At 59.3% G+C, this 113,666-nt stretch carries 115 protein-coding genes, 3 tRNA genes and 2 riboswitches (2 of these 120 running past the window's edge); of the genes, 40 read left to right on the top strand and 78 right to left on the bottom strand.

The window, feature by feature from the left end:
* Together CVV65_RS04555 and CVV65_RS04550 are read left to right on the top strand one after the other, a co-directional pair.
* Positions 1-13 carry the final stretch of a PCYCGC motif-containing (lipo)protein gene (locus CVV65_RS04555; RefSeq protein WP_100667135.1) on the top strand. It extends 452 nt beyond the left edge of the window, so the window shows 13 of its 465 coding nt (coding positions 453-465); its start codon lies beyond the left edge, outside the window; its stop codon occupies positions 11-13.
* Positions 14-88: 75 nt separating this feature from the next.
* On the top strand, positions 89-877 hold the full coding sequence (locus tag CVV65_RS04550; protein WP_100667134.1) for a DODA-type extradiol aromatic ring-opening family dioxygenase: 789 nt from the start codon (positions 89-91) through the stop codon (positions 875-877).
* Between the two features lie 123 nt (positions 878-1,000).
* On the opposite strand, the gene CVV65_RS04545 is transcribed toward CVV65_RS04550, so the two are convergent.
* The 3 genes from CVV65_RS04545 to CVV65_RS04535 all read right to left on the bottom strand — a co-directional run bounded on the left by CVV65_RS04545 (position 1,001) and on the right by CVV65_RS04535 (position 4,277).
* Positions 1,001-2,416, bottom strand: coding sequence for an ammonium transporter (locus CVV65_RS04545; protein WP_100667133.1), 1,416 nt, complete (start codon positions 2,414-2,416; stop codon positions 1,001-1,003).
* A 69-nt stretch (positions 2,417-2,485) separates the two neighbouring features.
* A complete protein-coding gene (locus CVV65_RS04540; RefSeq protein ID WP_157935376.1) occupies positions 2,486-3,238 on the bottom strand; it encodes a 3'-5' exonuclease in 753 nt (250 codons plus the stop codon).
* Between the two features lie 7 nt (positions 3,239-3,245).
* Positions 3,246-4,277 (bottom strand): DUF294 nucleotidyltransferase-like domain-containing protein, encoded by a 1,032-nt coding sequence (locus CVV65_RS04535; protein WP_100667131.1) that lies wholly within the window; start codon positions 4,275-4,277, stop codon positions 3,246-3,248.
* A 249-nt stretch (positions 4,278-4,526) separates the two neighbouring features.
* On the opposite strand from CVV65_RS04535, the gene CVV65_RS04530 reads away from it, so the two are divergent.
* Positions 4,527-6,008 carry a nicotinate phosphoribosyltransferase gene (locus CVV65_RS04530; RefSeq protein ID WP_100667130.1) on the top strand — a complete coding sequence of 494 codons (1,482 nt, stop codon included), beginning with the start codon at positions 4,527-4,529 and terminating at the stop codon, positions 6,006-6,008.
* Between the two features lie 111 nt (positions 6,009-6,119).
* Here the strand turns inward: CVV65_RS04530 and proC are convergent, their stop codons facing one another.
* The 6 genes from proC to CVV65_RS04500 all read right to left on the bottom strand — a co-directional run bounded on the left by proC (position 6,120) and on the right by CVV65_RS04500 (position 12,686).
* Entirely contained in the window at positions 6,120-6,965 is an 846-nt protein-coding gene (gene proC, locus CVV65_RS04525; protein WP_100667129.1) for a pyrroline-5-carboxylate reductase, read from the bottom strand.
* A 351-nt stretch (positions 6,966-7,316) separates the two neighbouring features.
* Positions 7,317-7,637 (bottom strand): thioredoxin, encoded by a 321-nt coding sequence (gene trxA / locus CVV65_RS04520; protein ID WP_013074673.1) that lies wholly within the window; start codon positions 7,635-7,637, stop codon positions 7,317-7,319.
* Positions 7,638-7,758: 121 nt separating this feature from the next.
* Positions 7,759-9,135: a dihydrolipoamide acetyltransferase family protein gene (locus tag CVV65_RS04515; RefSeq protein WP_100667128.1), complete on the bottom strand. Its 1,377-nt coding sequence runs from the start codon at positions 9,133-9,135 to the stop codon at positions 7,759-7,761.
* Between the two features lie 42 nt (positions 9,136-9,177).
* Complete coding sequence (locus tag CVV65_RS04510; RefSeq protein ID WP_100667127.1) at positions 9,178-10,158, bottom strand: alpha-ketoacid dehydrogenase subunit beta; 981 nt, start codon at positions 10,156-10,158, stop codon at positions 9,178-9,180.
* The gene (gene pdhA, locus CVV65_RS04505) at positions 10,155-11,240 is read right to left on the bottom strand and encodes a pyruvate dehydrogenase (acetyl-transferring) E1 component subunit alpha (RefSeq protein ID WP_100667126.1); all 1,086 of its coding nucleotides are present in this window, start codon (positions 11,238-11,240) and stop codon (positions 10,155-10,157) included. Before pdhA ends, CVV65_RS04510 begins: the two co-directional genes overlap by 4 nt.
* 69 nt (positions 11,241-11,309) lie before the next feature.
* Positions 11,310-12,686: an FAD-binding oxidoreductase gene (locus tag CVV65_RS04500; protein ID WP_100667125.1), complete on the bottom strand. Its 1,377-nt coding sequence runs from the start codon at positions 12,684-12,686 to the stop codon at positions 11,310-11,312.
* A 245-nt stretch (positions 12,687-12,931) separates the two neighbouring features.
* On the opposite strand from CVV65_RS04500, the gene gltX reads away from it, so the two are divergent.
* The 4 genes from gltX to CVV65_RS04480 all read left to right on the top strand — a co-directional run bounded on the left by gltX (position 12,932) and on the right by CVV65_RS04480 (position 14,828).
* Positions 12,932-14,434, top strand: a complete 1,503-nt coding sequence (gene gltX / locus CVV65_RS04495) for a glutamate--tRNA ligase (RefSeq protein ID WP_232796710.1) — start codon at positions 12,932-12,934, stop codon at positions 14,432-14,434.
* A gap of 159 nt (positions 14,435-14,593) precedes the next feature.
* Positions 14,594-14,667 (top strand) — tRNA-Gln (locus tag CVV65_RS04490).
* 5 nt (positions 14,668-14,672) lie between these two features.
* Positions 14,673-14,748, top strand: a tRNA-Glu gene (locus CVV65_RS04485).
* Between the two features lie 4 nt (positions 14,749-14,752).
* A tRNA-Lys gene (locus CVV65_RS04480) sits at positions 14,753-14,828 on the top strand.
* A 740-nt stretch (positions 14,829-15,568) separates the two neighbouring features.
* Here CVV65_RS04480 and CVV65_RS04475 read toward each other — a convergent pair.
* Together CVV65_RS04475 and CVV65_RS04470 are read right to left on the bottom strand one after the other, a co-directional pair.
* Entirely contained in the window at positions 15,569-16,930 is a 1,362-nt protein-coding gene (locus tag CVV65_RS04475) for an RNA-guided endonuclease InsQ/TnpB family protein (RefSeq protein WP_232796709.1), read from the bottom strand.
* Positions 16,893-17,534, bottom strand: coding sequence for an IS607 family transposase (locus CVV65_RS04470; RefSeq protein WP_100669178.1), 642 nt, complete (start codon positions 17,532-17,534; stop codon positions 16,893-16,895). Before CVV65_RS04470 ends, CVV65_RS04475 begins: the two co-directional genes overlap by 38 nt.
* 74 nt (positions 17,535-17,608) lie before the next feature.
* Here CVV65_RS04470 and CVV65_RS04465 point away from each other — a divergent pair, with 74 nt between their 5' ends.
* A complete protein-coding gene (locus CVV65_RS04465) occupies positions 17,609-18,736 on the top strand; it encodes an MFS transporter (protein WP_331250464.1) in 1,128 nt (375 codons plus the stop codon).
* A 19-nt stretch (positions 18,737-18,755) separates the two neighbouring features.
* Here the strand turns inward: CVV65_RS04465 and CVV65_RS04460 are convergent, their stop codons facing one another.
* Positions 18,756-19,586, bottom strand: a complete 831-nt coding sequence (locus tag CVV65_RS04460) for a dicarboxylate/amino acid:cation symporter (RefSeq protein ID WP_100667122.1) — start codon at positions 19,584-19,586, stop codon at positions 18,756-18,758.
* A gap of 7 nt (positions 19,587-19,593) precedes the next feature.
* On the opposite strand from CVV65_RS04460, the gene CVV65_RS04455 reads away from it, so the two are divergent.
* On the top strand, positions 19,594-20,118 hold the full coding sequence (locus CVV65_RS04455) for a MurR/RpiR family transcriptional regulator (RefSeq protein ID WP_100667121.1): 525 nt from the start codon (positions 19,594-19,596) through the stop codon (positions 20,116-20,118).
* Here CVV65_RS04455 and CVV65_RS04450 read toward each other — a convergent pair.
* The 3 genes from CVV65_RS04450 to CVV65_RS04440 form a co-directional block, all read right to left on the bottom strand.
* Positions 20,107-20,775 carry a response regulator gene (locus CVV65_RS04450; RefSeq protein WP_170085170.1) on the bottom strand — a complete coding sequence of 223 codons (669 nt, stop codon included), beginning with the start codon at positions 20,773-20,775 and terminating at the stop codon, positions 20,107-20,109. The genes CVV65_RS04455 and CVV65_RS04450 overlap by 12 nt on opposite strands.
* Positions 20,772-21,776 (bottom strand): histidine kinase, encoded by a 1,005-nt coding sequence (locus CVV65_RS04445; RefSeq protein ID WP_198592128.1) that lies wholly within the window; start codon positions 21,774-21,776, stop codon positions 20,772-20,774. Before CVV65_RS04445 ends, CVV65_RS04450 begins: the two co-directional genes overlap by 4 nt.
* A gap of 183 nt (positions 21,777-21,959) precedes the next feature.
* Positions 21,960-23,093, bottom strand: a complete 1,134-nt coding sequence (locus CVV65_RS04440) for an MBL fold metallo-hydrolase (RefSeq protein WP_100667118.1) — start codon at positions 23,091-23,093, stop codon at positions 21,960-21,962.
* Between the two features lie 198 nt (positions 23,094-23,291).
* On the opposite strand from CVV65_RS04440, the gene CVV65_RS04435 reads away from it, so the two are divergent.
* The 3 genes from CVV65_RS04435 to CVV65_RS04425 all read left to right on the top strand — a co-directional run bounded on the left by CVV65_RS04435 (position 23,292) and on the right by CVV65_RS04425 (position 25,362).
* Positions 23,292-23,534, top strand: a complete 243-nt coding sequence (locus CVV65_RS04435; RefSeq protein WP_013074663.1) for a sulfurtransferase TusA family protein — start codon at positions 23,292-23,294, stop codon at positions 23,532-23,534.
* A gap of 68 nt (positions 23,535-23,602) precedes the next feature.
* On the top strand, positions 23,603-24,742 hold the full coding sequence (locus tag CVV65_RS04430; protein WP_100667117.1) for an NAD(P)/FAD-dependent oxidoreductase: 1,140 nt from the start codon (positions 23,603-23,605) through the stop codon (positions 24,740-24,742).
* Between the two features lie 20 nt (positions 24,743-24,762).
* On the top strand, positions 24,763-25,362 hold the full coding sequence (locus CVV65_RS04425) for a DUF1641 domain-containing protein (protein WP_100667116.1): 600 nt from the start codon (positions 24,763-24,765) through the stop codon (positions 25,360-25,362).
* Between the two features lie 103 nt (positions 25,363-25,465).
* Here CVV65_RS04425 and CVV65_RS04420 read toward each other — a convergent pair whose 3' ends face one another.
* The gene (locus tag CVV65_RS04420; RefSeq protein ID WP_100667115.1) at positions 25,466-26,221 is read right to left on the bottom strand and encodes a glucose 1-dehydrogenase; all 756 of its coding nucleotides are present in this window, start codon (positions 26,219-26,221) and stop codon (positions 25,466-25,468) included.
* 145 nt (positions 26,222-26,366) lie between these two features.
* On the opposite strand from CVV65_RS04420, the gene CVV65_RS04415 reads away from it, so the two are divergent.
* Both CVV65_RS04415 and CVV65_RS17260 read left to right on the top strand, forming a co-directional pair.
* Complete coding sequence (locus tag CVV65_RS04415) at positions 26,367-26,720, top strand: Hsp20/alpha crystallin family protein (RefSeq protein WP_100667114.1); 354 nt, start codon at positions 26,367-26,369, stop codon at positions 26,718-26,720.
* 155 nt (positions 26,721-26,875) lie between these two features.
* Positions 26,876-27,709, top strand: coding sequence for a methyl-accepting chemotaxis protein (locus CVV65_RS17260; protein ID WP_100667113.1), 834 nt, complete (start codon positions 26,876-26,878; stop codon positions 27,707-27,709).
* Positions 27,710-27,777: 68 nt separating this feature from the next.
* Here the strand turns inward: CVV65_RS17260 and CVV65_RS17255 are convergent, their stop codons facing one another.
* From CVV65_RS17255 to CVV65_RS04395, 3 genes are read right to left on the bottom strand one after another with little or no spacing between them, the layout of a single operon-like run.
* Entirely contained in the window at positions 27,778-28,926 is a 1,149-nt protein-coding gene (locus CVV65_RS17255; protein WP_198592127.1) for an NmrA family NAD(P)-binding protein, read from the bottom strand.
* Positions 28,889-29,371 (bottom strand): type II toxin-antitoxin system RatA family toxin, encoded by a 483-nt coding sequence (locus CVV65_RS04400; RefSeq protein WP_157935375.1) that lies wholly within the window; start codon positions 29,369-29,371, stop codon positions 28,889-28,891. Before CVV65_RS04400 ends, CVV65_RS17255 begins: the two co-directional genes overlap by 38 nt.
* Positions 29,325-30,725, bottom strand: coding sequence for an aspartate aminotransferase family protein (locus tag CVV65_RS04395; protein ID WP_100669176.1), 1,401 nt, complete (start codon positions 30,723-30,725; stop codon positions 29,325-29,327). Before CVV65_RS04395 ends, CVV65_RS04400 begins: the two co-directional genes overlap by 47 nt.
* Positions 30,726-30,880: 155 nt before the next feature.
* Between CVV65_RS04395 and CVV65_RS04390 the strand changes: the two genes are divergently transcribed.
* On the top strand, positions 30,881-31,123 hold the full coding sequence (locus CVV65_RS04390) for a hypothetical protein (protein ID WP_133121217.1): 243 nt from the start codon (positions 30,881-30,883) through the stop codon (positions 31,121-31,123).
* 117 nt (positions 31,124-31,240) lie between these two features.
* Here the strand turns inward: CVV65_RS04390 and acsA are convergent, their stop codons facing one another.
* Positions 31,241-32,971, bottom strand: a complete 1,731-nt coding sequence (gene acsA, locus CVV65_RS04385) for an acetate--CoA ligase (RefSeq protein WP_100667110.1) — start codon at positions 32,969-32,971, stop codon at positions 31,241-31,243.
* Positions 32,972-33,170: 199 nt separating this feature from the next.
* On the opposite strand from acsA, the gene CVV65_RS04380 reads away from it, so the two are divergent.
* From CVV65_RS04380 to CVV65_RS04370, 3 genes are read left to right on the top strand one after another with little or no spacing between them, the layout of a single operon-like run.
* On the top strand, positions 33,171-33,839 hold the full coding sequence (locus CVV65_RS04380; RefSeq protein WP_100667109.1) for a GNAT family N-acetyltransferase: 669 nt from the start codon (positions 33,171-33,173) through the stop codon (positions 33,837-33,839).
* Positions 33,840-33,852: 13 nt separating this feature from the next.
* Positions 33,853-34,497, top strand: a complete 645-nt coding sequence (locus tag CVV65_RS04375; protein WP_100667108.1) for an acetoin utilization AcuB family protein — start codon at positions 33,853-33,855, stop codon at positions 34,495-34,497.
* Entirely contained in the window at positions 34,494-35,669 is a 1,176-nt protein-coding gene (locus CVV65_RS04370) for an acetoin utilization protein AcuC (RefSeq protein ID WP_100667107.1), read from the top strand. Before CVV65_RS04375 ends, CVV65_RS04370 begins: the two co-directional genes overlap by 4 nt.
* Positions 35,670-35,765: 96 nt before the next feature.
* Here CVV65_RS04370 and CVV65_RS04365 read toward each other — a convergent pair whose 3' ends face one another.
* Positions 35,766-36,863 (bottom strand): bifunctional 3-deoxy-7-phosphoheptulonate synthase/chorismate mutase, encoded by a 1,098-nt coding sequence (locus CVV65_RS04365; RefSeq protein ID WP_100667106.1) that lies wholly within the window; start codon positions 36,861-36,863, stop codon positions 35,766-35,768.
* A gap of 28 nt (positions 36,864-36,891) precedes the next feature.
* On the bottom strand, positions 36,892-38,028 hold the full coding sequence (gene hisC / locus CVV65_RS04360; protein WP_100667105.1) for a histidinol-phosphate transaminase: 1,137 nt from the start codon (positions 38,026-38,028) through the stop codon (positions 36,892-36,894).
* 409 nt (positions 38,029-38,437) lie between these two features.
* Between hisC and ilvA the strand changes: the two genes are divergently transcribed.
* The gene (ilvA, locus tag CVV65_RS04355; protein WP_100667104.1) at positions 38,438-39,643 is read left to right on the top strand and encodes a threonine ammonia-lyase; all 1,206 of its coding nucleotides are present in this window, start codon (positions 38,438-38,440) and stop codon (positions 39,641-39,643) included.
* A gap of 154 nt (positions 39,644-39,797) precedes the next feature.
* Positions 39,798-40,700, top strand: a complete 903-nt coding sequence (locus CVV65_RS17395; RefSeq protein WP_407928388.1) for a lytic transglycosylase domain-containing protein — start codon at positions 39,798-39,800, stop codon at positions 40,698-40,700.
* A gap of 53 nt (positions 40,701-40,753) precedes the next feature.
* On the opposite strand, the gene cax is transcribed toward CVV65_RS17395, so the two are convergent.
* From cax to CVV65_RS04335, 3 genes are all read right to left on the bottom strand, one after another.
* Positions 40,754-41,797, bottom strand: coding sequence for a calcium/proton exchanger (gene cax / locus CVV65_RS04345; protein ID WP_100667103.1), 1,044 nt, complete (start codon positions 41,795-41,797; stop codon positions 40,754-40,756).
* 169 nt (positions 41,798-41,966) lie between these two features.
* Positions 41,967-43,472: a solute symporter family protein gene (locus CVV65_RS04340; RefSeq protein WP_100667102.1), complete on the bottom strand. Its 1,506-nt coding sequence runs from the start codon at positions 43,470-43,472 to the stop codon at positions 41,967-41,969.
* Positions 43,469-43,819, bottom strand: a complete 351-nt coding sequence (locus CVV65_RS04335; protein WP_100667101.1) for a DUF485 domain-containing protein — start codon at positions 43,817-43,819, stop codon at positions 43,469-43,471. Before CVV65_RS04335 ends, CVV65_RS04340 begins: the two co-directional genes overlap by 4 nt.
* Before the next feature lie 195 nt (positions 43,820-44,014).
* Between CVV65_RS04335 and CVV65_RS04330 the strand changes: the two genes are divergently transcribed.
* Entirely contained in the window at positions 44,015-44,506 is a 492-nt protein-coding gene (locus CVV65_RS04330) for an inorganic diphosphatase (protein WP_013074642.1), read from the top strand.
* An 81-nt stretch (positions 44,507-44,587) separates the two neighbouring features.
* Here CVV65_RS04330 and CVV65_RS04325 read toward each other — a convergent pair whose 3' ends face one another.
* A complete protein-coding gene (locus CVV65_RS04325) occupies positions 44,588-44,845 on the bottom strand; it encodes a YuiB family protein (protein ID WP_100667100.1) in 258 nt (85 codons plus the stop codon).
* 132 nt (positions 44,846-44,977) lie between these two features.
* On the opposite strand from CVV65_RS04325, the gene CVV65_RS04320 reads away from it, so the two are divergent.
* Positions 44,978-45,454: an NUDIX hydrolase gene (locus CVV65_RS04320; protein ID WP_157935374.1), complete on the top strand. Its 477-nt coding sequence runs from the start codon at positions 44,978-44,980 to the stop codon at positions 45,452-45,454.
* A 118-nt stretch (positions 45,455-45,572) separates the two neighbouring features.
* On the opposite strand, the gene CVV65_RS04315 is transcribed toward CVV65_RS04320, so the two are convergent.
* On the bottom strand, positions 45,573-46,358 hold the full coding sequence (locus CVV65_RS04315) for an enoyl-CoA hydratase (protein WP_100667098.1): 786 nt from the start codon (positions 46,356-46,358) through the stop codon (positions 45,573-45,575).
* Positions 46,359-46,674: 316 nt separating this feature from the next.
* Here CVV65_RS04315 and CVV65_RS04310 point away from each other — a divergent pair, with 316 nt between their 5' ends.
* Entirely contained in the window at positions 46,675-47,811 is a 1,137-nt protein-coding gene (locus CVV65_RS04310; protein ID WP_100667097.1) for an HAD family hydrolase, read from the top strand.
* A 199-nt stretch (positions 47,812-48,010) separates the two neighbouring features.
* Here CVV65_RS04310 and CVV65_RS04305 read toward each other — a convergent pair whose 3' ends face one another.
* The 8 genes from CVV65_RS04305 to CVV65_RS04270 all read right to left on the bottom strand — a co-directional run bounded on the left by CVV65_RS04305 (position 48,011) and on the right by CVV65_RS04270 (position 54,612).
* Complete coding sequence (locus tag CVV65_RS04305) at positions 48,011-48,460, bottom strand: RrF2 family transcriptional regulator (RefSeq protein ID WP_100667096.1); 450 nt, start codon at positions 48,458-48,460, stop codon at positions 48,011-48,013.
* 21 nt (positions 48,461-48,481) lie between these two features.
* Positions 48,482-48,796, bottom strand: coding sequence for a non-heme iron oxygenase ferredoxin subunit (locus CVV65_RS04300; RefSeq protein ID WP_100669172.1), 315 nt, complete (start codon positions 48,794-48,796; stop codon positions 48,482-48,484).
* Positions 48,797-48,894: 98 nt separating this feature from the next.
* Positions 48,895-50,292, bottom strand: a complete 1,398-nt coding sequence (gene sufB / locus CVV65_RS04295) for a Fe-S cluster assembly protein SufB (protein ID WP_100667095.1) — start codon at positions 50,290-50,292, stop codon at positions 48,895-48,897.
* A gap of 39 nt (positions 50,293-50,331) precedes the next feature.
* A complete protein-coding gene (gene sufU, locus CVV65_RS04290; protein ID WP_100667094.1) occupies positions 50,332-50,799 on the bottom strand; it encodes a Fe-S cluster assembly sulfur transfer protein SufU in 468 nt (155 codons plus the stop codon).
* Positions 50,786-52,015: a cysteine desulfurase gene (locus CVV65_RS04285; RefSeq protein WP_100667093.1), complete on the bottom strand. Its 1,230-nt coding sequence runs from the start codon at positions 52,013-52,015 to the stop codon at positions 50,786-50,788. The genes sufU and CVV65_RS04285 overlap by 14 nt, the downstream gene beginning before the upstream one ends.
* Entirely contained in the window at positions 52,012-53,343 is a 1,332-nt protein-coding gene (gene sufD / locus CVV65_RS04280) for a Fe-S cluster assembly protein SufD (protein ID WP_100667092.1), read from the bottom strand. The genes CVV65_RS04285 and sufD overlap by 4 nt, the downstream gene beginning before the upstream one ends.
* Positions 53,344-53,362: 19 nt before the next feature.
* On the bottom strand, positions 53,363-54,151 hold the full coding sequence (gene sufC, locus CVV65_RS04275; RefSeq protein WP_100667091.1) for a Fe-S cluster assembly ATPase SufC: 789 nt from the start codon (positions 54,149-54,151) through the stop codon (positions 53,363-53,365).
* Positions 54,152-54,309: 158 nt separating this feature from the next.
* Positions 54,310-54,612, bottom strand: coding sequence for a metal-sulfur cluster assembly factor (locus tag CVV65_RS04270; RefSeq protein ID WP_100667090.1), 303 nt, complete (start codon positions 54,610-54,612; stop codon positions 54,310-54,312).
* Between the two features lie 375 nt (positions 54,613-54,987).
* On the opposite strand from CVV65_RS04270, the gene CVV65_RS04265 reads away from it, so the two are divergent.
* Positions 54,988-55,233, top strand: a complete 246-nt coding sequence (locus CVV65_RS04265; RefSeq protein ID WP_100667089.1) for a hypothetical protein — start codon at positions 54,988-54,990, stop codon at positions 55,231-55,233.
* A gap of 161 nt (positions 55,234-55,394) precedes the next feature.
* A complete protein-coding gene (locus CVV65_RS04260; RefSeq protein ID WP_100667088.1) occupies positions 55,395-55,595 on the top strand; it encodes a hypothetical protein in 201 nt (66 codons plus the stop codon).
* 70 nt (positions 55,596-55,665) lie between these two features.
* Here CVV65_RS04260 and nagA read toward each other — a convergent pair whose 3' ends face one another.
* The 6 genes from nagA to CVV65_RS04230 all read right to left on the bottom strand — a co-directional run bounded on the left by nagA (position 55,666) and on the right by CVV65_RS04230 (position 61,508).
* A complete protein-coding gene (nagA, locus tag CVV65_RS04255; RefSeq protein WP_100667087.1) occupies positions 55,666-56,817 on the bottom strand; it encodes an N-acetylglucosamine-6-phosphate deacetylase in 1,152 nt (383 codons plus the stop codon).
* A 151-nt stretch (positions 56,818-56,968) separates the two neighbouring features.
* Entirely contained in the window at positions 56,969-57,430 is a 462-nt protein-coding gene (locus tag CVV65_RS04250) for a DUF420 domain-containing protein (RefSeq protein WP_100667086.1), read from the bottom strand.
* Positions 57,431-57,691: 261 nt separating this feature from the next.
* Positions 57,692-58,156, bottom strand: coding sequence for a FixH family protein (locus CVV65_RS04245; protein WP_157935373.1), 465 nt, complete (start codon positions 58,154-58,156; stop codon positions 57,692-57,694).
* A 135-nt stretch (positions 58,157-58,291) separates the two neighbouring features.
* A complete protein-coding gene (locus tag CVV65_RS04240) occupies positions 58,292-58,894 on the bottom strand; it encodes a DeoR family transcriptional regulator (RefSeq protein ID WP_157935372.1) in 603 nt (200 codons plus the stop codon).
* A gap of 87 nt (positions 58,895-58,981) precedes the next feature.
* Positions 58,982-60,094 carry a cytochrome ubiquinol oxidase subunit I gene (locus CVV65_RS04235; RefSeq protein WP_100667083.1) on the bottom strand — a complete coding sequence of 371 codons (1,113 nt, stop codon included), beginning with the start codon at positions 60,092-60,094 and terminating at the stop codon, positions 58,982-58,984.
* 31 nt (positions 60,095-60,125) lie between these two features.
* Positions 60,126-61,508 (bottom strand): c-type cytochrome, encoded by a 1,383-nt coding sequence (locus tag CVV65_RS04230; protein ID WP_100667082.1) that lies wholly within the window; start codon positions 61,506-61,508, stop codon positions 60,126-60,128.
* A 330-nt stretch (positions 61,509-61,838) separates the two neighbouring features.
* On the opposite strand from CVV65_RS04230, the gene CVV65_RS04225 reads away from it, so the two are divergent.
* Positions 61,839-63,209 (top strand): cytochrome ubiquinol oxidase subunit I, encoded by a 1,371-nt coding sequence (locus CVV65_RS04225; RefSeq protein WP_100667081.1) that lies wholly within the window; start codon positions 61,839-61,841, stop codon positions 63,207-63,209.
* Entirely contained in the window at positions 63,206-64,378 is a 1,173-nt protein-coding gene (locus tag CVV65_RS04220; protein ID WP_100667080.1) for a cytochrome d ubiquinol oxidase subunit II, read from the top strand. The genes CVV65_RS04225 and CVV65_RS04220 overlap by 4 nt, the downstream gene beginning before the upstream one ends.
* A 76-nt stretch (positions 64,379-64,454) precedes the next feature.
* Here CVV65_RS04220 and CVV65_RS04215 read toward each other — a convergent pair whose 3' ends face one another.
* Entirely contained in the window at positions 64,455-65,693 is a 1,239-nt protein-coding gene (locus CVV65_RS04215; RefSeq protein WP_100669170.1) for a multidrug effflux MFS transporter, read from the bottom strand.
* A 238-nt stretch (positions 65,694-65,931) separates the two neighbouring features.
* Between CVV65_RS04215 and CVV65_RS04210 the strand changes: the two genes are divergently transcribed.
* The 5 genes from CVV65_RS04210 (at position 65,932) to cynS (ending at position 69,218) form a co-directional block, all read left to right on the top strand.
* Positions 65,932-66,561: an RNA polymerase sigma factor gene (locus tag CVV65_RS04210; RefSeq protein WP_100667079.1), complete on the top strand. Its 630-nt coding sequence runs from the start codon at positions 65,932-65,934 to the stop codon at positions 66,559-66,561.
* A complete protein-coding gene (locus CVV65_RS04205) occupies positions 66,483-66,998 on the top strand; it encodes an anti-sigma factor family protein (protein WP_157935371.1) in 516 nt (171 codons plus the stop codon). Before CVV65_RS04210 ends, CVV65_RS04205 begins: the two co-directional genes overlap by 79 nt.
* Before the next feature lie 64 nt (positions 66,999-67,062).
* A complete protein-coding gene (locus tag CVV65_RS04200; protein WP_100667077.1) occupies positions 67,063-67,944 on the top strand; it encodes a DUF8173 domain-containing protein in 882 nt (293 codons plus the stop codon).
* Positions 67,941-68,528 (top strand): phosphatase PAP2 family protein, encoded by a 588-nt coding sequence (locus tag CVV65_RS04195; RefSeq protein WP_100667076.1) that lies wholly within the window; start codon positions 67,941-67,943, stop codon positions 68,526-68,528. Before CVV65_RS04200 ends, CVV65_RS04195 begins: the two co-directional genes overlap by 4 nt.
* Positions 68,529-68,774: 246 nt before the next feature.
* The gene (gene cynS, locus CVV65_RS04190) at positions 68,775-69,218 is read left to right on the top strand and encodes a cyanase (RefSeq protein ID WP_100667075.1); all 444 of its coding nucleotides are present in this window, start codon (positions 68,775-68,777) and stop codon (positions 69,216-69,218) included.
* An 86-nt stretch (positions 69,219-69,304) separates the two neighbouring features.
* Here the strand turns inward: cynS and CVV65_RS04185 are convergent, their stop codons facing one another.
* The 18 genes from CVV65_RS04185 to CVV65_RS04100 all read right to left on the bottom strand — a co-directional run bounded on the left by CVV65_RS04185 (position 69,305) and on the right by CVV65_RS04100 (position 86,849).
* A complete protein-coding gene (locus CVV65_RS04185; RefSeq protein ID WP_100667074.1) occupies positions 69,305-70,093 on the bottom strand; it encodes an enoyl-CoA hydratase in 789 nt (262 codons plus the stop codon).
* A 116-nt stretch (positions 70,094-70,209) separates the two neighbouring features.
* A complete protein-coding gene (locus CVV65_RS04180) occupies positions 70,210-71,067 on the bottom strand; it encodes an ABC transporter permease (protein ID WP_157935370.1) in 858 nt (285 codons plus the stop codon).
* Positions 71,024-72,004: an ABC transporter ATP-binding protein gene (locus CVV65_RS04175; RefSeq protein WP_100667072.1), complete on the bottom strand. Its 981-nt coding sequence runs from the start codon at positions 72,002-72,004 to the stop codon at positions 71,024-71,026. Before CVV65_RS04175 ends, CVV65_RS04180 begins: the two co-directional genes overlap by 44 nt.
* The gene (locus CVV65_RS04170; protein ID WP_133121214.1) at positions 72,001-73,293 is read right to left on the bottom strand and encodes a hypothetical protein; all 1,293 of its coding nucleotides are present in this window, start codon (positions 73,291-73,293) and stop codon (positions 72,001-72,003) included. Before CVV65_RS04170 ends, CVV65_RS04175 begins: the two co-directional genes overlap by 4 nt.
* Positions 73,238-73,804 (bottom strand): sigma-70 family RNA polymerase sigma factor, encoded by a 567-nt coding sequence (locus CVV65_RS04165; protein ID WP_100667070.1) that lies wholly within the window; start codon positions 73,802-73,804, stop codon positions 73,238-73,240. Before CVV65_RS04165 ends, CVV65_RS04170 begins: the two co-directional genes overlap by 56 nt.
* A gap of 169 nt (positions 73,805-73,973) precedes the next feature.
* Positions 73,974-75,425 (bottom strand): HAMP domain-containing sensor histidine kinase, encoded by a 1,452-nt coding sequence (locus tag CVV65_RS04160; protein ID WP_100667069.1) that lies wholly within the window; start codon positions 75,423-75,425, stop codon positions 73,974-73,976.
* A gap of 26 nt (positions 75,426-75,451) precedes the next feature.
* The gene (locus CVV65_RS04155; RefSeq protein WP_100667068.1) at positions 75,452-76,147 is read right to left on the bottom strand and encodes a response regulator transcription factor; all 696 of its coding nucleotides are present in this window, start codon (positions 76,145-76,147) and stop codon (positions 75,452-75,454) included.
* A gap of 27 nt (positions 76,148-76,174) precedes the next feature.
* Positions 76,175-76,960: a lantibiotic immunity ABC transporter MutG family permease subunit gene (locus CVV65_RS04150; RefSeq protein ID WP_100669168.1), complete on the bottom strand. Its 786-nt coding sequence runs from the start codon at positions 76,958-76,960 to the stop codon at positions 76,175-76,177.
* Complete coding sequence (locus tag CVV65_RS04145) at positions 76,960-77,727, bottom strand: lantibiotic immunity ABC transporter MutE/EpiE family permease subunit (RefSeq protein ID WP_100667067.1); 768 nt, start codon at positions 77,725-77,727, stop codon at positions 76,960-76,962. Before CVV65_RS04145 ends, CVV65_RS04150 begins: the two co-directional genes overlap by 1 nt.
* The gene (locus tag CVV65_RS04140) at positions 77,720-78,421 is read right to left on the bottom strand and encodes a lantibiotic protection ABC transporter ATP-binding protein (RefSeq protein WP_100667066.1); all 702 of its coding nucleotides are present in this window, start codon (positions 78,419-78,421) and stop codon (positions 77,720-77,722) included. Before CVV65_RS04140 ends, CVV65_RS04145 begins: the two co-directional genes overlap by 8 nt.
* A 162-nt stretch (positions 78,422-78,583) precedes the next feature.
* Positions 78,584-79,861 carry a hypothetical protein gene (locus CVV65_RS04135; RefSeq protein WP_198592124.1) on the bottom strand — a complete coding sequence of 426 codons (1,278 nt, stop codon included), beginning with the start codon at positions 79,859-79,861 and terminating at the stop codon, positions 78,584-78,586.
* Between the two features lie 132 nt (positions 79,862-79,993).
* On the bottom strand, positions 79,994-81,694 hold the full coding sequence (locus tag CVV65_RS04130; RefSeq protein ID WP_100667065.1) for a class I adenylate-forming enzyme family protein: 1,701 nt from the start codon (positions 81,692-81,694) through the stop codon (positions 79,994-79,996).
* A gap of 316 nt (positions 81,695-82,010) precedes the next feature.
* Positions 82,011-83,198, bottom strand: a complete 1,188-nt coding sequence (locus CVV65_RS04125; RefSeq protein WP_100667064.1) for a thiolase family protein — start codon at positions 83,196-83,198, stop codon at positions 82,011-82,013.
* 319 nt (positions 83,199-83,517) lie between these two features.
* Entirely contained in the window at positions 83,518-84,156 is a 639-nt protein-coding gene (gene bluB, locus CVV65_RS04120) for a 5,6-dimethylbenzimidazole synthase (protein WP_100667063.1), read from the bottom strand.
* Between the two features lie 29 nt (positions 84,157-84,185).
* Positions 84,186-85,043, bottom strand: a complete 858-nt coding sequence (locus CVV65_RS04115; protein WP_100667062.1) for an energy-coupling factor ABC transporter ATP-binding protein — start codon at positions 85,041-85,043, stop codon at positions 84,186-84,188.
* Positions 85,036-85,821: a cobalt ECF transporter T component CbiQ gene (gene cbiQ, locus CVV65_RS04110; RefSeq protein WP_157935369.1), complete on the bottom strand. Its 786-nt coding sequence runs from the start codon at positions 85,819-85,821 to the stop codon at positions 85,036-85,038. The genes CVV65_RS04115 and cbiQ overlap by 8 nt, the downstream gene beginning before the upstream one ends.
* Positions 85,808-86,116, bottom strand: coding sequence for an energy-coupling factor ABC transporter substrate-binding protein (locus CVV65_RS04105; RefSeq protein ID WP_100667060.1), 309 nt, complete (start codon positions 86,114-86,116; stop codon positions 85,808-85,810). The genes cbiQ and CVV65_RS04105 overlap by 14 nt, the downstream gene beginning before the upstream one ends.
* Complete coding sequence (locus tag CVV65_RS04100) at positions 86,106-86,849, bottom strand: energy-coupling factor ABC transporter permease (protein WP_100667059.1); 744 nt, start codon at positions 86,847-86,849, stop codon at positions 86,106-86,108. Before CVV65_RS04100 ends, CVV65_RS04105 begins: the two co-directional genes overlap by 11 nt.
* A gap of 229 nt (positions 86,850-87,078) precedes the next feature.
* A riboswitch (cobalamin riboswitch) is annotated at positions 87,079-87,278 on the bottom strand.
* Between the two features lie 276 nt (positions 87,279-87,554).
* Here CVV65_RS04100 and CVV65_RS04095 point away from each other — a divergent pair.
* A complete protein-coding gene (locus CVV65_RS04095; protein WP_100667058.1) occupies positions 87,555-90,053 on the top strand; it encodes a bifunctional YncE family protein/alkaline phosphatase family protein in 2,499 nt (832 codons plus the stop codon).
* Between the two features lie 81 nt (positions 90,054-90,134).
* On the opposite strand, the gene CVV65_RS04090 is transcribed toward CVV65_RS04095, so the two are convergent.
* Genes CVV65_RS04090 through CVV65_RS04075 form a run of 4 tightly spaced genes read right to left on the bottom strand, consistent with a single transcriptional unit; the run spans position 90,135 to position 93,597 of the window.
* Positions 90,135-90,908 (bottom strand): ABC transporter ATP-binding protein, encoded by a 774-nt coding sequence (locus CVV65_RS04090; RefSeq protein WP_100667057.1) that lies wholly within the window; start codon positions 90,906-90,908, stop codon positions 90,135-90,137.
* Positions 90,901-91,728, bottom strand: coding sequence for an ABC transporter permease (locus CVV65_RS04085; RefSeq protein ID WP_100667056.1), 828 nt, complete (start codon positions 91,726-91,728; stop codon positions 90,901-90,903). Before CVV65_RS04085 ends, CVV65_RS04090 begins: the two co-directional genes overlap by 8 nt.
* A 5-nt stretch (positions 91,729-91,733) precedes the next feature.
* Positions 91,734-92,279, bottom strand: coding sequence for a nitrous oxide reductase accessory protein NosL (locus tag CVV65_RS04080; RefSeq protein ID WP_232796708.1), 546 nt, complete (start codon positions 92,277-92,279; stop codon positions 91,734-91,736).
* A 19-nt stretch (positions 92,280-92,298) separates the two neighbouring features.
* Positions 92,299-93,597, bottom strand: a complete 1,299-nt coding sequence (locus CVV65_RS04075; RefSeq protein ID WP_100667054.1) for a right-handed parallel beta-helix repeat-containing protein — start codon at positions 93,595-93,597, stop codon at positions 92,299-92,301.
* A gap of 207 nt (positions 93,598-93,804) precedes the next feature.
* On the opposite strand from CVV65_RS04075, the gene tnpA reads away from it, so the two are divergent.
* The gene (gene tnpA / locus CVV65_RS17390) at positions 93,805-94,107 is read left to right on the top strand and encodes an IS200/IS605 family transposase (RefSeq protein ID WP_100667053.1); all 303 of its coding nucleotides are present in this window, start codon (positions 93,805-93,807) and stop codon (positions 94,105-94,107) included.
* A gap of 525 nt (positions 94,108-94,632) precedes the next feature.
* Here tnpA and CVV65_RS04060 read toward each other — a convergent pair.
* The 4 genes from CVV65_RS04060 to CVV65_RS04045 all read right to left on the bottom strand — a co-directional run bounded on the left by CVV65_RS04060 (position 94,633) and on the right by CVV65_RS04045 (position 98,052).
* Positions 94,633-95,106 carry a hypothetical protein gene (locus tag CVV65_RS04060; RefSeq protein ID WP_232796707.1) on the bottom strand — a complete coding sequence of 158 codons (474 nt, stop codon included), beginning with the start codon at positions 95,104-95,106 and terminating at the stop codon, positions 94,633-94,635.
* Positions 95,088-95,462 (bottom strand): gamma-glutamylcyclotransferase family protein, encoded by a 375-nt coding sequence (locus tag CVV65_RS04055; protein WP_100669166.1) that lies wholly within the window; start codon positions 95,460-95,462, stop codon positions 95,088-95,090. Before CVV65_RS04055 ends, CVV65_RS04060 begins: the two co-directional genes overlap by 19 nt.
* 10 nt (positions 95,463-95,472) lie before the next feature.
* Complete coding sequence (locus tag CVV65_RS04050; protein WP_232796706.1) at positions 95,473-96,114, bottom strand: sulfite oxidase-like oxidoreductase; 642 nt, start codon at positions 96,112-96,114, stop codon at positions 95,473-95,475.
* A gap of 66 nt (positions 96,115-96,180) precedes the next feature.
* Complete coding sequence (locus tag CVV65_RS04045) at positions 96,181-98,052, bottom strand: ABC transporter ATP-binding protein (RefSeq protein WP_232796705.1); 1,872 nt, start codon at positions 98,050-98,052, stop codon at positions 96,181-96,183.
* Positions 98,053-98,171: 119 nt separating this feature from the next.
* On the opposite strand from CVV65_RS04045, the gene mqnE reads away from it, so the two are divergent.
* A complete protein-coding gene (gene mqnE / locus CVV65_RS04040; protein ID WP_100667050.1) occupies positions 98,172-99,278 on the top strand; it encodes an aminofutalosine synthase MqnE in 1,107 nt (368 codons plus the stop codon).
* Between the two features lie 135 nt (positions 99,279-99,413).
* A complete protein-coding gene (locus tag CVV65_RS04035; protein WP_100667049.1) occupies positions 99,414-99,716 on the top strand; it encodes a hypothetical protein in 303 nt (100 codons plus the stop codon).
* A 51-nt stretch (positions 99,717-99,767) separates the two neighbouring features.
* On the opposite strand, the gene pruA is transcribed toward CVV65_RS04035, so the two are convergent.
* The 4 genes from pruA to CVV65_RS04015 all read right to left on the bottom strand — a co-directional run bounded on the left by pruA (position 99,768) and on the right by CVV65_RS04015 (position 104,638).
* Positions 99,768-101,315, bottom strand: a complete 1,548-nt coding sequence (gene pruA / locus CVV65_RS04030) for an L-glutamate gamma-semialdehyde dehydrogenase (protein WP_100669162.1) — start codon at positions 101,313-101,315, stop codon at positions 99,768-99,770.
* A gap of 164 nt (positions 101,316-101,479) precedes the next feature.
* On the bottom strand, positions 101,480-102,511 hold the full coding sequence (locus CVV65_RS04025; RefSeq protein ID WP_100667048.1) for a hypothetical protein: 1,032 nt from the start codon (positions 102,509-102,511) through the stop codon (positions 101,480-101,482).
* Positions 102,512-102,665: 154 nt separating this feature from the next.
* Complete coding sequence (locus CVV65_RS04020) at positions 102,666-104,051, bottom strand: class II fumarate hydratase (RefSeq protein WP_100667047.1); 1,386 nt, start codon at positions 104,049-104,051, stop codon at positions 102,666-102,668.
* Between the two features lie 47 nt (positions 104,052-104,098).
* The gene (locus CVV65_RS04015; protein WP_100667046.1) at positions 104,099-104,638 is read right to left on the bottom strand and encodes a D-glycero-alpha-D-manno-heptose-1,7-bisphosphate 7-phosphatase; all 540 of its coding nucleotides are present in this window, start codon (positions 104,636-104,638) and stop codon (positions 104,099-104,101) included.
* Between the two features lie 140 nt (positions 104,639-104,778).
* On the opposite strand from CVV65_RS04015, the gene CVV65_RS04010 reads away from it, so the two are divergent.
* Positions 104,779-105,324, top strand: coding sequence for a MarR family winged helix-turn-helix transcriptional regulator (locus CVV65_RS04010; protein WP_100667045.1), 546 nt, complete (start codon positions 104,779-104,781; stop codon positions 105,322-105,324).
* Here CVV65_RS04010 and CVV65_RS04005 read toward each other — a convergent pair.
* Together CVV65_RS04005 and CVV65_RS04000 are read right to left on the bottom strand one after the other, a co-directional pair.
* The gene (locus CVV65_RS04005) at positions 105,309-106,100 is read right to left on the bottom strand and encodes an HAD-IIA family hydrolase (protein WP_100667044.1); all 792 of its coding nucleotides are present in this window, start codon (positions 106,098-106,100) and stop codon (positions 105,309-105,311) included. The genes CVV65_RS04010 and CVV65_RS04005 overlap by 16 nt on opposite strands.
* 17 nt (positions 106,101-106,117) lie before the next feature.
* Positions 106,118-106,681, bottom strand: a complete 564-nt coding sequence (locus CVV65_RS04000; RefSeq protein WP_100667043.1) for a cob(I)yrinic acid a,c-diamide adenosyltransferase — start codon at positions 106,679-106,681, stop codon at positions 106,118-106,120.
* A gap of 80 nt (positions 106,682-106,761) precedes the next feature.
* On the opposite strand from CVV65_RS04000, the gene CVV65_RS03995 reads away from it, so the two are divergent.
* Positions 106,762-107,658, top strand: coding sequence for an MBL fold metallo-hydrolase (locus CVV65_RS03995; protein WP_100667042.1), 897 nt, complete (start codon positions 106,762-106,764; stop codon positions 107,656-107,658).
* Positions 107,659-107,844: 186 nt separating this feature from the next.
* Here CVV65_RS03995 and CVV65_RS03990 read toward each other — a convergent pair whose 3' ends face one another.
* The 4 genes from CVV65_RS03990 to hepT form a co-directional block, all read right to left on the bottom strand.
* The gene (locus CVV65_RS03990) at positions 107,845-108,306 is read right to left on the bottom strand and encodes a divergent PAP2 family protein (RefSeq protein WP_197945553.1); all 462 of its coding nucleotides are present in this window, start codon (positions 108,304-108,306) and stop codon (positions 107,845-107,847) included.
* The gene (locus tag CVV65_RS03985; RefSeq protein ID WP_198592123.1) at positions 108,303-109,418 is read right to left on the bottom strand and encodes an MGDG synthase family glycosyltransferase; all 1,116 of its coding nucleotides are present in this window, start codon (positions 109,416-109,418) and stop codon (positions 108,303-108,305) included. Before CVV65_RS03985 ends, CVV65_RS03990 begins: the two co-directional genes overlap by 4 nt.
* 50 nt (positions 109,419-109,468) lie before the next feature.
* Positions 109,469-110,773 (bottom strand): polysaccharide deacetylase family protein, encoded by a 1,305-nt coding sequence (locus tag CVV65_RS03980; protein ID WP_157935368.1) that lies wholly within the window; start codon positions 110,771-110,773, stop codon positions 109,469-109,471.
* A gap of 182 nt (positions 110,774-110,955) precedes the next feature.
* A complete protein-coding gene (gene hepT, locus CVV65_RS03975) occupies positions 110,956-111,375 on the bottom strand; it encodes a type VII toxin-antitoxin system HepT family RNase toxin (protein ID WP_157935367.1) in 420 nt (139 codons plus the stop codon).
* 150 nt (positions 111,376-111,525) lie between these two features.
* Positions 111,526-111,647, top strand: a riboswitch (TPP riboswitch).
* A 173-nt stretch (positions 111,648-111,820) separates the two neighbouring features.
* Between hepT and thiE the strand changes: the two genes are divergently transcribed.
* Together thiE and thiO are read left to right on the top strand one after the other, a co-directional pair.
* A complete protein-coding gene (thiE, locus tag CVV65_RS03970) occupies positions 111,821-112,477 on the top strand; it encodes a thiamine phosphate synthase (RefSeq protein ID WP_100669160.1) in 657 nt (218 codons plus the stop codon).
* A 108-nt stretch (positions 112,478-112,585) separates the two neighbouring features.
* Positions 112,586-113,666: the 5' portion of a glycine oxidase ThiO gene (gene thiO, locus CVV65_RS03965; protein WP_100667037.1), read on the top strand. The gene runs 38 nt beyond the window's last position; 1,081 of the gene's 1,119 nt are visible here — the first part of the coding sequence; its start codon is at positions 112,586-112,588; its stop codon lies beyond the right edge, outside the window.

Genomic DNA, 113,666 nt, shown 5'->3' with positions numbered 1-113,666 from the left:
TCAGCCTTCCTAATCCTTCGGGCGACCGGCCCTTCTCCCCAGAAGGCGCCAGGATACCCAAAGAGTGTGACGATAAGGAGGGACTTTGGTGAACCCGGCGTATTTCATTGCCCATGGAGCCCCCACTTTGGCCATTGAAAACAACCCATACACACAGCTTCTGCAAAGCGTTGCTTCCCGTTTTCCAAAACCCAAGGCGGTGCTCCTATTCACCGCCCACTGGGAATCTCCCGTGCAGCTCATTGGCGCCCCCGAGCAATTCGGGATGATCTACGATTTTTTCGGATTTCCCGATGACCTTTATCGGATTGTCTACCCCGCCCAAGGAGCGCCGGAAGTGGCCGAAGAAGCTCGAACCCTTCTTGACGAGGCTGGTATTCCCGCCAAAATCGATCGAGGCCGCGGGCTCGATCACGGCGCCTGGGTGGTGCTTCGCCTCCTGTTCCCCCATGCGGACGTGCCCGTGGCGACCCTGTCCGTCAATCCCGCCCTACCCCCGGAAAAGCAGTACGCCATCGGTCGGGCCCTCGCTCCCCTTCGTCGGGACGCGCTGATCCTAGGCAGCGGTGGGACGGTGCACAATCTGTGGTCTCTCGATTGGAGCCGAGAACAAGACGGACTTCCGGCAGACTGGGCGCAGAGCTTTGACGACTGGCTACGAGATCGGATCGAGAATTGGGACACCCGAGCACTTTTTCGCTATAAGTCCGAGGCCCCTTATGCCCACATGGCCGTTCCGCGAAACGAACATTTTGTTCCTCTCCTGATCGCCATGGGTTCGGCCGACGGGGACCGCGCGGCCCGGCGATTATGCCAGTATTACCAATATGGGTCCTTGAGCCTCAGTTGTTGGGAGTTCGGCACCAGCGGAATGTGAGGGACGAAAAAAGACGAGAAGGGTGGTGAAATCTACTCACCACCCCGTCACCGATCGTCTCCCATCCCCCTTTGGAGCGCCTCGGTGTCCTTCTTTCGACAGCTTCGTTAAATGCGATCCAAATCAAGCCGTGGGTGTCGCGCGAGTTCCGGAAGATCCCCCTTGGGAGAACTCACCGCCGTGGGGCAGTTGTTCCGGATACCCCGATGCGCCGTGTTCACTGACATCCAGGCCGATGATCTCCTCTTCCCGGCTGATCCGCAGACCAACGGTGGCCTTGATCGCATAGAGAATGATGAACGACACCACGAACACATACACCCCGGCCGCCAGTACCCCGGCCGCCTGCACGCCAAGCTGGTGCAGCCCGCCGCCGTAGAACAGGCCCGGCGCGCCGACGCCCACAGATTTCACCAAATCCGGAGATGCAAAAAACCCCGTGGACAAAGTCCCCCAGATCCCGGCCACACCGTGAACCGAAAAGGCTCCCACCGGATCGTCCACCCGGGCTACCCTCTCAAAAAACTGCACCGAGAGGACCATGACCACCCCGGCCACCGCCCCGATGACCACTGCCGCCCAGGGCTCCACAAACGCGCAACTCGCCGTGATGGCCACCAAAGCAGCTAGGACCCCGTTGAGCATCATTGGAATGTCCGGCTTACCGAGAACGGCCCACGCGGTCAACAACGCCGCCACGCCCCCGGCTGCCGCCGCCAGATTGGTCGTCATAGCGATATACGCAAAAGAAACGTTCAATGCCGACAAGGTGCTGCCGGGGTTGAACCCGAACCAGCCGAACCACAGGATGATGACGCCGAGGACGGAGTATACGGTATTGTGCCCGGGCAGGGAATGAACGCTGCCATCCTTGCCGTATTTGCCGATGCGCGGACCGAGCAGCATCGCCCCCACCAGAGCCGCGACTCCGCCTTGAAGATGGACCACCGTCGATCCGGCAAAATCCTGCATCCCGAGACCGGACAGCCAGCCGCCGCCCCAAATCCAGTGCGCCACAACGGGATAGATGAGGGCTGAAAACAAAATCCCGAAAATGAAGTACACGATCAGTTTAGCCCGTTCGGCGATGCCGCCCCAAAAGATAGCCAGTGATACCCCTGCGAACACGACTTCAAACATGTACTTGGCGCCAAGGGGGACGTCGCTGTAAGACAACGAACCGAAAACTTGATTCACCATATCATCACTGACGTTGAGAAACCACCCCTGAGTTCCGACGAACGCATTTCCCTGCCCAAAACTGATGGCAAACCCCACCGCCCAGAAGACCAGCGCCGCCAAGCCAAAACTCAAGATGTTTTTCCCGGCGATGTGGCCGGCATTTTTCATTCGGGTCGATCCGGCCTCCAACAGGGCAAAACCGGCCTGCATGAAAAACACCAAGAACGCGGTCACCGCAACCCACACTGTGTCCACCGCCTGGGCGACATCCTTGACGGTCGGATCCGCCGCCAAGACCACAGACGGTGCGAGAAGGACCAGAGCCGGCAGGAACCCCCATCTCGCCCATTTGATCATTGCCCACCCTCCTCAATCTCGCGGATATGAAAGAGACACTTTATATGATATATACAATAACCGCAGATGTCAATATTCATCACCAATAACAACGTCCGTTTTCATCCACGTAAAAAACTCTCCCCATTTTGTCAGACCTTTTCTTGTAAATAAGGTGAGAAATACACTCCATATCCGGGCAGTCAACAGGGCGTCGTTCAAAGCCCGGTGACGAGTCAGCGGCGGAATCGCCATGCGTTCAATGAGATAGTCCAAAGTGGCCTCGCCGCTGTCGGGCCACAGTCGCCGGGCCACTTGGGCGGTGTCCACGACCCGACGGGGCAACTCAATGCCGTAGAATTGGTTTAATGGAACGTTAAGGAAATTAACATCGTGTCCGGCGTGATGAGCGACCAAAACAGCGTCTGAGGAAAACGCCATGAACCGCGACAATACGTCTTGGACTTTGGGAGCTCGCCAGAGTTCTTGTTCACTCAGCCCGGTGATCCGCCGGACCACCTCCGGGACTCGGCGACCGGGTTCAAGAGCGATCAGTGATGAGAACGTTTGATCTTCGCGGACTTGCCCATTTTCCACCCGTACGGCACCGATCTCAATCAAGGCGTCGGTACGCCAATCGAACCCCGTGGTTTCCGTATCAAACACCACGTAGGTCAAGCGATCCAAGGGCTCTTCCCAGATATCCCGGCGGTTGATTTCCCGGACCATTTGGCGCAGAGCCGCCTCAGTGGCAACAGAACCCTCAGCGGACGCGGCGAGCAGTGCCGTGACATCGCGATTTTTCAACAGCCGTTGAAACCATCCCAGACGCTGCGGCTTCACGCTTTCTTCACCCCCGCCGGTAGAGATGCTGAAAATACTGATAGGTTCGTTTCTGAAGGGCCCGGGTCGCAGACAGAGCCCGGAAAAGCTGGTCCACCATGTCCCGCGGCAACTCCGCAGGATCCACCCAATCATCCGGCGGCCGGTCTGCGAGGAGACAATCCCGATGCCTTTTCCAGCGAAGGGCAAGGCAGATCCGAAGGGCCTCAGCCGCCGCCCGAGCCTCTTCAGCACTCCAAAGTCCGCTCTTTTCGAGTACCTCGATCCGCTCGCGGGTCCCCGGTTCCTCGATCCCCGCCCGCAGGGCCCAAAGTCGGACGCTGCCCACCAAAGGGGCGTATAACCCGGTTTTGATATCCACCATCCCCTGCCGCTCCTCGGCCCCGGTACGGAGGCGCCCCAGGGCGGTCAGGGCCGCCCGCCCAACCCGCCAGCCGTGATCTGCCGCCGACCACAGGGCATAGCGGGCATCCCGAAGGGCGGAAACAACCCCTTTCCTCACGCGATGACCGAGCCCCGCGTCTCCGCAGGCCGGACGCTGATCGGCGGCAATTAACAACAGCCGTACATTGCTCCAATCCGGGTAATCCAGGTATCCCTGGATCCGGCGGGCCCATTGTTCTGGTGTGCCCCGCCACCGGGGGTTCACCGCCATGACATAGCCCCGGCACAGAGGGTACCCCGCGTCATCCAGCCCCCCGACCACGCGCCTGGCCATCTCTGCAAAATAGCCTTCCACGGCATGTTCGGCTCCTTCGGGCGAGTCGTAAACCAGGGCATTGTCCTGGTCGGTGCTGATCATCTGCTCTCGCCTGGCCCCGCTGCCAAGTTCAAGCCAACAGTAACGAGCGGGGGCCAGACCCCAGCCGTCCCGTTCCAAAGCTTCCTCAGCCAATGCGACGACGCGGCAGAATAAACGGTCATGGAAGGTCGACAGCATACGGGGGTCTGTAATCGTTCGGACCGCCGCAGCATGGAGCCTCCGCAAATCCACCGGGGTGCCGGCCTCATCGATCCGATCAAACAGTTGTCGGTCCACCCCACCTCACCCCCGGCGGAGTTTTTCCCATACGTTGACGTTAAATCTGTCATTATTAGTTATGTATTATATCACACGGACTGAAACGTGGCTATCTGTTTTTATTTTCCGTGGGTGCCATGGAAGTGGGAGCAATGGGTGTTTTGCAGCGGATTGTGCTACAATTCTAATGAGATCCCGAAGGTTGCAATCCAGAACCCGGAGTTGGCCCGGGGGTCACCGGTTTGGGGCACGAAAGGAGGAGCACCGGTGAGTTTTCCGCTGCTCTTTGATTTTTACGAACTGACGATGGCCTATGGGTATTTTCGCGCCGGAATCCACGAGCGCACAGCTGTATTCGATCTTTTTTACAGAAAGGGACCCTTCGAGCACCCGTACGTCCTTTTCGTCGGCCTGGAGGGGGTCCTGCAAGGTATCGAGAATTTTCGTTTCGGAGAGGACGAAATCCGATATTTACAAAGTGTAGCCCCTCAGATCCGAGACGAGCAATTCTGGGACTTGTTGCGCCGCTTTCGATTTCACGGGACAATCTACGCGCCCGAAGAAGGAACGGTGATGTTTCCCCGGGAACCCATGCTGCGGGTGGAGGGGAAATTATTCGAGGTTCAACTTTTGGAAACGATGCTCCTTACGTACGTGAACCATCAGAGCCTCATCGCCACCGCCGCTCACCGGATGGTGGAGGCAGCCGCCGGCAAACCTGTGATCGAAATGGGAGCCCGCCGGGCCCAAGGGGTGGACGCCGCCATCGACGGGGCCCGGGCCGCATACATCGGGGGAGTCAGTAAAACCGCGACAACTGAAGCGGGACGCCGATTCGGGATACCCATTACGGGAACCATGGCCCATAGCTTTGTTCTCGCTTTTCACCGTGACGTCCAGTCTCCGGATCAGGCGAAGGAAGCGGAACTTGAGGCTTTTACCGCCTACGCCGAGGCATTTCCCGACCAATGTCTTCTTGTCGTAGACACCACCGACGTGGAGCGCAGTGGCTTGCCCAACGCCATTGCTGTGTTCCGAAAGCTCCGGGAGAAGGGATACGAACCGATTGGGGTGCGCATCGACAGCGGGGACCTCGCCTATCTGTCCCGAGTCTGTCGAAAGGCTCTGGATGAGGCCGGGTTTCCGGGCGCCCAGATTATCGCTTCCTCGGATCTGGATGAGTTCGTTATTCGAGACCTTTTGGCCCAAGGCGCGCCCATCGACGCCTTTGGCGTCGGGACGAACTTGATCACCGCGCGGTCCGACCCCGCATTGGGCGGAGTCTACAAGCTGGCGGCAATTGAATGGGAGGAAAACGGGGAACGCCACCTGAGCACCCCGATCAAACTCTCGGAAAACCCCACCAAGGTCACCTTGCCCGGCCGCAAGAACGTGGTGCGCCTTTTGAAGGATGGACAGTTTGTCGGCGACCTCATCATTTTGGAGGACGAAGAAGACCCAAAAGGTCCTCTGCGAATGATTCATCCGGAATATCGCTGGAAACAAAAGGTGGTCACCGATTACGAAGCCATCCGACTGCTCCGCCCGGTGTACCGCGACGGTCGTCGACTGATCGATAAGATTACGCCGGATACAGCCCGACAGACGGCTGCCCAATCCTTGGCACAGCTCTCGCCGGAGCACCGGCGGCTCCACATGCCCCACGAACCCCACGTCGATCTGTCAGATGCCCTTTACGAGCGCTGGATGGCAGAGATCCATAGGCGCCGGATGGAGAAAGTCCAGTAGCCGCGTCAAACCGGGCAGGCCCACCTCACTGGCCGAGCCGCCCTACGATCCAATGCGGGCGGCTTTCCGGCTTTGACCGCTCAGAGGGTCGCCACTGTCAAGAGCGGCCGCTTACCCATCGGCCTCCGAGGCCGCAGACTCAGCAAAAGCCTCTTGCAACTCCCGGCTCCTCTCCGCCGCCCTTCGCACCGCCTCCCGGAGGGCCTCCGCCACGTGGCGCAGCTCCAACACCTGGATTCCCGCTTCCGTGGTCCCTCCCGGGGAGGTGACTTGCCGCCGCAGGGTCTCCGGCGACTCCTCGGTATTGCGGAGCATGAGCGCCGCTCCGTAAAGCGTCTGTTCCACCAACCCCCGGCATACCTTCTCGTCCAAACCCATCTCCCTGCCCGATGCCATCAGTGCTTCAGCCAGGTAATATACGTAAGCGGGACCGCTTCCCGACAACCCCGTGACCGCATCCATCTGGCTTTCTGGCACCACCACCACTCGGCCGACAGCAGCAAAGATCTGTTCCGCCAGATTCATCTGTTCCGCCGTTGCGTAACGGCCCGGGGCCAGGGCCGTGGCCGATTCCCTCACCCGACAAGAGGTGTTTGGCATGGCCCGGATGACTGGAATCTGTCCCCCGAGCTGCCGCTCGATCCATTCCGTCGGAATGCCAGCCAAAACCGAAAGGATCAGGGGCTGGCCCTGCAGGTGATCCCTCACCTCGACCAACGCGTCTCCGGCGTCTTTCGGTTTCATGGCCAGAATCAGCACCTCGCCCCGGCGAATCGCTTCAGGGCGCTCCACCGCCACCACGCCGTACCGCCGAGCCAGGCTGTCCTTTTTTTGCCCGTTCCAGCGATTGGCGACCCGAATCCGGTCCGCCCGGGCCGCCCCGGCATCCAACAATCCCCGAATCAATGCCTCGGCAATCGCCCCAGCGCCGAGAAAAGATAGATTCTTCTCGATCATTACCCGGCTCTCCTCTCCACGCGATCCGAACCTCGCGGCAATAAGAAAGCTCTCCCGTCTTAAAGGACGGAAGAGCCCCTTCCGCGGTACCACCTTCGTTGGCCTCATCGGCCCCCTCATCCCGGACAACCCGGATCCGGTTAACGCCCGGCCACGGCTCACCTTCGCGGATCCACGGCGGTCCGCTCCGGCAGCAGCTCCGAGGGGGGGTCCAAAGGGGACGGCGCGGGCCTCCCAGCCACGAGCCCGTTCTCTGGGGCCGTCTTACACCTCTGTACTGGTCCTCGTCTTCGCCTTGCCCCTTCTATTACCTCACACTATAGAATACTCGACTCCGGCGATCAAGGCCCTTTAGCTCAAATGGGGCCGAAGGGTCGCCGACAAGCGGGCTTTGTTCTGATAACCGATCACCTGCTGGACCACCTGCCCATTTTTGAACAAGAGCAGGGTGGGGATGCTCATGATTCCGAAACGGCCCGCCGTGCTCGGATTATCGTCGACATTCAACCGATAAATCTCCAGTTTTCCAGCCCATTCTTTTTCAAGTTCATCAAGAACTGGAGCCAACATCCGGCAAGGCCCGCACCAAGGCGCCCAAAAGTCCACCAATACCGGCCCGGCCACCTGCTCGACTCGACTGGCGAACGTGGCATCCGTCACTTCTTTCGACATGCCTAATCCTCCTTCCGAATACCCACAGAGGTAGTATACCGCAGACCGATCAATTGTGCATCTGGCACCTATCCGATTCTGCGTCGTCGGTCTCCAACCCTCGGAAATGGCTCAGCCCCTCTTAGATCCGAACCATCAATTGCGTTGGGTTGCCGAGAAGCTGCATGATGTATCCCATAAACCGAGTGGCCGCGGCCCCATCGATGATTCGATGGTCAAAGGTCAGGGAAATCGGCATCATCCATCGCCCCACCACCCGGTCATCCTCCAACATCACAGGCCGCCGGACGATCTTCCCCGTGGCTAGGATCGCCGCCTGGGGATAGTGAATAATCGGAGTGGCAAACAGGCCGCCGAACGAACCGATATTGCTGATTGTAAACGTCCCGCCCCGCATCTCGTCCGGAGACAAGGACCCCGACCGGGCCTTCTCCTTCAGCTCTTCGATCTCTTCCGCGATCTCCAGCACACTTTTGCGATCGGCATCGTGAACGACCGGAACCAACAGACCATCCGGCGCATCCACCGCAATACCGATGTGGTAGCGGCGCTTGACGACAATCTCCCGGCGTTCGTCATCGAGAACCGCGTTGAAATACGGATACGCTTTTAACCCGGCCACCACAGCCTTCACGATAAAAGGCAGATACGTGATCTTGACCTGCCCCTCGGCGGCACTTTCCTCCACTTGCCGCCGGAAAGCCACCAACTCGGTCACGTCTGCTTCGTCCATCCCCGTCACATGGGGGATCGTAAATTTTGACCGCACCATATGTTCCGCGATGACCCGGCGAACCCCCCGAAGAGGGATCCTCTGCTCGTCCGCGTCTTGCCCTGGAGCGAAGGAACCCTCTGCTTCCCGGGCGCCAACTGGGGAGACGGCCTCTTGTCCCTTCGGTTCCGCAGTGGACAACGTTTGAGCGCCCGTCTCCGGACTACCTTCCCCAACCTGAACCTCCGGGCCGGGAGTGCCGACCCCCAGATCCCGGTCACCTCCCCGGGCGGCAAAGGCCCGCACGTCCTCCTCCAGAACTCGGCCCCCCGGGCCCGTCCCGGGTACCTGATTGATATCGATCCCGAGTTCCCGGGCGAGCCGCCTCACCACCGGGGCCGCCTTGGCTCGCTGAAATCCATTGCCAGTACCCGGACTGCCCGGCGGCACCTGCCGCTCCGATTCCCGGCCCACAACGCCACTGGTAGCAGATCCCGCCGCCATGCCGTTGGCCGCCGCAACCCCTCTCAGTCCCGGCACTTGTCCCTCCTCGGTCTCGATCTCCACCAACACCGTTCCGACAGGCACCACCTGTCCTTCGTCCCCATGTACCTCCACGACCTTTCCCGCAACTGGGCTTGGGATCTCCACCGTCGCCTTGTCAGTCTGGACCTCGAGCAGCACCTGATCCTCGGTGACCACCTCACCGGGCTGCACTCGCCAACGAACGATTTCCGCCTCGTGAATCCCTTCCCCCACATCGGGCAATCTCCACTGGTAAAGCATGGCAACCTCCATTCCCAAAGCCGAAGAAACCTTTGGACGGTCTTAAAATGCTGCAACGCGGTGAATCGCTTCCACGACCCGATCAACGCTCGGCAACCAGGCGTCCTCAATGGCCGGGGGCGGATATGGAGTGTCATAACCCGTCACTCGAACCATCGGCGCCGCCAAGGAAAGAAACGCGCTCTCCGCCAGCCGCGCCGCCACTTCTGCCCCCACCCCGCCGCTGCGCACAGCTTCGTGAACCACGACCACCCGCCCCGTTTTCTCCACCGAAGCCACCAGGGTTTCCGTGTCCATGGGCGCTATCGTGCGCAGATCGATCACCTCACAGGAATGGCCCCAAGCCTCCTGGGCCGACCGGGCCGCCCGCACCGCCACGGGGACCGTGGGGCCCCAAGCAATAACGGTCACGTCCTGCCCCGGGATCACCACCTGGGCCCGGCCGATAGGCACCTCGTACCACTGTTCAGGAACTTCTCCGCGAAAGGCCCGGTACAGTTTTAGCGGCTCCAGGTACAAGACGGGATCCGGATCGCGAACCGCCGCCAGAAGCAGCCCCTTCGCATCCCGGGGATTGCTGGGCATGACCACTTTGAGGCCCGGCGTGTGCAAAAACAAAGCCTCCAAACTGTCCGAATGCAACTCTGGGGTTCGCACGCCCCCGCCAAAAGGCGCTCGAATCACTATCGGCGCCGAATACTGCCCCCCGGAGCGAAAACGGATTCGCGCCGCCTGACCGGCGATTTGGTCCATCGCCTCATAGATGAATCCCAGAAATTGAATCTCCGCGATCGGCCGCATCCCCGCCACGGCCAGCCCGACGGCCGCCCCCACAATCGCCGACTCCGCCAAGGGGGTGTCCACCACCCGATCCGGCCCGAAGTGGGCCTGAAGCCCCTCGGTGGCCCGAAACACTCCGCCATTCTTCCCGACGTCTTCCCCGAGCACCATCACCCGATCGTCGCTCTCCAAGGCCATCTTCATCGCCTCGTGAATGGCCTGGATCATCGTCATCTCTCTCATTGCATTCCCTCCCTCCGGGAGGCGCGGGCCCTCCACTCGTCCCTCTGGTTGGACAGGTCGGGGGTCATCAAGGCGTATACGTGCTCAAAAGCGAAAGATGGATCCGCTTTAGGATAAGACTCCGCCCGAACCACCGCCTCGTCCACCATGCGCCTTGCTCGCTCCCACTCAGTGCGCTCCTGCTCTTCGGACCAGATCCCCCGTTTTTCAAGAAACTTCCGGAATCGCACGATGGGATCCCGCTGTTCCCGCCACCTTTTCAGCTCCTCTTCATCCCGGTATCGGGTGGGGTCGTCCGCTGTGGTGTGTGGTCCCAACCGGTAGGTCACCGCCTCAACCAAGGTCGGCCCCTCCCCGGCCCGGGCCCGATCTACAGCCCGGAGCATCCCTTCATAGACGGCCAGAACATCGTTTCCGTCCACGCGAATCCCTTCGATCCCGTACGCCACCGCCCGTTGCGCCACAGTCGCCGACCTCATTTGATGAGACACGGGGACACTGATCGCCCACCCATTGTTCTGACAAAAGAAAACCACCGGCACACTGAACACCGAGGCGAGGTTCAGCGCTTCATGAAAATCCCCTTCGGAGGTCGCGCCATCGCCAAAATACGAAACGGCAACGCTCCGCTCGCCCTTCAGGCGGCAGGCCCATCCCGCCCCCACGGCGTGGAGGAGTTGCGAGGCAATGACGATCTGCACGGGAAACATGCGAGAATCCTCCGGCACCTTGGCCCCGTCCGGATGACCCATGCTGTAAAGCAACGCCCGCTCCATGGGCAATCCGTGATAAATCAGCCCGGCCAGTTCGCGATAGCTCGGAAACACCCAGTCGTCCTTTTCTAGGACCGCGAAACTGCCGATCTGGGCCGCCTCCTGACCGCTAAAGGGCGCATACGTCCCGATCCGTCCCTGCCGCTGCAGATTCAAAGCGCGTTCGTCAAAGGTGCGAGCAAGGACCATCCCCCGATACATCCCGACAAGCCGGTCTTCCGCGAGATCCGGTACAGGTCCCACGGGTGAACCTTCTTCATCGAGCACCCGATACAGCGGTTTGGGCTCGTCCGCCCGATACACTTCCATCCTCTTCTCCCCTTTCGTGGACCCCGGCCGAGCGGGTCCGTCGGCACATCCCGGTCGGCGCACCGCTCATCAGTCTGGAATCACCTTGCCGGGATTCATAATCCCTTTGGGATCGATCAACGCCTTGATTCCCCGCATCAGTTCAACCGCCTCTCCATGCTCTTCCGGCAAATACTTGCGTTTCCCCATACCGACCCCGTGTTCTCCAGTGCAGGTTCCACCCCGCTCCAAGGCATAGCGCACAATCGCGGCATTCACCTCTTCCGCCCGGGCGATGTCTTCGGGGTTGTCAGCATCTACAGCGAACCCGGCGTGATAATTGCCATCCCCCACGTGCCCGAGAATAAATCCATCCATCCCCCGCGTCTCCATCAACTCGCGAGCCGCATGCAAAGCACCCGGCAGATGGGAAATGGGGACACAGACATCGGTGGTCATCATCTTTTTCCCCGGCGCCATTGCCATCAGCGCCAACGCCGCGTGATGGCGGGCCTCCCAAAGCTTAGCCACCGCCTCGGGGTCGTGTTCATAGACAAAGGTCTGGCAACCCTCACTATTCACCAACTCTTCAGCCAGGCGGATATCTTCTTCTACCGCCTTTCGTCCGCCGCCAAATTCGAGAAACAGGGTCGGACTTTCCAGGTAATCGGTGCCTTTGAAGCGATTCACCGCCACGATGGTTTTGGCATCCACCAGCTCCACCCGCCCCACCGTCATCCCCGATCCAATCAGAGCCACCGCCGCTCGTCCGGCCGACTCGACATCCGGAAACACGGCCCTGGCCGCCGCCGTATGCTCCGGGATGCCGTAGACGCGCAAAATCACCTCGGTAATCACGCCCAAGGTTCCTTCCGAGCCGACGAACAACCCAGTTAAATAATACCCTGCCGAAGACTTGACCGACAGTCCCCCGGTGTGAATGATCCGCCCGTCCGGAAGCACCACCTCCAGGCCCAACACCTGCCCCCGCATCGCCCCGTAGCGCACCGCGTTGGTTCCACTGGCGTTGGTGGCGGCCATGCCACCGAGGGTGGCATCCGCCCCCGGATCAACGGGGAAAAATAATCCGTGCCTCCGCAAGGCTTGGTTGAGTTGGCTTCGGGTGACTCCGGGCTGGACGCGGACGAGAAAGTCCTGGGGCCGGATCTCCAGAATTTGATTCATTCGGCTCAAATCCAACGTGATGCCGCCCCGAACGGGGATGACGTGCCCTTCCAGGCTGCTGCCAACCCCAAAGGGTACCACAGGAATCCCGTTTTCATTGGCAAATCGTACAATGCGGCTCACCTCCTGGGTGTCGGTGGGAAATACCACCGCTTCCGGAAGATGGGGGGCGTGATAAGTCAGATCGTGACTATGGTGCTCCAAGATTGTTTCGTTCACCGTGACTCGGTCCGGGTCAGCCAGCAGGGCGCGCAGGTCATGGATGGCGCCGGACACGTTCATCCACCGTTTCACTCCTTTCAGTTGGCAAGAATCCGAACAATGATGCATTTTCTTCTAAAGTCCACGCGATTCGGACTCGACTTGTATTTCATAGAATCATGATACCGCATCGCCCCCGGAATCGGCAAAACCTCTCAACCTGGCTCTGACCGCCCGGACTTGCCTTTTCCCGGCCCAAACATCTATCATGGGAAGAGGATTTGATCGGATGCAACGGGTGATCATTGCGGAGGGAGTTTGTGACGATGACTGACGGCAGTGTACGTGTGAGATTCGCCCCGAGTCCCACCGGGGCCTTGCATCTCGGGGGGGTTCGCACGGCGTTGTTGAACTGGCTGTTCGCCCGACACACCGGGGGGCGGATGGTGTTGCGCATCGACGATACGGATTTGGCCCGATCCTCCGAAGTTCACTTGCGCCAGATTCTGGAAGGTTTTCGGTGGCTCGGGCTCTCTTTTGACGAAGGGATCGAGGAGGGCGGAGCATTTGGTCCTTATCGACAGTCCCAAAGGCTGGAGATCTATCGGCGACATCTGGACAACTTGATCCAGCGGGGGCTCGCGTATCCCTGTTATTGTTCTGCCGAGGAGCTGAAGGCAGCCCGGGAGTCCGCCCTAAAGGAAGGGCGAACGCCGCGGTACCCGGGGACCTGCCGCCACCTAGCGCCCGAGGAGCGAGCTGCCCGGGAAGCGGCCGGCCAGCGGCCGGTATACCGTCTACGGGTCGATCAGGATCAGCCGGTGGTCGTCGACGACCTGGTCCGGGGGCGAGTGGAATTTGCGCCCGATCAACTGGACGATTTTGTCATTTTCAAGAGCGACGGGTGGCCTACGTATCATTTTGCCACAGTGGTGGACGATCTGGAGATGGGGATCACCCATGTGATCCGGGCAGAAGAGCACCTGTCGAACACGCCGCGCCACGTGGTGCTATTTCAACTTTTGGACGGTCGAGTGCCGGCCTTTGCCCACGTGCCCATGATCCTAGCCCCGGACCGGACCAAACTGAGCAAGCGCCACGGGGCCACGTCGGTGGATGAATTTCGCAGCCTCGGGTTTCTCCCTCAGGCTTTGGTGAATTACTGCCTACTTCTGGGGTGGTCCCCCGGGGACGAGGAAGAGATCATCAGTTTGGACAAGGCGGTGGCGCGCTTTTCCATCGATCGGATAGTGAAACACGCGGCCGTCTATGACATTCGCAAACTGGAATGGATCAACGGCCACTATCTTCGGACAATGCCCTTAGATAAAGTGTGGGAGTATGCCCGACCATTTTTCGAGGAGGCGGGCTTCGTTTCACCGACGGCCACCGAGGCTGAAATCCAGGCCGCTCAAGCCCGCCTGGATGCGGTGCGCGAGCGGGTGCACACGTTGGTCGAGGCGGTGGATGCGGTCTCGTACTTTTATCGGCCGGTTACCGAGTACGATCCAAAAGGAGTGCGTAAACATTTGCAGCGGCCGGAGACGGCCGACCTCTTGCAAGAGGCCCGCAAGGTCTTAGAAGGGGCTGAATCGTGGGACACGGCGACATTGGAGACCCTTTACCGCGACCTCATTGCTAAGCGGGGGATCAAGGGCGGAGAGTTGATCCACCCGACCCGCCTCGCTTTGACCGGACGAACCGTGGGGCCGGGACTGTTTGAGGTGATGGCACTGTTGGGACGCGAGGCAACCCTTGACCGTCTCGCCCAAGCCATTCAATATCTGCGAAGTCAAACGACCCATTCCACCACCCCAACTGGGCTTTAATTGTGAAGACCGGGGTCGCGCCGCAGAGGGACGCCGTCCCTGTGGCACGACCCTTCTCTGATAGGAAGAGAGCAGTGATACACGTACAAAATTCGTTGTGCTCCAGGGGTTGACGAAAACGGGCTCCGGAGATTATAATGAAGAACGTGTCAAGCACAGTGCGGGATGGTGCAATGGTAGCACGCCTGACTCTGGATCAGGTAGTCTAGGTTCGAGTCCTAGTCCCGCAGCCATTGTCGGCCCTATCGTCTAGTGGTTTAGGACGCCGCCCTCTCACGGCGGTAACATGGGTTCGAATCCCATTAGGGTCACCACCTCGGGCCGTTAGCTCAATTGGTAGAGCACCCGACTCTTAATCGGATGGTTGGGGGTTCGATTCCCTCACGGCCCACCACTCATCGTGAACATCCCCGAAAGCCTTGTTTCATTTAGCAAAAGAGCCTCCAACCTTGTGATTCCCAATCTGCCTTGTGCCTGGGGCAATTGCACGAGTCTAGTGTGTTTGGAGGATAACAAAACCCCGGTTTCCCCAGTTTTTTTCTCATCGTGGTACGCCAATATTCACGGGCTTAGCTTGTGCAGCACGTACCGATTCAACGATACTCCCTCTTGATGCACCTGCACAGCCATCCAACCGCCCAATGGCCTTTGCGTCCTCTGCGAAAGGTCGCGACATTCAATGAGTAATAGACATAGGAGAAGGGACATTCACCTGGGGCTCCCCTTTTTTCGCTAGTATTGCTTCATCTATGCATCTCATGGCATAATGAACGAGATTCAACTTCATCGATGGAATTAAGATCCAGCCAAATCGTAATTCCGTAAAGACAGGCAGGTCCCACGTCTTTTGAGGATGTGGGATTTTGTATGTTATTAAACTCTCTCACCTCAACGCGCTCCAAGGAGGACAGCCATGTCGAAACGGATCCGAAATGACCCGCTCAAAGAATCTCATCCCCGCGATTTACAGAATCACCGCGCATTCTGGTCGATTACGACGGCGGTGGGTGCAGCGACCACAAGCCAAGGAATGCTCATCCGCTCTCCCAAACCTACACAAATCTCTTTTTGCGCAGGATCTGGGTTCAGGACTGTCATGTCCCTCATTTGATTTCTTGGCGGCTGGCGGCGTGATCAACTCACCCGCCCGCCGGCGGCCCCCGAAATCTCTTGGATCCCTAGACCGTCGAACCGCCAAGCCCGCCTGGTGCATACGGCAATCTTGCCTCCCAGACGGCCCGAGCCAGGCACCTCTAGCTTTTCAAGCACTTGCTTAAGCCCGTTGATCGATGAATTCTCGTCCCGGATGTGGTACGTCCCGCACTCCGGACAGGTCCACTCCCGAACCTCCGGAGGAATCCCGACCGGCACTTTGTAGTGGCACTGGCAACACGTCCGGGTCGACCCGTCTTCGTCCCACTCCCCGTACACCTTGCCCGACCGGGTCGCCACCCACTCCAGGGCCTCTTTGAACCGACCAATAAGCGACTGGTTGTTCATCGCCCGGCGCATTCCTGTGCTGATCCCCCCGCCGTGCGGCGTGTAATTCCCCACATACACCCCGTCATACTCCCGGTACAACCGGTTGGCCACCGTCCACAGGTACACCTTCGTCTGCTCTCGGCGCACCCGCCACAGCTCTTCCAGCCGCTCGTTCAGCTTCTTCCACCTTCGCGACGGCAACCACACCTCCGATCCGTCTTCCCGTACCACCCGAACCGACTTCCTCTTGCACCGGTCCCGAAGAGACTTTACCTCGTCAATCCGCCGGTCCAGAATCTTGAGAAACCACGGGTTTTGGATTTCCGTCGCCACCCCGTCGGTCCCCACTCCGTAGCCCAGGTTCTTGTGGTTCGGGTCAATCGCGATCACCCGTCCCACAGGCCGCCGGGCCGGTACAGGCCTCTCCACCGTGAACACCGCGTAGAACAGCTTCCCTTCCTTGACGATCCGAAGCTGGCGAACCATTCCCGGTTCGAACCAATCGGGCAAGGGTTCCGCCAGACGGGCGGTCACCTGGGCTTGCTTCTCCTTGCCTGTCTTTTCGTCCAGGACTTTCCCCAGGGATAACCGCAAAGTCCCGTACTCCAGTCCGAAGCCCTTCCAGGGCTCGTCGTATTGCAACGAAAACCACTCCCGCTTCCACGACCGGAACTTCGGCCAGCCGACCTTCTTCGCCCCCTTTTCGCGACGGGCCTTCTGGTATTTCCGGATCGCTCCGCTCAGCCGCAGGGCCGCGTTCTTCAGCACCGACGAATACACCGTCCGCAGGAACGGATATTCCTTCTTCAGCATCGGAATCCGGTTGCGCAGGCCCCGCTTGGTGTACAGCACCCTGGCCGCTTCCGGGGCCTGGGTGCTCCGGAACTTCTCCCGCAAGGTGTTCGCCTCTTCGAGCAGGTGATTGTACAGCCAGTTGGCGATCCGCGACTGCCCGTCCAGCACCGCCGCGGTGTGTTCACCCACTTCCAGGCGCATTTTCAGGGCAAATCGCATCGGCTGCCTCCTTCAACGTCTTCAGGATGTCCCGGTTCTTCCGGCTCCGGCTCCCGTACAGCCGGGCCGAAAACACCGTGATGATCTCCAGCACGTCCTGCACCAACTCTTCCTCGAAGGTCGCCTCTTCCGAGGCATTGATGATGACCACCTCCGTTCCGAAATGCTCGCACAAGGAGAAGACCAACTCCGACCCGAACCGAAGCAGGCGGTCCTTGTGGGTGACCACCAACCGGCCCACCTCCCCGGAACAGATCCGGCGAATGAGTTCCCGCAGGCCCCTTTTGTTGTAGTTGAGCCCGGAACCCAAGTCGCGGACCACCTCAAACCGCCACCCGTTTGCGGCGCAGAACGTCTCCAGCAACTCCACTTGCCGTTCCAAATCCCCCTTCTGGTCGTGACTGGAGACCCGGGCATAGGCGAGAGTGATCCGCTCTTTCGGTTCCGGTTCCTTGCGGGCCCATCCGCGAAGACTGGCCAGGTCATACCGACGGTGACCTCCGGGTGTCCGCTCCACCCGGATTTTCCCTTCCGCTTCCCAGCGGCGAAGGGTCTCCGGGGCAACTCCCAACTCTTTGGCGGCTCTACCAATGGAAACCTTCATGAGATAATATTACACAAAATGATGAGGAATATCAATCTTCATTAAGGTTTATGTGAGCAGTTGCGAGCCCCCTACTGGCCGCTCTAGATCCACAGGGCACTGGCAACGCTCTGGAAGCAGCCCGAGGAACTGCGACAGGGGCGGCAGCCACGGTCACCATTTATGCCGGGTTGCTCTTTTCCATGCTGTTCATGGAGCGAGTGGCCCGCCGGATCGGATTTCGGATGACGGTGTGCGCCGGCCTCGGGGCCGCCGCACTGTCTGCCCTCTTGTTTCCGACGTTCCAAGAGGCTTCAGTTTGGTTGGTTCTGCGGTTTGTTTTGGGGACGGCGCTTGGAGCTGTCCATTACGGCACCCAAACTTGGTTAGGACTTTTGGCGGATCCCGCCCGCAGGGGGAGGCAGATGGCACTGTACGGGTTCTCCACGGGAGTTGGGTTCGCCGTGGGGCCCCTCGGGGTCAACACCCTCCTGTGGGGAGAACCCGTCCCTTTTTTGTTCGCCGCTGGCGTACTGTTGGCAGCTGGAGTACCCATCCTCCGCATCCAAGATGTGCGTCCGGATCCACTCCCCCATGAACCGTCCTTGATGAGCGGGCGTACCCGATTGTGTGGGGTGCCGGGCCTGTATCGCTCAGCCCTTCCCGCCTTGGCCTTGCCCTTTGCGTTCGGATTTATGGAATCGGCTTTTAACGCGGGTCTCCCGTTGTATGCAGCCTCCCGGGGATGGAGCTTATCCGGGGTCTCTTTGGCGCTGTCGTTGTTCGTGATCGGTAGCTTGATCTTTCAAATGCCTCTCGGGTGGTGGAGCGACCGGTTCGGCCGCGGAAAGACTCTCATCGTTTGCAGCGCCGTTGGCGCCGCCCTGCTGATCACCACCGCCTACGCGTCTTCAACAGCGGGTTTCTCCCTGGGGTTCGGTCTGGCCGGAGCCGCCGCCGGCTCGCTGTTCAGCCTGAGCCTGGCATACCTTCAGGATCTAGTCGACGGGCGGGAGCTCCCACGGGCCAATCGGTTGGCCGTTATCCATTTTGGCGCCGGTATGGTCGCCGGGCCCATGGGCGGAACCTTCGTCATGAGTATATTCGGCCCAGACGCACTCTTTTGGATCGTCGCTGGGCTATTTTTACTCTACACAGGCGGGACAACCTTATGGTCCCGTCGACATCGAAACAAGAAACCTGCTCGACAGCACCAGAGTTAATCCCTCTCCAAAGCCACCCTTACACGGGCTCTGCTTCTTCCCGGGTGCTCGACTGCACCGTGACTTCCGGATCCTTCTGCCCAAACACGCCTTCCCAACGAGCCACCACCGTCGAGGAAAAAACATGGCCCATGACATTCACCGCCGTCCGCGCCATGTCGATCACCCGATCGACCCCTAGGATCAGCGCCACCCCTTCTGCGGGCAAACCCACCGCCGTCGCCGTAGCCAACAAAATCACCATGGACGACGAGGGAACCGCGGCCACCCCTTTACTGGTCACGATGAAGAACAAGATCATCATCACCTGATGCCAAAACGTCATATGAATTCCGAACAACTGAGCGATAACAGGTGCAGCGATCGTGAGATATAGAGTCGTCCCATCAGAATTGAGCGGCAATCCCGCCGGGATGACAAAAGAAGTAATGGACTTGGGCGCACCAAATCGCTCCAGTCGATCCATCAACTGCGGCACCACGGTTTCTGTGCTGCCGGTCGACGCCCCGATGATCATGAGATCCCAAACCATTTTGTAGACTTCAATGATACGGATTCGCAAAAACCACGCAACGATCGGAAAAATCACAAACACCACAATGGCCAGCGCCACATAGGCCGTTCCGATCAGCCGCAACAGGGGGATCACCAACTGTACCCCGTAAGTTCCGATGGTAGCCGCCATCAGGGCAAACACGCCGATGGGCGCCACGGTCATCACCAGGTTGACCAAGCGGAACGAAGCTTGAGATACGATTTCCATAAGACTGACAAACGGACGGCCCCGTTCCCCCAAGCCCACCAGGGCAATCCCAAACATCACACAGAAGAAGATAAGTGCCCAGAACATCGCTCTAATGATCGAAAGGTTGGACGTAGAAACCTTTTTTCGGGCCAGGGAACGGCTGATCTCCGCCTCGCGGATTGGAATCGTCTGCGCTCGGAGCACCGTTTCCCTTGGGCAATTCTTGCAATTTTACCTTCATCTTTTGGGAAAAGACGTGGTGTTATTTACTGGAGACCCGCGAATGATCGACCTTTTACAGCGCTTTGGACCTGGTGATGTGATGGTGGGCATTGGGTTCTCCCGTTACGCCCACTGGACGGTGGAACACCTGCGGTACGCAAAAAAAAGAGGAACGTGGATCATGGCGATAACGGATTATCCTTCGTCTCCCCTCGCGCCTCTGGCCGACGAGTCTTTTTTCACGCCCACAGGCATTCCCTCCCACATGGACTCTTTCGTCGCGCCCCTATCCTTTCTGACGGGATTACTCCGCGCTGTGTCAAATCGCCTATCCAAACAGACAGCGGAAATTCTGCACGAGATGGAGGATCTTTGGGAGCAGTTCGGAATCTACGAACCTCCTTCATCGGTATAGATCGAGCAGCCGATTCCGGCGGCCGTATTCGATCACTTCCCGCACCGTGGAGACGCCCAGCTTGCGCATCATGTTTGCTTTATGGTTTTCCACCGTTTTCACACTGATGTTCAGTTCCTTGGCCACTTCCCGGTTTTGATACCCCCGGGCGAGAAACACCAGCACCTCCCGCTCCCGCTCCGTCAGGATGACGGCGTCCTCGTCGCAGTTCTCCGGCTCGGGGCGCTGTTTCATCTCGTCCACGATCTCTTTCGGCAATTCGCTCTCAAACCAATAATCACCGTTCATCACTTGGCGGATCGCTTGAATCAGATTTTCCCCGGCGGTTTGTTTCAGGAGGAAGCCTTCCACCCCGTTGCGCAACAACCGGCAAAGGTACACGTCTTCGTCATACATCGTTAAAACGATCACTTTGACCTCGGGAAACTGATCTTTGATCTCCTCGGTGGCCGCGATCCCGTCCAAACCCTGGGGCATGGAAAGATCCATCAGAACCACGTGAGGCTTTAACGCCAACACCTTCTGGACTGCCTCCCGGCCGTCCGCCGCCTCGCCCACCACCTCCATGTCCGGCTGGGTGGACAACATGAACGCGATGCCCCGGCGTACAATGGAATGGTCGTCGACAATGAGTACCCGGATCCGCCGCTCACTCACCATCCATCCCCCCTGAGAGGCACTGTACATTGCACCGTCGTTCCTCGCCCCAGTTCGGAGGTCAGACAGAATACCCCGCCCAATACCTGGGCCCGCTCCCGCATATGGCGAATACCGAGGCCTTCCTTGGCGGGCAGCCTCAAACCCTTGCCATTGTCCGTCACCTGCACGAGAAGCCGGTGGTCATCTTCCATCAGTTTCACATCCAGTTTGGTACAATCGGCGTGTTTCACCGCATTCACCGTTGCCTCCTGAATGATTCGATACACATTCAGTTCAAGGTCCGGGGCATACCGCCGATCGTCCGGGATATTGGTGTCAAAATCGCATCGCAAAGTGTGACTCGACCATTGACGGCAGAAGGCCCGGACTGTGGGTACGATCCCCAGCAGATCCAACGTAGCGGGGTGCAGGCTTCGGGACACGGCTTTGACGTCTTCCATGACTTCCTGGAGGGTTTCCGCCACGTTACGGCAGTACTCGGCCAGCTCTGGGTCCGTGAGCCGCATTCGGATGCCGTGAGTCGCCAGGTAGGCGCTAAACAGCTTTTGTGAAACGTTGTCGTGCAGCTCCCGGGCAATGCGTCGCCTCTCTGCTTCCTGGGCTGCAATCGTCTCCCGGAGTAACAGCTGGGAAAGCCTCCACTTGTGATCCTCCTCTTTGGGCAAGACCGTGCGGATCAGAAGAACCAGCCGGCCTTCTTCCCCCGGATCGGACATCGGCGCCAAACTCATCTGAAAAGACCGGTGTTTCCCTCGGTAGACGGCCATTTCCGACTCAAAATATGGGAGGGACTGGTTCTGGGCAAGCAGACATCGCTCCTCCCCGGGCAGCACCGACCGCGCCGTACAATAGGCGCAATACGGAGCCCGCTCTCCAACCCGCCATCCCGTCAACACCTCGGCGGCTGGGTTCATGTAGTGAATCGTGCGATCCCGATCCATGACGATAACGCCTTCTTTCATGCCGTCCACCAATGCGCGAAACGGCTCTTCTGCCATCCTCTGCCCTCCTCTGCCCTTCATCCCCATTGTGCCCAGCATACAAAAAGAGTGCAAGGCAGAAAAACTTTCTGCTCTGCACTCTTTTGAGCTCGGCCCGCCTTGCGGCCGAGGGAATGACAAACTTCCCGCAGGTTTCCTTGTCCCCCGGACCCGGGCCGGCAGGCCCGGGGAAGAAACCGGTCAAGAAGCGGCGGCGTGATGAGCTGCACACCGATTGGGACCCATCTCCAGTTCGTCGGCCCGGGCCGCGTCAACCTGGAAGTCCCCCCGGTTAATGGCGAGGACGTCCAGATAATTCGGCGGTTTCAGGGCACTGTCCGACTCCACCACCGTTTCAATGAAACGCTGGCGGTCGGCCAAGTGCATAATTTCGTTTCGGCTCCGGATATTGCCGAGGGTGTCGGCCACGACCCCTTTGTCGTTCAGTTCGGCAAAGCTCGCGTAATGGGAAGGCAAGACGATCACATCATCGGCAAGCGCCGCCACCTTGCCGAATACCGTATCATAAAGATCTTCCGCCCATTCCCGGGCCTTGCCGCCCAAATCTGGCCGCCCGAGTCCGCCGACAAAGATCGTATCCCCGGACAGGAGATATTTCTGGTTGACAAAGAAGGAGAGGCTTCCCGGGGTGTGCCCCGGCGTTTTCACCACCAAGACCTCCACTTCGATATTTCCGGATTGCAATTTTTCATATTTCTCGAGGGGCTCAAAACGGACCTTCGAGCCTTCGGAAGAGTTCAGGTAATACGTCGCCCCGGTTCGAGCCGCCAGCTCCGGGCCGGTGGAAATGTGATCGGCGTGCATATGGGAATCCAGAATATGCCGGATCGTTACTCCGTATTTCTCTGCCAACTCGGTGTAAAGATTAACATTGCGCAGTGGCTCCACCACCACCGCCTCGCCTTTCGAGAACATGAAATAGGACAGACAGCCTTTGCCAACCCGATTAATCTGCAAAAGTGTCCAATCCGGTTCTTCCACCACCGGCACGACGTGATAGGTATTCCCCCAGGCCGCCATGCCTCCCTGCACGTATACAGCCCGGTATCCCCGGCGGTCGAGGACGTCCGCCACATAGGCGGAGGATCCTTGATGAGCGCAGATCACCACGAGATCCTTGTCCTTTGGAACCTGGGAGACCGCTTTGTCTTCATCTTCCATGAAGTCAAAGTAGGGAACATTGATGGATTGTACATTGCGACCTTCGATTTTCCAGTTTGAATATTCATCAGTATTCCGAACATCCAGGATAAATATCGGTTCTCCCTGTTCGATTCGTCGATACAATTCATCGGTGCTGATGGAGAAAACCATGGGCAACCCTCCCTGGAGAGCTTAGATTGGCTTCAGTGTAGCAGCTCCCGGTCAAAGTTCTCTATCAGGGAATTTCCCTAATTGTGTCTGCCTTTTGTCCTTTCGGTGAAATGAGGGGATTCCCCTATTATCGCTTCTTTTCTTTTTCGATACGATAAAGACACACGCGTTACATTTTTGTGAACGGGAGGCTGAAGGATGGCGCAGCAAGCAGTTGTAATCGATGCCCGAGGGGCGTTTTGTCCCGGACCGTTGATGGAGTTAATCAAGAAATCGAAACACACCACCTCCGGTGAAGTGGTGGAGTTGTGGAGCAATGACAAGGGATCCCTCAAAGACGTACCGCAGTGGGCAGAAAAGATGGGGCACACATTTTTGGGAAGTGAAGAGGTGAACGACCCGACGGGCACTTACTGGCGCATTCGAGTCCAGATGAAGTAGAAAGGCGCCGCCGGGAGTACACGGACTGGAAGTGGCTTGAAATCCATAGGACGCAGGAGGTGCACAGGATGAAAGAGGTTGTTATCGTGGGCGGTGGCACTGCGGGAACGATGCTCGCCAACCGCTTAGCCCGGGATGCGGCCCCGGAGATTGCCGGCGGAGAACTTCGGGTCACGGTCATCAGCAACAAAGAAGATCACCTGTATCAACCGGGCCTGCTGTATATCCCGTTCCGTTTGAAAAAGCCGGAAGAACTCATGCGCAAAGTCAAAGATGTCTTGCATCCCTCGGTGAGGCTGATTTTTGGCGAGGCGGTGCACATCGACGCGGAGCGCAAAGTGGTCACCACCGACGGAGGACAACGCTTTCCCTATGATTACGCCGTCATCGCCACCGGGTCTCATCCTCAGCCCGACCAGATTCCAGGGCTGCTGGAGGCGGGACACATTTTCTATACGGTGGACGGAGCACTGAAGCTTCAACAGGCCATGGACACCTTCCGGGGCGGGAAAGTGGTCATTGCAGTCGGACTGCCGCACAAGTGCCCGGTGGCACCCCTGGAGTTCACGATGATGTTCGAAGACTGGGCCCGGAAAAAAGGAATCCGTGACAAAACGGACATTACCTACTGTTATCCCCTCGCCCGACCCTATGGCACCGAGTCGGTGGCGAACATGGCCCAGCGGGAGTTTGAGTCCCGAGGCGTGCATATCGAGACCTTCTTCCTGATGGAGGAGGTCGACACGAAGAAAAAGGAACTCGTCTCCATCGACGGACGGCGCATCCCCTTCGACTTGTTGGTTGTCATCCCGCCTCATAAAGGGTCGACTTTCTCCCAGAAGAGCGGGTTCTCCGATGAGGAAGGCTGGATGCCCACCGATCGCAATCGTCTGAATCTGGCGGATCAGGCGGACATTTTCGTCATCGGTGACGCCACCAACTTGCCCATTTCGAAAGCAGGGTCTGTGGCCCATTTCGAATCGGAGATTCTGGCCGCCAATCTGGTGGACCGGATCCGGGGCGGACCCGGTGAACGGCTGTACCACGGTAAAGTGTTCTGCTTCATCGAGACCGGCCTGGATAAGGCCACCTATATCGCCTTTGATTATGCCAACCCGCCCAGCCCGGTCACACCGTCGAAACCTGTTCATTGGGCGAAATTGTCGTACAATAATATGCATTGGGTCAACCTGCAGGGGATTATGTGAGGCGGAAGGAGGAAGCACAGGTGGAAGCGCAACTGGATCAGCCAAACCGCTCCCTGGCCGAACTCCAACTGACCGAAGACCGCGTGGCAGCCGTCGAAGGGCTGTTGGCCAAACTAGGCACCCTGGATACGGCGTTAACCCTGGCCCATATGGCGGCGGACGCCATGACCGATGAAACCATCGATCACATGACCGAGAAGTTGGAAAAGGCGTCAGTGTTACTCGACGTCCTATCCGATTCCCGCCTCCCGGGACTGCTGGACAAACTCCTGGCAGCCTCGGAATCCCTGGGAAGACTGCTGGACCGCATCGTGCAGATGGAGAAAAACGGTTCCCTCAACAAGCTGCTCGACTTGGCAGAGACGGCGGGAATTCTCACCGACGCCATGACCGAACCGACCTTGGAGTTGGTCACTCAGAAAATGCTACGAGGGGTAGAAACTCTGGACCGGGTGGAAACGGCCCTGAACCTGGCAATGGCCGAGGACGCCCGGACTCCGGCGGCCCGAATCGGCGCCATGGGCCTTTTGGGGATGCTGAAAGAGCCGGAGATGCAAACGGGAATTCGGGTGCTGCGTTTGTTCCTCAAGCACTGGTTTGGAACCTCATCTAAAGGATAACAGGGGTCATTGAACGGGAGTCAATCGCCTGGCCCGGTCCGGCTTTGTCAGCGGGGGACCGGGCCGATTCACGCCCAAAAAGGGGAATGGGCGGGCGATCTGTTCAATAGGTCGTCCATCCGCCGTCGATCACCACTGTCGCCCCGTTGATATACTTGGAATCGTCGGACACCAGAAAAAGGGCGAGATGGGCCACATCTTCAGGAGATCCGGGCGGCGGGGACGTCGCGAGACCGCGTTGCACATAGGAAAATCCGATCTCGCTGGGGTTGGGCCCCGCTCCGATGGCCGTCTCAATGCCCCCCGGACAAATCGCATTACATCGGATCCCTTGATCGTGATAGTACCAGGCGATACTTTTCGTAAGTCCGATCAGCCCGTGTTTAGAGACGGTATAGGCCGTCCCGGCCCGGCCACCGAACAGCCCACCTACTGAAGCGGTGTTGACGATGACGCCTCCGCCCTGCTTGACCATCATCGGCACCACCAAGCGACAGGTTCGAAAGGGCCCCTCCAGATTAATGCCCATCACCCGATCCCATAGTTCATCGCTCACCTCGCCGACGGGATGAAAGCCATCCATGACCCCGGCGTTGTTACATAGGATATCCAGTCGTCCAAAGCGACCGGTAGCGGTCTCGACCATGCGGTCGATCTCTTCCTGCTTGGATACATCCGCGGTGATCCCGATCACCTGTGCACCCTGATTCTGGATCGATTCCACCACTTCCCGCACCCGGTCCTCCACCACGTCCACCACCGCCACCGCCGCTCCTTCCGCAGCAAAGAGTGCCGCCATCGCCCGGCCCATCCCCGACCCAGCTCCCGTGATCAGCGCGGTTTTCCCCTGCAGTTTCATGGACACCTCTCCTTCGGAAATCCAGTGGTTCGACATGTTCATTATAAACGGCTTCCAGTGGCAAAGACACCAGCCGCCCACACTCCTGCACAGTCTCTGTCGTACCCTGATAGAAAGAAACCTTTCCGGGGAGGAGGTCCGGATCATGTGGCCGCCCATGCGCTGGATGGGCTCCCAGTTCCCATGGACAATTCTAAGCTCGTCTTTTCCGGAAATGCCGGGCTACGAGATGTCCGATCGTGGAAAAACCATCGAACTGATTGTGCAAACTCCCACCTGGTGTGACCCGGATGCAGTCGAAATCCGGGTGGAACCGGAGATGGTGTATCTTCAGGCGCGAACATATAACCAGGTGGAACGGGATCAGCCCCCTCTCTTTCATCGTCGGACCCAGAGTTGGAGCCACCGGATCCACCTTCCCCATCCGGTGATTCCTTCGCTCACACAGCGCCGTTCTGAAGGTCGCACCGTGCATCTGCTCCTGCACAAAGCCCCGTGAAAAGAGCAGATTATCGGGGCCGATGGTCGTTCACCAAATTCTCATCATCTATTCACACATTTTTTTGCAAGGAACAACTCGACCTGGTGATGAAGCTTAGACGGGCGGAATGGATCGGATCCGCCCGACGAAGCTTTCATCGGAGGTAAGTGCCCATGTCTTCTGCGCTTGATGCTGTTTTACGGTCAGCACCGCTGATTCAGCGTCTTTTTCTTGAACCTTGCACCGTGGTGGTCACCGACACGGAACGGATAACCGCTGTCTACGAGCACCCGAGGGTTCCGATGCCGCTCCAGCCCGGCGAAGCCCTCGGCGCCCATCGCAACACCGTCACTTACCAAGCTTTGCAGGCTCGACAACGGGTCGTCGATCGGCGTTCTAAGGAAAAATTCGGCTACTCCTACTACGCCGTGGCCGAGCCGATCCTCGAGGAATCTGGAGAAATGGTGGGGATTATCACCGTCATCGTATTGACGGAGCGGCAGGATATTCTTCAGGGACACGCCCAGGAGCTGTCGGCGTTAGTCGAGCAACTGTCGGCGAACGCCGATTCCCTATCCCGGACCGCCAGCGAGGTGGCCGCAGCCAACACAGATATCAGCAACAACGCCATGGTCGCCCAGGAACGAATCCAAGTCACCTCCTCCGTTCTTGGATTCATCCACGAAGTCGCCGCCCAGTCCAATCTCCTTGGTCTCAATGCCGCCATCGAGGCGGCCCGGGCGGGAGAACAGGGCCGGGGATTCGCCGTGGTCGCCGATGAGATCCGGCGCCTCGCCCAGCGCAGTCAGTCCGCCTCCAAAGATATCGAAGGGAAGCTTTCTGACATCCAACAGGCCGTGGAGCGGATGATCGCGGATATCCAGATGTCCACCCGCCACACCCAAGAGCAGGCGGCGGCGGTGCAGGAGCTGGCCGCCTCCCTTGGGCAGATCGCCCGCTCCGCCGAAACTCTGGCCCGGCTGTCCACCCTCGAAGAGGCTGATTAACGCCCGGGCCCCGCCCTGGGTTCCCCCCGGCGTGCGAATGCCTGAACCTCCAAATCCCGCTCTATGCCCTAGACCCCCACAGGATCAGGCCGATCCCCGGTCAAACGCCCATCCGCGCCCGGTCCCGGGGCAGCCTCGCCCCGACGGAAGTCCGCCTCCCGCCGGATTCTCTCCACCGCCTCCCGGGTCAGGGCACGCTCAAAACTTCGAAAAGCGGCGAGCTCAAACCCGTGCTTTTTGGCAAGTTCAGCAATCTCCCGAACCCGGTCGGCGGTGAGGTTTCTGCCCAAAGAAAAGTGTTCCAGCCGACCCTCCATGGCCAAGACCATGGTTTCCGCCATGCATGCGTACACTGTATCCGCCGGCAAACCCAGGTCCAAAGTCCCCGGGTAGCCGCCCGGCACTTTGACCAAACCTCCGTCGATCACGAGTACATCCGGGCGATGATCGGCCACTTGACGGGAAACGTCCCTGGGACGGGCCACGTCGCAAACCACCGCACCCGGAAGCAGATCCTGGGGCTGAACCACCGCTTCCAACGCGCTGGAACAGGTGATCACCAGCGGCGCCTGGGATAGGATGCGGCGCACATCATGATCCATCTCAATTCTGCCCTCCAAACCCCGTTGGCGAAAATACTCCAGAAACTCGCCCGCCTTGCGATCGTCCCGCACATGGGCGAACACCTTCCGACCCCGGGAGGCAAGGATCTCCACCGACACCCTCCCCACGCCCCCCGTGGCACCCATCACCACCCACCCCGCCCTGTCCGGATCCCAGCCCATCCACCGCGCCCCCACGTCCGCCGCTTTCAACGCTATGGCCACGGTGTAGGAATTCCCGGTCGTCACCGCGATGGGCAGTCTGCGGGCTAAACTGACCCCGGCGTCCCCGGCGACGGCGGTGAACGCCCCCAACCCCAACACTTTGGCGCCCAGTCGGACCGCCTTTTTCCCGGCCGCAAGGAGTTTTCGGTAGACCACGGGCCAAGGCAGCTCCAAAAGTTGCTGGGAGGTCAACGGTGTGCCCACAAGCCACCCCGACGTCTTCACTCCTTGCGCCCCCGTCACCCCATCGATGCGATCGACGAGTAATGGCGGCAGGTGACGCAGTAACCGGTCCAGGGTCGGGTCGGGCAAAGCGGCCAGGGCAGGAAGTTTGCGCGTGATGTCCCGGCGATCAAAGGGGTGAATCAAGAAAGCGAATTGATGTTCCATCTTCTGCGGCCTCCACACGGATTTTCAGATTCCGAAGCAGCCCTGCCATGCTTTGCCGGAGTTTCAGTCCGGCTACGGGGTGAAGCATAATCGCAAGTCCGGGAAGGCCGATCTCGAATTCACATCGAAACTCGGCCGTCGATCCTAAGCCCTCACAAGCCACTTTCCAGTGGCCGGAAAAGCGTTTCAAATCCCCTTCCAATTGTTCAAAAACGATGCGCCCGCCCTCTTTCTCCCTCACCCACACATCCCTCTCCGTCCACCCGAGGGGAGTCCCTCCAATCTTCGCCTCCCATCGACTGATGGTCCAATCTTCACCCCGTTCCAAGACCACCACTTTGGTCAAATCCGGGACAAATTCGGGGTATCGCTCAAAATTCGCCACCCAGTCAAAAACCTCATGCCAAGGCCCTGCGAACGACTCCCTCACCTGAACCACCGGCATTTCCATCCCCCTCCTTCCCCGCGTTTCGAGCCGTCTCTCTTGATTCGCCTCCACTTTCCGAGTCCGGGCCAAGGACCTGCCGATCGGGTTCCCACCCCGTCGCTTCAAGTTCCCCTGGGTCTAGCTGCCCGTACCAATAGCCGAGCACCGCATCCCACGCTTCCAGCACCTGGATCAACAAGCCGCGATCAATCGTCAAAGATGGCTCCACCCGAACCACCCGGTACTCATTCAAGGTAAACGCCGTGAGAACACCCTTCTCCACCAACCCGCTCATGACGAGTCCTCCCCGGGCCTCATCGACAAATTCAACGCCGAGCAAAAGTCCTTCTCCGCGCACCTCGCGGATCCAGCCCGGATACCGTTTGGCCATCTCCTCAAACTCGCCTTTGAGCCATCGTCCCGTTTCTGCCGCCGCCCCGGGCAGATCCTCCCGTTGCAGCCAATCCAGGGTCGCAAGTCCCGCCGCAGCTGCCAGGGGATTCCCCCCAAAGGTGGAAGTATGAATCAAAGGATCTTCCCAGAAAGCACGGGCCGCCTCCGGCCTGGCGATGAAACAGCCAATGGGCATCACCCCACCCCCGAGGGCCTTGGCCAGACACATCACATCGGGGACCACGCCATCCCGTTCCGCCGCAAACGGCATCCCCGTTCTCCCGAGACCCGTCTGCACCTCGTCCAGGATCAACAGTGCCCCGGCGCGGTTGCAGATCTCCCTGGCGGCCGTCAGGTAGCCCCGGGGCGCCGGATGGACCCCGCCCTCCCCTTGAATCGGCTCAAGGATCACCGCGGCCGTCTCCTGGGACACCGCCCTTTTTAGCGCCTCCACATCCCCGAACGGCACCAACGTCACACCGGGAAGCAAAGGATGAAAGGGGGCTCGATACCGCTGCCGGCCGGACACCGAAAGCGCCCCAAAGGTTTTCCCATGAAACCCCCCTTCCGCCGCGACAAACCCCGGACGCCCCGTCACTGCCCGGGCCAATTTTAGAGCCCCTTCCACCGCCTCCGCACCACTGTTACAAAAAAAGCTGTACTGCAAATCCCCGGGAGTCCACCCAGCTAGGGCCTCGGCCAACTCTCCCACCGGACGGCCGGGCATGACTTTCGACGAGAGGGCCATCCGGTCCATCTGCCGGCGCACCGCTTCCAACACCGGGCCCGGACGGTGTCCGAAGGGCAATGATCCATATCCAGACACGCAGTCTATATAACGCCTCCCGTCCTCGTCATACACGAGACTTCCCTCCCCACGGAGCTCCCCGGCGGACAACCCCATTAAATGGTGCAACTTCGCCATGCCGGGATTGATATACGAATCATACAGGTCCTTTACAGCCACGGGGCTCGCCATCCTCTTCACCTCCACGCCTTTAGCTTCCCCGATGCCAAATTCTTCATGCTCCTCGCCCTTGAGATCGGTCCACAGCCCGGCGTCCGGGTATGAATCGGCGAATCCCGGGGAAAGGTGAAAGCGATGGGACCATCATCCGGAAAGGGGGGCCGGCGGTGAGGTTTTGGCCGGGAAAGAAAAGGCAGAGGTTTACGCCCGCAACGGGATGGCGGCACGACATCATGCCTGAAGAGTTTCCGGAAGGCCCTTACGGAATGGCGGATAATCAGGAGTTTACACTAGGAAAATCCACCCCTTGGGAGGAAGGGCAACGCGTGGTTTCCCGATTCCGGGATGAAAACCCGGCTTTTTCCGACCGCAAGAATCCCGACGACAACGAGATGCCAGACCTGACGTGATGCATCGAAGGATCTCACGATAGCAATGCCTGTGGAGCTGGATAAAGAAAAAAGACGCAGAAGGCCGGGCATGGATCCCGGCCCTCTGCGTCTTGTTACAACGGCGGCATTCCCCAATCAGTCTTCCATCGTCGAGAGGTCTCCGGTGGGCAGACCCAGCTCCCACGCCTTCAGCACCCGGCGCATGATCTTTCCGCTCCGGGTCTTGGGAAGTTTGTCCCGGAACTCGATTTCCCTCGGCGCCGCGTGAGCAGCCAGGCCATTTTTCACAAAGTCCCGGATTTCCTGCTTGAGTTCCTCGGAGGGCTCATATCCCTGGCGCAGCGCGATAAACGCCTTGATGATCTCACCCCGCACAGGATCGGGTTTCCCGATCACCCCGGCTTCCGCCACCGCAGGGTGTTCCACCAATTTGCTCTCTACTTCAAAGGGACCGACCCGCTCCCCGGAGGTGTTGATCACATCGTCGACCCGCCCCTGGAACCAAAAATATCCGTCTTCATCCCGGTAAGCCGAATCCCCCGAGATGTACCAGCCTTCTAAGCGAAAATACTCCTGATACTTCGCCGGGTTATTCCAGATCGCCCGCATCATGGAGGGCCATCCCCGGCGAATGGCCAAGTTCCCCATCTGGTACGGAGGGAGTTCCCGACCTTCGTCATCCACAATGGCCGCGTCGATTCCCGGAAACGGTTTGCCCATCGATCCCGGCTTTATATCCATGCACGGATAGTTACAGATCAATTGAGCCCCCGTTTCGGTCATCCACCAGGTGTCGTGAATCCGGCGGCCATAGACCTTCAATCCCCACCTGACGACCTCGGGGTTCAGCGGCTCACCCACAGACAGAATGTGACGCACCGACGACAGATCATACTGCCGGACCAACTCCTCCCCCGCTCCCATGAGCATGCGCAAAGCGGTGGGGGCCGTGTACCACACAGTCACCCGATGATCTTGAAGAGTTTTATACCAATCTTCTTGACTGAACCGACCCCCTCGCACCACGTTGGTCACGCCGTTGAGCCACGGGGCGAAAATCCCATACGAGGTTCCGGTCACCCACCCAGGGTCCGCCGTACACCAATAGATGTCCTCGGGGTGCAGATCGAGAACCCACAGTCCCGTGATATAGTGTTGAATCATCGCATTATGGACGTGGAGCACACCCTTTGGTTTACCCGTGGAACCGGACGTATAGTGAAGAACTAACCCGTCCTCCCGGTCCACCCACTCGATGGCCAGTTCCTGGGAAGCCTCCTCCATCAGCGCTTCAAACGATTGCTCCTTGGGACCCGGGGTCCCCGTGAGTCCTTGCACCACCACGTGCTCGAGGTGAGACAGATCTTGAATCGGAATCCGACCTTTTAAACGTTCGTTCGTAACCACCACTTTTGCCTGACTGTCCTGCAGGCGATCCCGAACCGCCGCTTCCATAAAGGCCTCGAACAGCGGACCGACAATCGCCCCCACCTTCAATGCCCCGAGAAAAGCCACATAGAGCTCAGGGCTTCGCGACATGAAAATAAACACCCGATCGCCCTTTTTAACCCCAAGCTTTCGGAGGGCATTGCCAAACCGGTTGGACAAATCCCTCAGCTGGCGAAAGGTGTAGGATTCGTTTCGCTGGGCATCACTGTACAAAAGCGCCACTTTGTCGCCTCGTCCCTCGTCGACGTGGCGATCGATGCATTCGTAAGCAGCATTCACCTTTCCCGTCCGGTGCCACGTGAACCGGGGTTCTACGTCTTCCCATCGAAATGTGCGCCGGGCTTCTTCGTAGTCTTTGAGATTAAAATTACCTTTAACTACCGGGATGCGTTCGTTGTGATCCAAAGGTTTATCCATGCCGCTCTCCCCCAATTCAGCAAAAATCAAGCATTAATCCACACAATGTTAATTTTAGCACGAGGTATTTCTCAGTCGCAACTCGAAACATTGTCGTCTTTTCATAGAATGTTTTCGGTTCCTTCTTTTGGCCCCCTTTAGCTCCTTTAGCGGTTCAAGTATAATGGCGACAAAGTCCGACGACGATGGAGGTCCCCCGATGGCCGAGTCCCAGAACCGCACCGGCGGTGCGGTTGATCCTCATCAATCGAAGCAGTATCACAGCAAAGTGATCCCCGGAGAAGAAGGCGATCTCATCGTCGAAGGTCCAGTGCCGGCGCCGACGCTTCGATCCTTAGTATTTCACCAGGGGCTCAAAGCTTTTCGCCCGGCGGATCGCCAGCAACAAGCTTTGATTCGGATTGCCGAACTGCCTGAAGGCCGGATCATCGCGGCCCGCCGATCCCAACTCGTCGTGGGCTATGTCACGTTTCTTTACCCTGATCCTTTGGAACGATGGGCAGAGGGGAATATGGGCGATTTGTTGGAGTTGGGCGCCGTGGAAGTCGCCGCCCCTTATCGCCACTCCGGATTGGCCAAAGCCCTCCTTGAAGTGGCCTTCCGGGACCCAGCTATGGAAAACTACATCGTCATTTCCACTGAATACTACTGGCATTGGGATTTAGAAGAAACCGGTTTAGACATCTGGGAGTATCGAGACGTGATGAAGAAAGTCATGGGGAGCGCCGGCATGGAGGTCTACCCCACCGATGATCCAGAGATTGCGGCCCATCCCGCCAATATGCTCATGGCGCGGATCGGGAATCGGGTGCCCCCGGAGTCGGTAGAAAGATTTCACCGCCTGCGCTTTACCCTGCCACCCCAATAAGGAGAGATGTTCGATGCTTGTCGAGCAGATCATGACCCGGAACGTCGTGACGGTCACCCCGGAAACGGCCCTGACCGATGCCTTGCAACTCACACGGCTTCGGCGCATCCGCCACCTTCCGGTTGTAGAAAACGAGCGACTCGTCGGCATCGTGTCCGACCGGGACATGCGGGACGTTTGCCCTTCCGTTCTCGACCCGGATTGGGAAGCAAAAGTTCAGGGCCTTCGCATTGAACACTGTATGAAGCGAGACGTCGTCACCGTAGAGCCCTGGAATTTTATCGAAGACGCCGCCGCCGAAATGTATCGTCGAAAAGTGAGCTGCCTTCCGGTTCTCGATCAGGACCGCGTCGTGGGCATTCTTACGGAAAGGGACATTTTGCACACCCTGCTCGGCATGATGGGCGTGTTGGAACCCTCCAGCCGCATCGAGGTGGAACTGCCCAATCGCCCGGGCGGGCTCGCCGATGTGGCCGACATTCTTCGGGCCAGGCGGATCAATGCCTCTTCGGTCCTGATATTTCCCGGGAAAACTCCCGATACCCGCCATCTCGTGCTCCGGGTACAAACGATGGATCCCCGGCGCATCATCGACGACATCAAAGCTGCGGGACATCGGGTGCTGGGACCTTTTTCCGACGGGGGCCGGGGAGAATGAAAGACCGCGCCGTCATCGTCTACAGTCCGGAAGTTCTCCGCTATCGATTCGGCCCCGAGCATCCCTTCGATCCCCTGCGCCTGCGCATGACCTGGGATCTCATGCAGGAATCGGGACTCCTGCGCCCGGAACACGTTCGAGCCCCTCAACCGGCCACCGAGGAGGAACTGGCATTGGTTCACGACCGGCATTACATAGAGGCCGTGAAACGAGCAGGACAGGGCGACGAACCACCCGTGCCGCCGGGTGGGGGAGAACCGTCCTGGGAATCCTTCGGCCTGGGCACCGAGGATACTCCAATTTTTCCGGATATGCACGAAGCATCCGCTTTGATCACCGGGGGGACGCTCATGGCAGCGCGACTGGTGATGGAGGGCAAGGCTGAGCACGCCTTCAGTCTGGCTGGCGGCCTTCACCACGCCCAGCGCCATATGGCGTCTGGGTTTTGTGTGTACAATGACATCGGCGTGGCCATCGCATGGCTAAGAAAGGAATTCGACGCCCGAGTGGCTTATATCGACACGGATGCCCATCACGGAGACGGGGTGCAGTGGCTGTTTTATGACGACCCGGGCGTTCTCACCATCTCTTTTCACGAAACCGGAAAATATCTCTATCCAGGAACTGGAGATATTCATGAACGGGGTACCGGGGCTGGATACGGCTATTCGGTCAACGTGCCCTTGGAGCCGTTCACCGAGGATGACTCCTGGCTCGAACTGCTTCACCAAGCTCTTCCGATTCTGATCAGCCGCTTTGAGCCCGATATTATCATCAGTCAGAACGGCTGCGATGGACATCACCTCGACCCCTTGACCCACCTTTCGGCCACCACCCGCCTCTATCGAGAGATTCCGAAATTGGTCCATCAACTCGCCCACGAGGCATGCGATGGACGCTGGGTGGCGGTGGGTGGAGGAGGATACGAAATTTGGCGAGTCGTACCCCGGGCTTGGACGTTGCTCTGGGCGGAACTCTCCCATCAACCCATTCCAGAAGTGATTCCGGACCTGTGGTTGGAGCGCTGGAGCCCTTATTCTCCGGATCTCCTGCCGGACCGCTTTATCGATGCCCCGGACGCTTTTCCCCCCATCCCCCGCCGGGTGGAAATCGAAAACCGGAACCGCATCACTCTCCGCAGAGCTTTGATGGGAACGCCATTTTATACATAAGTAAGAGCCGCCTTGGCCGGTGGGCACCGGCCAAAGCGGCCCTTTTTTCTCCCCGGGACGATGCCGTCCCCCGATTCTCACCCGGGGAGGCAAGCCTCAGCGCGTTGCCACCCTTTCGGCGACAGGCGGAAGGTACCTCGCTTCCCGCAGGGCGTCCATGAGCTGGCCGAACTGTTCGAGATTGATCTGCTGTTTCGCATCCGATAACGCTACACTGGGCTCGGGATGCACTTCCACCATGATTCCGTCCGCCCCCGCCGCCAGTGCTGCCTTAGCCACAGGTATCATAATGTCCTTCCGGCCGGTGGAATGACTGATATCGACAAAGACCGGCAGATGACTTTCCTGCTTCAGGATCGGCACCGCCGAAATATCCAGGGTATTGCGGGTCGCCTTTTCATAGGTGCGAATGCCCCTCTCGCAAAGAATGATCTGATCGTTCCCCCGGGACATGATGTACTCCGCCGCAAACAACAGCTCCTCGATGGTCGCGGAAAGCCCCCGCTTGAGCAGAACTGGCGTCCGCACGGACCCCGCCGCCTTCAAGAGCTCGAAATTCTGCATATTACGAGCCCCGATCTGGATGATGTCCACATATTGCGTGGCCATCTCAATGTCAGCCGGATTGACGATCTCGCTGACCGCCACCATGCCGTACTTGTCGGCAGTTTCCCGCAACATCACCAACCCTTCACGGCCGAGTCCCTGAAAATCATACGGGGACGTCCGGGGCTTGTAGGCTCCGCCCCGAATCACGACAATACCCTGAGCCCGCAGGCCCTGGCCCACCGTCTCCATCTGCTCCCGGGTCTCCACGGAACAGGGCCCCGCCACCACGATGGGGTGGCCGTCGCCGATGCGGACACCCTTGACTTCCACCACGGTGTCTTCCGCCCGGCGCTTCCGGCTTACCAACAAGTGCATCTTCTCTTCTTCCTGCAATTGCAGGGACGCTTGGAAAATCTGTTTAAACAAGTGCCGAATGGTGCTGTCGTCGAAGGGACCGGGGTTGGCCGCCACAATGCGGTCCAACATCTCCTTTTCCCGCAACGGATCAAACCGCTGAACTCCTTGGGCCTGTTTCACCCGACCAATCCGCTGCACGATGTCCGCCCGCCGACTGAGGAGCCGCAGCAGGTCCATATTGATCTCGTCCAACTGCGTCCGCAGCTGTTCCATGGTTTCTCCTTTCATCGCCAGTACCCTCCTCGCGATCTTCGGTTTAATCCGCCAACCCCGCCGGGCGGGCGTCCCAAGTCCGAAAAACTTCGGCCATCTCTTCCAGAAGCCGGGCGTTTTCCGCCTCGGTTCCAATGCTAATCCGCAGATACCGCGGCAACCCGAAGGCTGCCCCGTCCCGGACGATCACTCCCCGCCGCAGAAGGCCTTCAAACACCGCGGTGGACGAATGCGGGACCTCAACGAGGATGAAATTCGCCTCGGTGGGAACACATCGGCATCCCAGAGCTTCCAGCCCTTCATACAACTGCCGCTTCCCCGCCCGGTTGACTTCGAAGCTTTTCCGGCGGTGCTCCTCATCCCCGAGGGCCGCAACCGCCGCCGCCTGAGCCACGGCATTGACGTTGAAAGGTTCCCGCACCCGATTGATCAACTGGATAACGTCCGGATCGGCCAGGGCGTATCCCACACGCAGGGCCGCCAAGGCGTACAACTTGCTAAAAGTGCGGAGGACCACCACATGGGCCCCTTCCCGAATGAGAGGCAACCCCCGACCGTAATCTTCCGCCTCGACGTACTCGTGGTACGCCTCATCGAGGACCACCAGCACGTGCTCCGGAACCCGGCGAACCAAATCCGTCAAAGCTTTCTCCGGAATGTACGTGCCCGTCGGGTTGTTCGGCGTGCACAAATACATCAGCTTGGTCCTCGGCGTCACCGCCTTGAGAATGCGTTCGGGATCGTACTGAAAGCTTTCGTCGAGGGAAACCGGAACCGTCCTGCCTGCCATCACCTGGGTGGCGAACCAATACTCCGAAAAGGACGGCGACGGCACGATGACTTCATCCCCGGGCTCTACAAAGGACTCTGCAATCAACTTAATCAGCTCATCTGAACCGTTGCCCACAAGGACCCCCGCCTCAGGCACCCCGTGGTACTCGGCGAGGGCCCGGCGCAATATCACGGCTCCTCCGTCCGGGTAGCGGTGTAGATTGGCTGCAGCCTTAACCAGCACTTCCTGAACCTTCGGAGACGGCCCGAGGGGGTTCTCGTTGGACGCCAGCTTCACCACATCTTTCAAGCCAAACTCTCGCTGGACCTCTTCAATCGGTTTCCCCGGTACGTAAGGCTCAATGCCCATAATGGCGGGCCGCGCCCGGGATCCGATGATTCCGGCCATCTCCTTCACTCCTTCCACCCTGGGTCATGCTGAACCTTCGCCGCAACTTTGATAAAATGAAAAAGGAGCCGCACCCCAAGGGGCGAAGCACGGCTCCGCGGTACCACCCTAGTTGACGGCACAGTCGCCGTCCACTCACGCGCCCCAAAAAAAGGACGCCGTCCAATAACGAGGACGCTCCGGTCCGAACTACTCGGCCCCACGGGCCTTTCCCCCGGACGGCCCAGGAGTGAACTTCAGCGGCGTTTCCCCGGGAACGCTTCCAGTCTCAGGCGCTCCCTCCCTGTGGGTTCTCGACGCCTACTCTCTCCTGCATCGCCATCAGCCTTCTACTTGGCGAGCATTATAACATAGACAGCAGTGAGCGGCAATAGGAAAAAGGTTGATTTTCTCGCTGGGAGGGGTTCGAATGCTCAGCTTGTCCGACATCCAGGAGGCCCGGCAAACCCTTGGGGACATCGCCCGGAAGACGCCGCTGCATCTGACACACACCTTTAGCCGTCTGGCAGGGTGCGAGGTGTGGCTGAAGCTTGAAAATCTCCAAAAGACTGGATCCTTCAAAATCCGCGGATCGTACAACAAAATCCGTCGTCTGTCTGAAGACGCGAAAAAACATGGGGTAATCGCCGCATCGGCGGGAAACCACGCCCAGGGGGTAGCCTATGCCGCTGCCCGGGCGGGGATTCCCAGCACCGTGGTGATGCCCGAAGGTGCCGCTCTTTCCAAGATCAAAGCTACCACCGATTACGGCGCCCGGGTGCTCCTGCACGGCGCGGATTATGACGCCGCCCAGACTTTCGCCCAACAATACCGGGAGGAAACTGGAGCGGTGTTCGTTCACGCCTTTGACGACCCCGACATCGTGGCGGGTCAGGGAACGGTGGGCTTAGAAATCCTGGAACAATGTCCCGATCTAGAGGCTATTGTCGTTCCCGTAGGCGGTGGAGGGCTCATCGCCGGCATTGCCCTGGCGGCCAAATCCATCAAACCGACGATTCAAATATACGGCGTGGAGGCGGAGGGCGCCGCTTCCATGAAAGCTTCTCTCAAAGCCGGAACACCCGTGGGGCTTTACTCCGCGAACACCCTGGCCGACGGGATTGCCGTGAAAAAACCCGGTCGACTCACCCTCCGAATGGTGCAAGCATACGTGGACGACGTGATCGTCGTAAGCGATGTGGAAATCGCGAGGACAATGTTGCTTTTGCTCGAACGCTACAAACTCTTGGTCGAAGGATCCGGTGCCGCCGCCCCCGCCGCGCTCCTGTTCCACAAACTGCCCTTGGCCGGAAAAAAAGTCGCGGCGGTGGTCAGCGGCGGGAACGTGGACGGCACCGTGCTGAGCCGCATTCTGCAGTACGGCCTGGCCGAAGCTGGACGCTATGTGCGCCTTCAAACGGTGATCCCGGATCGCCCTGGCGCCCTTCAGGGGCTCCTCAGCGTCATCGCGGAACTTCGGGCCAATGTTCTCACGGTGTCTCATCGGAGGATGGGCCCCTCGATTCCCCCGGGGTTCACAGAAGTGGAATTGGAACTGGAGACCCGGGACCCGGATCACGTCGGTCACGTGGAGCGCACCTTACAGGAGAAAGGGTATCAAGTGGTTCTCCGCTGAGAACGACCGGTCTCAGCCTGAAGTAATTCCGCTCGGACAGGCCAGGTGAGGGCCGAGGCGACGGGCCTGGCGTCGAGCAGGAGAATCGCCCCCACCGGACGAATACTGGTTCGACTGTGCCAGCAAAACCGTCTTTCCGGAAGGAGCGATGGCGATGGACCTCATGTCGGAAATTGGCCTGGCTGGAGCCCCCCGAATCCCGACCGACACTCCCTCGCCGCATGGCTCCACCACAGCTCGGCCAACGGGAGCCCACAGTCGCTCGACCTTTAGCGATCATCTAGATCAAGCACTCGGGTTGCGCCCTGGGGCGACGACTGGAGCTCTGTCCGCACCCCAAAAGGAAGCCGGGAGTACCACAACACCCCAGGCGGTTTCCTCCAATGCCCCGTCCCAAGGTTCCGCCGCGGGGATCAAGGCGTGGCTCGACCTGGTGCGTATCTGGGCCGCAGAGCGGATGGCGGCTCTGCCAGATGCCGGAGGCTCTTCAGATCCAAGCAGCCCTCTGAGCCAAGGAGACAGTTTTGGCGCGGACCTTTTGCCCTTCGTGATCCAAGCCCTCTCGGCCTCTGGATCTTCCACCGGGGCCGGGCCGGTCTTGCCCATGTTGTTCGGTGCCATATCCGAAACCGTAGCTTCCGCCCCGGTGGCGAACGGATCCCCGGCCCCACCCAGCACCGGGCGCTGGGATGCCCTCATCCAGGATGTCGCCGCCCGGCGGGGCCTAGATCCGGCCCTGCTCCGGGCGGTCATGATGGCCGAGAGCGGCGGCAATCCGGCGGCCCGTTCTCCAGCCGGTGCCCTGGGGCTGATGCAACTGATGCCCAGCACGGCCCGGGCTTTGGGGGTCGATCCTCTCGACCCCGCCCAAAACCTGGATGGAGGAGCCCAATACTTGCGAAGCCTTCTGGATCGGTACGGCGGGGACGTGCTGAAGGCGACGGCCGCCTACAACGCCGGGCCCGGAGCCGTGGACCGTTACGGGGGCATCCCTCCGTATCAGGAGACCCAGGCCTACGTCCGGCGCATCCAGCAACTGTACGCACGCTATGTATAAAAGCTCTGCCCGCCGTGAGGGTCCGGGTTCTTCCGGGCCCGTTCCCGTCCTTGTTAAATCAGATAAAACCCTATCCCCATAATCACGTAGGCCCCGAGCGCCATTGCCCCCTCCAGCCAATTCGATTTGCCATCCAAGGAGAGGAGGGTAATCAACGCCACCCCGAGAACCATGGCCGCGATCTCTGGCCAGGAGAACACCAAGGTCATCGGATTCCCCACGGCCAGACTGGTGAACACCAACAGCGGGGCGACGAACATTGCAATTTGCAGGCTGCTGCCGATGGCGATCTCCAGGCTCACATCCATCCGGTCCCGCCATGCCATCAATACAGCGGAACTGTGCTCCGCCGCATTGCCGATGATGGCCACCACAATCACCCCGATAAACACGTCCGACCAACCAAAAGCTTTCGATACGTGCTCAATCGTTCCCACCAATATCTCACTTTCATAGGCCACAGCCAAAGTGGCGACCACCAGCACCCCGACGGACCGCGCCATGCCCCAAGGAGCTTCTTCATCTGGTAGATCTTGGGCGTAGTTAAAAATGTTCCGGTGGGTAAATAGGCTGAAAAATAGACCTAACAGGTAAAGCACCCAAGTGATGGCCGCCACTCCAACGCTCAGTTCCACCCCAATTGCTGGCCGCTGTAGGGTGAAAATAGCAGGAATGACCAAAGCGATGACCACGCCGATCAGCATCATGGAGGCATTGGTCCCCGCGGCCAGGCGGTTAAAGGTCTGGATGGGATATCGGATGCCTCCGATCAAAAAGCTCAGCCCCGCCACCAGGAGCAAATTGCCGAGGATAGATCCGGTAAGAGAAGCCTGCACCACCTGAACCAGACCTTGCCGAATCGCAAAAAAGCCGATGATCAGCTCCACGGCATTCCCAAAGGTGGCGTTCAAAAGCCCCCCGATGCGAGGCCCACTAAGAATTGCAATGCTCTCTGTCGCCTGTCCCATGAGTCCGGCCAGGGGAATAATGGCGAGACATGCCAGCCAAAACAACAAGATCTCAGACCAATGCAACCACTCGCCGATCACCGTCAAGGGCAGAGAAATGACCAATAGCCACACCATCCACCGACTCAATAACCCATCTCCTCCTCCCGCTTTCATCTCTCCGTCATGGTACCACGTTCCGCTGTACGCCTGCAAAAGAAAAGACCCGAATAAAAAACCGCGCCACCGGCGCGGCCCGAAGTTCAGATTTCGGACAATTCCACCCAGTCGTCACCCCGGCGTTTCATACCGCCGGTCTCTATTCTGCACCGATCCCCGTTTGAGAACGTACAAACAGTTCGGCAAACCTGCGATGCGAGTCTTTTTCAGCAGGCTGCACGTACGTCCCCAACCACGCGGCCAAGAATCCCAGGGGAATACTCACCACCCCGGGGTTTTGGAGCGGGAAAATGGCCGATTTCGCATCCATCACCGCCGGGCTGATAAACACCAGGACGAGGGAAGAAATCAGTCCCACGGCCATCCCCGTCACCGCTCCGGCGGTGTTAAACCGTTTCCAGAAGAGGGAGAAGATGAGCACCGGCACATTGGCGCTGGCCGCCACCGCAAAAGCCAAAGCCACCATGTACGCCACATTCCAGTTCCGGGCCAAGATACCCAAGGCAATGGCCGCTACGCCCACCACCAGGGACGTATACCGCGCCACCCGAACCTGCTCACTTTCCGTCGCCTGTCCCCGGCGGATGACGTTGGAATAAAAATCATGGGCGAAGGCCGATGAGGCCGCAATGGTCAGTCCGGCCACCACCGCCAGAATCGTGGCAAAAGCCACCGCGGCGATGAAAGCCATCAAGAAGTCGCCGCCGAGGTGCTGGGCCAAAAGTGGCGCCGCCATGTTGCCGCCTTTGTCCAGCTTGAGAATTTCGTTTTTACCCACCAAGGCAGCAGCCCCAAAACCGAGAAACGTGGTCATGAGATAGAACGCCCCGATGATCACCGTGGCCCACACTACCGATTTGCGCGCTTCCTTGGCGGTGGGCACAGTATAAAACCGGATCAGAATGTGGGGCAATCCCGCCGTCCCCAAGACCAGCGCTAAACCCAAAGAAATTTGGTCAATGGGATTCTTAAAGCGCAACCCCGGCTCCAAATAGGAGGGGCCGTACTTGTCGACCACAGCCTGAAACATTTCCCCGACGCTGAAGTGAAAATTCATCAGCACCAGGAAACTGATGACAATCGTTCCGCCCATGAGCAGTACCGCTTTCACGATCTGCACCCAAGTGGTGGCGAGCATTCCCCCGAACACCACGTACAGGACCATCAGCACGCCGATGATCAAGATCGCCATGGTGTAATCGAGGCCGAGCAGCAAATGAATCAAACCGCCGGCGCCTACCATCTGGGCGATCATATAAAACGTACTGATCACTAAGGTGCTCAGGGCCGCCATTGATCGCACCGGGGCCGGGCTGAACCGGAACGACACCACGTCGGCCATGGTATATTTACCAGAATTGCGCAACGGTTCAGCCACGATCAAGAGCACAGTGAGATACGCAACCAGCCAGCCCACCGAGTACATAAACCCGTCATAGCCACTTAACGCGATCATACCCGAAATCCCGAGAAACGACGCTGCGCTCATGTAGTCCCCAGAGATGGCCAGTCCGTTCTGCCACCCCGTGAGGGACCTGCCGGCGGCATAAAACTCCGAGGTTGTCCGGGTTCTGCGCGACGCCCAATACGTAATTGCCAAAGTAATGAGAACAATAATGCCAAACAAGATAAATGCGGAATTCATTCGCCCCCTCCTTTCACTTCCTGGGCCACTTCTTCGGCCATCCGGTCAAAGTGGTTCGCTTTGCGCACGTATAGCCAGGCTAGGCCCCACACCATGACGAACTGCGACAGCGCAAACACGTACCCAAAGTTGATCGCTCCGGAGACTTTAACGGCCATCAGCGACTTGGCCCATCCAGCAAAGGAAGGCAGGAGGAAATAATAGAGGAGAAAGAACACCACGGCCGGGACGAGGAAACGCTTTTTCCCCTCGATCAACCGCCTGAACGCTGGAGAAGATGCCACCTCTTCCCAACTATACGATACCTCGACTCGCTTTTCTACAGACCTCATCTTCGGATCAACCATGCGACCCCTCCTTTAAGAATATTCTCACTACATAGTATATTATAGTCCGCCGACCAACCTCTGTCAAGGTCGATTTTTTGTAATAAACTAGCTTCACTCCAGCGATCAATTCGAAAGAGCAAAACCAGGTGCTTTTGTCGCCACCGATGGGATACGGTATAATACAATCGTGAAATGAGCAGAGGAGGATGGACAATGGCCACGGAGAAGCTGATCGTCGATGCATTTATTGAGATTCCCACGGGCAGCCAGAACAAGTACGAGTACGACAAAGAGAAAGGCGTCTTCCGCCTGGACCGGGTGCTCTATTCACCGATGCATTATCCCACCGAGTATGGATACATACAAGAGACATTGGCAGAAGACGGAGATCCCCTCGACATCTTGGTCCTGACCACCTTCCCCACTTTTCCCGGGTGCGTCATTGAGTCTCGGGTGGTCGGGGTGCTGTTGATGACGGACGACAAAGGGAAGGATGAGAAACTCCTGGGGGTGCCTACGGACGACCCCCGGTGGAAACAAGTGCAATCCCTCGAAGACGTTCCACCCCACATCCTCGATGAGATCGCCCATTTCTTTTCCGTGTATAAGCACTTAGAAGGAAAAAAGGTGACGGTCGACGGGTGGAGAGGAATTGAAGATGCCGGTCGTCTCCTCGACGAAGCCCGGCAGCGCTACAAAGGTTAAGGGTTCCAGGTCAGCCCCCGCCCGACAACCAGGACGGGGGTTTTTTTCAGCTGGGGAATGGGTGATCTCCGCATCGCCTCGTCAGCCGAACATACGGAAACCCCGTCTTCTAAGCGTCCGGATCACAAGGCCGCTAGCCGTTGCCCCCACGGCGCCGATGATGACCAGTGTCCAGTCAAAAGGCCGGAGTACCCCCGACGTGCGGATCAAGACGTATACCACCAAGGCCGCGTACAAGACGAGGCTCGTCCACCACGGCGTCAACATGTCAATGATAAATCCGAGGCCGAAGGTGACCACAAGGGTCAACAATGATAAAATCACCAACATAGCGATCATCCTGGCGCCTTCCTTTCCGGTTCATCTTTTCGCTATTTTGCGGCGCCGGAGCGCCCGAAGTCGGTTTCAGTGTGCCAAGGATCGCCGCGAATGTCAAACCGACCCGAGGAGTGGGAAAGAGGTGGGGATAGGGTGGAAACACGGGATCAGGACGTATGGCTCGGTGTGGCGGGCCGTCTGGAGCGAAAGGGCAAGATCCTCGTGGTCAAAAGGACTTACGGGCCCACACGAGGTCTGTGGACGTTGCCCGGGGGGTTCGTACACGGCGGGGAGACCCTGGAAGAAGCGGTTGCCCGGGAGATTCAGGAAGAGACGGGCTGCAGGGGAGAGGCTACCGGGATCATCGCCGTCCGATCCGGGGTGTTGCGAAACGGCAAGCACGACACATTGATCGTTCTGACTTTAAAAGACATGGATCCGAACATTGAACCCCGCCCGGACGGCCGGGAGATCTCCGAGGCCGCCTTTCTGACCCCGGAGGAGATTCTCGCCTCCCCGGACAGTGCGGAATTTCTCATCGCCTCCACCCGGGCCTCGGCCGCTTTGACCGTCCAGCCACTGGATCTATTCAGGGATTACGGGTATGTGAGTTGCCGCATCTACGGCTGATTGCCGAAAAATCGAACCGGCCGGTTGGTCGGCCGTAGGGGGAATCAGCACCGCCTGCGGCCGGACCGGATCTCACCGGCGATTCGTGAAAACGGCCGCCAGGCGGCCGCGGCGTGGGTCAGCGGTGCTTGAAATTCGGGGCCCGCTTCTCCAGGAATGCCTGTACGCCTTCCCGAACATCCTCCGTCTGAAAAATTTCATCAAAGAGTTGCGCCTCGAGCTGGAGACCTTCTTTTAGGGATTGTTCCAGGCCTTGATCGACCAGTCGTTTGATCCGGCCAAGGGACATCAAGCTGCGTTGAGTGATCGTTTTGGCCAGGTTTTTTGCGGCTTCCATCACCTGATCGTCCGGCACCACCTGGTTCACCAGCCCAATCTGTCGAGCTTCGGCGGCAGAGACAGGATCGCCGGTAAACATCATCTCTTTCGCTTTGGCCTCGCCAACCAGGCGCGGCAGGCGCTGGGTCCCCCCTGCTCCCGGAAAGAGCCCCAATTTCACCTCAGGAACCCCGAGTTGCGCGCTTTCCCCGGCGATGCGCATGTCGCAGGCGAGGGCGAGCTCAAGACCGCCGCCCAGGGCGTAGCCGCGAATGGCGGCAATCGTCGGTTTTGGCAGGTCATCCAAGCGGTTCAACACGTCATGCAGCTGCCGGGACATCTCTCCGGCGGCCCCGGGTTTCATCCGCTGGGGAAACTCCTTAATATCGGCTCCAGCCATAAAAGCCCGGGTTCCCGCGCCGGTGACAATCACGGCCACCACTTCGGGATCTTCGGCAATCTCGTCCACACACTCCCCAAGCTCCCTGCCCACCTGTTCACTCATGACGTTGAGAGGCGGGTTGTCCACGGTGATGACCGCATAGCCTTCTTCTTTCGTCCACTGAACCTTTGTTCGTTGGCTCATCCTTCGCCCTCCGTTTCGTACTTTCTCGGTTGCCGGCGCCCGGGTTCACCCACCGAACGCCGGCCCCTCGGCAGATCGCCCGCGCATTAAGTATTTCCACACGCCGGGGCAAATTCCTGCCGCCTCAGCGCCCGGGCGCCTTCCTTCGGCCCTAAACCCGGTCAACTCCGTTAGATATTCAGGAAAAAATCCGTGCACCGCCCGAGTGGCCGTGGTACTCTTATAGACGTGGGAAGGCGCGCCGTCCGCGGGGCAGGTCAACTGCGGAGGATCACGCACAGGCGCGCCGCAGGTCAGTTTCTGGATGGGGGTTGGCATGCTCGAACTGGTTCTTTTTGATGTAGACGGCGTTTTGCTCAGCGAAGAGCGATATTTTGACGGATCGGCATTGGCAGTGTGGGAGCTTTTGTACAGCCCCCGATACCTCGGTTTGGAAGGATCTTTTACCGCGACCCCGTCGGAAGAAGAGATTCGGTCGATTCGCGAAAAGGTTTTTTTAAACGACGAAATCCTTCACGCCCTCAAAGGCAAGGGTGTCAACTCCAACTGGGACATGGTCTATCTGTCGTTCTCTTACCAGCTCCTGCGGGGGTTACATCAATTTTTTCACCACGACCGGGCCCAGGTGGAGTCTTGGCTGAAGTGCCCCCTCGACGGCCAAATTCTGCCCGAGATCGGGGGGCGGTTGCGGGACATCGGATTCCAACCGGATTTTGCCGCCTTTCTGAACACCCTTCAGAACACCGACGCAGTTCAACATGGGCTGCTCCGGGCGTTAAACGACTGGGCCCGGGAGTGGACGGGCGTGACCACCGATCAGTTCGGCCGGACGAGCGCCCTGTGGTCGGTCACGATGCACGTTTTCCAGGAGTGGTACCTGGGGGCCGATCATTACCGAGAACGATATGGACAGGCGCCCCACGAGGAGAAACGGGGCTTTTTGTACGATGAAATTCCAATCCGGCCCGCCGAGGAGATCCGGGAAATCCTGGAATGGCTGAGGGATCGGGACCTGCTCCTGGGAATGGGGACCGGAAGGCCGCGGATGGAAACGCGGATCCCCCTGTCGGCGCTCCACTTGCTCGACCCCTTTGAACCCAGCCGGATTGTGACGGCGGACGACGTGCTGGAAGCGGAGAACGCCGCTCCTCAGTATGCACCGCTGGCTAAACCCCATCCTTTCACCTATCTGCGGGCCATTGTTCCGGACGAACCCGCTTTGCGGCTTTTACGGCGCCCCCTGCCCCTGACCGGGGCGGATCGCATTCTGATCGTCGGCGACTCCTTGGCCGATTGGCTGGCCGCGGGCAAAATCGGCTGCCGATTCGCCGCCACCCTGACGGGCCTCAGTGGACAAGAAGCCCGGGCGTCTTTTGAAGAACGGGGCGTCCGTTGGATTGTGGACGATGTGACCCAACTGCCCGACGTCTTACACGGCATCCTCAACCGGTAACACCAGTTCCGGAGGCAAGAGCGGAAGTCTCCGGGCCCCTCACAGCGGGCGAACCAGGAGACTCCCTGGACGCGACAAACCCCCTGGCAGATGCGTTCTGTCCAGGGGGTTTGTCATGGGGAAACGCTCGGGACCCGTGCCCCGGCGGACAACTCCCTCCTCTTCTCGGCCACCCGTTGACCCGGTGGTAGTTGCGACCTCATCCGCCCTTTCCGGCCCGGGCCGCTGAAGCCGGCTCATCCGTTTCCACCACTTCAGCCAGGGTCAAACTCCCCAGGGCCTTGGCGATGCCTTCATTCAGTTTCACCCACACCTTCCGGGTATGACAGATGGGGATGCGCTCACACCACAGATCCCCGTTCTCCTCGTCGACACATCCGATCAAAAGGAGAGATCCTTCCAGCACCCGGACCACTTCCCCCACAGACACCTGGTCGGGGGATTGGGCCAGTAGAAAGCCTCCATTGACCCCCCGCACGCTTTTCACGATCCCCGCCCGGCGCAACAGCACCATGATCTGATCGAGAAACGGCTCGGGAATCCCTTCAATCTCCGCGATTTGTCGAGTGGACATGGGAGCTCCGCCGGAGCGCTCCGCCAACGTCACCAAAGCCCGCAATCCGTACTCGGTGCGGTTCGATAATTTCACGGGCGATACCTCCCGTTCTCGTCACACATCATCGTCGTCGATCCAGACCCCCCCATCCCGGATCGTCACCTCGTAGGTTTGAACCGGGGTGAAAGCCGGGAGGTGGACGGCGGCACCGGTCCGCACGTCGAACCGCCCGCCGTGTTTCGGACACTGTACAATATATCCTTCCAACGTCCCTTCGCTGAGGGAGGCCGTGGCGTGGGTACAGAGGTCGGCGGTGGCAAAATACTCGTCACCAACCCGGTACAGGGCCAGCTCCGCCTCCCCCAACTGCACCCGCTTCATCTGTCCCGGCTCCAACTCTCCAACCGATGCGACTTTCACCAACGCCATCTTTTCGACTCCTTTGCCCAGCTCCACACCCGGCCTCCGCCGCCAGTCCCGCCGGCGCGGTCGGCACCTGGGACCGCACTGTTCCGGCCCTCGCCGGATCAGCCGATGGAGCCCTCCATTTCGAACTTGATCAACCGGTTCATCTCGACGGCGTACTCCATGGGCAGCTCCCGGGTAAAGGGCTCGATGAAGCCCATCACAATCATCCGGGTGGCCTCTTCCTCGCTCAATCCCCGGCTCATCAAGTAGAAGAGCTGCTCTTCACTCACCCGGGAAACTGTGGCCTCATGTTCCAGCGTGATATCATCATTCAAAATCTCGTTCACCGGCACGGTATCGGAAGTCGAGTTTTCATCCAGGATGAGGGTGTCACATTTGATGTTCGCTTTGGCCCCCCGGGCCTGGGGCGAAAAATGCGCCAAACCCCGGTAGGTCGTCTTCCCCCCCTGTTTGCTGATCGACTTCGAAATGATCGTTGAAGTGGTGTCCGGTGCCGCGTGTACCACCTTGGCTCCGGCGTCCTGGTGCTGCCCCTTGCCCGCCACCGCGATGGAAAGGACTGTCGCCTTGGCCCGCGGCCCCATCATATAGACCGCCGGGTACTTCATGGTCAGCTTCGAACCGATGTTGCCATCCACCCACTCCATCGTGGCGTCGGCGTAGGCCACCGCCCGCTTGGTCACAAGGTTGTAGATGTTGGGCGCCCAATTCTGAATCGTGGTGTACCGGCATCGGGCCCGATCCTTCACGATAATCTCCACCACCGCGCTGTGCAGGGAATCGGTGCTGTAGATCGGCGCCGTACACCCTTCGACATAGTGCACGAAACTGTCTTCGTCGGCGATGATCAACGTCCGCTCGAACTGCCCCATGTTCTCGGAGTTAATCCGGAAATACGCCTGAAGGGGCACGTCGCATTTGACCCCTTTCGGGACATAGATAAAGCTTCCGCCGCTCCACACCGCAGAATTCAGAGCCGCGAACTTATTGTCCTCAGGGGGCACCACCGTGGCAAAATACTCTTTGAACAGCTCGGGGTACTCCCGCAGGGCAGTATCGGTGTCGGTAAAGATGACACCCTGCTCCTCCAAATTCTTCTGGATGCTGTGATAGACGACTTCAGATTCGTACTGGGCGGATACCCCCGCCAGGAACTTCCGTTCCGCTTCGGGAATGCCCAGGCGGTCGAAGGTCGTTTTGATCTCTTCGGGTACGTCCTCCCAGGTCTTGCCCTGCCGCTCGGTGGGTTTTACATAGTACGTGATGTCGTCAAAATTGAGTTCCGACAGATCGCCACCCCAGGTCGGCAGGGGCTTTGAGAGGAAAATTTCCAGGGACCGGAGGCGGAAATCGGTCATCCAGCCCGGCTCGTTTTTCATCATCGACAGCTCTTCCACCACTTTGCGGTTCAAGCCCTTTTGAAACTTGACCACCGCGATGTCCGGATCGCGAAATCCGTACTGGTACTCCTCAAGCTCCGGGATCACCTTCGCCATTTCAATCCCTCCCCGTATATTATCGGATTGCGCGTGTCATCACGATCCGGCCGCCCCGTCACCGTCGTCCGTGCCGCGACCGCGGTTCTTTTCGATTTCCACCGCCCGTTCCAGGGCGTTCCACGCCAATAGCGCGCATTTCACCCGGGCGGGAAATTTCGATACCCCTTGAAGCGCCTCCAGGTCGCCGAGGTCCTCGGAGTCGGTTTCTTCCCCCCGAATCATGCGGTGGAACGAATCCGATAAAGCGAGGGCATCGTCGAGCTTCTTTCCCCGAATCGCCTCGGTCATCATCGACGCCGATGCAATGCTGATTGAGCAGCCGACCCCCTGGAACCGCACATCCCGCACGACATCCCCATCCATGGCCAACTGTAGGGTGACGTCGTCTCCGCAGGTAGGGTTGTGGAGGTGGACACTCACCGCGTCCCCTTCTAACTGGCCGCGGTTTCTGGGGTGCTGGTAATGGTCCATGATTACCTGGCGGTATAGATCATCCAACTGCATGGGTAAAAAACTCCTTTGCTTTCATCAGGGCGGCGACCAGGGCGTCGACGTCCTCCTCAGTGTTATAGAAATAAAAGCTCGCCCGGGCTGTTGCCGCTGCCCCGAGCTCCCGCATCAGCGGCTGGGCGCAGTGGTGTCCCGCCCGGATGGCCACCCCCTCAGCATCCAACACCGTCGCCACATCGTGAGGGTGAACGCCTTTGAGGTTGAAGGTCACCAACCCCGCCCGGTGTCCGGCGTCGGGGCCGTAAATCTCGAGTTCAGGAATCTCCTCCAGCCGTTCCATGGCCAGGCGAATTAATTCCTGCTCCCGCCCCTGAATCGCGTCCATGCCGATCTCCGTCAGATAATCCACCGCCGCCCCAAGGCCCACAGCCCCGGCGATGTTCGGCGTCCCGCCCTCAAAGCGCCAAGGCGATTCCTTCCAGGTGGACCGATATCGTTCAACCACCTCGATCATCTCACCGCCGTAATAAATGGGCTCCATCTCCGACAGCCAGCGCCGCTTTCCGTACAGCACGCCAATCCCCGTCGGCCCGCACATTTTGTGCCCGGAGAAAGCGAGAAAATCGCAGTCCAGTTCCTTGACGTCCACCGGTTGGTGGGGCACGCTCTGGGCGCCGTCCACCACCATCACCGCCCCGTGCCGGTGGGCAATGGCGGCGATCTCCCGCACCGGGTTGATGGTCCCCAAAACATTCGAGATATGGGCCACCGCCACGATCTTTGTCCGGTCGGTGATCGTCTCCTCGACGTCGGCCAGATCCAGGGTCCCATCCTTCTGCAAGGGGATATATTTTAACGTCGCCCCATTAGCGATCGCCAATTGCTGCCAGGGGATCAAATTACTATGATGTTCCATTGGGGTGATGACGATCTCGTCCCCCTCACTCACCAATCGGCCGCCGAGGCTGGAAGCCACCAGATTCAAACTTTCGGTGGTGCCCCGGGTAAAGACGATTTCATCCGCCGAGGCTGCCCCGATGAACCGAGCCACTTTTTCCCGGGCGCCTTCGTAGGCATCAGTGGCCTTGGCGGCCAAGGCGTACACTCCCCGATGGACATTGGCGTTCTCCTCCCGATAATACCGGGCGATGCGCTCGATCACCGGCAGAGGCTTCTGGGAAGTGGCCGCGCTATCCAGATAAACGAGGCGCTTACCGTTCATCGGCTGTGATAAAATGGGAAAATCCTCTCGGATGTCGCGCAGGTTCATCGAGCCATCTTCCTCTCCACCAGACGTTCCATCCAGCCCTTCACGTCAGCCAAAGGCAAGCGATCGATCACCGGATCCAAAAACCCTCGAACGATGAGCCGTTTCGCCTCGTCCTCGGGAATTCCCCGGGACATCAAATAGTACATCTGCTCGGCATTGATCTTCCCGACGCTGGCGGCGTGATCTGCCTTGACGTCGTTCTCGTCGATGAGCAACATGGGAATGGCGTTGGCCCGGGCCTTGGGGCTGAGCATGAGCAATCCCTCGGCCTGGTGGCCGTCGGTGCCCACCGCCCCTTTCTCGATGCCTGTCACCGCCCGGAACACCAGGTCTGAGCGATCCAGGGCCACCCCCCGGGCCAGAATATCGCTCATCGTAAACCGCCCCCGATGCACCATGTGAAGGGTCAGGTCGAGATGTTGGCGGCCTGTGCCTGCGGCCACCACCTTTGCCTCGGACCGGCTGCCGGGGCCCTCCAGGGTCGTCCCGTACTCGGCTACTAAATAAGCTTCCCCCATCTCCCCGATGGCCCAATCCAAGCGGGCATCTCGGGCCGTCCGGCCCCGCCGGGTGAGAAACCCGGTGACCTCCCGAGGCAAATCTTGCAACGTGGCAACCCGGAGTTCACCGTTTGCTTCCACGAGGTACTCATCCACCACCGCCGTGGAGACGCCCTCCTGCCCCAACTCTGTGCCCGACCACGTCTCCACGAGAGTGAGGGAAGCCCCCTCTTCCACCACAGCCAGGACCCGGGGGAATATCCGGTTTTGCGGGTCCGCCCAGCGATACGAAATAAGGACCGGCGCCTCCACCCGCACCCCTTTGGGGACGTACACGAACAGCCCGGCGTTCCAACAAGCACTCTGAAGGGCTGTCCAGCGGTTTTCTTCCGGGGATACGAGGCTTCCCAGGGTCCTGCGCACCACCTCTTCCCGTTCCCTGGCGGCGGTGGACAAATCCGCCACGTATACCCCTTGGTCAGCCAGGGGCGCCTGAAGATGGATATGGGGATGACCCGGCCCGGAGAACACCGCCATCGCCGCCGCTTCCACCCTTCCGTCACCGTCCGGCTCAGCGAGCTGATCCTCCGCCACGCCCAATGTCGAATTCCCAGACTGCGGAGTAGCGTCCACGTCGGCGTCTATCCGCCACTTTTCCTCAAAACTTCGCTTCCCGAGGTCGCTGCGTTCCAGCTTTGGCGCCGGAAGCCGGGTATACCGGTCCCACGCCTCCAGCCTCCAGTCCCGTAGCCACACGGGTTCTCCCCGCTCCTGGGCCAACCGCTCCACTGCGGCCCGGTCGATCTGAATCACCTGTCCCACCGTCATTGCGCCATTCCCTCCCCCGTCACGACTGAGACGCCACCGTGTGGTCCTCGATGCCAAGCTCCTGTTTGAGCCAATCGTATCCTTTGGCTTCCAATTCTTCAGCGAGCTCGCGGCCGCCCGATCGGACGATCCGCCCTTGCATCATCACGTGAACCCGGTCGGGGACGATGTATTGCAACAGGCGCTGGTAATGGGTGATGATCAACACGCCCAGTTCGGGACCCCGCAGGTCGTTGACCCCTTTCGCCACAATCTTCAAGGCATCGATGTCCAAGCCTGAGTCGATTTCATCGAGAATGGCGATTCGGGGCTTTAACATCGCCATCTGAAGAATCTCGTTCCGCTTCTTCTCGCCTCCGGAGAACCCCTCGTTCAAATAACGTTCTGCGAAGGAGGGATCTATCTCCAGAGCGGCCATCTGTTTTTGCAATTCCCGGTGAAAACGGAGCACCGGGATTTCGTTGCCCTCCCCCCTTCGGGCGTTGAGCGCCAAACGGAGAAAATTCGCGTTGCTCACCCCCGGAACCTCACTGGGGTATTGCATCGCGAGGAACAGTCCCTTTCGGGCTCGTTCGTCAACTTTCATCGCAAGGAGGTCTTCCCCGTCTAGCCATGCCCTCCCTGCGGTGACTTCATATTTTGGATGGCCCATCAGTGCCGAGGCCAAGGTGCTTTTGCCCGTGCCATTTGGCCCCATGATGGCATGCACCTCGCCCCCGCGTACTTCCAGGTCCACACCCTTGAGAATCTCCGTGCCCTCCACGGAGACGCGCAATTGTTCAACTTTCAACCAAGGCTGATTGGCCATGCCCCTGTCCTCCTCATCTGAAAAAGGTGCCCCTACCCTCTATCGTATCGACCAATCGTCGTCAAATCATGACTGAAACAGTCACCTTTTCTTTTACAGAATACCACACCGCAGGCAGAATGCAAGCTCTGGGCCGCAGCAGAGTTCGAAAGAACCGGTCAGAACATGTAGCGCATGGCGAGCTTGGCCTCTTCCGACATCTTGTCCGGAGACCAGGGGGGATCGAAAGTCAACTCTACGTCCACGTTATCCACGCCGTCCAACTCCGAAACCCTTTCTTGAATCTGTCGCTTCAACAGATCAAAGATCGGGCAGCCCATCGCCGTGAGGGTCATGGTGACGTGGACGTCCCCCCCGTTCACTTGGATATCATATACCATACCCAAGTTGACAATGTCGATCTGCAACTCGGGATCGTACACCTCGGTCAAGGCTTCTCGCACTTCGTCCACCGTTGCCATTCTCCGCCACTCCTTTCACCGGGTTCCCGCGCTCACCCCCGGACGGCGCCACCCTTGGGCCCGCTGCCCAGGACTCCGGCGTGACGCGTTATAGGTATTATGCGACATCTTGGCTGGCGACGTAAAGATCAAGGCTTGACCTGGAGTGCTTAAGCGCCGGACTGGGGATATGAAAAAGGCGCCGAATCGGCGCCGTTTTCCGCAATCCCCCCGCGCGACTGTATCCCTGCCTGAACGCGAAAGGACCGCTCACCCACAAGATACGCACCGACACCTGAGAGTGTCATCCGCCCCGGGCAATCCGGGCCATGGCCCGGAACGGCGAGCGTCCGTCCCGACATAGGCTAAAGGGAACCTGAAGAAGGAGGGAATGCCATGTCCGAATCAACGCTGTCCAATCCCTTTTACTACATGGCGCCGCCTGCCCCCCGTACGGATTCCGAGTTTCGCGGTGACTCCTTCGAGCCGGCGGCCGATCCCGGATACACCTCGTTTCCCGCCGCCGTAGATCCGGCCGAGAACCGCCAGTTCCCCGTACCGGGGCCTTGGATCGGAGCTGGAATTTTTCTGCCACCCATCGTCGTCCCTCCCATCGCCCCGTTCCCATTTTTCTGGATTTAACCGTTGTCAGTTGCGAACCGCCCCTTGCTGTCGTTCACGCGGATGACCGGGCCCAGGCCCGGTCCCTGTCATTTTGAGGCTTTCCCCGAACCCGCATAGTCCCGGCCCGCTCGGTGCACAATCGGTATACAGCGTCCGACGGACAAAAGGGGAGGATCGAGATGTGGATCGAACTGCGCGGATTGCCCCATCGCGAAATCGACGGCCTACCCTATACGATCCATCAAACGGCGCCCGGGCGGTGGCACATCGTCATCCCGAACTGCCCCCGATATCCCACCGGATATTTTTTGCCCCACGCTTATCCGAACCGGGAGGCAGCTCTGTCCGCCCTGGAACAGGGGCCCCCTTGGGAAGGGTGAGATCGCGTCTCTCCTTCACTCCCCCACCGGCGTCTCTCTTTCCGTCACTTGATCAGGATCACCTGTCCATTCACCAGTCCACCCGCTGTACCTCCGCCCCCGCGATAAAAGTCCGCTCAACCCTCAGGTCCTGATCTAGGACCACAAAATCCGCGTCATACCCCGCCGCGAGACGGCCCTTTCGGTGCCCGCACCCCGCCGCCCGGGCGGGCACCTCCGAAGCCATGGCCACCGCCTCGGCCACAGGCACACCGCACAGCCGCACCATATGCTGAACCGCCCGGTCCAAGGTCAGCGTACTCCCGGCCAGGGTGCCGTCCGGGAGCCTGGCCGCCCCGCCCCGGACGGTGACGGCGAAACCCCCAAGATGATAATCGCCATCGGGCATCCCCGCCGCCCGCATGGCGTCGCTGACCAGCGCAATCCGATCCGCCCCTTTTGCGCGGTAGAGGAGGGCCATCGCCCCGGGATGGACGTGAACCCCATCGGCGATGAGCTCCACCGTCCATTCCCCGTGCATCATGGCCGCACCCACCACCCCGGGCTCCCGGTGGTGAAACCCCCGCATGGCGTTAAAACAATGAGTCACCTGGGACACCCCGCACCTGGCCGCTTCCTTCATCTCCTCCCAGGTCGCCGAAGTGTGGCCCGCGGAAACCCGGATCCCCCGGGAACGAAGATAGCCGATGACCGCCCCGGCACCCGGGCGCTCCGGGGCCAGGGTGACGATGCGAAGCAACCCCCCCGCCGCCCACAACAGAACCCTGGCATCAGCCAGGGTGGGGTCGACGATAAAATCCGGATTGTGGGCTCCCTTATAATCCGGGGAGATCCAGGGCCCCTCGAGGTGAACGCCCAGAAGGGCCGCCCCGGGGCTTGGCCGCCGGGCAAAGACACGGCACATCCGGAGCACCTCCGTTAAAGAATCGAGATCGGCGGTGAGGGTGGTGGCCAGAAAACCGGTGACACCGTGGGTAGCCAGGGTTTGTGCGATCCTGGCCAGGGCGGCTTCGCTGGCGTCCATCACATCGCCCCCCCCGGCGCCGTGCACGTGGACGTCCACGTACCCTGGGGCCACGTACCCGCCCGCCACCCGAAGATCCGCCTCCTCCCCCCGCCAGGGCCCGGCCTGCGCAATCACCCCGTCTTCACAAATCAAAATCCAGTCTTCCCGCACCTCCCGATCCACGATGAGGTTCCCCCGCACAGCCAGACGACCCATTCCACTCCCCTCTTCCCCCCAGTTTTCTGACGACTCCCCCGGGAGGCCAAGCGATCCCCACATGTACCCGGTCGATTCTTCGCTACCGCAATCCCGCAGCGACCTCAGCGCCCTGACAGGCCGAGCCGACCAGTTGTTCGGACCCTGACGCCTAGAAACCGAGCCAAGTGCGAAACATGTTTCTCGTGGGTCCCGGCTCGTAAATCACATACAACAATAAGAACACCATCAGACCAGTGGCCGCCGTGATCAGCCAAATCGTGACCGTCCAAGGGCCGATCCGCTTATGGGAAGCAAATCGGCTTTTGAACGCATAGCGCAACGCCACGATCCCGAGCACGGCGGCCACGGTGGCAAGAACCGAGTGGGCCTGGAGAAAGATTTGGTAGGGCTCCCGCCACTGGGCCGGTCCCCCGAAACTGGTGTCCCCGATGAAGATCGTCTTGAGGACATAGCTCAGAAAAAAAGCCGCGGCCAGCACGACACTCGTTAACATGGCCCTTCGGTGGGCCTCCCGACGTCCTCTCCGAATCAAATACCAACCGACGGCCGCCGAACCGGCGCTGACGAGCATGAACGCTTCGTTTAGATAAGCGACGATTTCTGCAGTCAATCTTCTCCCACGCTTTCCTATCCGACATGTCACCTTCATTCTGGCCGGAAACCCCAGTGGGGTCAAGCGTCCTACATGCCCCTGTCAGAATTCCTTCACAAATGGCTCCCGCCAGCCACCGAACCAGGTTCGCCCCGCGGCCCGCCCCTCGCCGATTCGGAAGTTCCACCCGACCTGATCCTTTGGAGCAAACCGCAACGGCTTTGCGTCGCCCGGCCCCCGCCGGAAGGTTGGTGGTTCTTCCCCAAAACCAGTGAACGACTACTTCACTTCAATGTCTTTGGTCGGCATTTCGTGAAATCCCAGGGCTGTGGTGTGGAGGGTGACATGGTAGAGTCCTGGCTTGTCAAAGTTTTTTTCCACCGTGTAGGTGCCGCTGGGACCTTCCACCACATCCACCAGCTCGTGCTTGGACTCCCCGTCTTTCCAGATCTCTAATTTAATGTAAGCTCCACTGATGGGCGTACCCTTCTTGCTCACCTTTTCAATCAGCTTCACGGGCTGATTCGCCTTTATGGGACCGGGGGGATCGGTGGAGAAGGCAATGTCAAACTGTTGATCCATGGTCATGCCCGGATCCATATTCATCTCTGTGGGTGAGGCGGATGACCCTGGGTTCCCCTGGGACTGATCGGTTTGGGACGGAGCGGCGGCCTGTCCGCAACCCGCCACCAACCCGGCGGCGAGGGAAAGGGACACCGTCGTCCAAGCCCAGCGACGCTTCATACCCATGCACCTCTTCCTTCAGTCTTGACCCCCGGTATCATACAACAGCGCCAGCCTCCAACTCACTGGCCCATTTGAGCTACACTTGTGGCAATTGTATGAACAACTGTATGAACGACGCCGGAGGCAGGCCGGTTACTCCCGGCCCGCCTCCTGATGGCAACAGGCGGTATGCGGGCGATTCATCCTCAGCTGAATCTCCCGGGTCGCCTCGTCAAAATCAAAAATCTCTCCCCCGAATCCCCGGACGAATCGCTCGGCATCCTGCCGTTCCCCGAACAGTAGGGCTTGGGGCTCACAACACAGTGTGGGTATGTCCGCCCCCATGACATACCATCCCGCCGCTGCACCCACCGTGTGGCCGAGCAAAAAATCCCGGCCCAACAAGCTGCGCGGCTGCGAGGGTCCTTGGGCACAAGCCAATAGTGCGCAGTGAGGACAACAGTACGTTTCTACGCTTCCATCGGCGTGGTTCGCCGTCATCGACAAGCGGTCGTCCACCGGCCGGCGGCAATAGGCGCAAGTGCTGCTGCCCCGTCCCGGCGCATCGACCGGGGGGCTCGCCAAGGAGATCCCCCCGTAGGTCTTCACCACCCGCCCTTGATCCACCAACACCCGAACATCCCGGTGCACCGTCATCTCCGATACCTGAAGGCGACGGCTCAGATCCGAGATCTTCAAGTGTCCTTCCTGTTGCAACCAACTCAGAATCTTTTTCTGTCGCTCCGCAGGCAGCACCCGGCGTTCCTCTCCCCTTGAGGTGATTTTGTGTGAAGTATACCACAATATCACAACGCCGGACAGGCCCATGAAACCCGGGATTGATCAGGGACCTGCGGTTTGACCCGAAGGCTGTGAGGCCGCCGTATACGGCGAAATCTCCACGTCCCGAATCTGGAGCCGAACCGTGGCCATGGCGAGCACCACCACGAAAAGGGCGATGCCGAGATTGCGCAACACCCGCCCGGGGCGTGGATGCCGGCGAGCGGCGTACACAACGCCCAGGGCAGCGGCCACCGCCGCCGCGCCCACCGCAAACCCCAAGGTCGAGAAGGCCGACCCTCCCAAAAAATGACCCCGCACCGACCCCGGCATGGTGAATAGAACCACCAGCCCGAGCACCACCTCAATGAGTAAAGCAACCCCCGTCCACCGCAGCCCGTAGCCGGTTGCCCATCGTGAATCCAGCGCCCCTTCAAGACCACCTCCAGTCTGGGCTTCCGCGGCCGCCGCCGTCTCCGATCCGGCCACCGACGCCTCGGGCGAAGTCCGCGTCACTCCGCCCTTCTCCCGGGACGCCTTCCGCTCTTGCCGCCAGGCGATCCAGATGGGCAACAAGCCCCCGAACACCGCCGTCGCCGCCATAAAATGCAGATACCGGGGCCATACCGTGGGATAAAACATCGCCTGGACAAAACTGTGGGTTTGCATCCACAAATCCGGGCGGCGCATCAGCCCCATGACGACGACAAAAATCATCGGCACAACCAAAAAGGGAATGGTCCCGAGAACACCGAGCAGCAGGTGCACCCCCGGGCGGGCCTGAAGGCGCTCCCAGGAGAATTTATAGGCGTACAACAAGAGAAAACCGAGAATCAAAAGCCAGATCACCGACAGCCAGGTGCCGCCGAGAATCACAGTGGGCGGATAGAAAAACCGGGTGTACAAGACCCCGACGAGCAAAAGCGGCGCCACGCCGAGCACCACCGCCAGACTCTTGTTCACGGACGTCGCCGTGAGAACCCGCTGGGCCAACTCGAGGTAACGGCCATCTTTTTTCGCGTGACCCACCGCTTCCGTGACCACCGACATGACGGCCCCAGACACCGTCAGCAGCACGAACACGATATGCAGCACGAATCCCACCACGAGCAGGACCGTAAAAAAAGGAATGGAACCCGGGATCGAGATCGGCAAATCGTGAGGTACGGGAGACATCATCTTTCACTCCTTTCCAACTCGGCCCGCGCTACTCATGGATCCCACCGGCGGGCGATCCGGCCGTCGCCGTGGTTCCCTGGGTCGGCACCGTGGCGAGGAACTTGCTGAGCGCCCGCAGCTCTTGATCCGTCCCCACAAAGGGAGGCATAAAGGCCCTGGCTTGATGCAGATTTTTTACGTAATTGTAAATGGTCGTCTCATTCCATCCCTGCAACCGAAAGGCGAGATCCCGGCGCTGGCGGGCAAAATTGTGCAAAACGTGGCAACTCTGACATTCCAGCCGAAAAACCTCCCGACCGGCCTCAATTTCCTGTCCCGGTGTCACCTGTTGGATCGGCGAAAACCGGGCGTTGGGCAGAATCCCTTCCGTATTGAGCCGCTCCACATCCGACACCCGTATCCCGTTGGCATACATGTAACCGGAAATCACGTAGGGCTTGCGGATCGATTCCCGGACCATTTCGATTTCCCCGACATAAAACACCGCCAAAGCCATGACCAAAAGCGAAGCCGTCACCCCGATCACCCGGTTGATCCTCCCCGAAGCCGCCAGGCGCATCGGGTAAAAAATCGCCACCATCGCAAACAGGAAGACGACAAAGATCCCGCCGTAATTGATCAGATCAAACTGCTGGGGCGACAGGGCCGTGGCCCACTGAATAAGCGCCCGGCCCCCCCCGGGAACGGACTGGTAATACCAGTACCCGGTGAGAAACATCATCACGCCGGCTCCGGCGAGCACCCGAGAAGCCACCCCCAAAACCCGGGCCCGAAGCTCCGCTTTGCGGACCGTGATCTGGGTATAGAGCATCGTGAATCCCGAGGCCAACGCCAAAGCCAAGAAGGTGCGGAAGGCCAGAGAGGGCAAGTAGGTGGGATTGAAGAAGGCGTCCCAGCGGGAACCGTCCGATAACCACGCACCGGGGGTCAACATAAAAGCCAGAATCCCGGTGATCAAGGTCATGGTCAACCACGAGGACACCGCATAGGCAATGCCGATGTTCCGGTGGAGTACCTTTTTCGCCCCGGTCAGTTTTGGCCAGGTGAAATAGTACAAGAGGATAAAGACCACTTCGGACACGAAAACGATCCACTCGGTAAACCAGAACCAGAAAAAGACCCGCAGCATCGAACCGATGGCCGCCGGCTGGACCACCCCCGTGGTCAGCCAGATGCCCACCCCTGTAAGGGCCCCCACGGCGGTGGTCACCACGAAGAAGTACTTTAACAACCGGTGGGCAAAATCGTCCATCTCCAGGTCTTTGTGTTTCATGGCGTAGGTTTCAAGGGCCACCACCATGATCGACCCACCGACGGCCGCCCCGTGGCTGATCAGTACGTGGACAATGGCCACCAGGGCAATCAAGCTCCCCGATCCGAACTGGTCCAGGGTGAATACAGGAAATTCCAATCCACGTCACCTCCAGGTACAGGCTGGACAAAGACGATAAAGTTGCGCACTCCTTTTCGCGGTCACCACCCCCGTGTGTTATTTATCGTTATAAAATAACACATTTCTCACCATCGATTTTATTCGTCTGGATTGTCGGGTAAAGGGGGGAAGGGAGACTGCGTGTGACAGTTTGTTGTATTTATCACGAAGCCGGCTCCCGGCCCGATCTTTGACGATATTTTGTCGGATCGAGAGACTCCGAATAGAGCGCCAAAGTCTAACCCAGGCTATCCACAGTGACGTTGGGAATTGGGTATCTGGCGATGGGGCAAGGGAGGAAAGGACAGTATGTCACATCTTCTCTGGGCGCGAATTCTCATGGCCACATCCCTGGGATTTCACATTATTTTCGCCACCTTCGGGGTGGGGATGCCGCTGATGATCGCCCTGGCGGAAACCGCCGCCCTGTGGCGCAAAGACCAGCTGTACGCCCGGCTGGCCCAGCGCTGGACCCGGGGGTTTGTGGTGCTTCTTGCCGCGGGGGTGGTCTCCGGCACCATTGTGGCCGTCCAGCTCACCCTCCTGTGGCCTCGGTTCATGGAGTTGGTGGGCCAGATCATCTCCACCCCCTTTCTCATCGAAGTGTTTGCGTTCTTCTTGGAAGCGATTTTTACGGCGGTGTACGTGTACGGCGGAGACCGGATCTCCCACAAGAGGCGGCTGGCGGCGGCGCTTCTCGTCACCCTTGGGGCCGGGGCTTCGGCGATCCTGATCACCGATGTGAACGCGTTCATGAACACCCCTGCGGGATTCGTTCCCGACGGGGGGCGGCCCATGGATGTTCGCCCTTGGGAAGCCGTGTTCAATCCATCCTTTCCCACCATGGTGTTCCATGTGCTCGTCTCCGCCTACATGACGGTGGCCTTCGTGCTCGCGGCCATCGCCGCCAAGCAACTCCTGGGCAGTCCATCGGCGACGGCCGCCGCCTATCACCGCAAGGCGATGATGTTGTGCCTGGGCGTGGCGGGGATCATGACGGTGTTGACGGTGATCGCCGGGGATTTGGCGGGAAAACACTTGGCCGCCCATCAACCGATCAAATTGGCGGCGGCCGAGGGGCTCTTTCACACCCAGACCCACGCCCCCCTGGTGATCGCGGGATGGCCGGACCCGGTCAGCGGCCAGGTGATCGGCGGGATTCAGCTTCTGGGATGGTTGAGTTGGCTGGCCACCGGGCGGTTCAGCGGCAAGGTTCAGGGATTGCTGGATTTTCCCGTGGATCAGTGGCCTCCCCTTTTCGTTCACTGGATTTTTGACGCCATGGTGGCGGTGGGAGTGTGGGGTCTCCTGGTGGCCGGGGCGGCGGCCGTTGCGGCAGGGCGGGAACGCAAGGGAAAGGGAGAATTCCCGCCGTGGCTTCTCTGGCCGGTGGTGAGTTGTGGGCCGCTGTCGGTGATCGGAATTGAACTGGGGTGGGTGTTTGACGAAATTGGACGCCAGCCCTGGACGGTGACGGGGCTGCTCCGCACGGCGGACGCCGTCACCCCGACCCCGGGGGTCCCCTGGATCGCGGCCCTTTTCATCGCTCTGTACGCGGTCCTGGCCTGGGGAACCGCCACGGTGATTCGGGCGTATTTTCGCCGCCATCCCGTGGATTTTGACGATGGAGGGGGCGGGGCTCCGCCTCGATCGGTGAGAGAGGGGGCGTGGCTGCCGTGACCGAATCCATGTGGGCGGCCACCCTGCTGTGGGCGGCCATTCTCGTCTACGCCGTGGGGGCTTCTTTTGATTTTGGCGCCGGGTTTTGGGAGTGGTGGGAATCCCGCCGGGGCATGCGCCAAGGAGCATGGGTGGCGGAGCGGTACGTGTCTCCTCTGTGGGAGGTCACCAATGTATTCTTGGTTCTCATCCCCGTTGCCCTGGTGGGCTTTTTCCCCGGGGCGGCCTATGCTTACGGGGTCCTGCTTCTCGTTCCCGGATCGTTGATCCTGATCTTGTTGGCTGTGCGCGGCACGTTTCTGGTCTACGGCCATACTTCAGAAATTCATCGCCGGCGAACGGAAGTGGCGGCCGCCTGGACGGGCCTGTTGATCCCGGCGCTGTTGGTGTTGACTTTGCCCGTGTCCCACGGGTTAGGGGTGAAAGGCGGCGGGGCAGGGGCTCTCTGGCTCGATCTTCCGGAGCTTTTGGCTTCCCCGGCCACCTATGGGTTCTTGGTGTTCGGCCTGACCAGCGAGCTCTTTTTGTCAGCGCTGCTATTGGCGGACCTGGCCCGGGTCAGTGGCGCGGGTTCAGCCTTCGCGCGGTACCGCAGGCGCGCCCTGGTGCTGGGCCCGGTGATGTTCATCGCCGCCGCCGGGGTCTGGGGGCTGCTCCCCCCATCCCAGACGTGGATCCACGCCCGGCTCCTTCAGCAGTGGCCGTGGTTTGCCGCTTCTTTGGCCAGCTTTTTCGGGGTGGGGCTCCTCCTGGGAGTGTACTCCAAGGAGGTCAAACCCCAGACAACCGCCTCCGGGTTTTCTTCAGTTCAGGAAGAAGCACCCCAAACGGGACAGCGGGGCGCCCGGATGCCCTCTCGACATCCCACTGCCACCACGGGATGGAAGGCGTGGCGCCACCCGGCCAGATGGGCGGTGGTGCTCGCCGTTCTGCAGTACGCCTTTGCCCACTGGGGATACGGTCTCGCCCATCTGCCGTTTCTTCTCGCCCCCAGCCTGACGGTAGAAGGAGCCTTTGCGGGGCCCGCCATGTTTCGCACCCTTCTCGTGGTGCTTTTGGTCGGGTTGGCTCTGTTTTTCCCGGCCTTTGTGTGGTTTTGGCGCCTGTTCATGGAGCGGCCGGAGCCGGCCCCCTGGGATCCGGAAACTCCGGATCACCCGGGATTTTAATGGGGGCTGCTTCCCGGGCCTATTTGGGTAAAATTCACGATACCAACCACCTCCCGCACGTTCGAACAACCGAACATTAAGCACCCTCTTGCCCCGTTTCATCCGTCACCGCCCGCCGACTGGACAGAAGCTTGTACACCACGGCGGCGAACAGGTGACACATCATGATCAAACCCGCCATGGTGATAGCAATGCGGCCGGGCCCCAGCCCGACCAAGGGGGTAACTAAACCGCCGATCAACTGGCCGCTCACCCCAAGCCAAGCCGCCGCACTGCCGGCAACTCTCCCGTGGTTCTGCAGAGCCAGGGAACTGCACATGGTGCTGATCGCCCCCACCACTGCGATCGCCACAAACAGCGTGGGAAGCACCAACGCTAACCCCGCCCGGGCCATCACCCCGCCGAGAAGCAATAGGCTGCCCAGCACCGCCACGACCAGGGAAACGCCCAGAACCCGGCGCTCCCCCCACCTGACCGCCGCCCGGGCGGCGATCTGCCCGGACAAAACAATCCCGATGCCATTGACGGCAAAAACCGCGCTGAACCCCTGGGCCGACACCCCGTATTCCTGTTGGAGAACAAAGGACGAACCGGAGATATAACTGAACATGGCCGCAAAAGCGAACCCCTGAGCCAATACGTAGCCCAGGAACTCCGCATTTTTGAGCAACTGACCCAGTGTCCCGATGGTTGCCCGGACGCCGCCCCGGACCCGCCGGTGAGGAGGATGAGTTTCCGCAAGCAACCCCCACACCGTCAACCAAAGAAGAATGCCCAGTCCCCCCAGAACCAGGAACACCCCGCGCCAGGAGGTCACCCGGAGGATCTGCCCGCCTATGACCGGGGCCAACACCGGGGCCGCCCCGTTCACCACCATCAGCAAGGCGAAAAACCGTGTCAATTCCGGCCCTTCGAAGTGGTCCCGGGCAATGGCCCGGGCGATGACGATTCCCGCCGACCCCGCCATCCCCTGCACAAACCGCAGAGCAATGAACCCCTCGATCCGCCCCACCCAAGCTGCCATCACCGACGCCAGCGCGTAGATCAACAGACCGACGAGGACCGGGCCCCGGCGCCCCCGGGCATCACTGATGGGCCCTGCCACCAGTTGTCCTGAGGCCAATCCCAACAGACACGCCATGAGGCTCAACTGGACCGTCGACGCCCCCACACGAAAATCCTCCGCCAACACCGGCAGCGATGGCAGATACATGTCCACGGTGAAAGGCCCCAGCCCCGTTAAACCGCCCAAGACCAGGGCGAGAATTCCCCGACGCGGGCGAAGGATCTCTTCTTTGACGATTGATGGCTCCAACTCTAACCTATCCTCCCCCCGCTGGAAACTGGGAATCTGCCTGCCGCATCCCATATCCTATATGATTCGACGGCCTGGGTCAGATCCCTCCCGGCATGGCGGGGTGCCAAATGTGATACAACATGAAGTAAGCCTTTGTGTCGGTTCGGAAAAATTGTTGCAAAAAATCTTCATCGACGATGAACTTCTGTCCTGTCCGGACAGTCTTCTTGTATAGAGGGCAAGGGAGGAGCGCTCCTTGGACGACGACGTGCAGCTCGTTCGACTGGCCAAAGCCGGGAACCGGAAGGCATTTTCCACGCTCGTGCGCCGATACCAGAATATGGTTTTCCGCACCGCCCTGGCCATCGTGCGGAACCCCGAGGAAGCGGCGGATGTCGCCCAGGAATCGTTCGTCCGGGCTTTTCTCTCCCTTCGCGCGCTCAAAGATGATGGCGCCTTCCCGGGGTGGCTGGCGAGAATCGCCACCCGACAAGCCCTGGATGCGGTGAAAAATCGCATCAGGGAGGGGGAGCAAATCCGTTCCGCCGCTGAGCAAGGAGAAGGGGGAGCCCCCGGCAACGCTTTCGCCCAGGACCCGGAGGGACGGACGGTTCTGCTCGACGCCCTGGCTCAACTGAGCCCGGAACACCGGGCAGTCCTGGTGCTGCACGAGGTTCATGGATTTCAATATCAAGAGATTGCGGACATCGTGGGCATTCCCGTGGGAACGGTTCGTTCGAGGCTCCATCACGCCCGTCTGCAGCTTCGTCGCTTGTTCATCAACGACTCACCCGAGGAGGAATGGTCGTGCAATGCCGGGAAGTCCAGGAACGCCTCTCCGCCCATCTCGACGGAGAGCTCCCAGAGGAAGAGGAGACGGCCGTAGCGACACATCTGGCCCATTGCCCGGTCTGCAGGATCCGCCTCGCAGAGTTGCGATCGGCGTCCCTAGGCGTTCACGAAGCTCTCGCCGCATGGAGCGCCCCGCCAGACTTTGAACATGCGGTAAACCGGCGCATCACGGCTCTCCGCCGGGCTAAACAACGGTTTGACGCCGGAATCGTCGCCTTGGTGGCCACCGGGCTTCTCGCCCTCATGGCGGTCGCAGCCCCGGTGGTCGCTTATCCAATCGACCACTCCTTCATCCGGCTGGCCGGCCACCTTCTGCGGGGTATGAGGATTTTGCTAGGGCTGTGGTGGAGTTCCGCGACAATCGGGGCCCCGGTGATGACAGCTATGGGAATCGGGATTGCCTTCCTGTCCTGGATCGCAGCCCGGGAGATCATCCGCCGAACCTGGCGGTCCTCGTCCACACCCGGGTAAGAATTCGGCCGAAGACGGTACGACCGGCGGGGAGGGCTACGAGACAATGTTGGGAGGCTGCAGGATGCAGCACATGGAAGTCAAACAGAAAACGCTTCTGTCGGCGGTGCTCCTTTCCGCCTTGGTGACCTTTTTCTTCGCAGGTTCGGCTCCCCAGCGCCTGCTGGCCGCCGTCCCGGATCGGTCCATCGTCGCCCAGAACCCGGTCACCATCCCGTACGGAGATACGGCGGAAGTCGTACTCGTGGTAGGAAACCCGGCAGACGTGGCCGGCACCGTTCGAGATCTTTTGGTCGTCACCCGGGGCGACCTGCATCTGCGATCGACGGCCCGGGCGGGGATCGTGGTCACTTGGGGAGGCCAGACGGTCATCGACCCCGGGGCCCAGGTCGAGGCCTTGTACCATATTCCCGCCGGCGCCAGGTGGTTGGACAGCGTCGCCCTTGGAGCCGCCCTCGCCGCCGGCCTCTGGGCTTTGCGCCTGGCCGGGAGTGTGCTCTTGGTCGTTCTTCCCACCTTGGCGGTTCTGATTTTGCGCCGCCACCTGGACGGAACCGTGTCCTACATCGAAGACTCCTTTGGACGCACCACCTTGGTGGGAGTGCTGGGGTCCTTGGCGGTCGTCGCCCTGAGCGCCGTCCTGGCGGTGACGGTGATTGGCGCCCCCATTGCGGCGTTGATTTTGGTCGCCTACGGGATCGCCGGGCTCATCGGCCTGGGGGCAGTGTCGGTCTGGGCCACTCGACTGCTGCAACCCACAGGTGACGGTCCCGCCCTTTCTTCGCCGGGCCTTCAAGGACTGATCGGCGCGGTTCTCGTCATGGCATTCGCCAATATTCCCGCTGCGGGGCCGGTGCTGCTCGCCCTGGCGTGGTGCGCCGGGATCGGCGCCGTTCTCGCAACGATGACCAACCGCCGGGTCGGTTGGATAAGGAGGAACCCATGAATACCTTTGATGCTGCGTTGTTTCACATCGTGAACAGCCAAGCGGGACATCACACCTGGCTGGACGGTTTGATGAGTTCCGTCGCCCAGTACTCCGTCGAGATCTATGCCATTGCCTTTATCGCCCTGTGGCTGCTCTTGCCCAAACGGGAGGAAGGGCCCCGGCACGCCTTGGTGGTGGCAGTTTTCGCCGGCATCCTGGCCTTGCTGGTGAACCTTGTCATCTCCCACATATGGTTTCGCCCGCGTCCGTTCACGGTCCTGGCGGCGGGCACCTTCACCGAGCTCATCCCCCACGCACCGGACGCCTCGTTCCCCAGCGACCACGCATCGGGCAGCTTTGCTCTGGCTTCTGCAACTTGGGGGAAAATCAACCGCTGGGTGGCTGCGGGATTGACAGCCCTGGCGGTCCTGACAATGATCGCCCGGGTGTACACCGGGGTACACTGGCCGACGGACGTGTTGGCCGGAATGGTGATCGGCGTGTTCGCCGGCCGCGTCATTTGGAAAATCGGTGCACCCATTCTTTCTTTGACCCGCATTGGACTGCGGATGTTCCATTTTGGCCGCTATGCCCGGGGTTAAATCCCGGGCGGCCCCGGCCGGGCCGGATACACCGGTCACCGTCTATTTTCCAGAACTTTCGAATCTTTTCATACGCGTCGCACTTCGTTCTCACACATGTCACCTATTGTTTACGTGTGCCCATTGATTTCGGCGCTTTGTGTCGTATAATTTAACGCGAATCTGGTATTTGTCCCGGTGCAACTTCTGTATGTTAACGTTTACTTCACATTTTCTTCACACACATTCGGGAAAGGAGTCAAAAATATGGAAAAAGCCGAGGTCACCCGGCAGGTGATCGAAGCGAAACAGCGGTTGGGCCTAAAATGGAAGGATATTGCCGGCGCGATTGGTCGCTCGGAGGCGTGGACAGCCACCGCATTGCTCGGTCAGGCACCGCTTTCCCCGGAAGAAGCACAAAAGGTGGGCAGTTTGCTGGAGCTCCCGGAAGACGCGGTGCAGGCGCTGACGGTCATCCCGTACCGCGGAACAACGGTTCCCATGCCCCCCACGGATCCCGTTCTTTATCGATTTTACGAGATTTTGCTAGTCTACGGGCCGGCGCTCAAAGAGTTGATCCACGAAAAATTCGGCGACGGCATCATGTCCGCCATCGATTTTGAAATGAGCGTGCGCCGGGTCGAAGATCCCAAAGGGGACCGGGTACAAGTCGTGATGAACGGCAAATTCCTTCCGTATCGAAAATGGTAACAGCTCCCTCCCCCCAAAAGATCCCTCCCTGGTGGCTTTAGCCAGGGAGGGGTTTGCGTAGACGGCTACTCAAGCATCAAATCGCTTCAAGATTGTTTCACGCCTTCCTCTGCACGCCAACTCGGCGGGCGTTTCTCGAAAAAGGCGCGAATGCCTTCCACAGCGTCGGGATGGGCGCTGTTGAGCGTGATGACTCCACTGGCATACTCCAGGGCCGACGCGTCGTCCATGGAAAGCTGCTTATAAAACATTCGCTTGCCAATCTCCAGGGTGGACAAGCTGTGCCGGGCGACCCGGTCAGCCAACTCCTCCACCGCCGCATCCAATTCCTCGGGCGGAACCACCCGATTGACCAGCCCGTGAAGCAGCGCCTCTTCAGCCGAGATAAAATCCCCGGTGAACAACATCTCCGCCGCTTTTTTACGTCCCACGTTCCGGCTTACAAATACCGCCGGCGTACTGCAAAACAGGCCGATGTTGACCCCCGGGGTTGCGAACTTGGCGTCCCTGCTGGCCACCGCCAGATCGCAGGCCGCCACCAACTGGCACCCCGCCGCCGTGGCCACCCCGTGCACCTTCGCCAGGGTCACCTGGGGCAGGCGCTGCAGACCCAGCATAAAGGTCTGGCAGACGTTGAACAACTCCAGCACCTCATCCGATGGCTGACCGCCGATCTCCCGCAGATTGTGTCCGGAACTGAACACTTTGCCTTCCGCCTGAATGATCACCACATTCAGATCCCGCCGCGGCCGGATCTCCCCGAGCACCTGGTTGAACTCTTCCAGAACCGCCCGGGACAACGCATTGCGCTGACGGTCGTTGTTCAGCGTCACATAGGCTTTCTTGCCCGATTCCCGATAGGTGATATATCCCATCCTCCCCGCTCCCCCTTCTCGACACAAACTGGATCCGTCCCCGAGCACCCGCATCGGGGCCGCGCTCTATGATCCACTATAAACGAATTAGGCCAATTCCGCCAAATGCAAAAGAATTAAATATCCCGCCAAGTAAACCGAAGGCATCCCCAGAGGAGCACCGCGACAATATAAACGCCTACGTACACCAGAAAGGCATCGCTCGGCGCGTTGAGACTGGCAAAGGGCCCCAGCATCCGGGCGGCGCTGTCACCGACGGGAATGCCACTTCCCGCCGTCACCTCGTACACCATCCGGCGATACAGCGCATCCGAGGGCATGAGAAGACTGGTGACCAGGCCAATTCTCTCCCCCGCCGAGCTGGAGGACCCGACACTCATGAACTGCTCCATAAGCCCTCCCAGCAGCGCCAGACCATACAAAAGGGTCACGGCCACGCCATTTCCCAAAGTCGGCAAATACGCGGACCCCAGCAGCGTCACGGCGCTGAGCACCAAGGGTATCAACTCCAAGGCGACGAAAGCGCGGAGAAGGGAAGTCATGTCAAGAGGAAAGTCCAGGAAGAGATGGACCATCCACACCAAAGCCCAGAATAGCACGCCGGCGTACAACAGCCCCCAGATCGCAAGCCCGGCCCATTTTCCCAAATACACCTGCCACCGCTCCACCGGCCTGGGGAGTATCGAATAGAGAATGCCGCTCTCAATCTCGCCAGAGATCGTCCCGGCCGACGAAAAAATGACCAAAAAGGCCACCATGAAGTTTGCGAAAAACACCCCGGCGACGAGAAGACCCGCCCCTTGCAGATATTGATCCAGCAAATTGCTCACAGACGGCGCCCGTTCGCCCGCCCGGGCCACATAGGAAAGCCCCCACCCATACAGAATCAGGAACACGGAGGTCAGCAGCACCGTCACCAGGAACACGCGTCTACGCAGGATCTCTCGCCAAGTCAGCAACATCACGGGAACCACGGGTCTCTCCCCCCTCTCCTTCCGCCAAGGCGAGAAACCACTGCTCCAGGTGGGTCTGCACGGGGCCCGACGCATATACAGTGATCCCCTGCTCCACCAGCAGGGCGTTGATCCACCCCGCCTGCTCCCGATCTGTCACAACGGCCTGAAGGCGGGCAAAGCCACGGTCATCCGCCTCCACCACCTGGATAGAAATCCCCGCGGGATCGGTGAATCCCTCAAGGATTCCCGGTTCCCACCCTCCCACTTCAAACTCCCACCTGAGTTCGGGGTGCAACAGCGCTTCCACGGTCCCTTGGGCTCGGATCCGCCCGTTCACGAGAAAAGCCACCTCGTCGCACACCGACTCCACATCTTCTAATAAATGGGTGTTTAGGAAAATAGTCTTTCCCTCCTGCCGCAGCCGCAGCAACAACTGGCGCATGTCGTGGCGGCCCATGGGGTCCAAGGCCGAGGAGGGCTCGTCAAGAAACAGGAGCGGCGGATCGAGGAGAAGGGCGCAGGCCCATCCCAGGCGTTGCTGCATTCCCTTGGAAAAATGGCGCACCCGTTCCTTTGTCCTCCCCGCCAACCCCACGTCGTTGAGCACCCGGCGGATTCGCTTCTCACGCCTTTCACCACCCAGTCCCCCGAGTTGGGCGTGAAAGCGCAGGACCTCCTCCGCCGTCAGCCAATCCTGGTACCGGAATAACTCCGGCAGATAACCGATCTGGCGCCGGATCTCCCGGTGGCCGAGGGGCAGGCCGAGAATCTCCGCCCGCCCCGCATCCGGCCGGATGAGGCCCACGAGCATCTTCACAAAAGTGCTCTTACCCGCCCCGTTCGGGCCGAGGAAACCGAAGATCTGGCCGGACTTTACCGACAGGGTGATCCCCCGGCACCCGGATCCGGGCCCGTAGAGTTTTGTCAGCCGATCGGTCTGGATCGCCACACTCATCGATCGATCGCCTCAGCCATCTGTATCAAGGAGGCATCGGTGGGAAAATCGGCCGCCGTGCCGCCCAGATTGTAGAGGACCCCGTTGTTATACCACAAAATCGACCGGAATTTTCCAGTTGTATCCCGCACCAGCACCGCCTCATGCCCGTTCACCGTCGTATTTTCCGCACTTCCGGGGCCCGACGGCACGAACAGAGTGTTTTTCCAATCCTCGGACTGACTCAGCCGCTGGCGCATGTCCTGGGGCAAAATGGGGAGGTCGAGCAAGACTTGGCGCACCTCTTCCATGTTCACCCCTTGGGGAATGTCGATCCGGGGCGACTGAATTTGCGTAAAGAAGATCGTTCCCTGGCCCGGCTTGAGACTCTGGCTCACCACGGCGGGAAAGTGAATCACGATGGCCTGACCTTCCAACTCGGCCGGGAGAGAGCTTTTGCCCCCAAGCCGGTGGATGAGCTCGTTGATCGTCGCCACGTGGGGCCGCAGGGTGATGTCTTGGGCACCCTGTACGTGGACTTGATCGCTCGGCGATGTGCCCGGGAGCGCTTTCAGCGGGTAACCGGCCAATTTCTGCGCCTCGGCGAAGGACACGTCCTGATAGGTCCCGCCCCCTTTGCGGTCCAACTGCCCATACTGTTTCAGATCAATATGCGTCACCCCGGCCTGTTCAAGAGCATTTTGAAGCTGGGTGAAGTCGTTGGGCTGCAGAGCCACCAGGTGTTCGATCCGAAAGGTCTGCAGCATCGCCGCCCACGCCTTCCCCGCCCAGGGAGCTTGGGCGCCCACCACGAGGACGGCGACGGCCGCAGCGGACACCGCCGCGCCGATCCATTTCCTGCGCTTCTTTGCAGCGCGCCACCGGGACGGGTCTGTTTCAACGGGCGGTTCCTGAGAGAAGGCTTGCCTCATGATCATCGGCTCAGTTGCGACAGTCTGAACCTGCACCGACGGGCCCGGGACGCGGGACGGGCGATCTGCCACGGCCATCCCGGCAATACCAGCAGGTTCGTCTTGGACCCGCTTTTGAAATCTTTTCCAGGCCTCATCGATGTCTAGAGACGGGGTCTGGGGTTTGCCGCCGGACTCGGTCGCCAAGGGAAGGGGGGCTTCCAAGAACCCCAGGCGATTTTCCACAAAACGGGTGAGGTCGATGGCTTCCCGGAGCTGTTGCCGGCAATCGGGACACTGGATGACATGCTCCAACCACCGCAGGCGTTGTTCCCTCGTCCCCTCACGGTCGATCAGCGCCTGAACTGCGGATGGATCGCACGGACGATTCTTCTCCATGGACGGAACCTCCTTCTTGGTATAATTTTTTGAAACGGGCGGCCGCACGGATCAACAACGTCCCGACCTGCTCTTTCGGCACCTGTAAATAATCCGCGATCTCCTGATAGCTGTAACCCGAGTGGCGAAGCCAAAGGACCTTGCGATCCCGCTCCGACATCTGGCGCAACACCCCTTGCACTCGGGCCCGCTCCCAATCTTGAAGAACCACATGCTCGCTGGAGGGGGTTTGCTCCTCGGTCCGCTCGCCGTGCTCCATTTGCTCCAAGGCCCGCTTGCGCCGTCGCGTGGCGCGCAGGTAATCATAGGCCATGCGGGTGCAAGTCCGATGCAGCCACGGCCCCACTTTGGACATATCATCCGGGGGATGCCGATAGAGACGAACGAACACCTCCTGGGCCAAATCCTCCACCACATCCGGGGCGGAGATCAGGAAGCGGAGGGTGCGCACCACCCGGGGATAATGACGCCGGAAAAGTTCCTGAAAATCGGCGGGGATTTCCTCAGTCAAACTGCCACCTCCTTCCCCGTGTCTATCGGGAGAACTTCATTTAGGAAGACGTCCAACAAGGGTTAAATGTATCATATCTCGGCGAAGCCTTTGTACAGGAGCTGGAAAAATGTGGACTGTCAAAAGGGGAAAGGGGGTGTTGTCCACCTTTAGCCGGCAGCACATGTAATCAAGGGAAAAGTTTCAAAAGAAATTCGATGCACGCCCCGCCGTCCTTTGCATTGTAGGCCTGAATCCTTCCACCGTGCATTTCCACCAGTTTTTTTGCGATATAGAGGCCGAGTCCGGCATGGCCGTCTTTGGTTGGACGTGACTCATCCCCTCGGTAGAATTTGTGGAAAACATGGGCCAGATCCTTGCCGGTGAAACCCTTTCCCGAATCACATACGGTGATCCGGATGTTGTCACGGGAAACGCCGGCATCGATGGCGATTGTCCCGTGTTCCGGCGTATAACGAATGCTGTTCGAGAGAATATTGTCAAGGATGCGCTCCAGTTTTCCCACATCAACCGACAGGATCTTCTGTTCTCGGTTCTCATATGTGACCTGCACTTTGATGCTGACCTTTTTTTCCCTTCCCATCAGCTCATAGTTTTCTTTTTTCTGTGTTAAAAAAGCGGAGAGATCAACCGGGACGAGCTCAAGCGCCCCGCCGGCATTTTCAAGTTCTGCGGCATAAAGCATGTCTTTGATGAGCTTGGAACCCTTATGTGCATTTTCCTTAATAGTTTGTAAATACTTTTCGATCTTCCGCTTGTCATCTTTTCCTTCCTGAAGCGCTTCAGCGTATCCCGCGATGGTGGAAAGAGGGGTTTGCAGGTCATGGGCAAGCGCCGCCACCATGTCCTGTCTTTCCCGCTCTGCTTTCCACTGGGACAGCAAAGACTCCCGCAGTTGGTTTTTCATCTCGTTAAAAGCTTGGCAAAGCCTCCCCAGTTCATTGTCTGCCTCATAAGCGAGATGAAAATCAAGATTTTTCTCCTTAATCTTTCTCGCCGCGTCGGCAAGCATATTCAGCGGTTCGCCGATATTGCCGGCAAACTTCTTCGCAAAAAGCCATGTAAAGAATACGACATACACAAACGGGGAAAAGAGGATTGCCGTAAACAATGGCACCACCCATATTTTATCCGTTATGTTCCTGTAATGAAGCGTCAATGGCGTCAATTTATATGCCAGCGCGACGCCGCCTTCGATTTTCCCGCCCGCATTGATCAACGGAACGAGTTTAACATATTTACCGTTTGTTGTAAAAGTAGCATTGATCTTGCGGAACAACTCTTCCTGATTTTGTATGATCCTTTGGTCCATCGACCCATAGATCGGCGTGCCATGCACATCCATCACCTGGTATGAGATCCCTTCCAAAGGAATGAACTGCTCCAGTTCCTTTCTTTCTGAAGGATAAAGCAGGTCCGCTCCTTTGCCCCTCACATAGGCTTCAATTTCCGGTATTTTCTTTTCATAATAATTGGCGGGATAGATTTTTTGGTGTTCGATCATCTTGATAAGAATCATATATCCCACACCATACGAAGCGATCGTCGCCATCACGCTCAATGTGAGGATGAGAACAAACATGAGGACAAATTGGGATTTGAGAGGCTTTTTTGCCAGCATGTAAACAACCTCGCCATCATTTCGTTTCAGATGATTTTATTAAAGCGATAGCCGATCCCCCATACGGTTGAAATATACTCTGTATCGGGATCCCGCGCTGAAATCTTGGCCCTGATGTTTTTCACATGTTCGGTCACGGTCGCCGCATCTCCCTCCGCATCATACCCCCAGACCTTTTCATAAATCTGCTCTCTGGAAAAGACCTGTCCGGCATGAAGGGAAAGCAACTCCACAATATCGAATTCCTTTTTTGTCAAAGGGATGAGATGGCCATCGATCTTCATCTGTCTCGCCCTTAAATCGATCGCCATTCTGCCCGAGCGAATCCATACGCGCTGAAGGGATTCATTCAGGAAAGCAGCCCTTTTCTCCCTCCGAAGATGCGCGTCGATTCTGGCAAGCAGTTCTCTCAGGCCAAATGGCTTGACGATATAGTCATCCCCACCCAGGGCGAGCCCCCTGATTTTGTCCGTTTCCGACTGTTTGGCGCTGAGAAAGAGAATAGGGCAGTGAACCGCATCCCGGATTCTTCGGCACAGTTCATATCCGCTCATGCCAGGCATCATGATGTCCAGAATGATGAGATCCGGCTGTTCGTGAGCCATTTTCAAACCGTTGTCCCCATCGTAAGCCACGGACACAACATGGCCCCTGCTCTCCAGGGAGTCTTTCAAAAGTGCAACCAGATCTTCCTCGTCATCAATGATCAGAATCTTGCTCATCCTGTCACATACCCCTCGCTTCTTTCCCTATTCATGGATTGTCCTGCCTTCCCACCTGTTGAACCAGATCATCCCCCCAACCAGCATGATCACAAATAACACGGCGGCCGGAATCAGCCCTCTGATAATTTGACCGATCACGAAACCTGAGGATACGATTTCGGGCGGGGAATCCATGCCGGGCAAATCGAGCAAATACGCTCCCGCCAACATGGACAACCGCACGGGCCACGCCCACGGCACAAATGGCCACACCTGATCGCCGAGACCGGTGGCCATCAGGGCGGCGATCAATAAGCCGACGCCGCCAATCCCAATTGAGGCGCCAAATCCCCAGGCGAAGCTGATCCAATAATGAAAGGCGAGTAGCGGAAGCGCCCCGATCATGGCCAGGATGGCTGCCGTCACAAAAATCGGCCAAGCAATCGCCACACCGGACATGCAATCGAATCCGACGATCAGTGCCAGTGTAGCCATGAACGTACTGGTCGATGCCAGGAAAACGAGAATGGAGAATTTACCCAAAAACAAATGGCGTCGCGGCCATTGACTTCCGAGAAAACCGTGAAAGCTGCCGGCAAGTGCCTCCTGATGGATCATGAAGCCCGAAAGGATACCGGCTCCCAACGGAATCGCCAGGACCGTCCATGTTTCAAAAAATACCTCGAATATGGAAATTTGAACATTTGCCGCCTGCGCCTTCAATGAAAAATACCCCATCATCAGCGCCACAAACAGGAAGGGTGTGAAAAACGTCAGCCAACGTATCGGCGTGCGCTTCGTTTTCAGCCATTCGGCTCTGAATAGGTTCATCATTGTCCCTGGTTGGCCTCCCTTCTCTCAAACCATAAGGATGTTATCCACGTAAACAGGACGAATGCGGTGATGGCGAGGACGATCCCGATGGGAATGACGGCGGGATCCTTAAGGGGATCCGATGCCTCCAACAAAACCCCGTTGGGGTGCGCGCCGACAACAGGGCACATGAGCCTGGTCGGCCAGCTCCGCGGAACATAAACCCAGTAGGGTCGGGGCGCCGCTGTCACGCCGGCAATCATCCCCAGAAAACCAACAGCCATACTAAAAATCGTCCCTTTCCACACCGCTGCCCACAGCTGAAGCGGTATGAATGAAAGGGAGGTTAACCAGATGAGGAAACCGCCTGGGAGAATGATTGACCACGGGATCGTTCCGCCCGCTGTGATCAGGCCGGATACGACGATGGCGATGATAAGAACCAATGTGGAAAGCAGGGAATAATAGGCCATTAAGATGATTTTACCGGTCCATATGGCCGCTGTCGAAACAGGGTGAACCCGTAAATTGCGATAATTGCCCGCCTTCTTTTCCTGCAATGCCACCAATGAAGCAAATAAAGCCGTGCCGAGTGGCATGAAGATGACCGGCCACCAATTGTACACTTGAGAAAGCAGAAGCCGCCAAGGCCTGACATAATCAGGCGGCATGAAGAGTTTTTGCGGCAAGGCGATCAGGATAAAAAAGAGCGGTGCAAGCAAGATCAGCCTTCTGGTCAATGTCCGCTTATATTTGAGATGCTCAGATTGAATGATATTAAGCATTCGTGCGCCCCCTGACCGTTTCCATGAACAATTCCTCCAGATCCTGATCATGACTGATTTCGCCCTGAAACTTGAGCTCTCCATCGCTGATGATGCCGATATGGTCAACCAACTGGGACACTTCTGTTAAAATATGGCTGGACAAAATGACTGTCATCCCTCTTTCTGGCAATAAATGGATGAATTCCCGAAACGCCTGAATTCCCAACGGGTCGAGTCCGTTTGTCGGTTCGTCAAGAATCAATAATTCCGGATACCCGAGGAGCGCAATGCCAATGCCGAGCCTTTGCTTCATTCCCATCGAAAATTGCGATGCCAGTTTTTTGCCCGTATGTTTAAGATCGACTTGTCCAAGCACTTCATCAATCCGTCCTTTCGGAAGCCCCAGCAATGTGGCGTGAACCAGAAGATTCTCCAATGCCGTCAGGTTGCCATACAAGGCCGGCGTTTCGATCAACGCCCCGATTCGCTCAAGGTGCTTCCGCCGCCATGGTTCGCCAAAAACAAGGATATCGCCGGCCGATGGACGCAAAAGTCCTGTGAGCAGCTTCAATGCCGTGGATTTTCCCGCGCCGTTCGGCCCAAGCAGTCCGTATACCGAACCTTTGGGGATTTGGAGCGAAACGTTTTTGACTGCAAGTCTCCTCCCGTAAGCTTTCGTTAAATTTTTCGTTTCCAGGATATATTCCTTCATCCCCGCTCCATCCTTTCAGGAATCCATTTGCCCTTCGGGGTAAACCTTAACAGGAAATGATCAAGAATTGATAAAGCTTTATGTTGTGGGGCTGTGATATGGTCGGGGTGTCACGGGTCCGAGAAAATGACGGTATGAGCAAGGAGCAGATTACCTTTATCTTTACGAAGTGAACGCGTACGGAGAGAGGTGAAACCTGGGAACTTTGTTGCCGATGGCGATGTTGATCTCGCTCTGCGTGACCACATAATTGGCGATTTGGTTGTACCAGCCCCGGGACAGTCCACCTTTCTTTAGGAAATCCCGCGGGAAAACGTGATGGACGTCGGATTTGATCTCGAGGAGTTCACGCACCGTGATGTCCCGAGACAAAAAACCCTTGTCATTCATTTTCACCTGGGCCGCCTGGAAGACCCGAAACACCGGGCTCGAGGCCACCGAGGTGTCCATCGCCTGGGGAAGAGCCGATTCCCAAAAAGCATCGGACAACTCACCCCGGATGATATTGTCCGCGTAATCCTGGATGCCCTGGGCATAGATCTGGCGAATGTCATAGTCGATCGTGGTCTCGGGGGAACCGGAATACCGACCCGTAAGCACGGACATGACGAACCATCGCCGGACATAGCGCTCAATGTCCGCATCCGGAATTCCCATGCGTCGGAGGGTAAGGTACAAGATGTAGGCAAAGTTGAGTGCATTCTGGGAGCCGATCATTGATTCACTGACGAAGCCGGCGGAGCGGATGATCATGATGAATCGTTTAAAATGGGTTTCGTTCATGAACTGGAGAACGCCTTGCCTGAGCTGGCGAAAGGACGACTCGATAATCCCTTCTTCATATTGCTTCGTTTCGAAATTCCTTCCGGACAGGAGGGCCACCAAATCCTCCAGTCGGCCCCGCCGGAACTCAGAAGTGAATGCCACCCGCAGAAGGTCCGTGTATGATGGCTTGTACAGGTCTTCCGTGTCTTTGCGGAGCCAGGCCATGGTTTTAAAATATTCCGTACCCGCAAACTGCGGATCGTTTTTTTCGACCAATGAATAGAATTCCGGCGACACCGCCATGTGGCAAAAGTAATCGATGGCCTTGCGAAGCGTGTTCCCTCCGTAGGATTCATTGACCGCAATTTTCGACATGGCGAAATCCGCCTGGCTGAGGGGCACCCCTTCGGAGTTCACCCGGATGAAAATCTCGGTCACCGTTTCTATATCGAGATCGGAGGCCAATTCAATCAGGCCGATTTGGTTGCTGGTAATCCCCCGAAGAAGTTCCAGGCTCCGGAAAACCTCTTGATGCGATGTCCCTTGGTTTTTCTCACAGTAGCCGTTCACCAGGTCAAACAGGCTCGTATCGGGGTCAAAAATATGAGCGATGTCCGGAATCCACGCCACATCCTTGGCAATGGCCGAATTGTACACTTCGAACCGTTGTTCCACGGGATGAAAAGCGCCGCGTGTCCTGCGCCATTATTACAAAGAAAAACCCGCTTTTGAAGCGGGCGCAAGCGAGATGAGCCATGAGACTAAAAGGGTCCGAATCTCCTAAACTCTTCTGACGCTCTCTAGGTTTCACCCCTCGGTCCCCGCCAGAGGCACGGATGGACTCTCCTCACCCGCCCCCATCTTCGCCCGTAGATCCTCGCGGAGCTCCTTCTTCAAAATCTTCCCGACCGGATTGCGGGGAATCGCCTCGATCAACTCCAATCGTTCCGGCCACTTGTAGACGGCGACTCCACGGTTTTTCATGAACTCCACCAGTTCCTCCAAGGTCGGGGGATCCCCCGGATCCCGGGGCACCACGTACACGCAGGTGCGTTCACCGAGCACCGGATCGGGCATCGCCACCGCCGCCACATCCGCCACCTTCGGGTGACCAAGAAGGGTATTTTCCACCTCCTGGGCGCTGATGTTGAACCCGCCGCGGATGATAATATCCTTTTTTCGATCAAAAAATCCGATAAAGTTCTCTTCTTTGCGCTGGAACAGGTCGCCCGTATAAAAATATCCGTCCTCGTCGAAGGCCTTGGCGGTGAGGTCCGGCCGCCCGTAATACCCGGCCATCACGTTGGGCCCCCGGTAGGCCAGTTCCCCCACGGCGCCGACTTCGGTGAGCACCCCCTTGGTGACGGGATCCACCAGTTTCGTCCGCACTCCCTGGACCACCCAGTCCACGCCGGACTTCCCCCAATCCGGAAACCGGTCCGCCCGGCGCGCCAGATCCGGCACATCCACCGGCCCGGCCACCAGCCCCGTCCCCTCGTTCTGCCCCCAGATGTTCACGATCTCGCTGCCCCATCGCCGTTTGAACTCCTGCATCGCCCACAGCGACGGCGGCGCCGACCCCGTGGTGATGGTCCGCACCGCCCGGAGGTCAAACTGATCCACATTGGGGTGCTTGGCGATCATATTGATAACCGCCGGAACCAAGATGGTGAAATTAACCTGCTCCTGCACCATTTGGCCGATAAAAATCTCAGCGTCAAAAGGATGGTGCAACACGAAAGTTCCGCCAAAGGTCAGCCAGGGGATAAAATTCACCCCCACCGCCGTCATGTTCACCAAAGGTGCGACACACAACTGGGTCTGGTGTGGCCCAAAGCCCGTGGCCTTGGATAGCATTCGGGCCTGAAACAGCCAGTTGTTGTGGCTGAGGGGACAGCCCTTTGGCTCCGCCTCGGTGCCCGAGGTCCAACAGATGGTGAAAATATCGTTCGCGTCCATCGGGATGGCGCCCAGCCGCTCTTCATCATACGCGCCCCGGGCCATCTCTCGAACGTCTTCCAGAGTCAGAATCTCCCGCAGGGCGGGCAACTGTCCTTGAAGTTGCCGGGCCATGTCCAAGCCGCTGAAACCGCGAAACTGGCGGGTGGTGATGAACATGGCGGCTTCGGTGAGGCCGGCGATATAGCTGAACTCCTTGGCCCGCCACTGAACGGGAATCGGGGCGATCACGCCCCCCGCCCGGGCGACGGCCAAGTAAAGCATCGCCAACTCCCACACGTTCGGAAGCTGAACCATCACCACATCGTCTTTCCGCAGGCCCCGGTCCACCAAAGCTTGGGCCACGGCCCCCACGGCTTGCTCCAACTCCCGATACGTCAGCCTCTCCGGGGAAAGACCCACCAATTCTTCTTTGTTGGGCGGGTCCACCAAAGCCACCCGGTCCGGGTGGACCCGGGCGTACTGGCGGAATCGGTCCCAGAGGGTCTCCGTGCCCCAGTACCCCTCCGCCGTATATTCGCGAATTCGTTCCGGTGATGCGAGAATCACGACTTTCCCTCCATTTTGACGACCATATCGCGAAACGCGAAGCCTGGGGTGCAATCCCGGGCCGGCGCCCCCGGAACAAACCTGAGCCGGCACCCCGGGAGTGGCGCCCGGAGCAGCCACGAGCGGTAGCCTCGCCACATCCCGGAGCAGCGACCCGGTAGAGCCCGGGGCCGGCGGCCGGTGACCGCCGCCCCGGAGGTCCCGAACCTCCCGCGCCTGGCCCCCGGGCGACAACCGGGGCCCGGCGGTCCCATCCCGGGCCTCCCGAACCAGTCACTCAAGTCCACAACCGGCGTTCACCGCCCCGAAGCCCCGATCATTCCGGAATACGCTCGATAATCGTGGCGTTGGCCATCCCGCCGCCTTCACAAATCGCCATGAGTCCGTAGCGCCCTTTGCGCTCCTCCAGCCCATTGAGCAGCGTGGCAGTGATCCGGGTACCGGTAGCTCCGAGGGGATGCCCGATGGCCACAGCCCCGCCGTGGACATTGACTTTATCCCAAGGCGCTCCGATCTCTTTCTGCCAGGCCAGCACCACCGACGCGAAGGCCTCGTTCACCTCAAACAGATCGATATCCTCCACTTTCAGGCCGGCCCGATCGAGCACCTTCTGAGTCGCCGGAATCGGGCCGGTCAGCATCGTCACCGGATCCACCCCCACCGCCGCAAAGGCGACAAACCGGGCCCTGGGCCGAAGCCCGAGGCGCTCCGCCATCTCCCGGCTCATGACCAGGGCCGCGCTCGCCCCGTCCGAGATCTGGCTGGCGTTGCCCGCGGTGATGAGTTCCAAGTCCTCAAAAGCTGGGGGCAGGGCCAGCATCTTCTCAAGGCTCGTATCCGGACGGATCCCCTCGTCCTCCGCAAAAGTCCTGTATTCGCCCGGGGCGTCGGGCACCGGAACTTGAACCGGCACGATCTCCCGGGCAAAACACCCCTTCTGCCGGGCTTTTGTCGCGAGCTCATGACTCCTCAGTCCAAAGCGGTCGAGATCCTCCCGGGTGAATCCCCACTGTTTGGCGATCATCTCGGCCCCCAAAGCCTGGTCGAAAAATTGCCGGTTCCACCGGTCCATCCGGTATCGCTCTTGAAGGTCGCGGGTCATGGGGACCCCATGCACCCCGATGGTGCTCATCATCGGGACCCGGGTCATTGACTCTACCCCGGCGGCAATGGCAATGTCATACACCCCCGCCATGACGCCCTGGGCGGCAAAATGCAGCGCCTGCAAGCTCGAGCCGCACTGACGGTCGATGGTCACCGCCGGCACCGACTCGGGCAACCCCGCGGACAACCAGGCATTGCGCCCGATGTTAACCGATTGTTCCCCCACCTGATCCACGCAGCCGACGATCACATCGTCCACCGCCGCGGCGTCGAGTCCGTTGCGACTCACCAACTGTTTCAACACCCCGCCCAACAGATCCACCGGATGGACCTGGGCCAGACTCCCCTTCCTCCGGCCGATGGGGGTGCGGATTGCATCAACGATCACCGCTTCGCGCATCACGGATTCCTCCTCATGACATTTTCAAACACCCTCATATTTATTTCGAGAAGTCGGACAGTACACCTGCCAAAACCGGCACGTCCAACTCTATCTTACCGCATTTTTGCCGAGGAGACGACCGGTCGTTCGTATGCGACAACATTTTCTGCGCTGACCAATGTCTTTGTGCCCTACACCCAACGCCTGGTCCCCGATCCATTTTCGTTCCACCGGCAAGTTTGCCGAATCGCGTCCACTGGGCGAACTCAGCCGTTTCGTGGGCACCTAGGGGATGCCACTGGTGGCACACGACAACAACCCTTGTTGACGTGACGGGCTACAGTCCCCACTTGTTCCTAAAGATCAGTGAATCAAGCGGCCGTCGCTTCTCCCATCCCACCATTTCCAAGAGAGGCATGGGCGGATAATGATCGGTATAGCCAACCGACAGGAGGGCCACTGGATCAATGTGGGGTGGAATCGAAAGGATGCTGCGAATATCTGTTTTCTTATAAAAACTGACCCATCCCATCGCCAGCCCTTCGGCACAAGCCGCCAGCCACATATTTTGAATGGCACACGCCGTAGACAGGATATCCGTTTCAGGTATCGAGTTCCTCCCGAGAACGTGATCGCCCCCCCGGGTCGGATCGCAGGTCACACAAATGGTCAGTGGGGCTTCCCGCAATGCCTCCACCTTGAGACTGAGAAAAAGATCCTTCCGGTCGTCTTCATAGTGAATCGCGAGAGCACGGCGTTCCTTGTCAGCAGCCCAAGACAGGCGCTCTTTCACTTCTTGGTCTGTAATTAAGATAAAATTCCACGGTTGCATAAAACCCACCGAGGGTGCATGATGGGCCGCCTCCAATATGCGATCGAGCTTGTCTTGTGGAATGGGGTCGGGAAGAAACGATCGAACATCACGGCGTGTTCGGATGACTTTGTAAAGTGCTTGTCTTTCCGTATCGGTAAACACGGTATTTCCACCTTTCCCTGATTGCCGCATTACCCGAAGGTCGGGCGCCTATCGGCCGCCGCTCGGGCAATAAGCGCAGACAGTTCTTCCACCGTTCTGGGGGGCCCACCATCATACAGACCCGCTTTGTTCAATTCCTCCCAGACCCTCCACAACACCGGTTTCGTCAGAGATACCCTTTTCAGAATGTCCGTGTCACTGAACACATCCTTGGGCAAGCCCTCGGCGAGAACGCGCCCGGCATGCATGATCACGACCCAATCCGCCCACGCATAGGCAAAGTCCACATCGTGGGTCGACAGAACGATTTGGATTCCTTGACGGTGTAAACGCTCTAACAATTCGAGCAACGCGTGAACCTGTCCAGGGTCGAGGGAAGCGGTGGGCTCATCGAGAATCATCACTTCCGGTTTCATGGCCAAAACTCCGGCCAACGCAACCCGCTTTTTTTGGCCGTAACTGAGGAGATGCACGGCTTTGTCCCGCAGATCCCAAAGTCCGGTGATGTTCAGTGCCTCCTCCACCCTCGCCTCAACTTCAGGCGGGGACAACCCCAAGTTCATAGGCCCAAAAGACACATCCTCCCATACATGACCGATCACAACTTGTCGATCCGGGTTCTGAAAGACGATCCCGACCTTGGCTCGCAGTCGAGCAAGCTCTTTGCGGGCGTACCGAACCTCCTGCCCCCGAAACAGGATTCGGCCGCGAAACGGGCGCAAAATCCCGTTCAAATGCAGGAATAACGTCGATTTTCCCGCACCGTTGGAACCAAGAAAAGCGACTTTTTTTCCGCGTTCAATACCTAGGGATACGCCCTGCAGAGCCTGGGTTCCATCTTCATAGTTATACTCGACGCCTTCTAATTCGAAGGTCGGCTTATCCATGCAACCGCCTCCCCACAAGCCAAGCCGCAACCGCCAGACCCACCACGGCCGCGCCCATCCAGGCGGCGGTTTTGAGACACACCGCCCATGGAGGCGGCAGGACAGTCAGTCGCCCGCGGTACCCCCGCGAGATCAGTGCTCGGTGAAGATCCTCCACCTCCAGGCGGCTCTTGACGGCCAACGCCGCCCCCAGACGACCAAGGGAAGACAAGCTCCGGCTCCATGACTGATACCCCAGCCGAGAGGACTGAGCCACATACGTTTGTTGAGCCATTTCCATGAGAATAAACAAATAGCGATACATGAGATGCATCACTTCCAAGAGAATCTCGGGCACGTTCACCCGGCGCAACATGTCCACGAGATCCGGCACCGGCGTGGTGAGCGCCAGGACGTACATCGAAGAGGTTACGGCCAGCGCCCTGACCCACACGGTCACCGCCGTCCGAACCCCTTCTCCGTTCACTCCAATCCACCAGCCGGGGATTCCATCCATCGACCAAACAAGAGAAAATCCTGAAGGCTGTACTTGAACCAAGAGCGGGATCGCACCAAGCGACAAAAACGACAACGGCAGCGCCATGAAGCGAAGGAACGCCCGTACGGGGATCCCGGCCCCGTATCTCAGGAAAAGTCCCGCGATCACAGGTATCATCGCCGCTACCGGGGTGGGAAAGACAAACGCACTTCCTCCCAAAGCCGCGGCAAAAACGGTTTTTTGCAGCGGATGGAGCCTGCGCCACCGGTTGGCATGGGCCCATCGATCAATCGGACTCATGGCGATCCCTTCTGCGGGCATGAAGATAGCCAATGGCATAGCCGACAACCCCGGCACCCAAGGCTGCCTGGAGGGAAAACAACAAACTCTCGATCTCACTGCCCGGGGGTTCCCATAAAGGGGAAAACCAGGGCCGGTAGTTCGGATCCAGTTGGTGTACCATTTCCTTCCCTTGATCATCCGATCCTTGGAACTCCGCTGTTCTGAGAGTCAATAACGGCAATGCCGCTAAAGCGACCGCCAATAATCCGAGAAATCCATTTTTCCCCCAACGCCGATGATGGTTATGCCTCATGGTGCGCCTCCTCAGCCAGGTTCATCGCTCGGCTCAGAACCTCGGGATTATATTTCATCACCCCGTTCACCATGATAACCGTGAGCAGCCCTTCGCTGACGGCGAGCGGAACCTGGGTGACGGCAAAAATCGATGCGAATTTCCAAAATGATGCCGCTACTCCCCCGATAGGGGCGGGAAACGCTAAAGCCAACTGGAACGACGTCGTAACATATGTCGATAAGTCACCCAAAGCGGCAGCAAGAAATACAGCTACTCCTCGCCCGAATCCATATTTATGGACCACACGGAATACAAGATAGGACACTGTGGGCCCGACAACGGCCATGGAGAACGTGTTGGCGCCAAGGGTCGTGATCCCGCCATGGGCCAGGAGCAGCGCCTGAAACAATAGGATGATGCAACCGACGACACTCATCGCCATAGGACCGAACAAAACGGCGCCCAGACCCACTCCGGTCGGATGTGAACTGCTTCCTGTGACCGATGGAAGCTTGAGAGCCGACAGCACAAAAGCAAAGGCCGCCGAAAGCGCCAATACAAGCTTCATCTTCAGATTGTCCCCGGCTTGTTTTTGTAAAGAACGAGTCCCGAGGATTAAAGCGGGCAGACATAACACCGCCCAAAAAAGACACCAACCCAAGGGAAGATAGCCTTCCATAATGTGCATGGCATAAGCTTGGCGCGGGAGCCAAAAGGCCATAAACAGAACCAGAATAACCCACCTGACCATCTTCACTCCCCCAAATCTTCGACCGTCTTGTTTTCTTCAGGACATAGCAAAACCCCTTAACCACGAACATGTTAAGGGGTTTTCAAACATCCGGACCATTCATCACCGCTCAAAGACCTGCTTTTCTGTGCTCCGCCAGTCCTGCGAAATCCCGCATCAAGCAGAGGACACCAGGCAAAGAACGGTGCGATCGCCTCACAGTGAACCACCCCCTATACCTCGTAGGGTAGAGTTCTTTTGGAAACGGGCCGGTATCCTGGCTTCGATTCATCACCGCCCTACGCCTTCCCAGTTTCCCAGTGGCGCCATGTAAGGCAGTTCCTCGTTACAGTGGCGGGACCGCGCGGGACTTGCACCCGACTTCCCGTTTTCCCGAGCCAGCGCTCTTTCCGAACAATGGCCTCGGGCACCCGTTCCAGGTATGAAATTGTTAAGAAAAGAACGATCTCTCACGCTCCAACACTGCAACTGTACAGATACGTCACCCGCCCACCAAGCCGGGTTTCGTTGAAAACAGTTTACTGACGATTGTATGGTCTGTCAAGCATGCGTCACATGATCCTTTTTTCGCAGTACTATGACCCACAAACATTACACAATCTTCAGATTTATAACGTTTCTATCTTTACACGCCGAGTCTATCATAGGACATGTCCGGTGATTGCCGGGCGTTGGAAGAATCAACAAAACAAGGAGGAGAGACGCATGAAGGAGCGGAGGATTGCACGAAAAAGGTGGGTGGCGGGTGCAGCCATGGCTGCGCTCATGTTAGGGACCGGCTTAGCACCGGGATCCGCATGGGCCCGGGAGGCCGGGCCTCAATCAAATGGCACCGCGGTCACCTCCTACGACTGGGTCGTGACCCCCGCTGGGAAGCAGGTCACCCTGGGAGATTTCCCGATGGGTGGCGCCCTCAGCCCAGACGGTCGATACCTGGTGGTCTCGAACGACGGGCAAGGCACCCAGTCCCTTCAAGTCATTGATCTCAAACAGCAAAAGGTCATTCAGACCATACCCTACAAGTCTCCGGAAGCCCTCTATCTCGGCGTGGCTTTTAGCCCGGACGGAAAGACGCTGTACGCCTCGGCAGGCGGTAACAACAAGATCCGCGTGTTCCAGCTTCGCGACGGCCAACTGTCCGAGCAATCCCCCATTGTGCTCATCGGTCTAACCCCGGGGCCCAAGGCCAATAACCAAAAGGGAAATGCGTATCCCGCGGGACTGACCGTTTCCGCAGACGGCGGCTTCTTGTATGTCGTCAACAACCTGTATAATACCGTGGTCAAAATCGACACCTCCACGGGCAAGGTGGTGGCCCAGGGGAACGTCGGCCAATACCCGTACACCTCTCTTCTCTCCCAAGACGGAAAAACCCTTTACGTCACCAACTGGGGCGAAGACACGGTGACCGCTCTGGATCCGGACACCCTACAGACCCAGGCCACCATCAAGGTCGGTCTTCACCCGAATGCCCTGGCCCTGAACCCCCGCACCGGCGCGATCTATGTGGCCAACTCGGACAGTGATACCCTCTCGGTGATCGACCCCTCCCGGCAAAAGGTCGTTCAGACCATTTCCCTCGCTCCCTATCGAGGCGCCCTGCCCGGAAGCCAACCGGATGCCCTCACCGTGAGCCCGGATGGCCGCACCCTCTACGTGGCCAATGCCGGCAACAACGACATCGCCGTCGTCGATCTCGGCAAAGGGTCCCCCACCGCCCGGGCTGATGTCAAAGGCCTCATCCCCACCGGTTGGTACCCCACTGGAGTATACACAACGGACAGGGGAAAGCAGATCCTGGTCCTTAACGCCAAGGGCCTCGGGGCCGGACCCAACACTCAAGGGCAGTATATCGGGAATATGATAAGCGGCACTCTTTCCATCATTGACGCCCCGAACCCAGGCGAACTCCTGCGTTACACCGAGCAAGTGAAGCGCAACAATCAACCCGCTTATGGGCCTGGGTCCAACGGGCGCCCTGGTGACGGCCGGACGGACCGGTTTCCCATCCCCCGATTCCTCGGCCAGGATTCCCCGATTAAGCACGTGATCTATGTCATCAAAGAAAATCGCACCTACGACCAGGTGTTCGGCGACATGGGCAAAGGCAACAGTGACCCGTCCCTGACCGAATTCGGCAAGGACATCACCCCGAATCTTCACAAGTTGGCCAACCAGTTCGTGCTCCTCGACAACACCTACACCGACGCCGAGGTCAGCGCAGACGGGCACAACTGGTCTACCGCCGCCGAAGCCAATGATTACGTAGAGAAAAACTGGCTGGCCAACTACAGCGGCCGGAACCGGGGATATGATTTCGAGGGCACAAACCCCGCGACCTACCCACAAAATGGATTCATCTGGAATGACGCGACAAAGTCCGGAGTGTCGTTTCGGGACTATGGGGAGTTCGTGGAGAAAGACTCCAAGACTGGCAAATGGGTTCCCACCGACCCCAGCATCGGGCAAAACTATGATCCCGATTATCCTGGTTGGGATTTGAACATCTCTGACCTGACCCGCTTTGACAAGTGGAATGAGGAATTTCAACAATACGTGAAAAATGGAAATCTGCCTCAGTTCGAGATCGTTCGATTGCCCAACGACCACACCATGGGCACCAAACCTGGAGCCCTCACACCCCAGGCCTATGTGGCCCAGAATGACTACGCCCTCGGAAAACTCGTCCATACGGTGAGCCATTCTCCCTATTGGAAAAACACGGCCATTTTCGTGATCGAGGACGATTCCCAGGACGGCTTGGACCACGTGGACGCCCACCGGACCGAAGCGCTGGTGATCAGCCCGTATACCCAACGGGGCGGCACCGTGGATAGCACTTTTTACGATACGGCCTCCATGTTGAAGACCATAGAACTGATTCTCGGCATGAAGCCGATGACCCAGTACGACGCCGCGGCCCTGCCGATGATCAACGCCTTCACCACCCATCCGGATTTTGCGCCCTACGACGCCGTGCCCCCGACCTATCCCCTCGACGCCCGCAACGGCCACAATGCCCCCATGGCCATGGTGTCCGAACAGATGGACTGGAGCCAGGAAGACGTGGCCTCGCCCAAGAAATTGGATGAAGTCCTATGGGCAGCGACTCATCCGGGACAACCGTACCCGAAAAAAAGCGAGGCGGACGGTAGCCCCAATGCGGCCAACGGCAGCGCCGGTGTTGCCGAAGCAGCCGATTAATCCCTCCGGATAAAGGTTGAGGGCCGTCCCTTCCACCGGAGGCCCTCCCTTTCTTCTCTCATCATTTCTACGAACAGTTCGTCACCCCGAACCGCCGCGCCGTTGTCCCCTCCCTTCCGAAGCCACCCGAGTGCCCGGTTCTTTGCGAATCAACTCGGCAAAGGCAGCCGCCAAACCGCCGGCTCCGTATCGGGTGCAAAAAGATTCTACCGCGCCCGAGCTGATCACCCGTCCCCGATTCAGAAAAATCACCTCATCGGCCACCTGTTCGGCCACATCGAGCTGGTGCGTCGAGAACACCACCGACCTCCCGCTCTTTTTGACCCCGACGAGGAGCTCTGCCAGGGTGTCCACCCAGTACGGATCCAGGCCATTGGTCGGCTCGTCCAGCACCAAAATGGGAGGCTCCGCCAGGATCGCTTGGGCGAAGAGCAGTCGCTGCTGCATGCCCTTAGAAAAGTGGCCAACCCGCTTGTCCCGCTCCGCCCCAAGTCCGACGATTTCCAAAACATCCCGGGCTCTTTTCTGGTCCAGCCCTTTGAGCCCCGCGAAAAAAGCAATGGTCTCCCAGGCGGTCAAACCCGGGGAGAAGGAAAAATCATCCGGCATGTAGCCGATCTGTTCGACATAAGCCCGGGTCCGCCGACCCGTTTCAATCCCATTGACTCGAATAACCCCGCTCGTCGGCCGCAGGAGGCCCACCGTCATGCGCAGGATCGTACTTTTGCCAGCACCGTTTCCGCCCGCAAGGGCCAACACCCGTCCGGGCGGAAGCCGAAAGCTGAAAGGATGGACCACCATATTGCCGCGGATCGTTTTTGAGATCTTTTCCCACTCCAGGCCCTTCTCACCCACGGCGTCGCCCCCTCTCCCAGACCCACACAGCGAGCGTTTGAAAAACCGCCAGCCACAGCAATCCGAATCCCGCCATCACCACCGGTCCCCAAGGCCCCGACGCCCCTTCCACCAACTGGACATAGGCCGGACCGAGGATCGATCCGGCCCCGAGCTGGATGACGGTGAACAGACGGACCAATTCGGCAGGATTACAGAACGTGAGAAGGGTCAACATCGGTTTTACGGCGCTATGGGGCATGAGATTTAACGAAGCAATGAGAAGGGTTGGCCAGGCGAGCACCGTCACAAACCACACCCCGACCCCCATGGTCAGCGCCTGCCAGCGATTGGCCGCCAGGGCCCCGATCAGGAGGGCAATCCCGAGGTACAACAACAGGATGGCCGCTGAAAAACCCAGGAACAGAGCCAGATCCGCCAGGGTCACCCCCTGCCCCAGCCAGGCCCCGACCAGACCGAACAGCCCGAACCCCACAGCCAATATCGACGCCAAAACGGCGACCAAGCCTACAAATTTCCCCGCCATGTACGCCCCGGAAGACAGAGTATAAGTCGAAAGCAGATCCCGGGTGCCGTCCTCCTTTTCGGCCGTCACGGAAAAAGCACCTAAGAGCAGCGTCATCATCGGCAGCAGATAGAGGATCAGGTTCATCATCGTCGCCGTGGCATGGGTATACGCCGGCAGCCCGGCTGCCCGGTTCGACTGGATCAAAACCAGAGCCAGGCTAAACACGCTGAAGAGAGCGAGAAATGAGTATGCCCAGGGATTCCGGTACCCCAGCTTCATTTCCCGCTTGGCAATGATCCATACAGCGCTCACTTGGGTTAGTGCCCCATTCCCGCGCCGCTCATATTACCTCCGTTCATGCTGCCGCCGCTCATGTTGCCCTGCATCTGTTCTTTCAGTTTTTTCATCATTTCCATGTTGCGGGCCCAGTTATGGCTCCCTAACTGATCCGCCGTAAACAGGTTCCCGCCCGGGTACTGTTTCAGGAAGTTTTCCGCATCGGCCTTATTCTGGAAGGAAACGACATTATAGGCCATGGGAGTCACGATATTCGGGTCGTAGACATAAGTGGCATCTTCGAATTTGAGCCATTGACTGCTGTTGTAATCCCGGACAAATCGCTGCGCAACCTGAGAAGTGCCATTTTGCTGGGTCCACTTGTTCATGCAGCCGAGGTCGTCAAATTTTAGCGCCTGTCCATCGGTAAGAATGATCTCCGTGGCAAAATGATCATCTTTGACTGTCATATGGCAGACGGCACACTTGTCCACGGCGGGGTCGATGGCCGCCGGTTGGGCGGCTTGTTTCCCGCAGCCCGCGAGAGCAAGACTGAGGGCGGCGGTCGCCGCCAGCATCCCGATCATCCGTTTGATTTTCATGCTTTCACGCCCCTGGTCGATGGTGTAAGAATGGATAAAGTCCCAGTCCGAGAAGGAAAAACGACACAAGCGGAACGGTTTTGTCCATCGGCGGTGCCGACGCGGTTCCGGTGTCCGGTGGCTTCATCAAGGGAGCCGTGTCCGTGAGCCAGCGCCTGCTATCACCGGCAAACAACTGCTCCATCACGAAGGTCCCCGGTGCCTGGAAAAAGATCTGATAAGCTGGAACGGCCCGGGTGAGCGCTAACAGGAAAGGAGAAGCCTGGTAAGGAAGGTCAGACCGCCCATCTCCGTCCGCATCGACTCCCTGCAGGTCATCCCAGTAATTGCCCACCATGCGATTGTCCCGACTGGAGATCGCCTGGGCCTGAACGACATTTCCGATCCACAAATTGCCATTAAAATCGTTGTCACGGGACGCTGTCATATAGAGTCCCAAGAAATTTTGCGCAATCGTATTGTCGACAAAACGATTCTGGCTGGCCTGATCCACATAAAACCCGATGCGGTTGCCGATGACGTGGTTCTTGGCAATCAGGCAGTGGTGAGAATCATACACCAGAATCCCTTGGGCCTGTACATTGGCGGCTTGTTTCTCGATGTGATTGCCGATGACCCGGCTGCCGTCGTCCCCCATGACCATGACCCCGGTGATATTTCGCGCGAAGCGATTGCCCGAGATTTCACTCTCACCGGTGAACATGAGGTGCACCGCGTAGTGAGAATCCTGAACGACATTATTGAGCACCTGGTTTCGGCGGCTGGTATCGAGATACACCCCGTCCTGGACCTTGGCGATTCGACAGTTCTCCACCCAGTTGTCGTTAGAATTCCACAGTTCAATGCCGTTCCCGACGGTGAACACCGTCCCGCCGGATCGCCCGACCCCCGTTCCCTGGATATGCACCCCCCGGATCTTGTTGCCATCGGCGCCCTGGAGCCGGATTCCTATGCTTCCGGTGGATATCGTCAGGTCGGACAATACGTTGTTGTCGCCGCGAACCTCCACCGTGGCGTGCTTCGGACGACTGAGTTTGTCTTCTAGCTGCACCCCCTGGACGTTCGCTCCGCTGGTTTGCACCAAGAGCAACGGCCGGTCTTCCGAACCCCCACCCCCGTTTGCGATTCGCACCCCCGGACCTCCAAGGAGGGTCATGGGCTTTACCAGGGTGATGGGACCGGCATACGTTCCCGGGGCGATCTTCACCGTGGATCCGGGCGGTGCCCGGTCGATCACGGCCTGAAGACCGCCGGATGCTTCTTCGGCGTGCACTGGCACGCTCCCCACCAACAGGCCGAACATCACCAGCCAAGCCCGCCATGGGATGGAAACTCTTTTCCGACCAATCAGCTACACCTCCTTCCTTCTATGCGGCAAACCCGCCGTGCCCGACCCGGACCTCACCCCGCCTTCACCGTAACGCATCACGCAACATTTGCCCGTAGCCCTTTCAGGCTATTTATGTGACAGAGTTTTGAACCCACCGCAAAATCAACAGGCGGTTATGATATGGACTACATACGTGATGAGCATCGTGTACATTTAATCGTGTACCACTTGGTTTGGACACCGAAACGCCGCAAGCCGGTGTTAACGGGCGCAGTGGCTGTTAGGTGCCGGGAGATCATCACTGCCAAGTGCGAAGAGAAAGGCTGGGAGATTCTAGAGTTAGCCATGCTGCCAGACCACATCCACTTATTTGTGAAGGTATGGCCGTCAGACTCGGCGGCCGATGTGGTCAAGGAGATTAAGGGGATCAATTCAACGAGATCACGGCCTTCTATTTCGGGATCATCCAGGGTCACGAGATGATTCTGGAATTAACAAACGAGGAAGCGCTAACTCGGCTTGAAAAATTAACCCACAAAACAAAAACCAATCCGTCGCCGTTGTTTCCCTTGGCGGAAGATGTCCCGGCCATGTTCCGGCGGGCCTGCATCAACACGGCCATAGGCTCGGCCCGGTCCTTTTTTTCCAACCTGCAACGGTGGAGGAATGCGAAAGCCCGGGCGGAATCAAAGGGCAAAAAGTTTGCTGATAGACCGCCGGTTCCGCCCCGGGAATGGCACAAACATACCGTGTTTTATGCGGGCCAGTATAAGGAATACACCGGGCAAAGCATCATGTTGAAATTGTTCGACGGCAAGACTTGGAGATGGGTAAAGTACCGCTTAACCGGCAGACCGATCCCGGACGGCTGGGAAACGGGTTGTCCAAAGCGCAGTCTCACCGGTGTTTTGAATCCGGATGAGCAAGACAACCGGTCGCTTTGGAACAAGATCCGGCAAGTACTGCGAGCGGCGACTAGACACGGGTGCCCAAAGAAGCCGTGGGGATTCATCCCCGGCAGATTGGTTTTTTGCCTTCGGCAACACGCCTTTCGTTTCTGTCCTGTATCCTTTCTTTTTTTCTGAGCCACCGCTGGTAGTTGGAATGCCAACTCTTCGCCATCCCGATCGCCTTGGAGATAATCGCCCGGCGCAAATATGCGGGGAACTTCGGCCAAACGGCGTCAATCGGGTAAGGCGGGTTGGGATTGCCACCGAATGGTTTCCCGGTTTTCCTGTTCATGCGTGGCTCTGTCCGGACCGTCAGTTTTTCCAGCGCCCTCGTTCCGGAATTCCTGTCCCATTCGGGCAGTTTGTCGAGATTGTCATGTATCACGTCCAGGTAAAACCCCAAGACAGCCCGGTAGATTTCTTCTGTCCGGCGGATCATCTCCGGAGAGCCGGTGATAAATCTTCTCATACGCTGTTTGGTTGAAATTATATTTTTGAGCACGGGCATTTTCTTCACCTTTGGGCGAGCCATTCCCGCCAGGACCCCACTGGAATCTCCGGATACCCCCGGGAATCCAACCAAACGTATACCCACCCGGACCGCTCCTCCCGGGCGTCCCGGACCCACACCCGCTCATAATCGTTTGCTTGACCCGGGCCCCGGTATTCTTCCAGGTCATCCATGGCCCGAAGCCCTTCCGGCGTCACCTCAAACCACTCGCCTTCCACTTCCCCTGCCGCCTCGTCCAACACCAGCGCCGGGTACGCCCCCACGTCGTACAACCGCCCCCGCACCCGGCCCGGGCAAACGCTGAGCAGGTGGGGAGCGACCACCCCGTGATTTGCCTCCCCCACCAAAAGCGTTCCATACACAAACACGCGAACCATCGGTCCCTTCTCACCTTTCCCCGTCGACATACCACCTGAATACCCCTCGTTGCGCCCTTTGCAGATCGCCATTCACCCACTCCGGATCATCCCTGTACCGCTGGGAGCGCCAGGGATCCCCGAGCATGTGGTATCCGCGCTCCTCCCAATATCCCGGCACATCCTCCGCCAAAAACTCGAGTCCTCGCACCCATTTGGCCGATTTCCAGAAATATAAATGGGGCACCACCAGGCGCAGGGGCCAGCCGTGTTTTGGAGTCAGGGATTTTCCGTTATGGGAATGGACCAAAAGGACCCCCTCTTTGAGCAACTCCTCCAGGGGCAAATTCGTGGTCCACCCCCTGTAGGCGTGCACCAGCACGTACCGGGCATCGGGCAGGAGCTTCACCCTCCGAAGGACCTCCCGAAAAGCCACGCCCTCAAACAGGTTGTCGTATTTGGACCACGTGGTCACACAGTGAATGTCGCACCGGTACGAAGTCTGGGGCAGGGCCATGAATTCCGAATAGGTGAATTGAACCGGCTGCTCCACCCGGCCAAACAGTTCAAGCCTCCAGCTCTCCAGGTCAATCTCCGGCACCCGGCCGGCGTGCAGAATCGGCCATCGCTCCGTGACAAATTGACCCGGGGGAATACGTCCCTCTTCAGCCACTGCCGCACCTCCTCCGACAATTCAATGTCCAACGCCGATTCCATGCAGAAGAATCCGGCCCGCCGTTCAGCCTTGCCCGCCCCCGGCGACGTTCAGATCCCGCTCAAGCGCGCTTTCCCCATCCACCGGTTGCCCCGCCTCCTGATCGGCGAACTGTTCGGCGTACAGCCGGGCGTACAACCCACCCCGGGCCAACAGCTCCCGATGCGTGCCTTTCTCCACCACCCGGCCGCCGTCGATCACCACAATTTGGTCCGCTCGCAGGATCGTCGACAGCCGATGGGCGATGACAATGGACGTTCTCCCCTGGAAAAGGGGCTGAAGGGCAGCTTGGATATAGCGCTCGGAGTGGGAATCCAGGGCCGAGGTCGCCTCATCCAAGATCAAGATCCGGGGATTTTTGAGAATCACCCGGGCCAGGGCGATGCGCTGCTTTTCGCCCCCGGAAAGCTTATACCCCCGCTCCCCTACTAAGGTATCGTACCCGTCCGGCAGCCTCTGGATCATGTCGTGGATGTAAGCCGCTTTCGCCGCCGCCTCCATTTCCTCCTCGGTGGCGTCTGGCTTGGCGTAGAGAAGATTGTCCCGGAGCGAGGCGTGGAATAAAAATGTCTCCTGGGTGACCACGCCAATCTGCCCGTGCAGCGACGATAATGTCACGTCCCGAAGGTCGTGCCCATCCAAAGTCACCCGGCCCACCTCGGGGTCGTACAACCGGGGAATCAAATAACTCAAGGTCGTCTTCCCCGCCCCGCTCGGCCCCACCAAGGCCACCAACTGCCCGGGTTCGATGGTCAGGTCGATCCCCCGCAGCACCCATTCGCCTCCAGGCCGGTAGCGAAAATATACATTTTCAAACTGGATCTGGCCCCGAACCCGCCCCACATCCACAGCCCCGGGACGGTCCTCGATCTCCACCGGCTTATCCAGATACTCGAACAGTCGGCTGAACAGCGCCGCCGACCCCATCACATTGACGTGAATATTCGCCAAGGCGGACACGGGACCGTACAGTTGCCCCAGATAAGCGGTGAAGGCCACCACCGTGCCCAGGGTCATGGCGTCCCCCATGACCAGGCGCCCCCCATACCAGTAGATGATCGCCGGCCCCGCCGTGGAGATGGTGGTGAGCATCATGAAAAACCAGCGGCCCACCAGGCTCTGGCGCATCTGCGCCTCCATGAGCTCCCGGTTTTTCGCCTCAAACCGTTCCACTTCACTGGGCTCTTTATTAAACGTTTTCACCAGAAGTATCCCGCTGACCCCCAGCGTCTCCTGCATCAACGCGCTGAGATCGGCCAACTTCTCCTGACTTCGCTTTCGCAGGTTGTAATTCATCCGCCCCACTCGGCGGGTCGGAACGATAAAAAGGGGCAAGATCACCAGCGACAACAAGGCCAACTGCCAGTTGAGGGCAAACATCGTCGCCACGGTGATGACCACGCTGATGACATTGCGCAGAGAGTTGGCCACCGTGTCGCTGACCACCATTTGGAGACTGTTTACATCGTTGTTGACCCGGGACATAATCTCCCCGGTTTTTGTATTGGTGAAAAATTGCAGAGGCATGCGGACCAGGTGCCGATACATTTCGTTGCGCAGGTCGAACATCACGCCTTGGCCAATGCGCGCGTTCAAATAACCCTGAAGCACGCCCACCGCCGCCGACGCCAGGGCGGTGGCCACGATCAGACCGGTCAACTCACTGAGGAGGACCATATCCCGCTGGGGAATCGCCCGGTCGATGATTCCCCGAATCAATAAAGGCTGGACCAGTCCGAGCAGGCTGCCCAAGACGATGGAGCCGATCACCCCGGCGAGCAGGAGGGCATACGGCCGAAAATACCCGGCAATCCGCCCCCAGGGCACATCTCGAAATCCCCGCCCCCCTTTTCCCTCCCCCCAGTCCGGTGCCGTGTAATAACGCAACGACAACACCCCCGTTCCTTCCATTTTAACAGAACGGCTGGGAGCGGGGAAATCGCGAAAACCGCGCCAGAGAGCCAACCGAGTATGGTAGAATAGATCCGATCCCGATATGGAAAGGAGAAACGGCCTTGTTCTCCACGTCCACCCATCCGGCCTTGGCCGCCGTGGAACGAAAATTCGCCGCCGGCGAGCGCCTCGATTTTGAGGATGGCTTGGCGTTGCTTCAGTCCCCGGACCTTCTTCGGGTCGGGGCGATGGCCGACGAAGTTCGGCGACAGAAAAATGGCGATGACGCGTATTTTATCATCAACACCCACCTCAATTACACCAACATCTGTCATCTCAGTTGTAAACTGTGCGCCTTTGGGATAAAACCGGATCAACCCGGGGCCTATGCCCTCAGCCTCGAACAATTGGAAGCGAAGATGAAAGAGATCGCCGGGCGGGGTTTCACCGAACTGCACATCGTCGGGGGCGTGAACGCCTCTTTGCCCCTCTCGTACTACGAAGAGATGATGCGCCTGGCGAAACGCATATTGCCCGGGGTTCACGTGCAAGCCTTTACGGCGGTGGAGATCGACTACATGGCCCGTATCGCCAAGCTCCCGGTGGAAACCGTTCTTGAGCGGCTCCGGGAGGCGGGGCTCGACTCGATCCTCGGGGGCGGGGCTGAAGTGTTCGACCCGGAAGTGCGCCGGATCATCGCCGGTCACAAAACCAGCGCCGACCGGTGGTTCGCCGTCCACCGCGCCGCCCACCAGATGGGCATCCGCACCAACGCCTCCATCCTGTACGGTCACATCGAGCGGCCGGAGCACGTGGTGGACCACTTGTTGCGGCTTCGGGAACTTCAGGATGAGACCGGGGGGTTTTCTTGTTTTTTTCCCTTCGCCTTCCACCCGGCCAACACCGCCCTGGCGGAGGAATATGGGATTCAAGACACCACCTCGGGGTATCATGATTTGCGCATCTTGGCCACCGCCCGGCTATTGCTCGACAACTTTGACCACATCCGGGCCTTCTGGATGATGATCGGCGAAAAAATGGCTCAAGTGTCCCTGGCCTTCGGGGTGGATGACCTGGACGGCACCGTCATGGAGGAACAGATTGTCCACGCCGCCGGCGCCGAGACGGCCCAAATGGCTCCGAAAGAACAGTTTATTCGCCTGATCCGGGAGGCCGGGCGGATTCCCGTTCAGCGGGATACGCTGTATAATAAGCTTAAGATCTACTGACTTGTCACGGTCCGCACTGTCAAAAGCGACGTGCGGTGCCGGAACGATTCCCACCCGACCGGCCGGACGGTCCCCGGCGGCCGGAGGATGGCGACGACTTGATTGCGCCGAGATTGCGCAAAGGGGGGATGTACCATGAAGAACAAACTGTACGGACTTTTCGGCGCTACCTTAGGCGTGGCATTTGTCGCCTTTTGCCTGAGCGCGTATTTTCTGTCCCAACAGATGTACGGGGCCATCGGGTGGACCGTGTTCATCGCATTTGTTCTTTACATCATTTTCGGCCTGACCGCGGATCGCGTGGATTTTCGCCGGGACGGCCGGTACCGGACGAACAATTTGAATTTCGGGTACTATAAACATCATTCCACCCCAGCTGCGGTCCACCGCCTGGAAGAGGAAAGAGCGCACAAGGATCAGCGGTCCCAGGCTTCCTGAACCGTCACTAAACGAAACCGGGAGCGACCCCACGCCCCCGGTTTTTTGTGGTCAGAACCGTTCAGACACCACTTTGGCCTGGGTCAGGAGAAGCAGGTAGTCCTGGCCTCCGGCTTTTGAATCGGTGCCGGACATGTGAAAACCTCCGAACGGATGCGCCCCCACCAAGGCCCCGGTGATTTTGCGATTAAAATAGAGATTGCCGACTTCGAATTCCCGCCTGGCCTGTTCAAGATGGGCGCGATTCCGGGAATACACCCCTCCAGTCAGGCCGTACTGGGTTCCGTTGGCAATCCGGAGGGCCTCGTCGAAATCCTTCGCTTTAAAAAAGGCCAGCACCGGACCGAAGATTTCCTCCTGGGCAATCCTGGCCTCGGGCGGAACATCGCGAAAGATCGTCGGCTTGATAAAATACCCGTCCCCCTCGGCGGGACCTCCTCCGGTTACCAGTTGCCCCTCGGTTTGCCCAATCTCGATGTATTGAAGCACTTTCTCATACGCCGCCCGGTCCACCACAGGCCCGTAGGACGCCTCTTCCAAGTCCGCCGGTGCCACCTTGAGTCGCTCCGTGAGTGCCTTGACCCGTTCCAGAATGGGCTCGTACACGTCCTCCAGGGCGATAACCCGGGAACAGGCGGAACATTTTTGCCCGGCGAATCCGAAAGCTGAAGTGACGATCCCCGCGGCCGCATCGTCGAGATCGGCGTCACTGTCCACAATGATGGCGTCTTTGCCGCCCATTTCCGCAATGACGCGCTTTAACCATTTCTGCCCTGGCTGCACTTTGGCCGCCAGTTCATAGATGTGAACCCCGACATCCCGGGAACCGGTGAAGGTGACAAACCTCACCTGGGGGTGAGACACCAGCACGTCGCCGATCTCCCCGCCAGAACCGGGAAGAAACTGAATCACTCCGGGCGGAATTCCTGCCTCTTCCATGATCTTTGCGAACTCCGCGGCAATGACCGGACTTGCGCTGGCCGGTTTTAACACCACGGCGTTGCCCGCCACCACCGAAGACACCGTCATCCCCGTGAGGATGGCGAGGGGAAAATTCCAAGGCGGAATGACGACCCCAACCCCGAGGGGCTCATAAATGACTTCGTTGTCTTCCCCCTGGATGCGGGTCAAGGGATGGGGGCGGGCCAGGCGGATCATCTCACGGCCGTAAAACTCCAGAAAATCGATTGCCTCGGCGACATCGGCATCCGCTTCTGACCAGGTTTTGCCCACCTCGAAACACATGAGGGCGGCCAGGTGAAATTTGCGCCGTCGCATGATCGCCGCCGCCTTAAACAGACACCGGGCCCTGGCTTCGGCCGGCACCCGGGCCCAACCTTCGAAGGCGGACCAGGCCCCTTCCACGGCATCCATGGCGTCCTCGCGGGTCGCCGCAGCGACCTGGCCGACCACCTCCTTCGGTCGGGACGGATCCGCCGAACGGATCCAGTGCCCGCTGAGCCGGTCCCTTCCGTCGATGCGCATGGGGTATTCCCGGCCGAACCCCCGACGCACGTCTCCCAGGGCTTCTTTCATCGCACGGTGGAACGTCCGATCTTGAAAATTGGTCAGTGGTTCGTTGCGAAAATCCACCAGCACGAACATCTCCCCCTTCCCCTGAACGGCAGATCATCCCTATTCTAATCGTCGGGTCGCCGGATCATGCAAAGTCTGGGAGAGGCGCCCGTAGCGGGGCGCCTCGGCCACGGGGGAAAAACGAAGAGGGGTGGATCCTTGCATTGCAGTAGGGCCGGGTGTCGGGGTCAAGGGGATTCCTCTTCCCGTCTCCCCTCCGTCGTGTCAGCGCCTCCCGAGGTGTATCCGGGCAAGGCCGGCGGGTCATATGCCCGCAAGTCCTCCGGCTGGGCGCCGGGTACGGGGTATTGTTCGAGGTAACCAAGAGGTTCTCGAGGGACCCACCCCGTTTCAAGGGGAGGAAATCCCCAACCATCCGGAGACGGGCCCCCGGTTCCTGACATTCCGGACGTCCCGGCTCCCGGCCCCCCGGGCGGCATACCGACACCAGGCACCCCCGGCATGCCCATTCCCGGTCCCCCGGGCATACCCGGCATCATCCCGCCCCCGGGCATCCCGGGAATCCCGGGCGCCCCAACACCAGGCATCCACGGTGCCCCTACTCCAGGCACTCCAGCGCTTGGCACCCCGGCACCAGGAGCCCCCGGCATTCCGGGCACACCGCTTGGCAACCCCGGTATGACCGGAGGAATCGGCAGGCCGCCCATGGGCGCGCCTCCCCCGGGATAGCCCGCTCCCCCTGGGTATCCGGTCCCTGGCAACCCGGGGTATCCGCCTGGACCTCCCGGCGTCCCGTACGGCACACCCGGGGCACCCGGGACATAACCAGGCTGCCCGGGCATGGGAGCGCCGGGACCCCCAGGAGACACCTGGCCCGGGAGCACTGACTCCACTAACGGCGGCAGAATGCCGGGCAACATGCCCGCCGTCCCATACGGGGCCCAAGGGGCGCCAGGTGCCCCCGGCGTCCCCGCCGGCGGGCCGTACATCTGCCGACAGGCGCCGTACCCCATCTCCCCCGGCGCCGGTTCCCCGTAAAACAACTCATCCGGCCCCTGACCCGGCAGTCCAGGAGACGGATAGCTGGCTCCTTGATCCGCATCGAACCCATATCCGTTCCGCCACATCGGCGTCCCGGATTCCACCGGCTCTGTCCAGGCGGCGGGCATCGGTACGGGAGCGGGGGATCCCCCGAGCCACTCCTCCGCACTTTGATTCCTCTGATCCTCGTTGTCCTTCGCGCTCTGTTGGTCCTCCATCGGTTCTCCCTCCTGGGCTGGTGACGTTCAACACCAGTCTATGAGAGAACCGCCGACAGGGTCCGGAGGACTCCAGAAGTGGGCTCACCGGTCCCCGGCGCCAAAAACAATAAAGGGGGACGGTTCGTTCCGCCGCTCGCTGATTTTTCGTCTCTCACGCCGTGGGGTCGGTCATCCGGTGTAGATCCATCAGACGGTTTATATCCTCGGTACTCACCCAGCCGCTGGCTGCCGCCACCTCTCGCACCGTTCGGCCCTCCTGATAGGCTTTTTTTGCCAACTCCGCCGCCCGGTCATAACCGATCACCGGGTTGAGTGCCGTCGCCAAAGCGGTGCTCCGCTCCACCCAGTGGCGACACTGGTCTTGATCCACCTCCAAGCCTTCAATACAACGCACCCGGAATGCTTCGCACCCCGTTCCCAGGATGCGGATAGCGTGCAGGACATTCCATGCAATCACCGGCATCATCACGTTTAGTTCCAGTTGGGCTCCGGCGGTGGCGGCCGCCACGCAGGCGTCACAGCCGATCACTTGATACACGATCATATTCATCATCTCAGCCATCACCGGATTCACTTTGCCCGGCATGATGGAAGAGCCAGGTTGCACCGCCGGCAGCCGGAACTCGGCCAAACCGCCCCGGGGGCCGGAACTGAGCAGCCGGAGATCATCCGCGATTTTCCCTAGGGACAAGGCCAGCCCCCGCAAAGAGCCGCTCAGCGCGGCCACGGCGTCAGTATTTTGCATGAAGGTGAATCGGTCTTCGGGCTCCCGCCAGGGGTAACCCGTCCATTCCCGCAGCCTCTCCAGCACCTTTCCCGGAAACTGCGGGCCGGCGTTCAGCCCGGTACCCACCGCCGTCCCGCCAATCCCAACCGCCAAAAGCCCGTCCGCCGCGTGGCGCACGTCCTTCAGACGCGCCTCCAGTGCCCCGGCCCACCCCCCGATTTCCTGGCCGACCCGAATGGGAACAGCATCTTGGAGGTGGGTCCGCCCGAGTTTCACCACATCCTTGTACTGTTCCTGCTTTTTTCGAAAGGCTGCAATGAGCGCCGACACGCTGGGAATCAGCCGGGTGTGCACCGATTCGCAGGCCGCCAGGTGCAACGCGGTGTGGATCGTGTCGTTGGTGGATTGCCCCATGTTCACGTGGTCGTTCGGGTGAACGAGGTCGGTCCGGCCTTTTTCCGCCCCCAGCCACTCACAGGCCCGATTGGCGATCACCTCGTTGGCGTTCATGTTCTGGGACGTCCCCGCACCCGCCTGATAAACGTCTACGACAAAATGATCGTCCCACCTGCCCTCGGCCACTTCCTGGGCCGCGTTGACGATGGCATCGGCCACCTCGGGCTCAAGCCGCCCCAAATCTCGATTGGCCAGGGCAGCCGCTCCTTTAACCAGCGCCTGGGCCCGGATAAACTCTCGGGGCAGCCGCATCCCGCTGATCGGAAAATTTTTTATCGCCCGGGCGGTTTGGGCACCGTAATAGGCCGCATCGTCGATCATCACTTCCCCGAGAGAATCTCTGGCTTTCCGCATATTTTCACGCTCCTTGATGATTGGATATACCACATTTTACCGATCAATCATCTCTTGATTTTCATTTCCCGTTTTACACGATGATACGTTAAAATAAGGTTAACGGCCGCGGGGAGGTCGGGGGCTCGAAATTCCGCCCGAGTCGGTCCGTCACCGATGCGAACGGCTCGAATTCCAGCGCGATGTCCCGCCTCCACGTCCGATTCTCGATCCCCGACGATAAAGCTCAGCTCCCGGTCCACGGGGTAGGCCTGCATCAGGTCCAGCAGCATCGCGGGGGCCGGCTTTCGGCAAGAACAGCCGCTCCGCGGCGCATGAGGGCAAAACCGTATGGCGTCGATCCGCGCTTTTTCGGCGCTAAGGCGCTGGCGCATCCGTTGGTGCATCCTGCGCACATCCTTTTCGTCCATATACCCCAATCCGACGCCGCCCTGATTCGTCACCACAAACACCCATAGGCCGGCTTCGTTGAGGCGCCGGACTGCCGCACCGACCCCCGGGAGCAGGGGAAATGCGCCGAGGCGATGAATATGGGCTACATATGGGTTGATCACGCCATCGCGGTCGAGGAACACAGCGGGTCGCACAGCCTCAATCCTTTCATCGAGGTACGGGCTTAAACACGGGAGACATCTCGAATTGCTATGAGAGCATAGATTGATATGGAAAGACCCTTTGCCTCAGAAACGATCGCATAGGTGTAGATTTCACGAGGAGGTGCTTCTTCATGCACCGATGGGCCGATGTCCATCTGACGTTTAACCTGATCAGAAGCTTATCCAAGGCGTTGGACGACGACCTGCGCCGCATTGCGCGACCCTATCACCTGACGGGATCACAGCTTCATTTGCTGAGTCTGTTGTATCAGGAAGATGGGGTTTCCATTTCCACCATCGCCCAGCGCGGACTTTGGCACATTTCGAGCGCTTTCCACAATGTTGCGAAATTGGAACAATTGGGGCTTGTGACCACTCGGTCGAATCAAGAAGACGAGCGGATCACCGAGGTACACCTGACGGAAGAAGGGCGCCGGTTGTTCGACGCCGTGAGTGGAGAAATTGAACAGTCCCGGGTGATTCAAGCGATTCAAAAGCTGCAAGAACACATGGGCGGCCAGCAGGAACTCCCGGTTCAGATCGGCCTTTTCCTGTGCGAGGCCCTGTCCGGGCGGGATTTTACCCAATGGCTGCTCCGCTCCACCGCGCAGTGGAAGCAAACCGACAATCCCGAAGACGTCGAAAAGATGACCGACACCGTCTACGCAAACCATTGAGTCAGATCGTCCAGCACCCAGGTGGGGGCAGCGGCGGCAGACGCAAGATCTTCTCGGCGGGAATACCCGGTCAACACGAGAACGGTGTCAAGTCCAGCCCTGTGGCCGGCCAGAATGTCGGTGTCCAAGTTGTCCCCCACCACGACCACCTCTTCTTTAGGAAGACCGAGCAGGGCGAGGGCTTGTTCCATCATGCGCCCTTGGGGTTTCCCAATCACAAGAGGCGCAACGCCGGTGGCCGTTTCAATGAGCGCTCCGATCGATCCGGCGCCGGGAATGAGTCCCCTCGTGTCCGGCAGAGCTCGGTCCGGGTTGGTGAGCACATAGGCGGCACCGGCTCGGATGGCCAAACATACTTCAGCCAGATCGTTGTAGGTGCAGTGGGTGTGAATCCCCTGCAGCACCGCCGCGGCCTCGGCTGGGGCGATGTCCCCAGGCCGGAATGCGCGAAGGCCGGCCGAAGACACAGCTTGCCACAGCCCATCTTCTCCAAGAACGAGAATCGGCTCGTTTTTCCAGACCTCGGCGGCGTGGGCCGCCGCGGCGACCGCCGAGGTCAGGACCCGCTGTTTGTCTGCGCGAAACCCCATATTCCGGAGCCGAGACGCCACGCGTTCCGGCGAATACATGGAGTTGTTCGTGACGAAGACCACGTCGGCAGAGCGGCTGATGTTTTGATACCAAGACACAGCACTGGGAATGGCCCGGTCCCCCCGGTACAGCGTGCCATCGAGATCGACAATCACTCCGCGTTTCTCGTAAAGGTTTTTGCTCATTCTACACCTCGCACTCCTTATCCCTGTTGAAAATCAACGGTAGGCTCCTGAACGCCTAGGCGGTGGTTGACGACCCTGGCCGCGACAAACAGAAAGTCGGACAGGCGGTTGAGGTACCGACACACCGAATCCGCCACTGGCTCTTCCTGGGCAAGGGCCACGACCCGGCGCTCGGCCCGCCGGCAAATCGTTCGCGCGAGGTGCAACATCGCCGCTGCCGGGTCCCCGCCCGGCAAAATGAACCGGGTGAGAGGAGGCAATTGTTCCTCCCACCGGTCGATATTTTTCTCTAACCCCAAAACGTGTTGATCGGTGACAAAACTGCCTTCGCGCTTCTCCTCGGGCGTGGCCAGCTCCCGGCCGACGTCGAATAACTCCCGCTGCACCCGCTCCAAGGCGGCGATCACGTCCCCCCAGTTGCCTGCCGATCGCCCGCGGAGCAGGGCTACAGCCGCACCGACGGCGGAATTCGTTTCATCGATCGTTCCATACGTGTCCACCCGCAAGGAATCCTTTCCAATGCGCCGGCCAAACACCAAACTGGTCTTCCCGTCGTCACCCGACCGGGTATAAATGCGCACAACCAGCCCCCCTTGTAGACAACCGAACATTTTGGCTCTACTATGAGAATAACTCAACCACCGAGGAAAGGAGCAGATCCATGACTCTGCCGCAATGGGTGACTCTCTTCGCCGCCAGGACCCCCACGTTACCGCCGGCCACCGGCACAAACCTGTTCCTGGTATCCGACGGGGGCGAAGGCCTCGTCATCGACGCCGGCTACTCAGACCCGGAAGCTCTGCGACCCTTGACGGACGCCGTCCGGGAACGCCACCTGCACGTCACCGGCATACTGTTGACTCACCACCACCCGGACCACGCGGCAGGAGCGGGATATTTGGCCGAACTGTGGGATTGCCCCGTGCACGTTCACCCGGCCGATGCGGCGGCGGTAGAACAGTACGTCCCAGAACACCGCCTCCGACCGGACCTCGCGGAGGGCACCACTCGGCAGGTCGGCGACGTCCGCTTGGTCGCCCTGGAAACCCCGGGTCACACGCCGGGACACCTCTGTTTCTGGGAGCCAACGGCAAAGGTCTTGTTCACCGGAGACGCGGTCCTCGGCGCCGGGACGACCTGGATCGGCCCGCCGGATGGACACCTTCGAACCTATCTCAATACCCTCCGAAAACTGTTGACCTATCCCGCCGAGATCGCAGGTCCCGCCCATGGACCGCTTGTGCAGGATCCGGCAGGCCAGATTCGCTACTATCTTTCCCACCGTCAGGAACGGGAGGAGCAGATCATGTCCTTGATCGACAAACATCCCCGGCGGATCGCCGAGCTGTTATCGGCCATCTATGAACGGCAGATTCCGCCCGCTGCCCGCTGGGTGGCGGAGCGCACCCTCCTGGGACACCTCGTTAAACTGGAAGAAGAAGGACGGGTGACCCGCGCCGTGGACACTGGAACACCCGTCCCCCTCCATCAGGTAACTTGGACCGACGAAGAACTCCGGCGATGGACGGACCAAACCGTCTTCTCTGCCGTCCCGTGAGCCATCAGCGAGACGGAGCCCAGGCCCGTCTCGGTCGCGCCCCTGAAACGTTCAATTTCGTAAGCTTTGCGCGGGTCTCGTACTCCTCAGGGCCACGGGGGGAGCGGGGTGGCCGGCTTTCGTACCCCGGGATCACCGGGGCGCACCCGGACGGCCGAACCCATCACCCGCTCGGGCCAGTCTCCCTCAGTGAGCCATGAGATACACCAAGCAGGCGATACTGGTGCCGAGAGTCACTCCACCCGCTACCTCCAGGGGCGTATGGCCCCGATGCACCCACCTTCGGGCCTGGGCCGCTGCCACGCCCGACAGATCAATCCCCGCCTCTTGGGCCCGGTTGACCAATTCGTACAGAACCACGGCTTGTTGCCCGGCCTGTCGGCGCACGCCTACGGCGTCGTACAGCACCACGGTGGCAAAGACGGATGACACAGCGAACCAGGGCGAATTCCAACCATAAGATAACCCCATCGCCACCGCCAACGCGCTCACGACCGCCGCATGAGAACTGGGCATGCCTCCACTGCAGAACGCCAATCGCCAATTCCACGCCTTTTCCCGCCATCGCTGAAAAGGAATCTTGATGCCTTGAGCCACTAACATGGACGCCAGTGCAGACAATAACGGCAAATTCCACGAAGTGTTCATTTCCATTGTTCACTCCCCAGGACATCGGCCACCAAATCGGCAGCTCCCTGTTGAACCAGCTTTCGCAACCGATCCTTCACGCGACGACGCACCTCTTCATCCAGCAACAAGCGTTCCACCGCTTGGCGCATCTCGACTCCTTTCGTCGGCCCGGAGATAACCTCGAGTTTAGCCAACGCCCGGGCATTGTCCTCCTCATGGCCGGGCAGTGGCACAGCGCAGACCATCGGCAACCCCATCGCCGCCGCCTCCACCACCGTGGCCGTCCCCGGTTTTGTCACCAAGACGTCGCTGGCGGCAAAGACATCTTGGATGTCGTCACGATACCCCAGAATTCTCAAGGCGTGCCTCCATCCGGCCGCCCGCTGGGCCAGCTCCTTGTACAGGCGGCGATTCCGGCCCGCCACCACCACCATTTCAAAATCCGCCGGGGACTCATCCAACCAGTCTAACCATTGTCTCACATTCCCCAGGCCCAGCCCTCCGCCCATGCACAACACCCGGGGTACATCCTCCCAACCCAGCCGGGCCAGAGCCTGGGCTTTGGGGATCGCGTGGCTGAAAGCCGGCCGCAGCGGAAAACCCGTGACATGCACCCGTTCCCGGGGATATCCCAAGTCGATCAATTCATCCCTCATCCAAGGAAACGGCACACAGTACCAGTCCGCCTCCGGGCTCCACCAGAAGCGATGCACATGGAAGTCGGTGACCAACGTCCCGAACTTCCCCCGCCACCCACTTTGGCGAAAACGCTCCAACAGAGCCAAGGAGAAAGGGTGGGTCGTCATCGCCCAATCCACGTTCTGCCGGGTCATCCACATCATGAACGAACGGGCGTAGATCACCCCCAGAAGTCCCGAAGCACCTACGTGCAGTCTGGGTTGCCCTTCGGTGGCCTGGTACATCCAGCGGTAAGCACTGGGCCATCGCCGCAACAACATCAGGTATGTGCCGATCACCATGTGGGTCAACATTGGATGAGACCGCTCCAGACTGCGCACGACTTCCACCCGTGCGTCCGGGTGTCGTCGATTCCACGCCTCCGCTACGGCTACAGCCGCCAGGGTATGGCCGCTGCCAAAGTCATCCGTAAGCAGAATCCCCCGTCCCAATCCCTCAACTCCCTCCCGCAGCCCGCACCCGGCAGGTGCAGCGGGCATCGTCATCCCCGGTCATCGGCGGAACCCGCGCCAGGGGGCTTCTCTCCCCGCCGAGAACCGTAAAGCTGAATCAACGTCTCCGGTGAAATGTAGATCCAATCCGCTTGCAGGGTCTGAAGGCCTTGGGACAACCTGTTTCGGCCCTCCGGATGGTGCCCGAGGAGCACACCCTGAAGGTAACGGGAAACCAGACGCCGCAACCACCTTGGCCGAAGGGGGGAGACGATAAACCCCGCCCGGTCGGTTCCCCGGCTCAGTACGCTCAGGCCGTACAGCACTTTTACCCCGCGCCATCGCGGATCTTCCTCCACCGCCCGGGCTAGGATCGGGAGAGACCGGCGCCCGATCTGCATATAACGAAGGGACAATTGCCACTCATTCTTCGCATCTTTCATCAGTGATTCTAAAAGTGTATTGTCAAAATGAATCTCCGCCACCGGATCCCCAAACCGCAACCGAGTTCCGTTCTTCAAGGTGATCGGCCAACCCCAATAGCGCCTTCGCCCGAGGCGGAAGAGACACTCCCCTGGCCCTGCCAGGGGCTGAGAATGCATCAACCGAGCTCCTAAGCGATCCACCCTGTTCCAGAGACGTTCTCGGAAGGTTCGCCTTGGCACATCCGACAGTTTCACCAACCGCCACCCGTTTTCTTTGGCCCATTCCACAAACAGGGGCAGAGCCTCAACCACCACCGCCGGGGCATCCCGGCGGGCCCCAAAAGTATCACCCGCATCGTGGAGAAGAACAATGGCCCCATCTTTCATTGTCCGGATCATTCTGCGGGCGAGTTCGGCCGGAGGCCCCTTGGCCGCCCAGTCCCAACTCATATGGCTCCAGAGGACGGGCCGGATGTGCTGACGCAGTGACCAGATATACGCCGGCAGGTTCAACAACCCCCACGGGGGCCTGTACCAGCGGATCTGCACGCCAAAAGTATCTTCCAAGCGCCTTGCCGCCTCAACCACTTCCTGCCTTGTCTTCCCGGGACCCAGGAGCCACAAGGGCCGGTGGGTCAGGCCGTGGATCGCCACATCGTGTCCTTCGCCCACCATCATTTTGATGAGATCGGGGTAACGAAGCGCCTTTTCCGCCAAGACGAAAAAAGTGGCTCGTACGCCCTCCGCCCGTAGAATTTCGAGGATCTTGGGGGTGTAATCCGGGCTCGGTCCATCGTCAAAGGTAAGGGCCGCCAACTTCATCCCGGGTGGTAAGCGCTTGATGCATCCAATCCCCATCGTCCTTCCGAGAAAAGTGGGCACCACGGTATACCCCACCATCACGAGAAGAGCTACCGTCAACCACGCCATGATGTCCTGCCTCCTACAGCGAGAAGCCCCCTCTATCATCTTACCGTGAAATGTGTCACATCGTCTATGGCTGTACAAAATCGTAACGTTGTGAAGAACAACGATACATAACGGACATTTCGCCCATTTTTCCCACCCGCCCGCCGAAAGTGTCCGGAATCATTTTCCCGCCCGGTCCCGTGTCAACCCAGAAACTTCTCAAGAGATCGACGCGCTTCATCAAAGGCATCCGCATATTTTTCCACCGCGTCCCAGACCCGCTCCGGGGTCAATCGATCGTAATCTTTAGCCAAAAGCCGGCGGAGATCAGCCACAGGAAGAAACGATTCCCCGAAGGACCGGTCGAAAATACCTTCTTCCATCATAATCTGCAAAATGTCTTGATAGCTGGCGGGGTCCCGCATGGCGTACCCGTCGATGATGTGGTTGCAGCTATCGATCAGGCATTCAATGGACATATGCAAACCGCGTTCGGCGGCCATTCGAATCAAAGGATCGCTTTCAAACGCTGACCGCCCGCGGCGCTTGACCTCTTTAACGCCCTCGGCATAGGAACTCATCAATTCCAAACGGGCGCGAACCCAGGAACGATCGAGAAACAAGTCGGTCCACCTCTTCCCCAAAGCTCTGATGTTCAGACCCCATTGTAGACGCCCACAGGTCCGTCTGCAACGACCCCCCATGCCCGGGGTGAGCCATGCGGACCATTGACGCCCACCGCCAAGCGTGGTACACTGGCTTCAATTTCAAAGATGTTCCGCGGGGGGTGCCGTGCCGCCGGGAGGAGGCGAGCACGGCTGAGAGAGGCCGGCAGCCTTAACCCTTGGAACCTGTCTGGGTCATGCCAGCGAAGGGACGGTGGAACAAGATCGACAAAGGCTGCCGGAAGGCGGCATTTTTTATGAACTTGATCGACATGCGGCAAAAGTGTACATCCGGGATTCACTGGTTCGGCTCCAGACTGGAGGGCCGCGTCCTGGCGGGTTTGTCATGGCGCGGCCTTTCTTTTGTCCTGGGCGGACGTGGGGGGCGAAAGGAGGTTTTTCATTGGGCTTATTTCAGATTCACGTGGTGACGGATGGACAGAAGGCGGCTCAGGAATTGGCCGAGGTCGTCCGCAAAGTGGCCCAGGCCGGGGCGGACGCCGTGCAGTTGCGGTACAAGGCGGCTCCCGCCCTGGAGCTTTACCGACTGGCTGAACAGCTCCTTCCGGTGCTGGACGGCACATCCACGAGGCTCCTCATCAACGACCGGGTGGACGTCGCCTTGGCGGTCGGAGCTCACGGGGTTCATCTGGCAGCCAAAAGCCTGCCGGTCGATCGGGTGAGGGCACTCCTTCCCGCCCCGATGGTGGTGGGCCGCTCCGTGCACAGCCTGGAAGAAGCCCTGGAAGCCCAGCGTTCCGGCGCCGATTACGTCACATTCGGCCACGTTTTCACCACCCGCTCCAAACCAGGCGTACCACCCCGGGGTCCCGATGACCTCAGACGGATCGTGGAATCTGTGGACATCCCGGTCCTGGCCATCGGGGGAATCACTCCGGACAACGCCGCAGAGGCGGCTCGCACAGGCTGTGCCGGCGTCGCCGTCATCGGCGCGGTCATGGGCCACGCAAACCCCGGTGCCGCCCTGTCCGCTTTGGCCCGAGCCCTGGAGGCATCCGGCGCCGCCCCGGCACACCCCTTTCGTTGGCCCGCCAGCTAGACGGGACAGTCGGAGGCCGGCGGCGCCACCGGTCCCGACATCCGGGCTGTCGTTAAGGTGCCCAGGGCAGCCATTCACCCCTTGGAACGGATTGGAGGAGGTTCAATCATGAGGGAGCAGCGGATCGAAATTGCCGTCATCGGCGGAGGCTTGATCGGAACGTCCATCGCGTATCACTTAACCAAACGAGGCGTGCGGCCGTGGTTGTTCGAGGCCGAGACTCTCTCCAGCCAAGCGAGCCACGCCGGCGCCGGCATGCTCGGTGCCCAGGTGGAAATGCACGAGCCCGGGCCTTTGTTCGAACTGGGGGTCGCCAGCCGTAAAGAATTTGCTGCGTTGTGTGAGTCCTTAAAAGAGGAGACGGGCATTGATCCGGAATACGCCGCCGAGGGAATGGTGCGGGTCGCATCGACTCCGGAGGAAGCGGAAGAACTCAGGGCCCGGGGTGAATGGCAGCGCCGGGCCGGGCAGCGGGCGGAGTGGTGGTCGCCCGAAGATGTGAGCAATGCCCTGGGCTACCCCCTGCCCCCTTGTGAAGGCGCACTGTACCTCCCGGACGACCACCGGGTGGAGGCGCCCCGTCTGGCCAAAGCTTTAGCCCGGGGTGCCGTACAAGCAGGAGCCACGATCCGCGAAGGTGAGCCGATTCTTCGATTGGAAGAGACCAGCGGCGGGGTCCAGCTCACCACGGCCCTGGACACGTATACCGCGGGCACCGTGGTCGTGGCGGCGGGTGCGTGGTCTTCCCTGCTCCTTCAGCGGCCGGAATGGCGCGGCCGGGTATTCCCGGTCAAAGGAGAAGCGGTCTTCCTCGAAGCGGGGCTCGTGCCCCTGCGCCACACCGTTTTTGCCAAAGACATCTACCTCGTTCCGAAAAAAGACGGGCGAATGTACCTCGGGGCCACCGAAGAGCGGGGAACGTGGTCCAGGGAGCCCTTCGCTGCGGGGATCGCCCAACTGACCGCCCGGGCGGGGTCCCGGGTGACCGACCTACAGGGCCTCGCGGTGTCTGAAGTGCGGGTGGGCCTGCGGCCGTGGTCGGACGACAATCTTCCCTATCTCGGACCGATCCCCGATACGGAGCACCTGTGGATCGCCGCGGGGCACGGCCGCAACGGTATCCTGCTCACGCCCATCACCGGCCGATTGATGGCCAAGTGGCTGGTCAGCGGAGAGCGAGATCCCCTGT

This window comes from Kyrpidia spormannii (assembly GCF_002804065.1).
Lineage (GTDB): Bacteria > Bacillota > Bacilli > Kyrpidiales > Kyrpidiaceae > Kyrpidia > Kyrpidia spormannii.
This window is presented reverse-complemented; position numbering and strand designations above follow the sequence as displayed.

Excerpts from the sequence above, each read along its gene's own strand:
- trxA (WP_013074673.1), bottom strand. The coding sequence starts at position 7,637 with ATGTCGAAAGAAGTGACGGATGCCACGTTCGCCAGTCGAGTCGAGCAG.
- CVV65_RS04455 (WP_100667121.1), top strand. The coding sequence starts at position 19,594 with ATGATCGAAAGGTTGGACGTAGAAACCTTTTTTCGGGCCAGGGAACGG.
- CVV65_RS04200 (WP_100667077.1), top strand. The coding sequence starts at position 67,063 with ATGCAGCACATGGAAGTCAAACAGAAAACGCTTCTGTCGGCGGTGCTC.
- ilvA (WP_100667104.1), top strand. The coding sequence starts at position 38,438 with ATGCTCAGCTTGTCCGACATCCAGGAGGCCCGGCAAACCCTTGGGGAC.
- CVV65_RS04115 (WP_100667062.1), bottom strand. The coding sequence starts at position 85,043 with ATGGATAAGCCGACCTTCGAATTAGAAGGCGTCGAGTATAACTATGAA.
- CVV65_RS04170 (WP_133121214.1), bottom strand. The coding sequence starts at position 73,293 with ATGGAGAAGAATCGTCCGTGCGATCCATCCGCAGTTCAGGCGCTGATC.
- CVV65_RS04400 (WP_157935375.1), bottom strand. The coding sequence starts at position 29,371 with ATGCCGGTGGTTCAGGTGAGGGAGTCGTTCGCAGGGCCTTGGCATGAG.
- CVV65_RS17255 (WP_198592127.1), bottom strand. The coding sequence starts at position 28,926 with ATGGAACATCAATTCGCTTTCTTGATTCACCCCTTTGATCGCCGGGAC.
- hisC (WP_100667105.1), bottom strand. The coding sequence starts at position 38,028 with ATGGCCGGAATCATCGGATCCCGGGCGCGGCCCGCCATTATGGGCATT.
- CVV65_RS04150 (WP_100669168.1), bottom strand. The coding sequence starts at position 76,960 with ATGAACCTATTCAGAGCCGAATGGCTGAAAACGAAGCGCACGCCGATA.
- CVV65_RS04330 (WP_013074642.1), top strand. The coding sequence starts at position 44,015 with ATGGCCACGGAGAAGCTGATCGTCGATGCATTTATTGAGATTCCCACG.
- CVV65_RS04145 (WP_100667067.1), bottom strand. The coding sequence starts at position 77,727 with ATGCTTAATATCATTCAATCTGAGCATCTCAAATATAAGCGGACATTG.
- CVV65_RS04105 (WP_100667060.1), bottom strand. The coding sequence starts at position 86,116 with ATGAGGCATAACCATCATCGGCGTTGGGGGAAAAATGGATTTCTCGGA.
- CVV65_RS04510 (WP_100667127.1), bottom strand. The coding sequence starts at position 10,158 with ATGAGAGAGATGACGATGATCCAGGCCATTCACGAGGCGATGAAGATG.
- CVV65_RS04395 (WP_100669176.1), bottom strand. The coding sequence starts at position 30,725 with ATGGCGAGCCCCGTGGCTGTAAAGGACCTGTATGATTCGTATATCAAT.
- CVV65_RS04270 (WP_100667090.1), bottom strand. The coding sequence starts at position 54,612 with ATGGCAACGGTGGACGAAGTGCGAGAAGCCTTGACCGAGGTGTACGAT.
- CVV65_RS04175 (WP_100667072.1), bottom strand. The coding sequence starts at position 72,004 with ATGAGTGTGGCGATCCAGACCGATCGGCTGACAAAACTCTACGGGCCC.
- CVV65_RS04470 (WP_100669178.1), bottom strand. The coding sequence starts at position 17,534 with ATGAAGGTTTCCATTGGTAGAGCCGCCAAAGAGTTGGGAGTTGCCCCG.
- CVV65_RS04515 (WP_100667128.1), bottom strand. The coding sequence starts at position 9,135 with ATGCTTTACCAGTGGAGATTGCCCGATGTGGGGGAAGGGATTCACGAG.
- CVV65_RS04160 (WP_100667069.1), bottom strand. The coding sequence starts at position 75,425 with ATGCTGGCAAAAAAGCCTCTCAAATCCCAATTTGTCCTCATGTTTGTT.
- CVV65_RS04325 (WP_100667100.1), bottom strand. The coding sequence starts at position 44,845 with ATGATCGCTATGTTGGTGATTTTATCATTGTTGACCCTTGTGGTCACC.
- CVV65_RS04315 (WP_100667098.1), bottom strand. The coding sequence starts at position 46,358 with ATGAGCCAACGAACAAAGGTTCAGTGGACGAAAGAAGAAGGCTATGCG.
- CVV65_RS04260 (WP_100667088.1), top strand. The coding sequence starts at position 55,395 with ATGTGGATCGAACTGCGCGGATTGCCCCATCGCGAAATCGACGGCCTA.
- CVV65_RS04435 (WP_013074663.1), top strand. The coding sequence starts at position 23,292 with ATGGCGCAGCAAGCAGTTGTAATCGATGCCCGAGGGGCGTTTTGTCCC.
- gltX (WP_232796710.1), top strand. The coding sequence starts at position 12,932 with ATGACTGACGGCAGTGTACGTGTGAGATTCGCCCCGAGTCCCACCGGG.
- CVV65_RS17260 (WP_100667113.1), top strand. The coding sequence starts at position 26,876 with ATGTCTTCTGCGCTTGATGCTGTTTTACGGTCAGCACCGCTGATTCAG.
- CVV65_RS04020 (WP_100667047.1), bottom strand. The coding sequence starts at position 104,051 with ATGCGGAAAGCCAGAGATTCTCTCGGGGAAGTGATGATCGACGATGCG.
- pdhA (WP_100667126.1), bottom strand. The coding sequence starts at position 11,240 with ATGGAAGTGTATCGGGCGGACGAGCCCAAACCGCTGTATCGGGTGCTC.
- CVV65_RS04500 (WP_100667125.1), bottom strand. The coding sequence starts at position 12,686 with ATGAACGTGTCCGGCGCCATCCATGACCTGCGCGCCCTGCTGGCTGAC.
- CVV65_RS04430 (WP_100667117.1), top strand. The coding sequence starts at position 23,603 with ATGAAAGAGGTTGTTATCGTGGGCGGTGGCACTGCGGGAACGATGCTC.
- CVV65_RS04310 (WP_100667097.1), top strand. The coding sequence starts at position 46,675 with ATGCTCGAACTGGTTCTTTTTGATGTAGACGGCGTTTTGCTCAGCGAA.
- CVV65_RS04375 (WP_100667108.1), top strand. The coding sequence starts at position 33,853 with ATGCTTGTCGAGCAGATCATGACCCGGAACGTCGTGACGGTCACCCCG.
- acsA (WP_100667110.1), bottom strand. The coding sequence starts at position 32,971 with ATGGATAAACCTTTGGATCACAACGAACGCATCCCGGTAGTTAAAGGT.
- tnpA (WP_100667053.1), top strand. The coding sequence starts at position 93,805 with ATGGACTACATACGTGATGAGCATCGTGTACATTTAATCGTGTACCAC.
- CVV65_RS04370 (WP_100667107.1), top strand. The coding sequence starts at position 34,494 with ATGAAAGACCGCGCCGTCATCGTCTACAGTCCGGAAGTTCTCCGCTAT.
- CVV65_RS04185 (WP_100667074.1), bottom strand. The coding sequence starts at position 70,093 with ATGGGATATATCACCTATCGGGAATCGGGCAAGAAAGCCTATGTGACG.
- sufU (WP_100667094.1), bottom strand. The coding sequence starts at position 50,799 with ATGCAGTTGGATGATCTATACCGCCAGGTAATCATGGACCATTACCAG.
- CVV65_RS04010 (WP_100667045.1), top strand. The coding sequence starts at position 104,779 with ATGCACCGATGGGCCGATGTCCATCTGACGTTTAACCTGATCAGAAGC.
- CVV65_RS04075 (WP_100667054.1), bottom strand. The coding sequence starts at position 93,597 with ATGTTCGGCCTGTTGGTGGGGAGCGTGCCAGTGCACGCCGAAGAAGCA.
- CVV65_RS04420 (WP_100667115.1), bottom strand. The coding sequence starts at position 26,221 with ATGAAACTGCAGGGGAAAACCGCGCTGATCACGGGAGCTGGGTCGGGG.
- CVV65_RS04365 (WP_100667106.1), bottom strand. The coding sequence starts at position 36,863 with ATGAAAGGAGAAACCATGGAACAGCTGCGGACGCAGTTGGACGAGATC.
- CVV65_RS04545 (WP_100667133.1), bottom strand. The coding sequence starts at position 2,416 with ATGATCAAATGGGCGAGATGGGGGTTCCTGCCGGCTCTGGTCCTTCTC.
- CVV65_RS04380 (WP_100667109.1), top strand. The coding sequence starts at position 33,171 with ATGGCCGAGTCCCAGAACCGCACCGGCGGTGCGGTTGATCCTCATCAA.
- CVV65_RS04155 (WP_100667068.1), bottom strand. The coding sequence starts at position 76,147 with ATGAGCAAGATTCTGATCATTGATGACGAGGAAGATCTGGTTGCACTT.
- proC (WP_100667129.1), bottom strand. The coding sequence starts at position 6,965 with ATGATCGAGAAGAATCTATCTTTTCTCGGCGCTGGGGCGATTGCCGAG.
- CVV65_RS04335 (WP_100667101.1), bottom strand. The coding sequence starts at position 43,819 with ATGGTTGATCCGAAGATGAGGTCTGTAGAAAAGCGAGTCGAGGTATCG.
- CVV65_RS04025 (WP_100667048.1), bottom strand. The coding sequence starts at position 102,511 with ATGGAGGACCAACAGAGCGCGAAGGACAACGAGGATCAGAGGAATCAA.
- CVV65_RS04035 (WP_100667049.1), top strand. The coding sequence starts at position 99,414 with ATGAAGAACAAACTGTACGGACTTTTCGGCGCTACCTTAGGCGTGGCA.
- CVV65_RS04445 (WP_198592128.1), bottom strand. The coding sequence starts at position 21,776 with ATGGCAGAAGAGCCGTTTCGCGCATTGGTGGACGGCATGAAAGAAGGC.
- sufB (WP_100667095.1), bottom strand. The coding sequence starts at position 50,292 with ATGGCGAAGGTGATCCCGGAGCTTGAGGAGTACCAGTACGGATTTCGC.
- CVV65_RS04005 (WP_100667044.1), bottom strand. The coding sequence starts at position 106,100 with ATGAGCAAAAACCTTTACGAGAAACGCGGAGTGATTGTCGATCTCGAT.
- CVV65_RS04245 (WP_157935373.1), bottom strand. The coding sequence starts at position 58,156 with ATGAAGCGTCGCTGGGCTTGGACGACGGTGTCCCTTTCCCTCGCCGCC.
- CVV65_RS04300 (WP_100669172.1), bottom strand. The coding sequence starts at position 48,796 with ATGGCGTTGGTGAAAGTCGCATCGGTTGGAGAGTTGGAGCCGGGACAG.
- CVV65_RS03980 (WP_157935368.1), bottom strand. The coding sequence starts at position 110,773 with ATGGCGTGGTTGACGGTAGCTCTTCTCGTGATGGTGGGGTATACCGTG.
- CVV65_RS04060 (WP_232796707.1), bottom strand. The coding sequence starts at position 95,106 with ATGGCTCGCCCAAAGGTGAAGAAAATGCCCGTGCTCAAAAATATAATT.
- CVV65_RS04225 (WP_100667081.1), top strand. The coding sequence starts at position 61,839 with ATGTCACATCTTCTCTGGGCGCGAATTCTCATGGCCACATCCCTGGGA.
- CVV65_RS03990 (WP_197945553.1), bottom strand. The coding sequence starts at position 108,306 with ATGAACACTTCGTGGAATTTGCCGTTATTGTCTGCACTGGCGTCCATG.
- CVV65_RS04100 (WP_100667059.1), bottom strand. The coding sequence starts at position 86,849 with ATGGTCAGGTGGGTTATTCTGGTTCTGTTTATGGCCTTTTGGCTCCCG.
- CVV65_RS04265 (WP_100667089.1), top strand. The coding sequence starts at position 54,988 with ATGTCCGAATCAACGCTGTCCAATCCCTTTTACTACATGGCGCCGCCT.
- CVV65_RS04285 (WP_100667093.1), bottom strand. The coding sequence starts at position 52,015 with ATGAACCTGCGCGACATCCGAGAGGATTTTCCCATTTTATCACAGCCG.
- CVV65_RS03995 (WP_100667042.1), top strand. The coding sequence starts at position 106,762 with ATGACTCTGCCGCAATGGGTGACTCTCTTCGCCGCCAGGACCCCCACG.
- CVV65_RS04095 (WP_100667058.1), top strand. The coding sequence starts at position 87,555 with ATGAAGGAGCGGAGGATTGCACGAAAAAGGTGGGTGGCGGGTGCAGCC.
- nagA (WP_100667087.1), bottom strand. The coding sequence starts at position 56,817 with ATGGGTCGTCTGGCTGTGCGGGGGAACCTCATCGTGGATCGGGAGGTG.
- CVV65_RS04475 (WP_232796709.1), bottom strand. The coding sequence starts at position 16,930 with ATGCGATTTGCCCTGAAAATGCGCCTGGAAGTGGGTGAACACACCGCG.
- CVV65_RS04080 (WP_232796708.1), bottom strand. The coding sequence starts at position 92,279 with ATGATCGGGATGCTGGCGGCGACCGCCGCCCTCAGTCTTGCTCTCGCG.
- cbiQ (WP_157935369.1), bottom strand. The coding sequence starts at position 85,821 with ATGAGTCCGATTGATCGATGGGCCCATGCCAACCGGTGGCGCAGGCTC.
- CVV65_RS04460 (WP_100667122.1), bottom strand. The coding sequence starts at position 19,586 with ATGTTCTGGGCACTTATCTTCTTCTGTGTGATGTTTGGGATTGCCCTG.
- sufC (WP_100667091.1), bottom strand. The coding sequence starts at position 54,151 with ATGGCCAATCAGCCTTGGTTGAAAGTTGAACAATTGCGCGTCTCCGTG.
- CVV65_RS04235 (WP_100667083.1), bottom strand. The coding sequence starts at position 60,094 with ATGTCTCCCGTACCTCACGATTTGCCGATCTCGATCCCGGGTTCCATT.
- CVV65_RS04125 (WP_100667064.1), bottom strand. The coding sequence starts at position 83,198 with ATGCGCGAAGCGGTGATCGTTGATGCAATCCGCACCCCCATCGGCCGG.
- CVV65_RS04340 (WP_100667102.1), bottom strand. The coding sequence starts at position 43,472 with ATGAATTCCGCATTTATCTTGTTTGGCATTATTGTTCTCATTACTTTG.
- sufD (WP_100667092.1), bottom strand. The coding sequence starts at position 53,343 with ATGACGGTGGGACAGGTGATTCAGATCGACCGGGCCGCAGTGGAGCGG.
- cynS (WP_100667075.1), top strand. The coding sequence starts at position 68,775 with ATGGAAAAAGCCGAGGTCACCCGGCAGGTGATCGAAGCGAAACAGCGG.
- CVV65_RS04195 (WP_100667076.1), top strand. The coding sequence starts at position 67,941 with ATGAATACCTTTGATGCTGCGTTGTTTCACATCGTGAACAGCCAAGCG.
- CVV65_RS04140 (WP_100667066.1), bottom strand. The coding sequence starts at position 78,421 with ATGAAGGAATATATCCTGGAAACGAAAAATTTAACGAAAGCTTACGGG.
- CVV65_RS04415 (WP_100667114.1), top strand. The coding sequence starts at position 26,367 with ATGTGGCCGCCCATGCGCTGGATGGGCTCCCAGTTCCCATGGACAATT.
- CVV65_RS17395 (WP_407928388.1), top strand. The coding sequence starts at position 39,798 with ATGGACCTCATGTCGGAAATTGGCCTGGCTGGAGCCCCCCGAATCCCG.
- CVV65_RS04440 (WP_100667118.1), bottom strand. The coding sequence starts at position 23,093 with ATGGTTTTCTCCATCAGCACCGATGAATTGTATCGACGAATCGAACAG.
- CVV65_RS04055 (WP_100669166.1), bottom strand. The coding sequence starts at position 95,462 with ATGGTTCGCGTGTTTGTGTATGGAACGCTTTTGGTGGGGGAGGCAAAT.